This window comes from Sphingomonas sp. JUb134 (assembly GCF_004341505.2).
In the GTDB taxonomy this organism is placed as follows: domain Bacteria; phylum Pseudomonadota; class Alphaproteobacteria; order Sphingomonadales; family Sphingomonadaceae; genus Sphingomonas.
Window position 1 is genome coordinate 2,509,322 of record NZ_SLYP02000001.1, and the last position, 112,078, is coordinate 2,621,399.

A 112,078-nucleotide genomic window follows, 5' to 3' on the forward strand; every position below is an offset into this window, starting at 1 on the left:
GCGAGGCGGCGGCGTTCGATCGCGCCATCGACAACCAGATCAGCCGCCTGCGCAAGAAGATCGAGACCGACCCCAAGAACCCCGAGATCATCAAGACGGTCTGGGGCGGCGGCTATACGCTGGCCAGCGAGGTCACCCGGCTTTGAACCGGCTGTGGCCTCGCAGCCTCTCCGGCCAGATTGCGCTGCTGGTCGCGATCGCGCTGTTCGTCGCGCAGGCGATCAACTTCGGCATGCTGCTGCGCGAGCGGCGCGCCGTGCGCTTCGCCCAGGTGACGGTGCCCGCCGTGACCCGCATGGTGGACGCGGCGGAGCGCCTGCGCGGCGGCCGGCCGGTGGATCCGCGCGGACCCGATCGGGACCGCCCGCGCGCCGTGCGACTGGTGCCGGACAACCCGCTGACCCACCAGGAACCCAGCGACGGCGAGTTCGAGGCGGCGGTTCGCAGCGCCTTTGCCGACGCTGGGCTCCAGGTCGGCCGCATCGAGACGGAGATCCGGCTGGTCGATCCGGACAGCCCCGTCGTGCGCCGGATGGACCGGGTCCACGCCGAGCGTCTTCGGCGTTTCGGCGCCACGCTGAAAGTGGCGGCCGAAATTCCGGGTCACGGCTGGCTGGTGCTGGAGACGCCCTGGCCGAACACCCAGCAGGGGCTGGTGTGGCAGCTCGTGGCGCAGACGCTGATCCTCTATGGCTTCGTCCTGCTGCCGGTGCTGTGGATCGGGCGCCGCATCTCCAAGCCGCTGCGCGCGCTGGCGCAGGCGGCGCATGACTATCGCCCGGGATCGGCCGCCAACACGGTCGAGGAATCCGGGCCGGGCGACGTGCGCGCGGTGATCGCCGCGTTCAACGGCATGAGCGTGCGCGTGAGCGGGATGCTGGAGGAAAAGGACCGGATGCTGGGTGCGATCGGGCACGACCTGCGCACGCCGCTCGCGGCGCTCCGCGTCCGCATCGAATCGGTCGAGGATGACGCCGACCGCGCGCGCATGGCGGAGACCATCGACGAGATGAACCGCACGCTGGAGGACATCCTGTCGCTCGCGCGCCTGGGCCGTCCGAGCGAACCCGAGACGCAGGTGGACCTGGCGGCGCTGGTAGACGCGGTGGTCGAGGACTTCCGCGATTTGGGTGCCGAAGTTTCGTTCGAGGAGGCGGAGCGCCAGCGGCTGCGCCTGCGGCCGACGCTGATGCGGCGCGCGATCCGCAACCTGATCGAGAATGCGGTGAAATATGCGGGCGGCGCTGAGGTGCGGCTGGTCGCCGATCCGGCGCGCGTGCGCATCGAGGTGGCCGACCGCGGCCCCGGCATCCCGCCGGACCAGATCGCGCGGGTGTTCCAGCCGTTCACCCGCCTGGAAACGTCGCGCAACCGCGAGACCGGCGGCATCGGCCTGGGCCTGGCGCTCGCGCAGGCGATCGTCGGCGATGCCGGTGGCGCGATCGCGCTCGCCAATCGCGACGGGGGCGGCCTGCTCGCCACCATCACCCTGCCGCGCGGATAAGCGGCCAAGCCGCCTGAATCCTTTCGCACGCGGAACCAGTTCGGCGCCGCCGCACTTGTTTCCCCATCTCTTCAGCGCTTTCCCCAACAGGCATCCCGGATGATCAAGATCGCCAGCTACAACATGCGCAAGGCCCTGGGCACCGATCGGCGCCGCCGGCCGGAGCGCACGCTGGAGGTGCTGCGCGAGATCGACGCCGACGTGATCGCCCTGCAGGAATGCGATCGCCGCTTCGGCCAGCGCATGGGCGTGATCCCCGAGCATATGCTGGAGGAGCATACCGACTGGCGTGCCGTCCCCTTGGCGGCACGCGCGCAGAGCATGGGCTGGCACGGCAATGCGCTGCTGATCCGCAAGTCGGCGCAGGTGCTGGATTGCGAGCGGATCGAGCTGCCCGCGCTGGAGCCGCGCGGCGCGGTGTCGGCCGACCTCCGCATCGGCGGCATGCTGCTGCGCGCGGTCGGCATGCACCTGGACCTGTCTGGCCTGTGGCGACGCAAGCAGGCCGCGGCGATCCTGAGCCATTGCGACAGCGCAGCGCGCGCGATGCCGACGGTGCTGATGGGCGATCTCAACGAATGGAGCGCAGCGTCGGGCTGCCTGCGCGACTTTGCGCGGCACCACCGGTTCGCCGCGACGGGGCCGAGCTTTCACGCCCGCCGGCCGGTGGGCAAGCTCGACCGGATCATGGCCTCGCCCGAACTCAAGATCGTGGACGCCGGCGTCCACGACACGGCGGCGGCACGGACCGCATCCGATCACCTGCCGATCTGGGCGGTGGTGGACCGCGCCTGAAGCGCCCGCTCCCGACCCTCCTTGCCCGCGCGGCGCTCCCCGCCTAAGCAGGCGGCGACCGCAAACCATAGGGGCACGGCCATGCAATTCCTGAAAACCCTGTTCTGGGCGCTGCTCGTCGGGGTCGTGGTGGCCTTCAGCCTCAACAACATGACGATGGTACCCGTTCGCCTGTGGGGCAGCGTCGTGGCGGACGTGAACCTGCCGCTGCTGCTGATCGTCACCTTCCTGCTGGGCTTTGTACCGGCCTATCTGTCGCTGGTGACGGTGCGGTGGCGGGCACGGCAGCGGATCGCCGCGACGGAGCGGGCGCTGGCGGACCTGCGTGCCGCGCAGGCGACGCCGCCGGCCACGCTGGCGCCGGGCGACCTGCCTACCGCGCGCGTGGTGCCGGCCCCTGCCCCGGCCGTGACCCCGGTCCATGCCGTGGACGCGCCGGTGACCGACAACGCGCTGGGCGAGCACCCGATCACGCCGGGCACCCCGGGCACGATTACCCAGGACCGTTCATGACCTCTCCGATCTACGTCGCTCTCGATACTCCCGATCTCGAACGTGCCAAGGCGCTGGCAAAGCGCGTCCAACGCCATGTCGGCGGCATCAAGCTGGGGCTGGAATTCTTCATGGCGAACGGCCGCCAGGGTGTCCGCGAGATGGCGGACATCGGCCTGCCGATCTTCCTGGACCTGAAGTTCCACGACATCCCGAACACGGTCGCCAAGGCGATCCAGGCGCTGGGGCCGATCAAGCCCGCGATCCTGACCGTCCATGCCGCAGGCGGCCGGGCGATGCTGGAGGATGCCAAGGCGGCAGCGCCGACGGGTACCAAGGTGGTGGCGGTGACGATGCTCACCAGCTTGGACAGCGACGACCTGCGCTCGATCGGCCTGTCCCCGGACCCGCACGAACAGGTCGTGCGGCTGGCGGAACTCGCCAAGTCCGCGGGTGTCGACGGCATCGTCTGTTCGGGCGAGGAGGTGCGCGCAGCGCGTGCCGCATGGCGCGACGGCTTTTTCGTGGTGCCGGGCGTGCGTCCGGCGCAGGGCAAGGTCGGCGACCAGAAGCGGGTGGTCACCCCGCGCGCGGCGCTCGACTCCGGCGCCTCGATCCTGGTGATCGGGCGGCCGATTACCCAGGCGGAAGATCCGGACGAGGCGGCACGCGCGATCGGCGCGACGCTGTAAGCTTTCCCCTCCCGGGCGAGCACCATCGCGGCGGCGGGGCGATTCCCGCCTGATTGACAACCGGACGGTCGAGGCGCAGCCTCGCACGATGTTGGCAGTCGCCCTGGCGCTCCTTGCGAGCCCGCAAAGCTGTGTCGAGGTGCAGCAGCAGTGCCGTGCCTGCACGACCGTCGCGGGGCGGCAGCAATGCTCCAACATCGGCATCGCCTGTCAGCCGGTGCGGCGGATCTGCCGTGCCCCCGACAAGCACGCCCGGCGAGCCCCGGCGGCGGGTCCCAAGGAGCATTCGACCCAGCGCTGAGCCTCGGTTGTCCCGGCGCCTGCCGCCTGAGATGCGGAAGGGCGAGCGCATGTGCTTTCCCCTCGCGCCTGCCGTCCGGCTGTTCTATCGGGCTGCCATGTCAGTTTCCGCCAAGATCTGCGGCCTCTCGACGCCCGCCACGCTCGACGCGGCGGTGGCTGGCGGGGCGAGCCATGTCGGGTTCGTGTTCTTCGCGCCCTCCCCTCGCAACGTCGGGCTGGACCTGGCCGCGGGGCTGGCCGCGCGGGTGCCCGCACAGGTGCGGCGCGTGGGCGTGTTCGTCGATCCCGACGACGCGTTGCTCGACGCAGCGGTGGCGGCAGGGCGGCTCGACTCGATCCAGCTGCACAAGACCGCGCCCGAACGGGTGGCGGCGATCCGCAGCCGCCTGCGCCGGGACACCTGGGCGGCGGTGGCGGTGAAGACCCGCGCCGATCTGGATGCCGCGCGCAGCTATGCCGGGGCGGCGGATCGCATCCTCTATGATGCGAAGACGCCGCCGGGCGCGGCACTGCCGGGGGGCATGGGGCTACGCTTCGACTGGACGCTGCTCGACGGGTTCCGGCACCCGCTGCCCTGGGCATTGTCGGGCGGGCTCGATCCGGCGAACGTGGCCGAGGCGATCGCGCGTACCGGCGCACCGCTGGTCGACGTCTCGTCCGGGGTCGAGGAGGCGCCTGGGGTCAAGGATCCGGCGCGGATCGGCGCCTTCCTGGGGGCCGTCACCCGCGTCTGAGGGTGGTATGCGCGCGGAAAGGGGTTGAGGGCGTCCCCGCCGCTGCTAAAGCCGGGGCCATGAACGCGCCCAACACCTTCCGCGCCCAGCCCGACGAGCGCGGCCATTTCGGCCAGTTCGGCGGCCGCTATGTCGCCGAGACGCTGATGCCGCTGATCCTGGACCTGGAGCGCGAATATCGCGCGGCCAAGGCCGATCCGGCGTTCCAGGCCCAGTTCGACGACCTGCTCGAACATTATGTCGGGCGACCGAGCCCGCTCTACTATGCCGAGCGGCTCACCGAGACGCTGCGCGAGAGCGCGGCACCGGGCATGGGCGCGCAGGTGTGGTTCAAGCGCGACGAGCTCAATCACACGGGCGCGCACAAGATCAACAACTGCATCGGCCAGATTCTGCTGGCGATGCGGATGGGCAAGACGCGGATCATCGCAGAGACGGGCGCGGGCCAGCACGGCGTGGCGACCGCGACCGTGTGCGCGCGCTTCGGCCTGCCCTGCACGATCTTCATGGGTGCCAAGGACGTCGAGCGGCAGCAGCCGAACGTGTTCCGCATGAAGCTGCTGGGGGCGGAAGTCCGCCCGGTGGCGAGCGGCGCGGCGACGCTGAAGGACGCGATGAACGAGGCGCTGCGCGACTGGGTCGCGAACGTCCACGACACCTTCTACATCATCGGCACCGCGGCCGGCCCGCATCCCTATCCGGAGCTGGTGCGCGATTTCCAGTCGGTGATCGGGCGCGAGGCGCGCGCGCAGATGCTGTCGCGCATCAACCGCCTGCCCGACCTGCTGGTGGCGGCGATCGGTGGCGGATCGAACGCGATCGGGCTGTTCCACCCGTTCCTGGACGACGCCGACGTGGCGATGCTCGGCATCGAGGCCGCCGGCCATGGCCTGGACAAGCAGCATGCGGCCAGCCTTGCCGGCGGCGCGCCGGGCATCCTCCACGGCAACAAGACGTACCTGCTGCAGGACGAGGACGGCCAGATCGCCGAGGCGCACTCGATCTCGGCCGGACTCGATTATCCGGGCATCGGGCCGGAGCACAGCTGGCTGCACGAGATCGGCCGCGTGAAGTATGAGGCGGTGACGGACGTGGAAGCGCTCGACGCCTTCCAGCTGCTGTGCCGGAGCGAGGGCATCATCCCCGCGCTCGAACCTTCGCATGCGATCGCAGCAGTGTCGCGCAAGGCACGGGAAATGCGGGAAGATCAGATCATCCTCGCCAACCTGTGCGGGCGCGGTGACAAGGACATCTTCACGGTCGCAGCCGCCCTTGGGGTCGCGATATGAGCCGCATCGCCGACACTTTCGCGCGCTGCCGTGAGCAGGGGCGCGCGGCGCTGGTCACCTTCGTGACCGCCGGCGATCCGAACCCAGAGGCCACGGGTGCGATCCTGGATGCGCTGGTCGCGGGCGGCGCCGACGTGATCGAGCTCGGCATGCCGTTCACCGATCCGATGGCGGACGGGCCGGCGATCCAGCTGGCCAACATCCGCAGCCTGGACGCGGGCACCACCACCGCAGACATCCTGACGATCGTCCGCGAGTTCCGCAGCCGGCACGCCGACGTGCCGCTGGTGCTGATGGGCTATGCCAACCCGATGGTCCGCCGCGGTGCCGACTGGTTCGCGGAGGCGGCAGCGGATGCGGGCGTGGACGGCGTGATCTGCGTCGACATCCCGCCGGAAGAGGACGACAGCCTGGGCGTCGCGCTGCGCGCGCGCGGCATCGCGCCGATCCGGCTCGCCACCCCCACCACCGACGTGGCGCGACTGCCGGCGGTGCTCGATGGCGCCGATGGCTTCCTCTACTACGTGTCCGTCGCCGGGATCACCGGCAAGCAGCAGGCGGCCCAGGCCTCGATCGACGAGGCGGTGGCGCGGCTGAAGCAATCGACCGACCTGCCGATCGCGGTGGGCTTCGGCGTCCGCACGCCCGAACAGGCTGCCGCGATCGGCGGCGTGGCCGACGGCGTGGTGGTCGGATCGGCGATCGTGGAGATCGTCGGCGTACACGGCACCGCTGCGGCGGAGCCGGTGCGCACCTATATTCAGTCGCTCGCCGCCGCGCTGGCGAGCGCCCGGAAGGAACTTGCATGAGCTGGATTACCCGCGTTCGCAACGCGCTCCCCTTCGTCGCCCCGCGCCAGACGCCCGACAATCTGTGGCACAAGTGCAAGGGCTGCGGTCAGATGGTCTTCACCAAGGAATTGGAGGAGAACCAATATGTCTGCCCGATGTGCGACCATCACGAACGCATCGGCCCCAAGGAGCGCTTCGCCTATCTGTTTGACGAGGGCAGCTGCGAGACGCTGCCGAGCCCGACCGTGCCGGAGGACCCGCTCAAGTTCCGCGATTCCAAGCGCTATGCCGATCGGCTGAAGGCCGCGCGCGCCAGCACTGGGGACAGCGATGCCTGGATCAACGCGCTGGGCACGATCGACGGCCACAAGGCCGTGGTGGGCGTGCAGAACTTCGGCTTCATGGGCGGATCGATGGGCCAGGCCGTGGGCGAGGCGTTCATCGCCGGCGTGGAAAAGGCGATCGAGCAGAACTGCCCGTTCATCGTCTTCACCGCCTCCGGCGGCGCGCGCATGCAGGAGGGCATCCTGAGCCTGATGCAGATGCCGCGCACCACCGTGGCGATCGAGATGCTGCATGATGCGGGGCTCCCGTACATCGTCGTGCTCACCGACCCGACCTCGGGCGGGGTAATGGCCGCCTATGCGATGCTGGGCGACGTGCAGATCGCCGAGCCCAAGGCGACGCTGGCCTTCACCGGCCGCCGCGTGATCGAGAGCACGATCCGCGAGAAGCTGCCGGACGATTTCCAGACGTCGGAGTACTACCGCGACCATGGCCTGATCGACATGGTCACGCACCGCAAGGAACTGCGCAGCACGCTGGCCGAGCTGATCGATTTCCTGTGCGTGGGCAACAAGCAGGCGGCGTGATCCGCGGGCGCCGGCTCTCCGACACGAGCCGGCGCCACTTCCCCCGCGACGGCGGCGCCAAGCGGCGCTAAGGGCGCTGCCATGCCCGACCATGCCCGTTCCGCCGACCCCGCCGTACAGTTCCAGCTCGACCGCCTGATGGCACTCGGCCCGGGGGCCGACGTGCTGGGGCTCGACCGGATCACGCGGCTGCTCGCGCGGCTGGGCGATCCGCAACGGGCACTGCCGCCGGTGATCCATGTCGCCGGCACCAACGGCAAGGGATCGACCTGCGCCTTCCTGCGCGCGGCGCTGGAGGCAGCGGGCAAGACCGTCCACGTCTATACCAGCCCGCATCTCGTGCGCTTCAACGAGCGCATCCGGGTCGCCGGCCGCCTGATCGGGGACGCGGAGCTGGCAGCGCTGCTGGCGGAGGTGCTGGAAGCGGGCGCGGACATCGGTGCGAGCTTCTTCGAGGTGACGACGGCGGTCGCCTTCCTCGCCTTCACCCGCACGCGCGCGGACGCCTGCATCATCGAGGTCGGGCTTGGCGGGCGGCTGGATGCAACCAACGTGATCCCGGCCCCCGCCGCCACGGCCATCGCGCAGCTGGGCATCGATCACCAGGCGTTCCTGGGCGACACCGCCGAGGCGATCGCGCGGGAGAAGGCTGGCATCGCGAAGCCCGGCGTGCCGCTGATCACCATGGCCTATCCGCCGACCGTGGCAGAGGCGGTTGCAGCGGTGGCGGGCGCAGCCGGTGCGCCGCTCTTCCCCCGCGGCAGCGACTGGTCATTCCGGGTCGAGAGCGGCGAGCTGTGCTACCGCGACGCGAAGGGGACGCTGGTGACGCCGCTCCCCGCGCTCGCCGGGCCGCACCAGCCGGCGAACCTGGCGCTCGCGATCGCCACGCTGCGCCACCAGACGCGGATCGCCGTTCCGGACGCCGCCTTTGCCGCAGCGGCACGGGAGGCGCGCTGGCCCGCGCGGATGCAGCGCCTGGCGCAGGGTCCGCTGCTCGCGCTGCTGCCCTCCGGGTCCGAGCTGTGGCTGGACGGTGGGCACAACCCGGCGGCGGCCGATGCGGTGGCGGACACCATCGAGCGGGTGGCGCACGGGCGCCCGGTCCACCTGGTGCTGGGGATGCTCGCCAACAAGGACGTCGAGGGGCTGCTGGCGCCCTTCGCCCCCTTCATCGCGAGCCTGACGGCAGTGCCGGTGCCTGGGCACGCGGATCACAGCCCGGCCGAGCTGGTCGAGACGGCGCACCGCCTGGGCATCACGAGCACCGCGGTCGCCGGCGAGGTTCCGACGGCGCTACGGATGGTGGCCGGGCGGGCGGACGCAGGGGAGCCGCCGGTGGTGCTGGTGCTGGGCTCGCTCTACCTGGCGGGCACGGTTCTGGAGGCGAACGACGAACTGCCGGATTGATGCGTCTTATTGATATTGACTTGCAATAGAGGTCGTACGAACCTGCTGCCACCCTTCGCGGCAGGAGACTCGCATGACCACCGCCCAGCCCCTTTTGCATTCCCTGTCCGAGATGCTGCCGCACGGCTGGCCCTCGCATGAAGACCGGCTGCTGCTCCTCTATGGCATCCGCCGCACGGGGGCGAACGGACTTCACGACGCGGCGGCTGCGCATGCGTACATGACCGCGTTCGGCCGTGAGTTCCGGCGCCCCCTGCTGCTGCTGCGCGCGCTGATGGCGGAGGTGTCGAAGACGTCCGCCAATCCGATCCAGATCGCCCCCTGCTGCTGCCCGCGCATGACCTCCGGAGAGGCCGCGCTGGTCGACGTGCTCGGCTCCGTCGAGACGCAGCCCGAGCGGGCGGAGCTGCTGCTGCGCGACCTGCTGGGCGTGCGGCACGCGGGTGGGCTGGTTGCCACCGCCCACCTGCTCGCGCTGGCGTTCCGCGACGGCGGGCGGCCGCTCGACTAGGCGGCGGCGGGTGCCTCGTCCGGCACCTTCTCGGTGCCGGGCTGGCGGACGTTCTGGACGACGAAGCCGCGCCGCCACAACAGGCCCAGCAGCAGTAGCCCCGGCAGCGCCACCACCATCGTCAGCAACCAGAAGCCGACCCAGCCGAGCGCGTCGGCAGCGATTCCGGCGGGTGCGGCGAGCCACGTCCGCCCGACCGCGGCGAAGGAGGACAGGAGCGCGAACTGGGTGGCGGTGTAGGCGAGGTTCGAGAGACCCGAGAGATAGGTCACGAACACGGTGAGACCGATGCCGCTCGTCACCTGCTCGGTGGCCACCGCGATCGTCAGCCAGGTCACGGAATGGCCGTGCATGGCGAGGATCGCGAAGGTCAGGTTGCTCAGCATCATCAGCACGCCCGAGGCGATCAGCGCCCGTCCCATGCCGAGCCAGGCCATGAACGGCGCGGCGAGCGCGGTGCCGACGATCAGGCCCCAGAAGCCGACCACCTTGTTGATGGCGATGAACTCGGTGTCGGAGAAGCCGAGCTCGACGATCATCGGGTTGAGCATCGCCTGCCCCATGGCGTCGCCGAGCTTGTAGATCAGCACGAACAGCAGGATCAGCACCGCGCCGCGTCGGCGCAGGAACTCGCGGAAAGGCCCGACGACGGTGTCGCGCAGCCACTGGCCGTGCGATCCTTCGCGCGCGACAGTGGCATCGTGGCGGCCGGGTCCTGCATACAAGGCGCCCAGCATCGCCGGCACGACGCAGAAGGCGGTGAGGCCATAGCCCAGCGCCCAGCCGAGGCCCCACCCCTCCGGCGAGGCGATGGCGATGGTGCCGACGCCGGCGATGAGGTTGCCGATGCGATAGCCGAACTGGTTGTTGGCGGTGCCGAAGGGCAGCTCCTCGTCGGAAAGGATCTCGATGCGATACGCGTCGATGACGATGTCCTGTGTCGCGGACAGGAAGGCCGTCACGATCGCCCAGAAGGCGAAGAGCCCCAGATGCAGTTCCGGCTGGCTGGCCCCGAGCATCCACACCGACACGAACAGGAGCGCCTGGACGAAGAACAGCCAGGCCCGGCGCTGCCCGACCAGCCGCGTGAGCACCGGCAGGCGCAGCCGATCGATCAGCGGCGCCCACAGGAACTTGAGCGTGTAGGGCGTGGTGAGGCCGATCGCGAAGCCGATCGTCTTCTTGTCGATGCCGACCTTGGCCAGCCAGAAGCCCATGGTGCCGAGCAGCAGCGTGAGCGGGAAGCCGCTGGCGATGCCGAGCAGGAAGGCGACCAGCGGCTTTGGCCGCACATAGGGCGCCATCGCTGCCACGCGGCGCCTGCCCCCGTTGCGCTCGCCGGCGACCTCAACCATTGCACTTCCCTCGAAACGCCGCCCCGGCAGCAAACCGCGCGCACCCTAGCGCGGTCGCGTCGCATTTGAAGGGGCGCATGTCGGCCTGCCGCAAATCCCCCTCATTCGGCTGGGGTTCATCTCCAGGGAGTGATAGAAGAAGGGTCGACGACGAGGCTCCGGACGGAGCGTCGGTACGTCACCCGTCGTCCCGCGTGTCTTACGGACAGCAACCATGCACGCGGGACGTCGGGACTATCGCCGGACCGACCCTCCAGCGAACATGCTCAAGCGAGCTTCGCGAAGAGGCTGAAACTGGTCGGCAGCTTGCGCGGGGTCTTGCCGTCCAGCAGCGTTTCCAGCGCCTCGATCGCGGCGAGGAGGTCGCGCTGGGGATAGGGCTTGGCAAGGCAGCCGACCGCGAGTTCGCGCGCCCCCTCCGGGCAGGCGCCCGTCACGAACATCACGGGGATGCCGCGCTGGCGGGCCGCGCGCGCGACATCGATGCCGCTGCCGTCGCTCAGCGACACGTCCACCAGCACCAGGTCGATCGGGGCATCACTGTTCACCGCGGCGAGGCCTTCGCTCACCAGATCGGTAGTGGCGACGATCTCGAATCCCGAATCCGCCAGAAGATGTTCGGCGTCGAATGCGACCAACGGCTCATCCTCCACCACCAGGATGCGCTGGATCCGCCGCTTCTTCTTGCCAAACAACATCCGCCGCTCGCTTCCCTCTCTTCGGGGTCTGCCCTATAGCGTAGAAACACCCGAACCGATCGAACGATCACCGCCGCCGCACGATTTCGTCGCGCAGGCGTAACAGGATAGCATTTCCCCATCGTGTCGACGTCCAAGACCAATGAACCGCAGCGAATCGCAAAGCTGCTCGCCCGCGCCGGGGTTGCCTCGCGCCGCGACGTCGAACGGCTGATCGAGGCGCGCCGCGTCGCGCTCGACGGCGTGCCGATCGAGACGCCTGCGACGCTGCTCACCTCGCTGCGCGGCATCACCGTGGATGGCGAGCCGGTGCAGGCCGCCGCCCCGACCCGGCTATTCCGCTATCACAAACCCGCGGGCGTGCTGACCGCCGCGCGCGACCCGCACGGCCGCCAGACGATCTATGACCGCATGCCCGGCGACCTGCCGCGGCTGATGCCGGTCGGCCGGCTCGACCTCAACACCGAGGGGCTGCTGCTGCTGACCACCGACGGCGAGTTGAAGCGCCAGCTGGAACTGCCGGCCACCGGTGTCGAGCGCACCTATCGCGCGCGTGCCTATGGCGACGTGAGCCAGGCGCAGCTGGAAGAGCTGATGCTGGGCGTCGAGATCGAGGGCGTCCGCTACGGCCCGATCAACGCCAACATGGAGCGGCGGACCGGCACCAACGTCTGGATCGAAATGACCCTGACCGAGGGCAAGAACCGCGAAGTGCGGCGCGTGCTCGAGTATCTGGGCCTCCAGGTCTCGCGCCTGATCCGCACCCGATATGGCCCGTTCTATCTGGAGGACATGCCGATCGCGTCGGTGGACGAGATCCGCCAGCACGACCTGGTCGCATTCCGCAAGACGCTGAAGGACCGGCCCACCAGCAAGCCCGCGCCCGAGGGCGCCGATCCGGCGGCGCTGAAACAGTGGCGCCGCGAGCCGTCGCGCGATCGCACGGCGCCGCGACCGCGTCCTTCGCCGGTACCCTATGGCGAGCGGGTCGCGCGCGAGGTGCAGCCGCACCCGCAGGCGTTCCGCCGCAGCCGACCGGCGGACGAAGACACGGGCGAGGCGCCGCGCGGGAGTGGCTTCGGCAAGCGCACCGCCGAACGCGGCCCGCGTCGCAAGGACGGTCTCGCCGGCCGCCGCGACGAGGCGGGCGCACCGCGCAGCCCGCGGGGCCAGCGCGCAGCGGCCTTTGCCGACCGCACGGGCCGCAAGCCGGCCGCCGAGCGGGCGGAGCGCCCCGCCGAGGCGGGACGTGGCGACAAGCCCCGCCGTACGCTGTCGGCAGCCTTTGGTGGCGAACGTCCGGCGCGCGAGGATCGACGTCCGCCGCGTGGCGAACGCCCCGAGCGGACGGAGCGTCCCCAGCGAGGCGAGCGTCCGCAGCGCGCGGATGGACCGCGCAGTGCATTCGGGAAGCGGAGGTCCGGGGACTATGGCGCTGCCGCACCCCGCGGTGATGCCCCTCGCGGCCCCCGCGGCGAAGGTCCACGCACGGCCCGCCCCGAGGGGGCGCGGCCGCCGCGTGGCGACGGGCCGCGCTCTGGCTATGGCGCGGGTGCGCCGCGGGGCGATGGCCCGCGCGCTCCTCGCGGAGAGGGACCGCGTTCGCCGCGGGGTGACGCTCCACGCTCGCCGCGCGGTGACGCATCGCGTCCGCCGCGGGGTGATGGTCCCGCTCGTCCGCCGCGGGGCGGACGGCCCGGCGGTCCTCCGAAGGGTCGCCGCTGATGCGCATCATTTCCGGCCAGTGGCGCGGGCGGCCGATCGCCGCACCCAAGGGTGAGGCGACGCGCCCGACCGCGGATCGCACGCGCGAGGCGCTGTTTTCCATGCTGGCGAGCCGGGTCGGCAGCTTCGAGGGGCTGGCGGTCGCGGACCTGTTCGCGGGCTCGGGCGCGCTCGGGCTCGAGGCGTTGTCGCGCGGCGCGGCGTCGTGCCTGTTCGTGGAACAGGACCGCCACGCGCTCGACGCGCTGCGCGCCAATGTCGAGAAGCTCGGCGCCCGGGGCGCGCAGGTGCGGGCGCAGTCGGTGCTGGCGCTGGGGCCGACCGCGACGCCGCTCGACCTGGTGATGATGGACCCGCTCTATGCGAGCGGGGCCGGCTGGGTGGCGGCCGACAAGCTCGCGCGGCTCGGCTGGATCGGACCGGCGACCTGGGTGAGCGTCGAAACCGGGCGCACCGAGGATGCCGATGCCGCCGGCTTTGTGATCGATGCCGAGCGCGTCTACGGCAAGGCCAAGCTCACTTTGCTGCGCCGCGCGGAACCAGCCACAGACCCCCAAGACTGAACAGTCCGGCGACGGCGAGGTAAAGCCCCACCGGGGTGAGCCCGCCCGCCTGGGCGAAGGCCTCGGCCGCCATGGGCGTGACCGCGCCGCCGATCACGCCGCCGACGTTGAACGCCATCGACGCGCCGGTGTAGCGCACGCGCGGCGGGAACAGGCCCGGCAGCCAGGCGCCGAGCGGCCCATAGACGAAGCCCATCGCGAACAGCGCGATCGCCAGCCACGCCGTCACCGCCGCGACGGTGCCGCCGCCCATCAGCGGCTGCATTAGCAGGCCGGCGATCACCACGCCGCCGCAGCCGAAGGCGAGCACGCGACCGGTGGTGCTGCGATCCGCCCACCAGCCGGCGAGCGCAATGCCGGCGGCCATGAACAGGATCGCGAACAGCTGCATCGAGAGGAAGGTCTCGCGCGGGAAGCCAAGGCGGGTGGTGCCGTGGCCGAGCGCGAACGCGGTGGCGATATAGTAGAGCGCGAAGCAGGCGACCGCCCCGAAGGTGCCGGCGAACGTCCCGCGCAGGTGACTGCGGAAGAGTTCGGCGAGCGGCACGGAGGCGGGTGCCTCGTGTTCCAGGGCGGCGCGGAACTCGGCGGTCTCGGTGAGCTTCAGGCGCACCCACAGGCCGAGACCGACCAGCAGCGCGCTGGCGAGGAACGGCAGCCGCCAGCCCCAGCTGCGGAAGGCCGCCTCGTCGAGGCCGAGCCCGAGCAGCAGGAACAGGCCGTTGGCGGCGAGGAACCCGACCGGTGCGCCCAGCTGCGGCACTGATCCGAAGCGGCCGGCCCAGCCCTTGGGCGCATTCTCCACCGCCAGCAGCGCCGCCCCGCCCCACTCGCCGCCGAGGCCGAGCCCCTGGGCGAAGCGCAGCAGGCACAGCAGGAACGGCGCGAGCAGGCCGACCTGGCCATAGGTGGGCAGAAACGCGATCGCGAGGGTCGAGCCGCCCATCAGCATCAGCGACGCGACCAGCGTCGACTTGCGGCCCATCCGGTCGCCGAAATGGCCGAACAACGCTGCTCCGAGCGGGCGGGCGAGGAACGCGAGGCCGAGGCTGGCGTAGCTCAGCATCAGTCGCGCCGACTCCGACTCGGCCGGGAAGAACAGCGTGGGGAACACCAGCGCCGCGGCAGTTGCGTAGATGTAGAAATCGTAGAATTCGACGGAGGTCCCCACCAGGCTTGCAAGCAGGATGCGGCGGCTGGACGGGCCGCCCCCGGCAGGCAAAACGGCGGCCGGGATCGGCATCGCGGCGGACGAATGGCTGGTCATGAGCGCTGGTTGGCGGGCGCGTTGCGCAAGGTCAACCTAGCCGCGCATCTTTGTTGCAGATGATAACGCCGCAGCGTAGCATCGTTACGCACCCTATCTCGTGCTCCTGCGAAGGCAGGAGCCCACGGTTCCGAGCGTGACAGGTCGTTGTTCTGCTTGGCCCTGGATCCCTGCTTTCGCAGGGATACGGCAGCTGCCGGGGCGGCTATTGCCTCAACCTCCAGCGCGAGGAATGCCATGGTTCAAGCCTTGCCCCGGCAGGCTTCGTTCCCTAGCTGTTCGCGCATGACCGTGCCGCAGACGCCCCCCTCGCCCCAGGACCCGCCGTATCTGCGGGGCCTCAACGACCCGCAGCGCGAGGCGGTGCTGACGAGCGAAGGTCCGGTGCTGGTGCTGGCCGGCGCGGGCACGGGCAAGACCGCGGCGCTGACGGCGCGGCTGGCGCACCTCCTCTATACGCGCAAGGCATGGCCGTCGGAGATCCTGTCGGTCACCTTCACCAACAAGGCCGCGCGCGAGATGCGCGAGCGCGTCGGGCGGCTGGTCGGCGATGCGGTGGAGGGCATGCCGTGGCTCGGGACCTTCCACGCGATCGGCGCGAAGATGCTGCGCCGCCATGCCGAGCTGGTGGGGCTGCAGTCGAACTTCACCATTCTCGACACCGACGACCAGCTGCGGCTGATGAAGCAGCTGATCGTGGCGGCGAACCTCGACGAGAAGCGGTTTCCCGCGCGCCAGCTCGCCGGCGTGATCGACAGCTGGAAGAACAAGGGGATGACCCCCGCCGACGTCGACGCGGGCGAGAGCGAGCGTTTCGCCAACGGTCGCGGCGGCGAGCTGTACCAGCAGTATCAGGACCGCCTGAAAGCGGTGAACGCCTGCGACTTCGGCGACCTGCTGCTGCACGTGCTGACCATCCTGCGCACCCATCGCGACGTGTTGGAGCAGTATCAGCAGCGCTTCCGCTACATCATGGTGGACGAGTACCAGGACACCAACTCGGTTCAGTATCTGTGGCTGCGGCTGCTGGCGCAGGAGCGCAAGAATATCTGCTGCGTCGGCGACGACGACCAGTCGATCTATTCCTGGCGCGGCGCGCAGGTGGAGAACATCCTGCGCTTCGAACGCGACTTCCCGGGTGCTAAGGTGATCCGGCTGGAGCAGAATTACCGCTCCACCCCGCACATCCTGGGCGCGGCCGGCGGCGTCATCGCCAACAACAGCGGCCGGCTGGGCAAGCAGCTGTGGACCGAGCTCGACGCGGGCGAGAAGGTGCGCGTGATCGGCGTCTGGGATGGCCCCGAGGAAGCGCGCCGCGTCGGCGAGGAGATGGAGGCGTGCCGCCGCGCGGGCAAATCCTATGACGAGATGGCGATCCTGGTTCGCGCCCAGCACCAGACCCGCGAGTTCGAAGACCGCTTCATCGCGATCGGCCTTCCCTATCGTATCGTCGGGGGCCAGCGCTTCTACGAGCGGATGGAGATCCGCGACGCCATCGCCTACCTGCGCGTCGTCAACCAGCCGGCCGACGACCTGGCGTTCGAGCGCATCGTCAACGTTCCCAAGCGCGGGCTGGGCGACAAGGCGGTAGCGACGGTGCACCGCTATGCGCGCGCGACCGGCAGCCCGCTGATGACGGCGGCGGCGCGCATCCTCGATACCGACGAGTTGACCGGCGCGGCGCGCAAGTCGCTCGGCCGCTTGGTCGGCGACATCGCCCGCTGGCGCGACATGGCGCGCGACCTGCCCCACCCCGAGCTCGCCCGCCAGCTGCTCGACGAGAGCGGCTATACGGCGATGTGGCAGGCGGAGAAGTCGGCCGAGGCGGCCGGGCGGCTGGAGAACCTCAACGAACTCGTCCGCGCGATGGAGGAGTATGACAGCCTGGGCGCGTTCCTGGAGCATGTCAGCCTGGTGATGGACAATGAAGGCGCAACCCAGGAGCCGCAGGTCACCATCATGACGATCCACGCCGCCAAGGGGCTGGAGTTCGACACGGTGTTCCTGGCCGGTTGGGAGGAAGGACTGTTTCCCTCGCAGCGTTCGCTCGACGAGGGCGGGCTCGCCAGCCTGGAGGAGGAACGCCGCCTCGCTTATGTCGCGATCACCCGCGCGCGACGGTTGGCGGTGATCCTGCATGCCGCCAACCGCCGCATCTATGGCCAGTGGACCTCCTCGCTCCCCAGCCGCTTCGTCGGCGAATTGCCGGCCGAGCATATCGACGCCGAGACCACCATGGCGGGCGGCGAGAGCCTGTGGCGGGCCAACTGGTCCGAGCGGGCCGATCCGTTCGCGGACGTCAGCCGCGGCACCGGTCGCGGGCCGGGCTGGCAGCGGGCGGCGAGCAGCGGATCGACCTTCACCCGCGACGCTCCCCGTGTGATCGAAAGCCGCGCGAGTGCGGTGAGCCTGGGCAACAAGGGCCGCAGCGACGTGAGCGTCGGCCTGCGCGTGTTCCACCAGAAGTTCGGATACGGCACGATCGCCGCGATCGAGGGCAACAAGCTGGAGATCGATTTCGAGACCGGCGGGCGCAAGCGCGTGCTCGACAGCTTCGTGACGATCGGCTGAGTGGGCGTGGCGGACGCGGCCTTGCTGTCGCTCCGCTTCTCTGCACGGCCGGCCGCGTTCGGGATTTGAACCCAAAGGCGTGCCCTTGCGTTCAGGCATCTGTTGCGCTGCAACAAATTGCCCGATCACGGCTTGGAGCCCGCATGCGATACCCGACCCGACGTGAGATCGTCGCCACTGCCGGCCTGGCAGCCCTTTTCGGCGGCCCGTTTGCCGCCATGGCGCGCAAGACGCAGAGCCCGGCCCAGCCCTTTTCCTGGGAGGCACTGCAGGAGCGCGCCGCGACCCTCGCGCGCCAGCCCTATCGCGCGCCCGAGCGCGTCGCGGCGGCCGCGGCGATCGACTATGACGCGGTCGGTTCGATCCGCTACCGGCCGGAAGAGACGCTGGCGGGCGGCATCCGCCTGTTCCCGCTCGGCCGCTATGCGCCGACCCCGGTCAAGATCAACATCGTCGAGAACGGCCAGGCGCACGCCGTCCCCTTCTCGCGTGACCTGTTCCAGGCGGTGTCCGGCCATGCGCCGCCGCTCGGCATCGCCGGCTTCCGCGCGATGGTGCCGGGCAAGGAGAGCGACTGGATGGCGTTCCAGGGGGCTTCCTATTTCCGCACGGCCGGGTCGCAGGACCAATATGGCTTGTCGGCACGCGGGATCGCGATCAACACCGGCATTTCCGGGCGCGAGGAGTTCCCCGACTTCACCGAGTTCTGGATCGAGCGCACCGGTGCGGACGCCTATACCGTCTATGCGCTGATGGACGGCGCCAGCGTGACCGGCGCCTATCGCATCGCCAGCCACCACCAGAACGGCGTGCAGCAGGACGTGTCGGCGGTGCTGCACCTGCGCCGCGACGTCGAACGGCTGGGCATCGCGCCCGCCACCAGCATGTTCTGGTATGGCGAGGGCAACCGCGGCGCGGCCGTCGACTGGCGCCCGGAGATCCACGACTCCGATGGCCTCGCCCTGCTGACCGGACGCGGCGAGCGTATCTGGCGCCCGCTGGTCAACCCGCCGCACGAGACGCTGGACAGCTTCGCCGACGAGAACCCGCGCGGCTTCGGCCTGCTCCAGCGCGACCGCGACTTCGACCATTATCAGGACGATGGCGCCTTCTACGACCGCCGGCCCAACCTGTGGGTCGAGCCGCGCGGGCAATGGGGCCGCGGCAACGTGGTGCTGTTCGCCTTCCCGACCGCGGCCGAGACGGTCGACAACATCGTCTCCTTCTGGGTGCCGGCAGAGGCGCCCAAGGCGGGCCAGCGATTGCAGTTCGACTATGGCCTGCGCTGGGGATCGGACGATCCGACGCTGTCGCAGGCGACCGCGCACGTGGTCGACAGCTGGACCGGCGTTGCCGGGCGTCCGGGCGACGCGCCGACCAAGGGCGCGCGCAAGCTCGTCGTGGACTTCGAGGGCACCGGCCTTGCCGGTCTCGACCGGTCGAGCGGGGTCTCGCCCGCGATCGACGTCGCGCGCGGCAAGCTGATCGCCAGCGCCGCCTATCCCGTGGTCGGGCAGAAGAACCGCTGGCGGATCACCGCCGACATCGCGCCCGAGGGCAATGGTCCGGCCGACGTGCGGCTGTTCCTGAAGCGGGGCGACCGTGCGCTCAGCGAGACGCTGTTGTTTCCGGTGTTCAACGGGTGAAGCAGCCGGCTCGCCTCCCGGCAGAGGCCCCCATCGACATGCCGGTCCAGCAGTTCGACGGGCCGCCGCCCCCGCGCAGGATTCCCGAACCCTGGTCGGGTCCCAGCGAGGACGGCGGCGACCTGCTCGCACGGCGCGTGCTGCTGGTACTGCTCACCGCGATGCTGGCGACCGCCGCCTCGACCGCGCTCAAGGAGTCGCTGGTCGCAGATGGCTGGAGCGTCACCGACGCGCTGCTACTGGTCATCTTCTTCCCGCTGTTCGCGCTGATCTCCTTCGGGTTCATCAATGCGTCGATCGGGTTCCTGCTGCTCATCACCGGCCTGCGTCCCGGCTTCATGCCGACCCCGCGCTGGTCGGCGCCGCTGAAGGGCCGCACCGCCATCCTGATGCCGGTCCACAACGAGGACGTGGCGGCGGTCTATGGGCGCATCGCCCAGATGGCCGAGGCGATCGCCCAGGGCGGCATGGCCAAGCACTTCGACTTCTTCATCCTGAGCGATTCCGCCCCCGAAGCGGAGGCGGAGGAAGTCGCGGCATGGCGGGCGCTGGCGCAGCAGCTCGACTGCGCGCTCTACTATCGCCGGCGGACACAGAACGTCGGGCGCAAGCCGGGCAACGTCGCCGAGTGGATCCGGCGGTTCGGCGGCGCCTACGACTATATGCTGATGCTCGATGCCGACAGCCTGATGGGTGGCGACACGATCATCGGCATGGCGCAGGTGCTCGACCGGCGGCCAGCGGTGGCACTGCTCCAGACGGTGCCGATGGTGATCGGCGCGACCACGCTGTTCCAGCGCTGGATGCAGTTCGCGAGCCATCTCTACGGCCCGATCTCGACCGCCGGGCTGGTGTGGTGGTCCGGGTCGGAGGCGACCTTCTGGGGCCACAATGCGCTGATCCGCATCGAGGCGTTCGCCGCCTGCTGCGGCCTGCCCGAGCTTCCCGGCGGACCGCCGTTCGGCGGCACCATCATGAGCCACGACATGGTGGAGGCGGCACTGCTGCGGCGGCGCGGGTGGCGGGTGCACATGGTGCTGACGGATGCGACCTTCGAGGAATATCCGCCGACGCTGATCGATGCCGCCGTCCGCGACCGGCGCTGGGCGCAGGGCAACATCCAGCACCTGCGGCTGCTCGGCGCCTCCGGCTTCCACTGGATCAACCGGTTGCAGCTGTTGCTGGGCGCTTCGGCCTATCTCGCCTCCCCGCTCTGGCTGCTCTTGATCCTGACCAGCATCGTCCAGGCGCTGGTGGGCGAGCCGAGCCTGATGAACCGGGGCACCTCGGCTGTGGTGCTGGCGGTGACGCTGCTGCTGCTGTTCGGACCCAAGCTGCTGAGCGTGATCTGGGCGACGGCCGACCGCGAGCGCCGCGAGGCGCTGGGTGGATGGCGGACGATCGGCCGGTCGGTGCTGCTGGACGTGCCGCTCTCGATGCTGGTCGCCCCGGCGATCGCACTGACGCAGACGATCGACCTGGTCGGCATCGCCGCGGGCAAGCGGTCCGCCTGGGACCCGCAGAGCCGGCAGCGCGACGGCCTCGCCATGCGCGACATCCTGCCGCGCTATCGCTGGCACCTGGGGTTCGGGGTGGTGCTGCTGCTCCTGTCGCCCCTGATGCCGGTGACGGCGCTGTGGCTGCTGCCCGTCACGCTGGGGCTGCTGCTCTCGCCGCTAGCGGTTCAGTGGACCGCGAGCGCGCGCGCGGGTGCCTGGGCTGCACGGCACGCGATCTTCGAGCCGCGCTACGGACAGCTGAGGACGGCGCCGCTTCCCGAACAGCGCGTGGGGCCCGCTCCGACGCCGGTCTGACGGCGCCGGTGCACCGTTTTCCGGGCCTGGCGCGTTGCGGCTCCATCAAGAGGAGGTGAGCCATGGAAATCATCCGATTGCCGAGCGGAGAGGTGGCGCCGGGCGACGTCGACTGCATCAGCATCGTCGCGCTTTCGGACGGCCGGTATGACCTGTCGGGCGCGGCGCTGGTCGCCTGCGGCGACGGCGATGAGGTGCAGTCGGTGGCGCTGATCGGCCTGCCGCCGTTCGAGACGCGCGAAGCCGCCGAGGACGCAGGGCTCGCCTGGGCGGCGGAACAGTGCGTCGAGCGTATCTATGTGACGGACGTGGAGTTCTGCGTGCAGCCCTAGCCGCGGCGGGCGCCGCTTGCCCCGAAGGCCGAGCGGCGCCCGGTGCTTAGCGGAAGAACAGGAAGTAGAGGATCAGCACCACCGGGAGCGGCACGCCCAGCACCCACAGCAAACAGCCTCGCTTCATCGTTTGATCTTTTTCGTTACGGCCAAACAACGTGGGCTCACCGGTTTAGTTGCCGGGCCGCCGAGATGCCGGCCTGACGCGTCCGCCGCTCTTGCTCATCTGCGGGAAACATTCCTCCGGCTAGGGGTTCTGCCCCCGCCGCCAGTGTATCGGCGGACCGAGGGAGTAAGAAGTCCATGCAGAAGTTGCTCGCAGGCGCGCTTGGCGCCGTCCTGGTCATGATCGCCCCCGCTGCCTCCGCACAGGCGCGACACGATCCCGCACCCCACGCCCAGGGCCAGCACCAGCAGAGCCGCACGACCGTTCGGACGGTCACCCGCACGACCACGACCACGCGCGGCAACAGCTATGGCAATTGGAACAACGGCTGGGGTGCGCGCCCCGGTGCGCCGACCGCCGCCTATCGCGGCCGCCAGAACGACTGGTACCGCCACGTCCGCGCCTGCCAGCAGCGCTTCCGCAGCTACAACAGCCGCACCGACAGCTACACGGTGCGCCGTGGCGTGACCCGCCGCTGCACGCTCTGACCCATGCTGGAGCCGGGACGCGCGTCCCGGCTCCCTACCGGAACCACCTTGGCTTTCCGCCCGTTGGCGCGGCGAACTGCAGGAGAGCCGCATGCCGACGCCCCAGGAAATCCAGACCCGCTTCTGGAAGGCGCTGAAATCCGATCGCACGCTGATGCTCGGGATCGACGGAGTCGGCGACGGCCATGCCCAGCCGATGACGGGCCAGACGCTGGACGGCGCGGAGCACGGGCCGATCTGGTTCTTCACCACTAAGGACAACACGCTGGTCAAGGAGATGCGCGAGGGCACCCGCGCCACCGCCCATTTCGCCTCCAAGAACCACGAGGTGTTCGCGAGCATCCACGGCAACCTGGTCGTGGAGCAGGATCGCGCCATGGTCGACCGGCTGTGGAACCGGTTCGCGGCCGCCTGGTACGAAGGCGGCAAGGATGATCCCAATCTGGAGTTGATCCGGCTCGATGCCGAGCACGCGAAGATCTGGCTGGACGAGTCGAGCCTGTTCGCGGGCATCAAGATCCTGCTGGGGGTCGATCCCAAGGCCGATTACGCCGACAAGGTCGCCGACGTCACCCTCGGCTGACCGCCGCCCTTTCCCGGCCGGCATCGCCGGCCGCCCTGCTCCCCCCGCACAAGGAGTTGCCGATGCCGACTGTCGAGACCCGCGACGGTACCAAGCTGTATGTGAAGGACTGGGGCAGCGGACCCGCGGTCGTGCTGATCCACGGCTGGCCTTTGTCCTCGGACAGCTGGGACCCGCAGGCATTCGCGCTCGCCAACGCCGGCTATCGCGTGATCGCCTATGATCGTCGCGGCTTCGGCCGGTCGGAACAGCCGTGGTCCGGCTATGACTATGACACGCTGTCGGACGATCTGGCCGACGTGATGGAGGCGTGCGGCGTCACCTCGGGCGCGACGCTGGTCGGCTTCTCGATGGGCGGCGGCGAGGTCGCGCGCTACCTGTCGCGCCACGGCGGCAAGGGCGTCGCAAAGGCGGTGCTGGTCGGGTCCGTCGTGCCCTACATGCTCCAAGCCGACGACAATCCGCACGGCGTGCCGCGCGCGCAGCTGGAGGACATCACCCGGCAGATCGAGGCGGACCGGCCGAAGTTCATGGCCAACTTCCTGGACCAGTTCTTCGGCGTCGGCTTCATCACCAGCCCAGTGAGCGAGGAGCGGCTGCACTGGGCGTGGAACCTCACGCAGCAGGCGGGGCTCAAGCCCACGCTCGCCTGTGCCGAGGCGTTCGCCTTCACCGATTTCCGGCCGGACCTGGCCGCGTTCACCGTGCCTACGCTCGTGATCCACGGCACGTCGGACGACACGGTGCCGATTGACGCCACCGGCCGGGCGGCGGCCGCGGCGATCCCCGGCGCCACGCTGATCGAATATGACGACGCCCCCCACGGCCTGTTCGCGACCGATCAGGACCGGCTGACCGACGACCTGCTCGCGTTCCTTGGCGATCCGGTGGCGGCGACCCACGGCGGCACCATCGTCTGATCCCCGGCGCGCGGCGGGATGCCGCCGCGCGTCCCCTGCCCGTGGCATCGCAAGCAGCCCGCAAAGCGTGATTGCCGATGGCGCCGCCCCCGCATAGAGCCCTGAACATGGCCGCCGTCCAGCACCCGTTCGCAATCCACAATTTCCGCGCCTATTTCCTGGCCCGGCTGTCCACCACCCTCGCCCAGATGTCGATGGTGATCGTCATCGGCTGGCAGGTCTATGACCTCGCCCGGCGGACGATGGACGTGAAGGAAGCCGCCTTCTACCTCGGGCTGATCGGCATCGCGCAGTTCCTGCCGCTGCTCGTCCTCTCGCTGGTCGCTGGTTGGGTCGCCGATCGCGTCGACCGCCGCTGGATCGCGCGCGGTTCGGTCGCGATCGAGGCGGGATGCGCGATCACCTTGGCGGTCGCGAGCTACCATGAGCATGTCACGCTTGGGCTGCTGTTCTTCGTGGCGGCGCTGCTGGGCGTGGCGCGCGCCTTTGCCGGGCCTTCGCTCCAGGCGCTTGCCCCCAATCTGGTGCCCAAGGCGATCCTTCCGACCGCGATCGCGATGAGCTCGGTCTCGTGGCAGGCGGGCACGGTGCTGGGGCCGACGATGGGCGGCTATCTCTATGCCGCGAGCCACTGGCTGCCCTATGCGGTGTCCGGGGCGCTGTTCACCTTCTCCTTCCTGATGCTGTCGCTGATCGGGCGGGTGCCGCACAATTCGGTGCGCGGCACGGCCAACCCCTTCCGCCAGATGCTGGAGGGCCTGTCCTATGTGCGCCAGAACCGCCTGGTGCTGGGGGCGATCTCGCTGGACCTGTTCGCGGTGCTGCTGGGCGGCGCGACGGCCATGCTGCCCGTCTATGCGCGCGACATCCTGAAGGTGGGCGCCGATGGCCTCGGCCACCTGCGGGCAGCCCCCGCGGTCGGCGCGATTGCGGTGGCGCTGTGGTTCTCGTGGCGGCCGCTCCGGACCAATGTCGGCGTGAAGATGCTGGCGGCGGTGGCGGTGTTCGGCGGGGCGACGGTGGCCTTCGGCCTCAGCGCCCCGGCGCTGCTGCCGCTGCTCGGAAAGTCGGCCGTCGGGCATGACAGCGCACCGGCGGTGCTGCTGGCGCTGACGGCGCTGTTCGTGCTGGGCGCCGCCGACATGGTGTCCGTCTATGTGCGCCAGTCGCTGATTCAGCTCTACACCCCCGACGACATGCGCGGCCGGGTGGGCGCCGTGTCCACGCTGTTCATCTCCGGCTCGAACGAACTGGGCGAGGCGGAATCCGGCTTCCTGGCGGCGGCGATCGGCCCCGTGGCGGCGGTTGTGGCAGGCGGCATCGGTGCGATATTGGTGACGGCACTGTGGGCACGCATCTTTCCGGAGCTTCGCCGGGCGCGCACGTTCGAGGCGCCCGCGACGCTGGAATTCACACCCGTCAAGGAGAAGGCAGAATGAAGGCCAACACCATCCTGGAGACGATCGGCAACACGCCGCACGTCCGGATCCAGCGGCTGTTCGGAGACGCCGAGGTGTGGATCAAGTCCGAGCGCTCGAACCCCGGCGGATCGATCAAGGACCGCATCGCGCTTGCGATGATCGAGGCGGCGGAAGCCTCGGGCGACCTGCAGCCCGGCGGCACCATCATCGAGCCGACCAGCGGCAACACCGGCGTCGGCCTGGCGATGGTCGCGGCGGTCAAGGGCTACAAGCTGGTCCTGGTGATGCCCGAAAGCATGTCGATCGAGCGCCGCCGGCTGATGCTGGCCTATGGCGCGAGCTTCGACCTCACCCCGCGCGAGAAGGGCATGAAGGGCGCGATCGAGCGCGCGCAGGAACTGGCCGAGCAGACGCCGGGTGCCTGGATCCCGCAGCAGTTCGAGAACTCCGCCAACGTCGACGTGCATGTCCGCACCACGGCGCAGGAAATCCTGGAGGACTTCGCCGACACGCCGATCGACGTGCTGATCACCGGCGTCGGCACCGGCGGCCACATCACGGGCGTTGCCGAGACGCTCAAGAAGCAGTGGCCGCAGCTGAAGGTCTATGCGGTGGAGCCGGAGCTTTCGCCGGTGATCTCCGGCGGGCAGCCGGGGCCGCATCCGATCCAGGGCATCGGCGCGGGCTTCATCCCGGCCAACCTCCACACCCAGGCGATCGACGGCGTGATCAAGGTCGACGCGGCGGTCGCCAAGGACATGGCGCGCCGTTCGGCAGCCGAGGAAGGCATGCTGGTCGGCATCTCGTCCGGCGCGACGCTGGCGGCGATCCTGCAGAAGCTGCCGGACCTGCCGGACGGCGCACGGGTGCTGGGCTTCAACTACGACACGGGCGAGCGCTACCTGTCGGTTCCGGACTTCCTGCCGGAAAGCTGAGCGATCCACATGCTGGTGTCCCGCGGCGCGCGTGCGCCTGATTCCTCAGGCGTGCGCGCGGCGCCGCTCGGCACGGGCTCGCGCGTGCTCGACGGGGTGCTGGCGGCGGTGGCGCTGGCGGCGGTGCTGGTGCCCGCATGGGCAGTGACGCATGCGCCGCCGATGCCGCCCCAGGCCAGCCGCGCGATGCGGGATGCGGCACCGCGTCGCGTGCTGCCCCCCGCCGAACTGCCGGCCGTGGAGCCGATCGAGTTCCAGGACATGACGGCGGACGAGGCGCGGGCGTTCAACGCCGGCATCCCGTTCCATGCCGGCCCCAACCCCGCTGCCCGTCCCTTCCGTTTCGGCGGCCCCGACGAGGATCGCGCGCGGGCGAGCGACTGCCTCGCCGCGGCCGTGCTCTACGAGGCGGGCGACGATCCGGAGGGGCAGAAGGCGGTCGCCCAGGTGGTGCTGAACCGCGTCCGCCATCCGGCTTTCCCGAAGACGGTGTGCGGGGTGGTGTTCCAGGGTTCGGAGCGGACCACCGGATGCCAGTTCACCTTCACCTGCGACGGGGCGCTCGCGCGCTGGTATTCCGAGCCCTTCTGGGAGCGCGCGCGCAAGGTCGCGGACGCGGCGCTGGCGGGCGCGGTCTACAGGCCCGTCGGCCATGCCACCCATTACCACACCGACTGGGTGGTGCCCTACTGGAGCTCCAGCCTCGACAAGATCGTGGCGGTGCACACGCATCTGTTCTTCCGCTGGACCGGCTGGTGGGGAACTCCGCCCGCGTTCCGCTTCGCCGCCACCGGCAGCGAGCCGCGCGTAACTCAGCTTGCCGCGCACTTCGACGCGCACAAGTTGCCGGAGGTGCTGGCGGCCGAAACGCAGGCGCTGGCGATGCAGAAGGCGATGGCGCTCCCGGCTTCGGCGCTGAAGCCCTCGGCGGACGAACCCAACACCTTCCTGATCCATGTCGACGCCAAGGATGCGGCGAGCCTTCCGATCCTGGCGGATCGGGCCTGCGGCGAGCGCCCCTATTGCAAGTTCATGGGCTGGACCGACCCGCGCCACCTGCCGGCGAGCGCGAAGGGCACGCTGTCGCCCCAGCAGCTGACGTCGATGTCGTTCAGCTACCTGCGCGACCGACCGCGCAACCTGGAGCGCGCGCTGTGGAACTGCGCGGACTTCCCCCAGCCCAAGCCGCAATGCATGCGCCGCGCACCACAGCCGATCGCCTCCCCCGCGCCGGCCGTAGCCGGGGAAGAAGGTCCGGCAGGGTTGAGCGGCGTGCGACGCAAGGCTGCCTCGCAGCCGGCGGCGTCGGTCGCGGCACCGGAGGCGCCGGTCGCATCGTAGTTCCGCGTGTGAGCCGGGCGGCGCTGGCGAATGGCCGACATTGGGTGGTTAGCTGCCGTTCAGGTGAACCAGCGATCGTGCATAGAGCCCAGAAAGTATTTGTCTCCCACCGGGTACCCGGACGCTGAGCCGATCACCGAGTCTACGCCGCACTGCGGGCAAAGGGCTGTTCCGCCTTCATGCTCCACCCCCTCATCGATACTAGCAGCCGTGAAGGTCGCTTGGCAGTAGAAGCAGCCGCACAGATCACTTCGCCCCAACTCTGCCCGGTGGTTGCTCGAATGGCGGTGAGCGGCATCCAACGCCTGAGGATCATATTCCATCAGGTCAGCATCGACGCGCTCGGGAATGTCCGCAAGTCGGCGAAAGCTGCCGGGCCGCTTCGGGCCGATAGAACGGCGAGGAATGGGGGAGAGCGGACTGGTGGCTCTGCGCAACAGACGAAAGAAAGCTGCCGCGGACTAAACCGCTTTCGGACCGAAGGAGATCGGCAAGTCGTTCACAACGGCGCGTAGCCTGCGGTTTCGGTCTGCATTCTGCCGTGGATCACATCCGAGTTCGGCAACGTAGATACGATCAAGGCCGGCTCCGATCCAGCGGATCGAGATCATGCCCGCGTCGGTGACATACGGAGTATCTGCCGGGCAAGTTTCAGATAAGAACCGCTTAGACCTTTCATCCGTCGGGCCAGAAGCGGACTTGAACATTTCGATACGTTCCAGAAACCGTGCATAGGCGACAGGACTGACCTCAAACGATTTTAGCTTTTGGCCTTCGACCGCGATGTTGGCGACAGGCTCGTCACTGCCCTTTGCGTCTAACGTCACGGTCAGGCCAGGAGCCCGAACCTCAACCCTGCTGACCTGCGCTGTCATTCTGTCTGACTCGCAACCGGCGACCAGCGTGGCCACAAAGCAGAGTATCAATGACCGCATCCGAGAAATATGCGGATATGGCGGAACGTCTGCAACTGGCGTTTCCTCCCGTCGCTCGTAGCCACTTCCGAACAGCCGGTGGTGGGTGGGAAGCGGACCTTCGTTGCTGCTCCCATCTCTGTTAGTTGCTATGCTCTCTCGATGGCTGTTATTCGCCTGGTCCTCATCAGTTTGGCGGCGGCCCTCGCGGGCTGTTCGGCTGGATCAATCTTACTTTTTGCTGAGCTCAACCGTACGAGTCTTGTCGCTCTGCCGTTCACCTGCATGGTGTCACTACTGCTACTTATGCCATTCTACGCAGCAGCGCGTGAAGCTGGCGTGGCACTCGGCGGGCGTTATGCTCGGCTCTTGGTAGCCGGAGGTGTTGCGGGAGCCTTGTTCGCAGGTTTCATATTTCTCGCGACCAATCCCCTCAAAGGGGCAGCGATCGGGTCCAGCTACGGTGCGCTGACGGCGATCTGCTGGATCACAATACATGCCGCGACGAAGCGGCTCGCCACCTTGATCGCGTGACGTCCGCAACTGGGCGCTAGCCGGCTGCGCACTCGCCTATGTCATCTCGGCGTAGGCCGGGGTCATCTCATCACCTGCGTCCAAGGCGTGCTGGGTCCTAGCCTCCACACACCGCGCGTCCGCGGGGGTCGCGGAGGGCGGCGGCTTCGGAGAGGACGTCGCTCATCCGCTCGACGCGCAGGCCGCTGAAGGTGCCGCGGGCGGTGCATCGCTGCGCGCATTGCGGCGGCAGCTTGGCGGGGAAGATGATGCGCGCGCCCTCGACCCGCGCCTCCAGCTGGCAGGCGTTGCCGAAGTCGATCCGGAGGCGATCGCCCGAACGCTTGCCCCTCCCGCTCGCGCTGCAGCCGAGGCGGCCGCCGTTGAGGACGAAGGCGCCGACCCGCAGGTCCTCCCCCTGCGGCACGAGGCAGAGCCGGTCGCCGCCCCGCTCGTAGAGCCCGGTGAGGGAGTCGTCGCCGGGATCGCGCACCACGCCGCGCTCGATCGCGACCGTCTCCAGATCGGGTGCCTCGGTGTTCGCCGGGTCGCCGCCTCCCGAACAGGCCGCAAGCGCCAGCGCCAGGGCGGCGACACCTCGCTTCATTCGACGGCGACCAGCCGGCCGTCCTCGATCCGGCGGAAGAAGCAGCTGCGCGCGCCGGTGTGGCAGGCGGGGCCCGCCGGCTCGACGCGAAGCCAGAGCGCGTCCTGATCGCAGTCGATCCGCACCTCCACCACGCGCAGGAAATGGCCGGAGGTCTCGCCCTTCTTCCACAGCCGGTTGCGGCTGCGCGACCAGAAGGTCGCCTCCCCGCTCTCCAGCGTCGCCGCCAGCGCCTCCGCATTCATGTGCGCGACCATCAGCAGCTCGCCGGTCGCGGCGTCGGTCGCCACGGCGGTGACGAGCCCTGCGGCGTCGTACTTGGGATCGAGGGTGAGGCCGGTGTCGCGCGCGTCCATGGGCGGCGGCTTACCGGGGAGGCGACGGGGCGGCAATCCGGGGCGCTCGCACATTCTTCGTGACAGAAGGGCGACAAACCCGGAATCGCTCCCTATATGGCGCTCGCATCTCAGCGAACCCCGTGGGGCCGATGTTTAGCACCAATCCTTTCGACGACGACAAGCTGCGCGAAGAGTGCGGCATCTTTGGCGTTTCCGGCGCGGACGGCGCGGCAGCACTGGTGGCCCTGGGGCTCCACGCGCTGCAGCATCGCGGGCAGGAAGCGGCCGGCATCTCCAGCTTCGACGGGGTGCAGTTCCACACGCACCGCGCGATGGGGCATGTGGCGGGCAACTTCGACCGGCCCGACGTGATCGAGGCGCTGCCGGGGCAGACCTCCGTCGGCCACGTCCGCTACGCCACCTCCGGTGATACGGCGCTGCGCAACGTGCAGCCGCTCTATGCCGAACTGGCGAGCGGCGGCTTTGCAGTGGCGCACAACGGCAATCTCTCCAACGCCCTGCGCCTGCGCAAGGACCTGGTGCGGACCGGTTCGATCTTCCAGTCGACGTCGGATACCGAGGTGATCATCCACCTGGTGGCGACGTCGAACTACCGCACGCTGCTCGACCGCTTCATCGATGCGCTCAAGCAGGTGGAGGGCGCGTATTCGCTCATCTGCATGACGCCGGAAGGCATGATCGCCTGCCGCGATCCGCTGGGCATCCGCCCGCTGGTGATGGGCAAGCTCGGCGATTCGGTGATCTTCGCGTCGGAGACGGTGGCGCTCGACGTGGTCGGGGCCGAGTACGTGCGCGACGTGGAGCCGGGCGAGCTGGTGATCGTGAAGGGCACCGAGCTGCGCTCGATCCGCCCGTTCACGCCGAACGCGCCGCGCCCGTGCATCTTCGAATACGTCTATTTCTCGCGGCCCGATTCGATCTCGGGCGGCAACTCCGTCTATTCGGTGCGCAAGGCGATCGGTGCCGAGCTGGCGATCGAGAGCCCGGTCGATGCCGACCTGGTGATCCCCGTACCCGATTCGGGCGTGCCGGCGGCGATCGGCTATGCGCAGCAGTCGGGCATCCCCTTCGAGCTCGGCATCATCCGCTCGCACTATGTCGGCCGCACCTTCATCCAGCCGGGCGACAAGGTCCGCCACCTGGGCGTGAAGCTGAAGCACAACGCCAACCGCAAGCTGATCGAGGGCAAGCGGATCGTGCTGATCGACGACTCGATCGTGCGCGGCACCACGTCGCTGAAGATCGTGCAGATGATGCGCGATGCCGGCGCTGCCGAGGTGCACATGCGCATCGCCAGCCCGCCGACCCGGCACAGCTGCTTCTATGGCGTCGACACGCCGGAACGCGCGAAGCTGCTGGCGGCCAAGCTCGATCTGGGCGGCATGACCGAGTACATCCAGGCGGACAGCCTGGCGTTCGTCTCCATCGACGGCCTCTACAAGGCGCTGGGCGAGGCCGAGCGCGCAGCGGTGCGGCCGAAGTATTGTGATGCCTGCTTCACCGGCGACTATCCGACGCCGCTGACCGACCAGGACGAGACCCGCACGGTCGACCAGCTCGCGATGCTGGAGGAGCGCGTCGGCTGATCGCCGGCGCACCCCTGCCCTTCCTTTCCAAGCTCCAGGATCTTCGATGACCGACAAGCCCCTTGCCGACCAGCTCGCGCTCGTGACGGGAGCCAGCCGCGGCATCGGCGCGGCGACGGCGCTCGCGCTCGCCGCGCAGGGTGCGCACGTGGTGCTGACCGCCCGTACGCCGGGCGGGCTCGAGGAAGTCGAGGAAGCGATCCACCAGGCAGGCGGCAGCGCGACGATCGCGCCGCTGGACTTGGCCGAGCCGGACGGCGTGGCGCGACTGGCAGCGGCGCTGGGCGAGCGCTGGCAGGCGCTCGACATGCTGGTGCTGAACGCCGCAATGCTGGGCACGCTGGGGCCGGTGAATGCGATCGACTTCAAGGAGATGTCGAAGCTGTTCACGCTCAACGTGACCGCGCAGGCAGCGCTGCTGGGCGCGTTTGGGCCGATGCTGCGCCAGGCGAAGAACGGCCGGGTCGTGGGGCTTACCTCCAGCGTCGCACGCACCCCGCGCGCCTACTGGGGGCTCTATGGATCGTCGAAGGCGGCGTTCGAGAACCTGCTGACCGCATTCGGCGCGGAAGTGCGCCAGCTGACGGCGATCCGCACCGCGATCGTCGATCCGGGCGCGACCCGCACCAAAATGCGCGCGCGCGCCTATCCGGGCGAGGCGCCGGAGAGCGTGAAGCCGCCGGAGGTAGTAGCGGAACGGATCGCGGCGCTGATGGTGTCGGGGTTCGAGACGGGGCATTTCGAGCGGGTCGACTGAGACGCTCGCGTCGCGCTGACGTGCTCCTGCGCAGGCAGGAGCCTAGAGTTTCCGACGGTGACGCTTGTGGCCCTGGGCTCCTGCCTTCGCAGGAGCACGGTTGCGGTGGTTAGGCCCGCTTCACCAGCGTGACCTGGGCGACGTGGATGCCGCCACCGCGAAAGCCGCCTTCGCAGTACATCAGGTAATAGCGCCACAGGTTGGCGAAGCCGGGCGGAAAGTTGTCGGGGAGGTCGTCGGCTGTCTCGGCCGCGTCGAACGCGAGGCGCCAGCGGTAGAGCGTCTCGGCATAGTCCTGGCCGAAGCGGTGCTCGTCCTGCCAGGCGAGGCCCCGCGCCTCGGCAAGCGCACGGAAACGCTTGGTCGAAAGCAGCAGGCCGCCGGGGAAGATGTAGGCCTGGATGAAGTCGACGTTGTTCGCATAGGCATCGAACAGCGCGTCATCGATCGCGATATATTGGAGCGCGGCGCGGCCGCCCGGCTTCAGCCGCGCGGCAATCGCGTCCAGATAGGCCGGCCAATACTCCTGCCCCACCGCCTCGACCATCTCGATACTGGCGATGGCGTCGTAGCTGCCGGTGGCGTCGCGATAGTCGGTGAGCGACACCTCCATGCCGTCGAGCTTCGCATCGGCCATGCGCTGCTCGACGAACCGCTTCTGCTCGGACGAGAGGGTCAGGCCGTGGACCCGGCGACCGGCGCGGGCGGCGCGCTCGGCGAAGGAGCCCCAGCCGCAGCCGATCTCCAGGATCGTGTCGCCAGGCTTGGTCTCGGTGCGGTCGAGGATCGCCTGGAGCTTGCGACCTTGCGCCGCCTCCAGCGGATCGGCGGGATCGGCGAACAGCGCGCTCGAATAGGTCATGCTGGGATCGAGCCAGGCGCGGTAGAAGTCGTTGCCCAGATCATAGTGGAACTGGATGTTGCGGCGGGCATTGGCGCGATGGTTGCGGCGCGACCAATGGGCGAAGCGCCGGACGATGCCGGTCAGCCGCCCCGCGCGGCCGACGTTGCCGAGCGCGCGGCCGTTGCGCATGAAAAGGTCGAACAGCGGCACGGGGTCGGGGCTCGACCAGTCGCCCGACACCCAGGCCTCGTACCAGCCCGCAGAGCCGCCGGTCGCGAGCCGCAGCATCGCACGCCAGCGGTGGAGCACCACCACTGCCACCGGCCCCTCGCCACGCCCGCCGAGCCGGACGGCACGGCCGCTCGGAAGCGTCGCTTCGATGGCGCCGAACTCCAGGCCCTGGTCGATCCGGCCGAGCATCTGTTCGAACGCGGGCGCGAGCCAGCGGAGCGGATCGCGCGTTGCGGTCAGGGAAGAGGGCAAGGAAGAGCGGGGCGCGTGCATGGCGCCCTACATGCACCTCCGCGCGATCACCGCAAGCCGTCCTGCTACCGACCTTATCCGGCGAAGACCCCGCCCAGCGTGAGGATCGAGGTGACATGCCGCTCCGACACCTCCATCGCATCGTCGCCGTAGCCGCCACCCAATGCGCTCGCGAGCGGGATGCCGCGGTCGCGCGCCAGCGTGGCCACCCAGCGATCCCGCCGGACCAGACCTTCGCGCGTAAGCGCGAGCCGGCCGAGCCGGTCGCCTGCGAACGGGTCCACCCCCGCCTGGTAGAGGATCAGGTCGGGCGCGAAGCCGTCGACGAGCGGGACCAGCGTCTGGGCCAGCACCGCGCAATATTCGTCGTCGCCGACTCCGTCCGCGAGCGGCACGTCGAGGGTCGAGCGCGCCTTTCGCACGGGGAAGTTCTTTTCCGCGTGGATGGAATAGGTGGCGAGCCCGGGCCGGCCCGCCAGCAGCGAGGCGGTGCCGTCGCCCTGGTGCACGTCGCAGTCGACCACCAGCACGCGCGCGGCCGCCCCCTCCTCCACCAGCCGGTTGGCGGCGATCGCCAGGTCGTTGAACACGCAAAAGCCGGCGCCAGTGTCGGCCAGCGCATGGTGGCTTCCGCCGGCGGTGTTCGCGGCAAAGCCGTGTTCGAGCGCGAGCCGGGCGGCGAGATAGGTGCCGCCGGGCACCGCCTGCGCGCGTGTCGCGACCTCGGCGGTGATCGGAAAGCCGATCCGGCGCGCCTTTTCCGGGGGGACGGCGAGCTCGATCACCTCCGCGACATAGCCGGGTTCGTGCACCGCCTCGATCCATTGGCGCGGCATCGGATCCGGCTGGTGCCAGTCGATCCCGGCTCCTTGCGCGCGCAGCAGGTCGCGGACCAGCCCGTTCTTGTTCCATTGATAGGTGCTGCGCGCCGGTGCGGGCGCGACGTAATCGGGGTGGTGGACGACGCGGATCACGCTTCATAGGTAAGCACACGCACCGCGGCCGCAACGCCGCGCCACAGGAGAGCGCCTTGACCGTTTTCGTCCGCCCCGACGTCCGCGCCTTCCTCGGCTATCTCGAGAACATGCCGGGCCCGCGCATGCATGAGCTGGAGCCCGCTGCCGCACGCGCACAGCTCCTTGCGACCAAGGACGTGGCGGACCTCCCGACGGGAACGCTGGCGGTGGTCCGCGACTGCACCATTCCCGCGCCGCACGGCGACCTGCGCGCCCGCCTGTTCGACGCGCGTCCCTCGCGGGAGCCCGGGCCCGTGGTGCTGTTCCTGCACGGCGGCGGCTTCGTGATCGGCGACCTCGACTCGCATGCGAGCCTTTGTGCGGAGATCGCGCGGATGCTCGACCTGCCGGTGGTGGCGCTCGACTATCGGCTTGCGCCCGAGCACCCCTGGCCGGCGGCGCCTGACGACGCCGAAACCGCCGCGCGCTGGCTGGCGGCCGGACCGGCCGTGCTGGAGCGCGGCGTGACGAGCCTGGTGCTGGCCGGCGACAGTGCGGGCGGCGCGCTGGCGATCGTCACCGCCATGGCGCTGCGCGATCGGCCCGCGGCGGCGCCGGTGATCGCGCAGTGGCCGATCTATCCCGTGACGGACATCACCCGCGAATATCCGTCCCACGCCGAGTTCGCCGACCGCTATCTGCTGACCCGCGAGTCGCTCGCCTGGTTCGGCGAGGCGTATCGGGCAGAGCGCGCGAGCCTGCGCGCCTCACCGCTGCTGGGCGACATGGCGGAGATGCCGCCCGCGCTGGTGCTGACCGCCGGGCTCGATCCGTTGCGAGATCAGGGCCGCACCTATGCAGCGGCGCTCGCCCAGGTGGGCGTCGCCGTCACCTATCGCGAGGCGCGGGGCAATGTGCATGGGTTCCTCAACCTGCGCCGCGCGATCCCGTCGAGCCAGGGCGACCTTGCCGGCGCGCTGGTGGCGCTGCGCCAGATCATCACCGAGGCGGAGGCCGAGCGCGTCCTGGCGCAGGCGGCCGGCTGAGCCCCTCGACTTGGCCGCGGCCGCACCGCTAGGAGACATGCCATGAACGAGACCACCCTTCCCTACCGGCCCTGTGCGGGCGTCATGCTGATCAACCGCGACGGCCGCGTGTTCGTCGGCCAGCGGATCGATTCCACGCTGGAGGCCTGGCAGATGCCGCAGGGCGGGATCGATCCGGGCGAGGATGCGCTGGAAGCGGCGCTGCGCGAGCTGCGCGAAGAGACGGGCGTGCAGCCGGACAAGGTCTCGCTGATCGGCGAGGCGCCGGAAGAGCTCACCTACGACCTGCCGGACGACATGATCGGCAAGGTCTGGGGCGGCAATTATCGCGGGCAGCGCCAGCGCTGGTTCGCCTTCCGCTTCGAGGGCGAGGAGCAGGACATCGACATCGCGACGCCCGAGCCGGAGTTCCGCGCCTGGCGCTGGGCCGAGCCGGAGGAGCTGCCGGAGGCGATCGTCGGCTTCAAGCGTGCGCTGTACGAGCGGCTGCTGGAGCTGTTCGCCGAGCCGCTAGGCCGTACCGCGCGCTGACGCGACGGAGCGAGTCGGAAGGCGGGTTCACCTCTCGCTGCATTGCAGCTAAGGACAGGCGCGTGATCAAGGCTGCGTATCTTTTCCTTGCCGCACCGCTCCTGCTGGCAAATGCCGCGCCGCCGGCTGCCGCCAAGAAGGACGCGCCGATCCCCGAGCAGCTCAAGATGATGCTCGATGCCGCCATGGCATCGGGCAACGAGGGCGAGGTCGCGACGCTGGTCAAATATTCGCGGATCGCAGCGCCGGACAGCATCGACCTGGTCCGCGAGATCACCGGCAAGTGGACGGCCGATCGTGCTGCCCAACGCACCCGCGAGCTCCAGGAATCCTCGTTCTTCGCGCTGGTGAAGGGGCGTGCGGAACTCGGCGGCTATGCGAGTTCGGGCAACACCGACAATTTCGGCGCGACCGGCGTGCTGGACCTGTCGCGCGAGGGTTTCCGCTGGCGCCACAAGCTGCGCCTGCAGCTCGACTATCAAAAGGCGAACGGCGTCACGAACCGGGAATATTATCTCGCCGCCTATGAGCCGAACTACAAGGTCGACGACCGGCTCTACGTCTACGGCTCGACGCAGTTCGAGAGCGACCGGTTCGTCGGGTACAACAGCCGCTTCTCGGCCTCGGCAGGTGCCGGTTACAGCGCGATCAAGCGGCCGGCGTTGACCCTGGACCTGGAACTCGGCCCCGCGTTTCGTCAGACCGACTTCACCGACGAGACGCAGGAAAGCAGCCTTGCCGCACGCGGTTCGGTCGATTTCGACTGGCGCCTGACCCCCGCGCTGACGCTGCGCCAGGACGCCTCCGCCTATCTCGCCGCGCAGGCGAACAGCACGGTCAGCAGCACCACGGCGGTCGACGCCAAGCTGCTGGGGCCGCTCTCCGCGCAGGTCTCCTATGCGGTGCGATACGAAAGCCGGCCGCCCGAAGGCAGCGTCACCACCGACACCACCACCCGCGCCTCGTTGGTCTATTCCTTTTAGGCCCCGTTCCTTCCGAGGCGGAACCGCGCTAGCCTCGCACCCATGGATGTTCTTACAAGCGCGGAAGCCACCGTTGTCGAACGGGCGCGCGCTGCCCCGATGCTGGCGCACCTCGAACCCTGGGTCGCGGTAAACAGCGGCACGCGCAATCTCGCCGGGCTGGCGCGGATGGCGCAACTGCTGTCGGACGCCTTTTCCGTACTTCCCGGCGGGATCGCGCTGATCAAGCCGGACCCGGTCGAGGCGATCTCCGCCAGCGGGCGGCTGCAACCGATCGAGCACGGACGCCACCTGCTGCTGACGGTGCGGCCACAGGCGTCGATCCAGCTGCTGTTCGCCGGCCACATGGACACGGTGTACCCGGCGGACCACCCGTTCCAGAAGATGCGGGTGCGCGAGGATGGCGCGCTGAACGGCCCCGGCGTCGCCGACATGAAGGGCGGCCTGGCGGTGATGCTCGCCGCGCTGGAAGCGATCGAGAATTCGGGCTTTGCCGGGCGGTTGGGTTACCAGGTCGTCATCAATTCCGACGAGGAGACGGGCTCGCTCTCCTCCGCACCGCTGATCGCGCGGGCGGCGCGCGGCAAGGCCGCCGCCTTCGTCTACGAGCCCTCGCTTGCGGACGGAACGCTGGCGGGTGCCCGCGGCGGCACGGGCAACTTCTCCCTCGCGGTGACGGGGCGCAGCGCCCATGCGGGCCGCAATCCGGAAGAAGGCCGCAACGCGCTGGTGGCGGCGGCCGAGCTCGCGCTGCGGCTGGCGGATGCGGCGGGGGATGGCCTCACCGTCAATCCGGCGCGGATCGACGGCGGCAGCCCTAACAACGTCGTGCCGGAACATGCGGTGCTGCGCGTCAACTTCCGCCCCGCCTCGCTCGACGCGGCGGCGCGCGCGCAGGCGGCGCTGGATGCTGCCGCCACCGAGGTCGCCGCGGGGCACGACGTGTGCGTCGAGTGCCACGGCAGCTTCAACCGGCCCCCCAAGCCGATCGATGCCGCCGCCGAGCGCCTGTTCGGGCTGGTCCGCGATGCGGGCCAGAGCCTGGGGCTTTCGGTCGGCTGGCGCGACACCGGTGGCGTGTGCGACGGCAACAACATCGCCGCATGCGGCGTGCCGGTGGTCGACACCATGGGCGTACGCGGCGGCGCCATCCATTCGCCGGAGGAATATATGCTGCCCGACAGCCTTGCCGAGCGCGCCGCGCTTTCGGCACTTTCGATCCTGCGGCTGGTCGAGCGGGGGAGCGCATGAGCTTTCGCATCCGCGCCGCCCGCGACGAGGACCTGCAGCACCTCTATGAAATGGCGAAGCTGACCGGCGGCGGCTTCACCAACCTGCCCCCCGACAAGCCCGCCCTGCGGGCGAAGCTGGAGCGGAGCCACGCCGCCTTTGCGCGCGACGCCGACAGCCTGGAAGACGAGCTGTTCGTGCTGGTTCTGGAGAATGCGGAGACGCAGGAGGTGCGCGGCACCTGCCAGATCTTCACCCAGGTCGGGCAGCACTGGCCCTTCTACTCCTATCGGGTCGCGACCCTCACCAAGCACAGCGAGGCGCTGCGCCGGACCTTCCGTGCCGAGATCCTCAACCTGGTGAACGACCTGGAGGGCGCGAGCGAGGTCGGCGGGCTGTTCCTGCACCCGGGCGAGCGCGCGGGCGGGCTCGGGCTGCTGCTGGCGCGCAGCCGCTACCTGTTCATCAAGGCGCATCGCCAGCGCTTTGCCGACCGTATCCTGGCGGAGCTGCGGGGCGTAATCGACGAGGCGGGCGGGTCGCCCTTCTGGGACGGAGTGGCGGGGCGCTTCTTCGGCATGAGCTTCCAGGAAGCGGACCAGTTCAACGCGATCCACGGCAACCAGTTCATCGCCGACCTGATGCCCAAGCATCCGGTCTACACGGCGATGCTGCCGGAGAATGCGCGGTCGGTGATCGGCCTCCCCCACCCCTCCGGCCGCGCCGCGATGCGGATGCTGGAGCGCGAAGGCTTCCACTATGAGAACTACGTCGACATCTTCGACGGCGGCCCGACGATGACCGCGCGGACCGACCAGGTGGCGACCATCCGCAACGCGCGGCAGGTGCGCGTGGCCGAGCTGGGCGGCGATGGGGAGCCGATGCTGGTTTCGGCCGGGCGGCTGGAGCATTTCCGCGTGGCGCTGGGCCAGGTGCGTGCGGCCGACGCCGGCGACGTGCTGCTCGACCCCGACTGTGCCGCATTGCTGGGCGTTGAGGCCGGCGACCAGGTGACGGTGGTGGAGCGCGACTGATGGCCGTGCGGGAGATCAACTTCGACGGGATCGTCGGGCCGAGCCACAATTATGCGGGGCTGAGCCACGGCAACCTGGCCGCGACCCGCAATGCGGGTGCGGTCTCGCATCCGCGCGCGGCGGCGTTGCAGGGCATCGCCAAGATGCGCGCCAACCTCGCCCTCGGCCTGGCGCAGGGGATCCTGCTGCCGCACCCGCGGCCGGATCATCGCTGGCTGGCGGCACTGGCCACCGACTATGCGGCGGCACCTGCGCACCTGAAGGCGCAGGCGCTGTCGGCCTCGGCGATGTGGGCGGCCAATGCTGCCACCGTCTCCCCTGCCCCCGATACGGCCGATGGCCGCTGTCATCTCAGCGTCGCCAACCTCGTCACCATGGCGCATCGCAGCCACGAGTGGCCCGCGACGCTGGCACAGCTGCGGCTCGCCTTCGCGCATGAGAGCTTTGCGGTGCATCCGCCCGTGCCGGCGCCGTTCGGGGACGAAGGCGCGGCGAACCACATGCGGCTCTCGGCAGGCCATGGCCAGCCGGGCGTCGAGGTATTCGTCTATGGCGTTGCCGGCGGGCCCTTCCCCGCCCGCCAGCATCGCGAGGCGAGCGCGGCGGTAGCGCGGGCGCATGGCCTGGACCCGACCCGCACCTTGTTCGTGCAGCAATCGGACGCGGCAATCGCGGCCGGCGCCTTCCACAACGACGTGGTGGCCGTGGCGAACGAGCGCGTGCTGTTCTGCCATGAACAGGCCTTCGCCGATGCGCCCGGCTTCTACGCCGAACTCCGCCGGCTGCTGCCGGAGGTGGAGATCGTCGAGGTGCCCGCGGCCCGCGTGCCGCTGGAGGATGCGATCGCCTCCTACCTGTTCAACGCGCAGCTGGTGACGCTGCCGGATGGGGTGCAGGCGCTGGTGCTGCCGGAGGAAGCACGGGCGACGCCATCGGTGTGGAACTGGTTGCAGGAGCATGTCGCGGGCAATGGCCCGATCCGCCGGCTGGAAGTAGTCGACGTTCGCGAGTCGATGGCGAACGGCGGCGGCCCCGCCTGCCTGCGCCTGCGCGTCGTCGCCGATCCCGCGACGATCGACCCGCGGTTCCTGGTGGACGAGGCAAAGCTCGACAGGATTGCGGAGGTCGTCTGCAGCCATTGGCCGGAGACGATCGCGCATGACGCCATCGCGGATCCGGCTCTGATCGAGCAGATCGAGACCGCACGAGGAGCGCTGCTCGAAACGCTCGAACTTGTCGAATTAACTTACAGTTAACTACGCCGCACCAAGCGGAGGCGCAGTTTTCCGCTACTGGCACGGGGCTTGCTACGCGCCCGCCATGTGGAACCGCGTCACCCGCCTGTTCACGATCAAGACCAAGTTCGAGGCCTATCTAGTGATCTACGGCCTAGGCATGGGCGCCGTCGAGCGCGGGCTGAACTATGTCGAGCAGTATCCCGGCGCCGGGGGATGGGCGTTGTTCACCCTTTGCCCGGTCGCGGTGTTCATGGCCGGCGGGCGCATCCTCGACTCCGTCGAGGCGCGCTGAAGACCTCTAACGGATGCGCCGCTGCCGGCATGTATGTCAGCCGGCGCGGGCCGCCTCGAAGCCCTGGACCAATGCCGCGCCGCGGGCGCGCACGTCCTCGACGCTGCGGCCGGGCGCATAGAGCGACGAGCCGATCCCGAAGCCGGCGGCACCCGCCTGGAGGTACGGCCCCATGGTGTCGGGATCGATGCCGCCGACGGGGAAGACGGGGAAGCTCTTGGGCAGCACCGCGCGCATCGCCTTCAGCCCCTGCGGTCCGGCGAGTTCGGCCGGGAAGAGCTTGAGCGCATCGGCACCGGCCGCGATGGCGCGAAACGCCTCGCTGGGGGTGAAGAAGGCGGGCAGCGACTGGAGCCCGGCGTCCTTGGTCGCGGCGATCACGTCCACGTCGCTGTTGGGCGAGATCACGATCTTGCCGCCGGCATCCGCCACCCGGCCGACGTCGGCGACGGTCAGCACCGTGCCCGCCCCGACGAGCGCGCGATCGCCCATGCGATCGACGATGCGGCGGATGCTGTCGAACGGCTCGGGCGAGTTGAGCGGCACTTCCAGGCAGCGGAAGCCCACGTCGAACAGCGCGTCGGCGATCGCCGGCGCCTCGTCCGGGGTCAGGCCGCGCAGGATGGCGACGAGCGGCAGGCCGCCCAGCAGGGTTTCGATCGTCACTTCAGCAATCCTCCAATTCGCCACAGGCCGCGCGCCACCGCATCGGCACCGTCGACTACGGTCACATCCGTCACACCCGCCAGCGCCAGGGCGACCTGGTAGCGCGCGGCAAGCATGGCATTGCAGATCAGCACCAGCCCCTGGCCGGTCGCATCCCGCATCGCCGCCACTTCGCCGCCGATCAGCAGGCCGGAGAGATAGCTGGCGACCGCCTGCGGCGCGAGGCTGCCGAGCAGCACGTCGGCGCGCGCCGAGAAAAGCAGCGGCAGCACGCCTGCGGGATTGTCCAGCGCGCGCTGGGCGCCCAGCGTGAAGGCGGCTTCGTCGGGCGTGTCCCCCTCCGCCAGCTGCCCGAGCAGCGAGTTGTTCCGCAGCAGCGCGTACATCTCACCCGTCATGATGGTGGAGAAGCCGGTGATGCGGCCCCCTTCGACGCGCGCCCATTTGCTGTGGGTACCGGGCAGCACGATGGTGCCGTCCGATAGCCCGCTGCCGAGGATCTGGGTCTCCTCGCCCCGCATTACGTTGGCGACGCCGCTTGCGTCGCGCGCGGAGAGGCCGGGGACGATGAAGCAATGGGCCGGCGCATCCTCGACCCGCAGGGCGGCGGCGGCGAGCCCGGCCGGATCGGCGGGGCATGGAAGATACGGTGCCTCGTGCCAGCCGGCGCGCGCGCCGACCATGCCGGCGAGCACCACCCGCGTATCCGCCTGCAGCCAGCCTTCGAGCGTGTCGGCCAGCACCTGGGGGAACTCGTCGCGCTTCAGCCGTGCCGCACCGCGCGGGGAGTCGCGCCGGTCGATCACCGCACCATCCGGCCCGAAGCGATAGGCGCGCAGGTTGCTCGATCCCCAGTCGACACCAACCAACGTCATGCGCGTGCTCCCAGATCATGCAACGCGCGCCAAGCCGGCGCAGGGGCGTTGCGGGTCATGGCGCTGAAGTGGAACGCCTGCGCGCAAATGTCGAGCCCGGTGGGGCACTCCAGCGCCCCGAGACGTTTTACGGGCAGGAGCGGGTTGATCGGGCGCAAGGACGGGCGCAGGAGGGCACCCGCATAGCGCCCGGCACACGGGAGGTTCGCGCGATGGATAGTGAGGTAGTGATCATAGGCGGCGGTCCGGCCGGGCTCAGCCTGGCGCGTTCGCTGGCCGATGCGCCACTCCGCGTGACCGTGATCGAGCGCCAGCCGGAGGCGGCGATCGCCGCCCCAGCCTATGACGGGCGCGAGATCGCCCTCACCCACCGGTCGATCGGCACGCTCAAGGCACTAGGCGCCTGGAACCTGCTGCCGGCGGACGAGATCTCGCCGCTCAACGAGGCGCGGGTGCTGAACGGCGCCTCCCCCTTCGCGCTCTCGTTCGAGACGTCCGGCCACGGCGGCGGCCCGCTGAGCCTGATGGTGCCGAACCATCGCATCCGCGAGGCGCTGTACCAGACGGTCGCCGAGCAGCCCAACCTGACGCTGCTTGCCGGCACCGGCGTTGCGGCGATCCGGACGGATGCACAGTCCGCCGACGTGACGCTCGAAGACGGGCGGGTCCTTTCCGCGCGGCTGCTGGTGGCGGCGGACTCGCGCTTTTCGCGGGTACGCGAGCAGCTGGGAATCGGGGCGGAGATCAACCGGCTCGGCCGATCGATGATGGTGTGCCGGGTCCGCCACGAGGGCGACCATCAGGGCGTCGCCACCGAGTGGTTCGATCACCACCAGACGGTGGCGATGCTGCCGCTCAACGGTCGGCGCTCGTCCGCGGTGCTCACCCTTCCGACAGAGGCGATGGCGCGGATCGGGGGGTTGGACGATGCGACCCTGGGGGCGGAGCTGACGCGGCGGTACCAGGGCCGGCTCGGGCGGATGGAGGTGGACGCGCCCGCGCACATCTATCCGCTCGCCACCACCTATGCCCGCCACTTTGCGGCGACGTGCGCGGCGCTGATCGGCGATGCGGCCGTGGGCATGCACCCGGTGACCGCCCATGGCTTCAACCTGGGCCTCCAGAGCCAGGCGACGCTGGCGCAGCTGGTGACCGATGCCGCTCGACGCGGCGGCGACATCGCGGCGCCGGCGCTGCTGCGCCGCTACGAGCTGACGCACCGGCTCGCCAGCCGGCCGCTCTATGCCGCCACGAATTTCCTGGTGCGGCTCTATACGGACGAGCGTCCCGGCGCGCGGCTCGCGCGCCATGCGACGCTTCGGGTCGGCAGCCGACTGCCGCTGGCCCGCCAGGCAATCACTGCGATGCTGATGCAGCGCCGAACCCCCTAACGGAGAACAGAACCCGATGGTCGACCGTATCGCGTGTCAGGCGCTTCGCGGCAAAATCTGCACCGCCGCCGAGGCTGCGACCCACATCTCGTCCGGCAACACGGTCGGCATGAGCGGGTTCACCGGATCCGGGTACCCCAAGGCCGTGCCGACCGCACTGGCCGCGCGGATCGAAGCAGAACACGCAGCGGGCCGGCCGTTCCGCGTCCGCATCTGGACGGGTGCCTCGACCGGGCCGGAGCTCGACGGCGCACTCGCCAAGGCGGACGGCATCGAGTTCCGCCTGCCCTACAACTCCGATCCGATCGCGCGCGCGAAGATCAACGCGGGCGAGATGGATTATTTCGACATGCACCTGAGCCAGGTCGCGCCGATGGCCTGGGAGGGCTTCCTGGGGCCGCTGGACGTCGCGGTGATCGAAGTTTCCGGCATCCGCCCGGACGGCGCGCTGATCCCGTCTTCCTCGGTCGGCAACAACAAGACCTGGATCGACCGTGCCGACAAGGTGATCCTGGAGGTCAACCGCTGGCAGGACGCCGGGCTCGAAGGCGTGCACGACATCTACTACGGCACCGCGCTGCCGCCGGCGCGCGTGCCGATCCCGCTGGTCCGACCCGACGACCGCATCGGCGAACCCTATTTCCGCTGCGATCCGAACAAGATCGTCGCGATCGTCGAGACGGACGCGCCCGACCGCAACCTGCCCTTCACCCCGCCGGACGCGACGGCGCGCGCGATTGCGGGCCATCTGCTCGAATTCTTCGGGCATGAGGTGCGCCAGGGGCGCCTGCCCGCGTCGCTGCTGCCGATCCAGTCGGGCGTCGGCAACATCGCCAATGCGGTGCTGACCGGCCTCGTCGACAGCCCCTTCCACGACATGACCGCCTTCACCGAGGTGATCCAGGACGGCATGCTCGACCTGCTGGACAGTGGGCGGCTGCGCATGGCCTCGGCCACCGGATTTTCGCTGAGCCCCGAGGCGGCGGAGCGGCTCAACACGAACATGGGCGTCTACCGGACCAAGATGGTGCTGCGCCCCCAGGAGATCAGCAACCATCCGGAACTGGTGCGGCGGCTCGGCTGCCTGGCGATGAACGGACTGATCGAGGCCGACATCTACGGCAACGTGAACTCCACCCATGTCATGGGGTCGCGCATCCAGAACGGCATCGGCGGATCGGGCGACTTCGCCCGCAATGCCTATATCTCGATCTTCATGACGCCCTCGACCGCCAAGGGCGGCGCCATCTCCGCGATCGTGCCGCAGGTGGCGCATGTGGACCACATCAACCAGGACGTGCAGGTGATCGTCACCGAGCAGGGACTGGCCGACCTGCGCGGGCTGAGCCCCAAGCAGCGCGCGCGGCTGATCATCGAGAATTGCGCGCACCCCGACTACCGGCCGATGCTCGCCGACTATTACGCGCGGGCCCTGAACGGGAGCTATGGCCTCCACGCGCCGTCGCTGCCGGGCGAGGCGCTGTCCTGGCACCAGCGCTTCATGGACACGGGGACGATGCGGCTCTGAGGAGCTGCCAGCGGTTGCGCGAGATCAAGGCGGATCGGGTTCGGTCCGCCTAGACGCGATCCTGCGCTGCCACGCCCGGAGATGATGATGACCGCCGCCCCCGCCTCTTCTGCCAAGGCTTTGCCGAGCCTGCACGACCGCATCGGCGGGGCGGACGGGGTGCGGCTGGTCGTCGACCGCTTCTATGACCTGATGGAGCATGAACCCGAATATGCCGAGCTTCGGGCGATGCACGATGCCGACCTGCTGCCGGTGCGGGTGTCGCTGACGCAGTTCCTCACCGCCTGGCTGGGCGGGCCGAGGGACTGGTTCGTGGCGCGACCCGGCGCCTGCATCATGTCGCTGCACCGCGAGATGCCGATCACGCGCGAAACCGCCCGGCAATGGGTGCACGCGATGAGCCGCGCGCTCGCCGAAAACCGGGTCGAGCCGGCGCTCGGCGCGCAGATGCAGCAGTCGTTCCTGCGCATGGCGCATGCGATGATGCTGCGGGTGGAGTGAGGGGCCGGCGGGTTCGGAAAACTAGCTCCGTGCTCCTGCGCAGGCAGGAGCACAGGGCCTCAAGCGGAAGCGTTCGTGGCCCTGGACTCCTGCTTTCGCAGGAGTATCGATTGCCCGCTCAGGCCGGCTTGCGGGTTTCCTCGACGCCCTCGTTCCACCGCAGCGCCTTCAGCACCGTGTCGACGATCTGCGGCGCGTTCAGGCCGGCCTCGTCATACTGCTTCTCGGGCTTGTCCTGGTCCTGGAACACGTCGGGCAGGCGCATGGTGCGCAGCTTCAGCCCCGCATCGATCAGGCCCTCGTCACTCGCATAGGTGAGGACATGGGCGCCGAGGCCGCCGATCGCGCCCTCCTCCAGCGTCACCGCAACCTCATGGGTGGTGAGCAGGCGGCGGATCAGCGCCTCGTCCAGCGGCTTCGCGAAGCGCAGGTCGGCGACCGTGGTCGATAGGCCCTTGGCCTCCAGCTGCTCGGCGGCCTTGAGCGCTTCTTCCAGGCGGGTGCCGAGCGAGAGGATCGCGACCTTCTTGCCCTCGCGGACCACGCGGCCCTTACCGATCTCGAGCCGTTCCGGCGTGGTCGGAAGCGGCAGGCCGACGCCGTTGCCACGCGGGTAGCGCAGCGCGATCGGGCCGTCGTCGTAGAGCGCGGCGGTGTGGGTCATATGAACCAGCTCCGCCTCGTCGGCGGCGGCCATCACGACCATGTTCGGAAGCGTCGCCAGATAGGTGACGTCGAAGCTGCCGGCGTGAGTCGCGCCGTCGGCGCCGACCAGCCCGGCGCGGTCGATCGCGAAGCGGACCGGCAGGTTCTGGATCGCGACGTCATGGACCACCTGGTCATAGGCGCGCTGGAGGAAGGTCGAGTAGATGGCGCAAAACGGGCGCATCCCCTGGGCGGCAAGGCCGGCCGCAAAGGTGACGGCATGCTGCTCGGCGATGCCGACGTCGAACGAGCGCTCGGGGAACCGCGTCTGGAACTTGTCCAGGCCAGTCCCCGCGGGCATCGCCGCGGTGATCGCGCAGATCGTCGGGTCGCGCTCGCCTTCGGCCACCAGTGCCTGCGCGAAGACGCTGGTGTAGCTCGGCGGCCCCGGCGGCGCCTTGGCCTGGGTGCCAGTGATGACGTCGAACTTCTGGACGCCATGATACTTGTCCGCCGACGCCTCGGCCGGGGCGTAGCCCTTGCCCTTTTGCGTCACGACGTGGAGCAGGATCGGGCCCTCTTCCGCGTCGCGGATGTTCTCCAGCACCGGGATGAGGTGGTCGAGGTTGTGGCCGTCGACCGGGCCGACGTAGTAGAAGCCCAGTTCCTCGAACAGCGTGCCGCCCATCGTCATGCCGCGGGCGAACTCGTCGGTCTTGCGGGCGGCCGAATGGAGCGGGCGCGGCAGGCGGCGGGCGACCTTCTTCAGCGTCTCACGGATCCCCAGGAAACCGCGGCTGGAGACGATGCGCGACAGATAGGCCGAAAGCCCGCCCACCGGCGGCGCGATCGACATGTCGTTGTCGTTGAGGATCACGACGAGGCGATTGCCTGCCTGTTCGGCGTTGTTCATCGCCTCGTAGGCCATGCCCGCCGACATCGAGCCGTCGCCGATCACGGCGATCGCCTTGCCGGGCCGACCAGCGATTTTGTTGGCGGTGGCAAAGCCCAGCGCGGCCGAGATCGAGGTCGAGCTGTGGGCGGCGCCGAACGGGTCGTATTCGCTCTCGCTGCGCTTGGTGAAGCCGGAGAGGCCGCCCCCCTGGCGCAGCGTCCGGATGCGGTCGCGGCGACCGGTCAGGATCTTGTGCGGATAGCATTGATGCCCGACGTCCCAGATCAGCCGGTCGTCGGGCGTGTTGAACACATAGTGGATCGCCGTCGTCAGCTCGACCACGCCGAGGCCGGAGCCGAGGTGGCCACCCGTCGTGCCCACCGCCGAGATGGTTTCCAGGCGCAGTTCGTCGGCAAGCTGGCGCAGCTGCGCAGGCTTCAGCGCCCGCAGATCCTGCGGCGTCCGGACCGTGTCGAGCAGCGGCGTATTAGGAACGTCTACCATCGGCAGGGCTTAGCGCGACCCGCGCGCAGTGTCGATTGCCCGAAACGGAAGGTCGGCGGCCTAGCGGCAGTCCGCGCACTTGCCCCGAACCTCGATCACCGGACGCGTGGGCGCAAAGCCCGCGCCGCTTGCCGCGGAGCGCACGGTGCGGGTGATGCTGTCGTCGTCGATGTGCGTGGTCTGGCCGCAGCTGTCGCACACCAGGAAGATGCAGTCGTGCAGGCAATCGGGATGCGCGTTGGCGACATAGGCGTTGGCGCTCTCGACCCGCCGCGCGAGGTTCGCGTTCACGAACAGGTCCAGGATGCGATAGACGCTGTTCGGGGCGACGCGGCGTCCCTCCGCCTGCGACACCGCATCGGCGATGTCATAGGCCGAGGCCGGCTTTTCGAAGCCCGCCAGGACCGAGAAGATGCGCGCGCGCATGGCCGTCCACTGCTCGCCCGAGCGAACCAGAGTGGCTTCCGCGACGCGCGAAAGCGCCTCGCCCGAATGTTCATGATGGTCGTGCGCGTGCATGGCGATGAGATAAGCCTCCGCCGGGGCCGCGGCAAGCCGCCTGCCGGTCAGGCGATCGCGCGGCGGTTCAGGTCGTGCCCCAGCGCCAGCAGGCCGACGCCGATGATCGTCCAGAAGGTCTCCCCGCCGCCATGCGGCAGGTGGAGCGCGCCCATCATGACGCCGAGGCCGAGGCCGCCGATGGCCGCCGGCATCATATAGCCGTGCGTCATCATGCCGCGGCCGAGCGCCAGCGCGCCAAAACCGATCGCGAGCGCCAGGCCCACTTCGTGGAACAAGGGGTTCATCAACGCGCCGGCGGCCGAGGCGAAGATCCCCAGGAACAGCGCGCTCGCCAGGCAGTGCACGACGCACAGACCGGAAAGCCCGATCGCGAACCGATCGAGCACACCGTCGCGCCGCAAGGGGATGCTGCTGCTGGCCATGGACGATGCAGATAGTCCTGCCCGACACACGTTACAACATCACATTTTGATTTTTTCCGCTGCGACCGGCGTGGCCGCGGCATCGACGCGCACGGCCGGTGGGCGTAGAGCAGGCGCATGGCACACAGCCCCTCGATCGCGCCCGACGTCGTGGCGCCCACCGCCCGCCCTTCCCGCCCTGCCGCGATCGCCACCTGGCTGCTCGCCGTCGCCGGACTGATCGTCGTCATGGTGGTGGTGGGCGGCATCACCCGCCTGACCGAGTCGGGATTGTCGATCACCGAGTGGAAGCCGCTGACCGGCATCGTCCCGCCGCTGAACGCCGAGCAGTGGCAGGCCGAGTTCGACAACTACAAGCGCATCCCGGAATATCAGCAGCTCAACCAGGGCATGACGCTGGCCGGCTTCCAGGCGATCTTCTTCTGGGAATATCTCCATCGGCTCCTCGGGCGGCTGATCGGCGTCGCCTTTGCCCTGCCGCTGCTGTGGTTCGCCGTGCGGCGCGCGATCCCGCGCGGCTATGGCTGGCGGCTGGTGGCGCTGCTGGCGCTGGGCGGGCTGCAGGGTGCGATCGGCTGGTGGATGGTCGCTTCGGGCCTCGTCGAGCGGACCGACGTCAGTCACTTCCGCCTGGCGACTCACCTGCTGACCGCGCTCTTCATCCTGGCCGGGCTGGTGTGGACCGCGCTCGACCTGCGCAACCTGGCGCGCGATCCGGGCGCGCGGCCGGCACGGCTGACCGGCGCCGGGCTGCTGGTCGGGCTGGTGCTGTTCGTGCAGCTGGTGTTCGGCGCCTTTACCGCCGGGCTGAACGCCGGCCTGGTCACCAACGAGTGGCCGCTGATGAACGGCCGCTTCTTCCCCGAAGGCGTGCTGCAGCATCGCAGCCTGGGCGACGCGCTGCTCAACGACCCGTTCCTGATCCACTTCGTGCATCGCTGGTGGGCATGGGTGACGGTGGCGGCGCTAGTGGTGCTGGCGCGGCTCGCCCGGCGCGCGGGCGACCGCCGCGCCTCGATCGCGATCCACAGCGCGTTCGGCGTCCAGATCCTGCTCGGCATCGCGACCGTGATGACGAGCGTGAACATCCCCCTCGCCGCCCTCCACCAGCTCGTCGGCGCGCTGCTGGTGGCAAGCGTCGCCTGGGGCGCGCATGCGATCGGCCGACGCCCTTGGCGCGCATGAGCCGGATCGCGCTGCTCCAGGCGACCTTCGCCGATGCCGCCGAGGCGGAGCGGATCGGCCGGGCGGTGGTCGAGGAACGGCTCGCGGCCTGCGCGAACCTGCTCGCGCCCTGCACGTCGATCTATCGCTGGCAGGGCGCGGTCGAGACGGCGTCCGAGGTGCCGGCGCTGTTCAAGACGCGGCCGGACCTGGTGGAAACGCTCGCCGCCCGGATCGCCACCCTCCACGGCTACGACCTGCCGGCGATCGAGTGGTGGAGCGCGGAGGCGTCCGCCGCGGTGGTTGACTGGGTAGCGCGCGAAACCGGCTGAGCCACGCCTGCTGGTATTATAATACCCGTCAGCAAAGCCGCGGTTTGCTTGACTTTGCGCAGCCCCTCGCGCATTCGGCCCCTCGTTCGCGCCGCTCCTGGAATCGGTGGCGGCGTGTTGCATGGTGCAACGACCCAGCAAAGAGGTCTCAAGCCTATGAAGGCGCTGATGAAGACCACCAAGTCGGCCAAGCCGCACGAGGTGGAGAAGAAGTGGCATATCGTCGATGCCGAAGGCCTGGTGGTCGGTCGCGCGGCGACGATCATCGCCAATGTTCTGCGTGGCAAGCACAAGACGAGCTTCACCCCGCACGTCGATTGCGGCGACAACGTCGTCGTCATCAACGCGGACAAGGTGCGGTTCACCGGCCGCAAGCTGACGCAGAAGCTCTACTACAAGCACACCGGCTATGCTGGTGGTCTTAAGGAAGTGCGCGCGGACAAGATCCTCGAGGGTCGTTTCCCGGAGCGCATCCTGGAGAAGGCGGTCGAGCGCATGATCCCGCGCGGCCCGCTCGGCCGCCAGCAGATGCGCAACCTGCGCATCTACAAGGGCACCGAGCACCCGCACGAGGCCCAGAACCCCGAAGTCCTCGATATCGCGGGCATGAACCGCAAGAACAAGGTGGGCGCCTGATGTCTGACAATCGCCAGTCCCTTTCCGACCTGGCCAGCCTGACGCAGCAGGCCCCGGCCGCTCCGCAGCAGCAGGACGCCGCTCCCGCCGCGGCTCCGGCCCCCGACGCGACTGCACCCGAGGCTCCGGCCCTGCCGACCACGCCGCTGCGCGCGCAGGAGATCGACAAGTACGGTCGCGCCTATGCCACCGGCCGCCGCAAGGACGCGGTTGCTCGCGTCTGGCTGAAGCCGGGTTCGGGCAAGATCACGATCAACGGTCGTGACCAGGAAGTCTATTTCGCGCGTCCGACGCTGCGTCTCGTCATCAACCAGCCGTTCGGCGTTGCCGAGCGTGAAGGTCAGTATGACGTGATCTGCACCGTCAAGGGCGGCGGTCTGTCCGGCCAGGCCGGTGCTGTGAAGCATGGCATCAGCCAGGCGATCACCCGCTACGAGCCGGTGCTGCGCGCGCCGATCAAGGCCGCCGGGTTCCTGACCCGCGACAGCCGCGCCGTCGAGCGTAAGAAGTACGGCAAGGCGAAGGCCCGTCGCAGCTTCCAGTTCTCGAAGCGCTAAGCGACAGCTCATCGCATTTGGAAGGGCGGTCCCCGTGCGGGGCCGCCCTTTTTATTTGCCCGGTCATGATCGGGTGGTAGCAGCCCGCCGCCAGTCGCGTGAAAGGACCCGTGTGCCGACCCTGACGATCCCGCCCCTTCTCCGGCGCCTGCCGGCCCGGAGCCGCACCGCATGACTTCCCGCGAGACGACATCCTTCCTGCCGCTCGCCCATGCCGATGGATGGCAGGACGATCTCAACCGGACGGTGCTGGAGACGCTGAAGACGATCGGCTTCGCGCTGATCCAGTGGCCGTGGCTGCTGCGCAGCCTGTCCGGCGGATCCGATGCGGCCAAGGCCGCGCTGCTCGCGGACCTCGAGCTCGCCCCCGACGCGCTGCCCAACCTGGGCAGCTGGAAGGCGGATACCGGCTATCTCTCGCTGATCGTCGACCACATCAAGTCGACGCATCCGCAAAGCGTCGTCGAGCTCGGCTCGGGTGCGTCGAGCCTGGTGACGGCAAAGGCCTTGCAGCTTCACGGCGGCGGCCGTCTCACCAGCCTGGACCAGCATGCCGATTTCGTGCGCGCGACGCTCGGCTGGCTGCACGACCATGGGGTGGACGCGGCGCTGCACGCCGTACCGCTGCGCCCCGCCCCCAAGGACTGGCATGGCGTCTGGTACGACACCAGCCCGGTGCCGGACCGGATCGACCTGCTGCTGATCGACGGCCCGCCCTGGACGATCCACCCCTATGTGCGGGGTGCCGCGGAGACGCTGTTCAAGCGGATGCCGGTGGGCGGGACCGTGCTGCTCGACGATGCCGCGCGTCCCGGCGAACGGGTGATCGCCGCGCGCTGGCGCCGGCGCTGGCCGAACTTCCGCTTCGAACTGGTCAATCGCGGTACCAAGGGGACGCTGATCGGCACGCGCGTTTGGTGAGCAGACCGAAGTAGTCCCCGGCACCGCGGAGTGCGGGTGGGCTGAGGTGGGCCGCCTCAGCCCACCGGCTCGGCGGCGACTTGCGGCTCGGTCACGGTATAGTCCGCCTCGCCCATGCGCCGGGCGATCGTCTCGAACTTGCCGTCCTGGATGCGGATCTCGTTGAACGAGGGCGGGTTGTCGCGGGTTCGCACCGACAGCGTTCCCGCGCCCACCAAGCGGATCGTGCGGCCGTTGACGACCTCCTCCACGTCGAAGGGGTCGTGGACGTGCCCCGAGAGCACCGCATCGACGCCCGCCGCCGCCAGCGCCTCCAGCGCCTCCCGGCCGTGGCGCGTCTTGCCGGTCGAGCGGGTGCCCGCCTCGATCAGCGGGTGGTGGGCCGCCACGAACACCAGGTCGCCCTTCGGCACGGCATCGAGCAGCCCGAGCGACGCCTGCAGCGCCTTTTTGCCGACGAAGCCCTTCGACCAGTTGAACCGCATCTGGAAGCGGGCGGTGGTCTTGAGCGGCACCACGGTGATGCCCCGGATGTCGAGCGGCTGCTCGATGACGCGTTCGAGCTGCTTGTAGCGGTGGTATGGCATCAGGAAACGCGCGAAGGGGTTGAAGTACGGCAGGTCATGGTTGCCGACCTCCACCGTGGTCGGCCGTTGCAGCCCCTCCAACCATGCCGAGGCCTGCTCGAACTCGCGGGACCGCGCGCGCATCGTCAGGTCGCCGGTCATGATGATCGCGTCCGGCTTTTCCGCCTTCACCGCGCGATCGAACCAGGCCACGGCGGCCCGGTCCTCCGCGCCGAAATGGACGTCGCTGACGTGAAACAGCCGGATCATGCCTTCTCCTCCGCTGGCCCGCTGGGGGGTGGGGCGCGCCGCCCCTACCCCCAACGAACGCACGAGAAGGCAGATGGGTCAGCGAGGCGACGAGCCCGAGCCGCTCCACATTTTTTCACCGCCGACCCAGGTCTCCAGCACGCGGGTTTCGCGCAGCGCCTCGGGCGTCGCTTCGCTCGGGTCGCGATCGACGATCAAGAAGTCGGCGCGCATGCCGGGCGCCAGGGTGCCGAAGCGCTTTTCGGCAAAGCCCGCATAGGCCGCATCGCTGGTGAAGCCGCGCCACGCCTCCAGCCGGCTGACCGCTTCCTGCGGCTGCCACCCACCGGGCGGCTGGCCCTGCGGATCCTGGCGCGTGAAGGCGGCCGCCCAGCCGACGAAGGGGTTCGGGTTCTCCACCGGATAGTCGGAGCCGAAGGCGATGTGGCCGCTCTGCTTGAGCAGGCTCGCCCAGGCATAGGCGCCGGCGAGCCGGTCCGGCCCCAGGCGGGCCTCGACCATCAGGCGGTCCGACGTCTGGTGCACCGGCTGCATCGAGGGGATGATGCCGTTCCGGCCGAAGCGCGGCAGGTCGACGGGGTCGACGATCTGCGCATGCTCGATGCGCCAGCGGCGATCGTCCTTGTAGGTCGAGCCGATCTCCTCGATCGCGTCGAGCGCCTGGGTGTTGGCGCGATCCCCGATCGCGTGGATCGCGATCTGGAAGCCGTCCATCGCGCCGCGGCTCATCAGGTTGAGCAGCTGGTCGTCGGCAAGGAAGCCGAGGCCGGTCTCCTTGGCGGCATCGGCATAGGGCCGCTTGAGCCAGGCGCCGCGCGAGCCGAGTGCGCCATCGGCATAGAGCTTGATGCCGCCCATGCGCAGCTTGTCCGCATAGAGCCAGGGCGTCGGTGCGTTGCCGCCGACCTGGAGCGCCACGTCGACGCCGGCCGAATAGCTCATGATGCGCACGCGCAGCTGGCCGATGTCGCCCATGCGGCGGAAGGTCAGCCAGTCGTCGAGGGTGGTGCCCATGTCCGCGGTCGCGGTGATGCCGTTCGACAGCAGCAGTTCCTGCGCCTTGAGGAACGCGGCGTTGCGCTCCCGCGGCGACGGCTTCGGCACATGGCTGTCGACCAGCGACATCGCCGCATCGACCAGCACGCCGCTCGGCTGGCCGTTCGGCAGCTTCTCGATGCGGCCGCCCGCCGGGGCGACCGTCTTTGCGGTGATGCCTGCCGCCTTCAATGCGGCCGAGTTGACCCACACGGCGTGTCCGTCGGCGCGGGCGAGCACCACCGGCTTGTCGCGATAGGCGACGTCGAGGTCAGCCGCGGTCGGGAAGCCCTGGCCCCAGACTTCCTGGTTCCAGCCGCCCCCGACGATCCAGGGGCGGTTGCTGTTCGCCTGGGCGTAATGCGCGATCGCTGCCTGCGCCTCCGCCAGCGAGCGGGTCTTCGACAGATCGAGCTGGAGCGCGCGGAAGCCCAGTTCCATGAAGTGGCCGTGCGCGTCGATCATGCCGGGGATCAGCACCCGCCCCTTCATGTCGCTGCGCCAGTCGAGCTTTTCCGGCCGCTTGTCGCCCTTCTTGAGCAGCTTGGTGATCTTGCCGTTCGGCCCGATCAGCACGCCGACAAAACGCACGACATTGCCGCGTGCGTCGAGGGCGACACCGTTGACGTTCTCGACCAGCGCGTCGGCATGGGCCGGTGCCGTGGCGAGCAGCGAGGCGAGGAACGCCGCGGTCCAGCGCTTCACGGGGAGGCTCACTTGGCGAGCCTCCGCACCAATGCGCTCGTGTCCTGGCGGCCGCCCCCCATCTTCTGCACCTCGCCATACCATTGGTCGACCAGGGCCGAGACCGGCAGGCTCGCGCCGTTGCTGCGCGCTTCTTCGAGCGCGAGGCCGAGGTCCTTGCGCATCCAGTCGATGGCGAAGCCGAAGTCGAACTGGTCCTCCGCCATGGTCCCCCAGCGGTTGACCATCTGCCAGCTCTGCGCGGCGCCGCCGGAGATGGCGTCGAACACCTTGGCGAGATCGAGATCGGACGCCTGGGCAAAGCGCAGCGCCTCGCTCAGGCCGCCCAGCACGCCGGCGATGCAGATCTGGTTGACCATCTTGGTCGTCTGCCCCGCGCCCGCAGCCCCGACATGGACGATGCGCGCGGCATAGCTCTGGAAGATCGGCTCGGCCGCCGTCATCGCCTCGGGCGCGCCGCCGCACATGATCGACAGCGCACCCTTCTCAGCGCCCGCCTGGCCGCCGGATACGGGCGCATCGAGCACCAGCAGGCCGCGTGCTTCGCCCGCGCTCGCCAGACGACGTGCGATCGCGGCGGAGACGGTGGTGTGGTCAGCAAACAGCGCGCCGGGGCGCATCGCGGCAAAGGCGCCATCGGCGCCGAGCGTGACCTGCTCCAGGTCCGCATCGTTGCCGACGCAGGCGAGCACCGCGTCCGCGCCCTCGGCTGCCCCGGCAGGGGAGCCGGCGACGCTGCCGCCGTGCTGCTCGGCCCAGGCGTCCGCCTTGGCGCGGGTGCGATTGTAGACGGTGACCTCGTGCCCGGCGCGCACCAGATGCCCCGCCATCGGGGCGCCCATGACGCCCATGCCGATGAATGCGATCTTCATGGCCGCCGCATAGGGTTTTGCGCGGCACCACGCCAGCGGCGTCGCAGCGATTTGCCGGCTCCGGCGACGTGTTTCAGTTTGCGACGCCGTTTTGATGGTAAACGACTTTGCATCTGGCGGCCGCACGTTCCATAAACCCGCTTCAGGACAAATCCGCGGAACGGCGGTGGAAGGGTCGAGAGGTGACAGCTCCGTTTCGGTTTCCGCGTTTCTTCGTCACCAGTCCCTCGCCCTGCCCCTATCTGCCCGATCGGCAGGAGCGAAAGGTATTCACCGAACTGACCGGTCCCCATGCGGGCGAACTCAACGATGCGCTCGGCCGCATCGGGTTTCGCCGCAGCCAGTCGGTCGCCTACCGCCCTAGCTGCGGTAGCTGCACCGCATGTGTTTCGGTGCGGGTGGTCGCAGGCGAGTTCCAGCTGAACGCGACCCAGCGCAAGCTGCGGCGGCGCTACAGCGACCTGGTGGTCACCGCCTGCCGGCCCTGGGCCACCGACGAGCAGTTCCAGTTGCTGCGCCGCTATCTCTCCGCACGGCATCCGGGCGGCGGCATGACGATGATGGACGAGAGCGACTATGCCGACATGGTCGAGCAGACGCCCGTCAACTCGCACATCATCGAATATCGCGAGCCGAGCGTCGACGGGCGGCCGGGGCCGCTGGTGGGCGCCTGCATCACAGACCAGCATGCGGACGGGCTGTCGATGATCTACAGCTTCTTCCGTACCGACGATGCGTCGCGTCCGGGGTTGGGCACCTACATCATCCTGGACCACATCCTGCGCGCGCGGGCGACGGGCCTCCCCTATGTGTATCTCGGCTATTGGGTGAAAGGGTCGGCGCGCATGGCGTACAAGACCCGCTACCGCCCGCTCGAGGCATTGGGACCGGCCGGGTGGACGCGGCTGGAGGACATGGAAACCGTGCCCGCGGCTCCCCTGGAGGCAGCTGTCCTCGCCTGACCTTCCGCGGGCGGGGCGTCCCGGCTCAGCCTTCGCGGCCGAGCAGGCCGATCGCCACGTCCACGTCGAGTTCCTCGTCGCCATGGCCGATGCGCGTACCGGAGATCGGCGCCGCCCCAGCGCTGTCGAGAGCGGCGGCGACCCGGACATAGTCGAGGCCTGGAGCTCCGCCGACGGTGGGATCAAGCATCTGCCACCCCTGCCCGTCTAGGAACACCTCCGCCCAGCCATGCGGCGCCGGACGCTCGCGGCGGGCGCAGCCGCCGAGGCTGTATCCCGAGACATAGCGCGCCGGCAGGCCGATCGCACGCAGGCAGCCGACCAGCACCTGCGCCAGATCACGGGGACTCGCGCGATCCCCGGCAAAGGCGTCCGCGGCCGGCAGCACGCCATCGCCGCGGCGGCGTTCGATGGCGAAGCGGCCGTGCAGCGCCTCGGCAATCCGGGCCGCGCGCGCGTCGTCCGACCCGCTCCCCGCAACCTCCTGCGCGAATGCGGTCATGGCGGCATCCGCCGCCGACAGCAGCGTGGTGCGGAGATAAAAGGCGGGTGGCAGCGGTTCGCCCGCGCCGTCGAGGCGTCGGGGAGTCTCGCTCAGCAGCACTTCGCCCGAGATGGTGATGCCGATCGTCTCCAGCGGCCCCTCGGCATAGAGCATGCGCGTGAGGTTGCCGTAGCCGTCGCGGCTCTCGCGCAGGCGCGCGTCGCAATCCACGTCGATCCGCCAGGCGACCACCGTCTGGTTGACCGTGTCGTCCGGGAACATGCGCAGCAACTGTACCACCCGCGCCTGCGGCTCGGTGAAGCGGTAGCGGCTGTGGTGCTCGACCTCGATACGCATCAGATGAACCGGAACTGGCGGGCGATCGCGGCGTCCAGCATCGCATTCTCCCGGATGAAGGCGGTCAGATACTCATGGAGACCGCTGACGATGACCTCGTCCGCGCGCGTCTTCTGCATGCGCGCGAGCCGCGTGCGCGCCATGCGATCGGCCTCCCCCTGCAAGCCGGCACGCTTGCCGAGCAGGTTGAGCATCTCCACGGTCTCTGCCACGCAGGCGGCAAGGCTGCGCGGGACCTCGCCGCGCGACAGCAGCAGCTCGATCACCAGGCTCGGCCGCAGCCCTTCGTTGTACAGCCAGCGATAGGCGGTGACGGCCGAGACGGTCTGGAGGATGGTGGTCCACTGGTCGCGATCGACCGGGCCGCCGACCTTCTCACCTTCCGGCAGCAGCAGGTGGTACTTCACGTCGATCAGCCGCGCGGTGTTGTCGGCACGCTCGATCGCGGCGCCCAGCTGGATGAACCAGGTCGCCTCGTTCTTCATCATGCGGTGAACGGCGCCCTCGAAGCCGCGCGTCTCCGCCTTGATCGCTTCGACCAGGCTCAGCACCTCGGCGGGCGCGTCGCCGCCGGTCGGCGTGTTGAACTGCAACCAGGCGCGGTTGATCGCCGAGAAGGCGTCGCGGGTGAGCGCGGTGCGGACAGCCTTGGCGTTGTTGCGCGCCACATCCAGGCACCAGAGGATCGAACCCGGGTGGCTGCGGTCGCAGGTGAGGAAGCGGGCGACATGCGCCTGCGTCACCGGCAGGCCGGTCTCGGCGAACGCATCCTCGGTATAGGTGACGCTGAGCGCGCTCGCCCAGGCCGCATCGCCCGCCGGGCGGGCGGAGAGCGCGTCGAGGCGGACCGTCGCCTCCACGAGCCGCGCGATGAAGTCGGCGCGCTCGACATAGCGGCCGAGCCAGTAGAGCGACGCCGCGGTGCGGGAAAGCATCGCCATCGCGTCAGCCCTCGCCCTGCATCTGGGTCATGCCACCCTGGCCCTGCTGCTGCTGGCTCACACCGGGTGCGGGGTTGTCGGGGAGCAGCACGAAGCTGTCCTTGGTGCCGCCGCCCTGGCTGGAGTTCACCACCAGCGATCCTTCCCGGAGCGCGACGCGGGTAAGGCCGCCCGGTACGACCTTCACACCCTGGCTTCCGGTGAGAACAAAGGGGCGGAAGTCGACGTGGCGGGGGCTCAGCCCCTTGTCGGTCATGGTCGGCACGGTGGAAAGCGCGAGCGTCGGCTGGGCGATATAGCGATGCGGCTCGGCGATGAGCGCGGCGCGGAACGCCTCGATCTCGGCGCGGCTGGCGGTGGGGCCCACCAGCATGCCGTAGCCGCCGGAGCCGTCCACCAGCTTCACCACCAGCTGATCGAGATCGTCGAGCACGTACTTCAGCGCCTGCGGCTCGCGGCAGCGCCAGGTCTCGACGTTCGGGAGCAGCGGCTCGCCGCCCGAATAGAAGCGCACGATCTCCGGCATGTAGCTGTAGATCGCCTTGTCGTCGGCGATGCCGTTGCCCGGCGCGTTGATGAGGGTGACGTTGCCGGCGCGATATGCAGCCATGATGCCGGGCACCCCCAGCATCGAATCCGGTCGGAACACCAGCGGGTCGAGGAAGTCGTCGTCGATGCGTCGGTAGATCACGTCCACCTTCACCCGGCCGGCGATGGTCTGCATGTAGACCACGTCGTCGTCGACCAGCAGGTCGGCGGCCTCGACCAGTTCGATGCCCATCGAATCCGCCAGGAAGCTGTGCTCGTAATAGGCGGAGTTGAAGTGGCCGGGGGTGAGCACGACGCAAACGGGATTGCGCCCGCAGCCGTTCGGGCTCACCGAGCGCATCGTCTCCAGCAGCAGGTCCGGATAGCTGTCGACCGGCGCAATGCGCATCTGGCGGAACAGCTCCGGACACAGGCGGATCATCGCCTCGCGGTTCTCCAGCATGTAGGAGACGCCGGAGGGGGTGCGGGCATTGTCCTCCAGCACCCAGAACTCGTCTGGCCCGGTGCGCACCAGGTCGATGCCGCAGATGTGCGCCCACACGTCGTGCGGCGGGCGGATGCCGACCACTTCGGCGCGGAACTGGGGATTGCCCCAGATCAGCTCGGGCGGAAGGATGTTCTCCTTCAGGATGCGGCGTTCGCCATAGATGTCGTTCAGAAAGGCGTTGATCGCCTCGACCCGCTGGATCAGCCCGCGGGAAAGCCGCTCCCATTCGTCGGCCAGGAATGCCCGCGGCACGATATCGAACGGGATGATGCGCTCCGCCGCTTCACTCTCGCCATAGACGGCGAAGGTGATGCCCAGCTGGCGGAAGGTGGCTTCGGCCGATTGCAGCCTTCGACCAAGGTCGCGCTCCGGCGTCTCCCGCATCCAGCGCGCGAGCGCCTCCAGTTCCGGCCGTGGCGCCTGTGGTCCGCCATGGCCCCAAATCTCGTCGAATGCCGCCCTCTTCATCAACTTAGCTGAAGCTCCCGCAAGCAATATAGTTCCATGCTGGGACAGGTTTGTGCGGCGCACAAGACGAAAAGCTTCGTTCTAGTCGGGCGCGGACTAATCCGTGTAAGTTTTAGTTGGTCCGCTGTGGCTGGTTCAGTTCGGCAAGCTGGCCAGCATGTCCGCCGTCAGCAGTTGCGGGAGGACCTTCGGCGCTTCTGCGCCCGGCGTGTACCAGAGGTAGAGCGGCACGCCGGCGCGGCCATGCGCCTCCAGGAAGCGGCCGAGCGCCGGATCGCCGTCGGTCCAGTCGCCGACCAGAACCTGCACGCCCTTGGCTCGGAAGGCGTCGCGGACGCGGGCGGTCTCGATCGCCGTCTTCTCGTTGACCTTGCAGGTGACGCACCAGTCGGCGGTGAAATAGGCGAACACGGGCTTGCCCGTCCCGCGGTGTTCGGCGAGCCGGGCTTCGCTGAACGGTTCGGTGCCGGCGACGGCGGCCTCGGCACGAGCGGGCGCGCGCTGGACGCTCACGATCGCGAGCCCTGCGACCAGCAGGGCCGGCAGCATCGGCCACCCGGCGCGGGGACGGCCGCTCGCCTGGCGAAGCCCGGTCCACCACAGCGCGAGGCCGAGCAACAACGCGGCGCCGAGGCCCCAGGCCATGCCGTCCACCCCCGCCTGCTGGCCGAGGATCCAGGCGAGCGCGAGCGCGGTCGCGAACATCGGCAGCGACAGGATGCGCTGGAGCCGCCCCGTCCAGGCGCCGGGGCGCGGCAGGCGGCGGCGCAGCGCGGGGACGAAGCCCAGCAGCAGGAACGGCAATGCCAGACCCAACCCGAGCCCGGCGAACACCGCGAGCGCCGCCAGCGTCGGCAGCACCAGCGCAGCGCCGAGCGCCGCCCCCAGGAACGGACCGGTGCAGGGCGTCGCGACAAAGGCGGCGAGCGCCCCGGTGGCGAACGCGCCGGCGGCCCCGCTCTCGCCGGCAAACCGCGGCGTCGGCAGGGTGAACAGCCCGGCGAGATTGAGCGCCACGCCGGTCACCAGCAGCAGCAGCAGCAGAATGACGCGGGGGTCCTGGAGCTGGAACGCCCAGCCGGCAGCGACACCCGCGGCGCGCAGGGCCAGCATCGCCCCGCCCAGCGCCAGGCACGTCACCAGCACGCCGGCTGTATAGGCCAGCGCCTCCTGCCGGGCGCCCCGCTCGGACCCGCCCGCCCGCGCCAGATGCAGCGCCTTGAGGCTCAGGATCGGGAAGACGCAGGGCATGACGTTGAGGATCAGGCCACCGGTGAGGGCCCCGAGCAGCGCCAGCAGGATGGTGCTGCCGTGCCCCCTTGGCTCCGCGACGGTGCCGGGTCGGGCGGAGACGGTGAACGCCTGGCCAGTGCCGGTCGCCAGCACGCCTTCGATCCGCTCGGGGGTAGCGCCTTCCGCAGCGTCGGTCTCGATCACCAGCAGGTCGCCGTCGCGCGCCACCCTTTGCGGTGCGCTGTAGGAAAGCGCACCCTTCGTGAGCGGATAGAAATAGGCGTCCGCCGCGCTTTGGCTCGCCGGGAAGGGAATGCCGATGCGGATACGCGCCGCCTGCCCCTCCTGTACGACCGCGAACTGCGCGGGAGAGCCGAGCGGCCGCGGCAGGGCCGCGCGCCACCGGTCGAACAGGGCGCGACGCTCCGGCGTGATGCGACCGTCGCCCACGGTGAGGTCGATGGCGAGATCGGCATGTTCGGGAACGCACAATTGCTCGGTGCAGACCAGGTAGTCGCTGCGCACCCGCACCGGCAGGCGGGTGCCGGGCGCAAGTCCCGCCGCCAGCTTCAGCCGCACGAGCTGGGCGAACGGCCCCTCATAAACATAGTTCATCAGCCCGGCGACGGTCAGCCGCTGGGGAACCGGGTAGAGCAGCGGCCCCGCCGTCATGCCTGCGGGGAGCGCCCAGTCGAGCCGGGTGGCGACGCCGGCGTCGCCGGGGTTCTGCCAATAGCCGTGCCAGCCCGGCTGCGGCGTGGAATCGAACGCCAGCGTGACCGTATCGCCAGCGGCAGGCGTCTCCGTCTCGGCGACCAGCCGGACGGCGATGTGCGGCCCTTGGTTCGGCGCCTGCGCGCGGGCGCCCACCGGGCCGAGCAGCGCCAGCACCGCCAGAAGCATGAAACAGAAGCGCGCCATCAACCTTCCTTGCCGCATCGGCTGCGATCGGGGATAGCCCTGTCCCATCCCGGATGCACCCCTGCCATTCTCAGGAGTTTAGTTCATGCGTCTTGTTCGTCCGCTCGCGTCGCTGATTGCGGCCGGCCTGCTCAGCAGCACCGCGATGGCACCGCTGCGCGCGCAGGAAGCCCCCGCGGCGCCAGCGGCCCCCGCTGCGGCGCCGACCACGCCCCCCAAGCTGATCGTCGCGATCTCGGTCGACCAGTTCTCCGCCAACCTCTTTGCCGAGTATCGCAATCGCTTCACCGGCGGCTTTGCGCGGCTGCTGGACGGTGCGGTGTTCCCCTCCGGCTACCAGAGCCATGCCGCGACCGAGACCTGCCCCGGCCACTCCACGATCCTGACGGGCTCGCGGCCCTATCGCACCGGCATCATGGCGAACGACTGGTACGACCAGAAGGCGGCCCGCGCGGACAAGAAGATCTATTGCGCCGAGGACGAGACGGTGCCGGGCAGCAACTCCGACGACTATACGGTCTCGGATCGCCACCTGAAGGTGCCGACGCTGGGCGAGCGGATGAAGAACGCCAATCCGGCCACCCGCGTCGTCTCCGTCGCCGGCAAGGATCGAGCGGCCGTGATGATGGGCGGCCACAAGGTGGACGAGCTGTGGTGGTGGGGCGGCAAGGGCTTCGTGTCCTATGCCGGCCGCACGATGCCCGCCGTGGTCCAACGGGCCAACGCCGCCGTCGCCGCGCAGATCGCCCGGGCCCAGCCGGCGCTTGAACTGCCGGCGTTGTGCCAGGCGCGTTCGCAGCCGATCCAGGTCGGCACCCGCACCGTCGGCACCGGCCGTTTCGAGCGGGCTGCGGGCGACACCAACGCCTTCCGTCGCTCGCCCGAGTTCGACGGGGCCGTGCTGGCGCTTGCCGCCGGGCTGATCCAGGACATGAAGCTCGGTCAAGGCGAGACCACCGACATCATCTCGGTCGGCGCTTCGGCCACCGACTATGTCGGCCACGGCTTCGGCACCGAAGGCAGCGAGATGTGCCTGCAGATGCTGTCGCTCGACCGCTCGCTCGGCGACTTCTTCGCGGTGCTGGACGCGACCGGCGTCGATTACCAGGTGGTGCTGACCGCCGACCATGGCGGCCAGGACATCGCCGAGCGCCACGCCATCCACGCCATGCCCGATGCGACGCGCCAGGGCGGCACGCTGGACGTGAAGGTGATCGGGCAGGAGATCGGCCGGAAGCTCGGGATCGCAGGCCCGGTGCTGCTGGGCGGCGTGAACGGCGACATCTGGTACGACATCAAGCTGACCGCAGCGCAGCGCGCCGCGGTGGAGCGCGAGGCGATCGCCCGGCTTTCCGCCAATCCGCAGGTGGAGACAGTCTTCACCCGCGCCCAGGTGCTGGCGACGCGGATGCCGGGCCACACCGACCCGCAGACCTGGTCGCTGCTGGAGCGCGCGCGCGCCTCCTTCGATCCGGAGCGTTCGGGCGACCTACTGGTGCCGCTCAAGCCGCGCGTCACGCCGGTGCCGCTGCCGGTGGGCTCCACCGTCGCCTCGCACGGCAGCTTCTGGGACTATGATCGGCGGGTGCCGATGCTGTTCTGGCGCAAGGGCATGACCCCGTTCGAGCAGCCGCTGGGGGTCGAGACGGTCGACATCCTGCCGACGCTCGCCGCGCTGATCCACCTGCCGGTGCCGGCGGGGGAGATCGACGGGCGGTGCCTCGACCTGGACGCGGGTCCGGGCGACAGCTGCCGGCGGTAATGGGAAGGGCGGCCCGAGGGGCCGCCCTTTTTGTTTGCCGGGCCCGCGCGTACGGAAGCAGGCGTCGAGCCCGCCGGTGCGGTGCTTGCGGCCCTGGGCTCCTGCCTTCGCAGGAGCTCTAGTCTTCAGCGGCGGAAGACGTACCCTCCACTAACCCGTGCTCCTGCGAAGGCAGGAGCCCAGGGCCAAGAGCGCTGGCGCCCGTGGCCCTGCTCCCGCAGCGGGATTTTAGCCGAGCCGGCCGAGTGCCGCCTGGAGGCGGGTTGCTTCCGCCTGCTTGTCCGCGTGGTCGGCGCGGGCCTTTTCCACCGCCTCCGGCTTGGCGCGTCCCACGAAGCTCGGGTTGTCGAGCCGGGCGGCAAGCGAGTCCCGCTCCTTCTCCGCCGCGGCGATCGCCTTGGTGAGGCGGGCGCGCTCGGCCTCCAGGTCGACGACGCCCTCCAGCGGCAGCACGAAGGTCGCCTCGTCCACCACGATCTGCAACGCGCCGCCGGCGGGAACCGCACCGGTCGCCACATCGACGCGGGCAAGGCGCGCGAGCACATTCCCCTGGGCCGCCAAGCGCTCGGCCGTCAGCGGCGAGGCATCGCGGACGTGGATCGGCAGGCGGGCACCCGGCGGCACGTTCAGCTCGGTGCGCGCGGCGCGCACTTCGCTCACCAGGCGGATCACCCAGTCGATCTCCTGGCTCGCCGCCGGATCGAGCGCGCGGGCGTCGGCGATCGGCCAGCGCGCGACGATCAGGTCGTTCGAGCGGGTGCCCATCGCATGCCACAGCTCTTCGGTGATGAAGGGCATGAACGGGTGGAGCATCACCAGGATCTGGTCGAGCACCCAGCCCGCGACCGCACGGGTCTCGTCGGCACCCTCGGCACCCTCGCCCTGCAACACCGGCTTGATGAGCTCGAGATACCAGTCGCAGAAGCGGCTCCACACGAACTGGTAGATCGCGTTGGCCGCGCCGTCGAAGCGCAGGTCGGCAAAGGCGAGGTCGACCGCCTGCACGCAGGCCACCGCCTCCGCCACGATCCACTTGTTGACCGCGAGCGTCGCTGCCGGCGGCTCCAGCGTGGTTGAGGCCCCAATGCCGTTCGCCTGAGCGAAGCGCGACGCGTTCCAGAGCTTGGTCGCGAAGTTGCGGTATCCCTCGACCCGCTTCTCATCCATTTTGATGTCGCGGCCCTGGCTTTCCATCGCCGCCATGAAGAAGCGCAGCGCGTCCGCGCCATAGCGGTCGATCAGGCCGAGCGGATCGACGGTGTTGCCCTTGGACTTGGACATCTTGGCGCCGTCGGCGGCGCGTACCAGCCCGTGCAGGTAGAGCTTGCGGAACGGCACATCGCCCATGAAGTGCAGCCCCTGCATCATCATGCGCGCATCCCAGAAGAACAGGATGTCGAAGCCCGAGATCAGCACGTCGTTGGAATAGCGCCCGCCGAGCGTCGGATCGGTGTTCTCCGGCCAACCCAGCGTCGCGAACGGCCACAGCGCCGAGGAGAACCAGGTGTCGAGCACGTCGGGATCGCGGGTGAGCGCGACGCCCTCACCCGCTTCCGCCTGCGCCGCTTCCTCCGTCTCGGCGACGAACACGCGGCCGTCTTCGGCAAACCACGCCGGGATACGGTGGCCCCACCACAGCTGGCGCGAGACGCACCACGGCTGGATGTTCTCCATCCAATTGAAATAGGTCTTTTCCCAGCTCTTGGGCACGATCTGGGTCTTGCCCGAGCGCACCGCCTCGATCGCGGGCTGGGCGAGAGTCTTGGCGTCGACATACCATTGGTCGGTCAGCCACGGCTCGATCACCACGCCCGAACGGTCGCCATAGGGCGTCTGGATCGTGCGCGGCTCGGCGTCGTGCTCGTTGCCGTCCTTGTCGACGTGGGGAACGAGGAAGCCCTCTTCCTTCAGCCGGGCGACGATCGCCTTGCGCGCCTCGAACCGGTCGAGGCCGAGCAGATCGGAGGGGATCAGCCCGTCGGCGGTCTGGGTGACCTCCGCCTTCGCATCGAGCATGTTGAGCATGTCGCGCGCCTCGATGCCGGCGCGGCGGCCGACCTCGAAGTCGTTGAAGTCGTGGCCCGGCGTGATCTTGACCGCGCCCGAGCCCAGCGCCGGATCGGCATGCTCGTCGCCCACGATCGGCACCAGCCGGCCGGTGATCGGCAGCCGCACCTGCTTTCCGATCAGCGCGGTGTAGCGCGGGTCCTCGGGATGCACCGCCACCGCCATGTCGGCGAGCAGCGTCTCCGGCCGGGTCGTGGCGACGCGGATCTCGCCCGATCCGTCCGCCAGCGGGTAGCGCAGGTGCCAGAAGCTGCCCTGCACTTCGCGCGTCTCGACCTCCAGGTCGCTGATCGCGGTGCCGAAATGCGGGTCCCAGTTCACCAGCCGCTTGTCGCGATAAAGCAGTCCGTCGCGGTGCAGCTGGACGAAGACCTTGAGGACGGCCTTCGAAAAGCCCTCGTCCATGGTGAAGCGCTCGTTGGCCCAATCCATCGAGCAGCCCAGGCGCCGCAGCTGGCCGGTGATGGCGCCGCCGCTCTCCGCCTTCCACTCCCAGACCTTGTCGACGAACGCCTCGCGGCCGAGATCGGTGCGCTTCACGCCTTCCTTGGCGAGGTTGCGCTCGACGACCATCTGCGTGGCGATGCCGGCGTGGTCGGTGCCGACGACCCAGCGTGCATCCTTGCCCTGCAACCGCGCGTGGCGGACCAGAATGTCCTGCAGCGTGTTGTCGAGCGCGTGGCCGATGTGGAGGCTGCCGGTAACGTTGGGCGGCGGGTTGACGATCGTCCAGGGCTCGGCGCCGGGCCGCTCGGGGCGGAACAGCCCCTGCTCTTCCCAATGCGCATACCAGCGCGTTTCGATGGCGGCGGGATCGAAGGTCTTTGCAAGCTCGGTCATGGCCGAGCGCATGGCGCAGCCACCGCGCGGACGCAAGCGCGCCCGCACGGGAGCGGCTTACTCGCGGCCGCTGATGCGGGCGATCTCGCGCGCGACCATCGCCTCGACGATCGCGGGCAGCTTTGCGTCGAGCCAGTCGCTGAGCATCGGACGCAGCATCTCGCGCACCAGGGCTTCGAGCGAGTCGGCGCCCGGGGCCTCGGGCTTCACCACCATCCGCGACAGGGCCTCGAGCGCGCCGCGGCTCGCCTCGGCAGCGCGCTCGGACAGGATCGTGGGGTCCGGTTCCGGAGCCGGGGCAGCCGGAGCGGCGGCGGCACGCTGGGGCAGCGGATCGCTCACGGCGTCCTTCAGCTCCAGCACCTCGTCCTCGTCGTCCTCGTCATAGACCGGGGTACGAACCGGCTTGCGGACGCGCGAGACGGGACCGTCGCCTTCCTCGGCGATGATCCGTTTGATCGACGAGAGGATGTCCTCCATCGACGTCTCGGTACTCATGTCCCCCACCGCGAACCTCATGGTTACCGTCTTCCTGACCGATCAGCTGTCGGGGTTTGCGCGATTGGTGTCAACGGGGCGCGTCGCTGCATCGCCACCCCTACGATTGGCGGCGTCGGCGCCGTCCGTGATGCCATAGGGGTTCACGTCGTGCCGCAGTTCCGGCTCGAGCTCGCGGGTGACGACCGGCGTCTGGGCGGGCGTGCCGACCGTCGTGGTGGCGACGGGCTTGGGCGCCGGATCGCTGTCCCAGTCCCAGATGCGGTTGCGTACCCGGCTGTAGTTGGTGGTGGGATCGTAGAGCGCGCCGCCGTCAAGCCCCAGGTCCTGCGCCTCCGCACGGCCCATCGCGGCCAGCAGCGCGAAGCCGGCGACATAGGCATCGCGCCGCGCCGACACGAGCTGGACCTGCGAGTTGAGCAGTTCCTGCTCGGCATTGAGGATGTCGAGGATGGTGCGCGTGCCGACGCTGTTCTCGGCGCGGACGCCCTCCAGCGACAGGCGGTTGGCGGAAACCTGCACTTCCGAGGACTCGATCACCCGCAGCGACGATTGCCAGGCGGCGAAGGCGGAGCGCGCGTCGGAAACGACTGCCCGCTCGACCTGCGTCACCCGCTCGATCGCGGAGCTCTCCACCGCCTGCGCGCGCCGGACCTGCGCGGCGGGGCCACCGCCCTGGAACAGCGGCACCGACAGTTGCAGGCCGGCCGTGACGGACGCGCCGTCCGGCGAGATGCGGATGCCGTTGATGTCGGGGATCGAGTTGAGGACGGTCGAATAGCTGCCGCCGCTCACCGCGGCCACCCGCGGAAGGCGGCTGGCGCGCGCGACGCGCACGTCGAAGCCGGCGGCGTCGCTCTCGCGCTGGGCCGCCTGGAGCGAGGGATTGTTGTCGACCGCGACCGACACCGCGCCCTGCGGGTTCCCCGGCAGGTTCGGCAGCTCGGGCGGGGGCGCCAGCGTGCCGGGAGGGGCACCCGTCACCTCGACGTAGTTTTCGCGGCTGGTGATCAGCTGTGCCTCGGCACTGCGAAGCTGCGACTGGGCCGAGGCGAGCCGTGCCTCCGACTGAGCGACGTCCGTACGGGTCAGGTCCCCGACCTCGAACCGGTCGCGCGAGGCCTGGAGGTTCACCTCCAGCACGCGGAGGTTCTGCTGGTTGAGGCGCACGATCGCCTCGTCCCGCAGCACGTCGTTATAGGCGGCGACCACCTGGGTGAACACGTTCGCCTCGACGCTGCGCAGGTTCGCGCGCCCCGCCTCCACCCGTCGCTCGGCCGCACGCACCGAGTTGCGCACCGCGCCGCCGCTGTAGAGCGGCACCGACAGGTTGACCCCCGCTGCCGCCGTCCGCTGCGGCTGGGCGATGCTGTTGTTCGCCGTGTTGAGCACGTTCTCGCTATACGAGCCGTCGGCGCTCAACTGCGGAAGGCCGGAGGCACGCGCCAGCGGCACCCCCTCGTCGGTGGCGCGCAGGTTTGCGCGCTCTCCGGTCAATTGCGGGTTGCTGCTGTAGGCGCGCACCAGCGCCTCGCGCAGCGTCTCCGCCTGGGCGGACGACGCCGCACAGGCAATGAGACTGACCCCGGCGATCCAACGAAACGCGCGCATACTCCCCCCCCATGGTTTTGCGCGGCTTTAGAACTGGAAGGTGGGCGGTTTGGAAAACCCCGGCAGCACAACACAGTCCACATCCGCAAAGTCGACCAAGCCGAAACCGCCTTCGCTGCGGCGCCCGGCCGCAAGCCGGCTGACGCCCCGGTCGATCACGCCCGTCGTCACCCGGCCGTCGATCTTGGCCTGGTGCACGATCGCGTCCGGCACGAACTCGACGGCGCCGTCGATCACGATCGCGTCATAGGGCGCGCCCTGCGCCCATCCCTCGACCAGCGGCCCTTCGACCACCGTGACATTAGCCATGCCGGCAAGTGCCTCGCGCGCCTGGGCGGCGAGCGTCGCATCTTCCTCGAGCGCGACCAACGAGCCGGCGAGCTCCGCGAGCACCGCTGCGGTATAGCCGGTCGCCGCACCGATCAGCAGCACCCGGTCGGTCGAGGCGATCTCCGCCTCGTTGATGAGGCGGGCGGAAGCGAGCGGCGCGTTCATGGCGCGGCCGTTCCCCAGCGCGATGTCGCGATCATAATAGGCGATCGGAAGCGCGGCAGCGGGCACGAAGCGCTCCCGCGGGACCTCGCCCATCACCTTGATCACCCGCGAGTCGTCGACAGCGGTGGTGCGAAGCTGGCTCGCCACCATCGCCGCGCGCATTTCGTCGAACCGAAGGGTATCTGCCGAACCGTCCATGATGCTCCTGTCGCACGTCTGTATTATTCGTGCAATACACTAGTTGAGAACGCTGCTATGTACTTCGCACGCGCGATGCCGCCAAGCGACCGCGGCCATTTTCTGGCCCACAGTGGAGCGAGGGCGGAAACCTGGTTGACCGCGAGCCGAAAACCGAGCAAGTGCCCGCCTCCCGACGTCGAGGCCCGATGGCGGAGTGGTGACGCAGAGGACTGCAAATCCTTGCACCCGGGTTCGATTCCCGGTCGGGCCTCCATCTTCTGCACGCGCAAGGCTGCACGGCGTTAGGGGGACCCCAACATCTTCTGCCCAGGCTTCCAAGCGGAACGACGGAGGCAGGATGATCCCCTTCACGATGCGAACCGCGAGGCTTAGCGGCGTCGCGATGCTGGCGCGGTGCCAGGCACGGGACGCCGCCGGCGCTCAACTCCGGTAGCGCGCCTCCAGCAGGTCGAGCTCGCGGACCAGCTTGCTGGACGTGGCGCTGCCGATGCGTCGTTCGCGTGCGCTGCGGAAGATGGCGGCGCGTTCCGCCTTGAGACCCGCGAGGCGCAGTTCGCGTTCGATGCCATCTTCGCGGCGCGCCGCCTCCGCCGCCTCCCCTTCCTGGCTGCGCGCCTCGATGCGCTCGCGGTAGAGGTCCATGATGCGGGCTCCGGCGGACGCGTACAGGTCCGCGTCGCTGCGGCCGGCGGCTAGGTCGTGCTGGACGCGCTCGATCTCGCGGATCGCAGCCTCCGCAGCGGCGACGCGCGCGGCATCCTCCTCCGCCTGGACGGACGCGTCCGCCGGCATCTTCAGGCCCCGCAGCAGCAGTGGAAGCCCGATGCTGGCGACCACCAGCGAGGTGACGATCACCCCTGCGGCAAGGAAGATGGCGAGGTCCCGTGCCGGGAACGGCGTTCCGTTCGCGGCGAGCAGCGGCAGGGTGAGCACACCCGCCAAGGTGATCGCCCCGCGCACCCCTGCAAAGGACATGGCGGCGACGAGCCGCCACTCCGGGCTCTGCCCGGCGTCGCCCCGGCGCAGCAGCGTAAGGCGCAGGGATATCCACACCCAGACGAACCGCAATGCGGCGAGCCCGACGTTGATCGCGAGCACGTACAGGGCCAGCCACCAGACATTCTGGTGGCCGGTAAGCGCGACCGTCTCTCGCGCGCCGTGGAGGATTGCCGGCAGCTGCTCGCCCAGGAGCACGAAGATGATGCCGTTGGCGGCGAACTGGATCGTGTCCCAGACGGAATTGCGACGAACGCGCGTCGCGGGGAGCGCCTGCCGGGAGATTTCGGCAAAGCTCATCGTCACGCCGGCAGCGACGGCCGCCAGGATGCCGGAACAGTGGAAATGCTCCGCCAGCAGGTAGGAGCCGAACGGGATCAGCAGGCTGACCAGGATCTGCGAGCCGATCTCCTCGCCGAAACGCCTGGACACGCGATACTTGGCCCAGGTCACGGCCATGGTGACGGCAACACCGATCGCGAGCCCGCCGAACGCCACCCAGAGGAAGTTGAGCGCAGCGCTGGAGGCAGAGAAGGTGCCGGTGAGCGCGGCGGCGATGGCGAAGCGCAGGCACACGAGGCCCGAAGCGTCGTTGAGCAGCGACTCCCCCTCCAGGATGTGCATCATCCGCTTGGGGATCGGCACGCGCGCGGCGATGGCGGAGACCGCGATCGGATCGGTCGGCGACACGACGGCTGCGAGCGCGAAGGCGACCGCGAGCGGCATGGCCGGGATCATCCAGTGGATGAACAACCCCATTCCGAGCACCGTGATCACGACCAGGCCAAGCGCCAGCTCGACCACGGTCGGCAGATCCTTGAACAATTCGTCCTTGGGGATGCGCCAGCCATCCAGGAACAGCAGCGGTGGCAGGAACAGGAAGAAGAACAGTTCCGGATCCAGTGCGACCCGCCAATCGCCCGCCAGCCCAATCGCCGCGCCGAGCGCGATCTGGACCAGCGGCGCCGGCACCGCAAAAGGCACCATTCGCGAGACGGCACCGCTGACCACCACTGCCAGCAGCAGCACAAGAACGATCGTTACTGATTCCAACAGCCACTCCAATGCGCAGGGAAAGGCGTGGGCACATCCATGCGCCCACCTCCTTCCCCTCCCCTAGCGGCCGGGGGGCGCCCGATGCAAACCGCTGGGGCGCCGGTGTGGCTCAGCGCGACGCGACGCGCACCCCCTTGGCCAGCGTCACTTCGTTGGAGCCGAGCAGCACGACCGGGTCCACGCCAAGTCGGGGCACGGGCGACTGCTGGCCCGACTTCCAGGCCGCAAGTTCGACCCGGTACAGATCGTAGCGGCGGTAGAAGTCCACGAACGGCTGATCGAGTTGCTCCAACGCGCCTGCGGCGAAGCTCTCGAACGCGCCGGCCGGAAGGGCGGCGGCGGTCGCGATCATCGGCACGGCGCGGGCGCAGAATTCCTTCTGCACCGGCGGCTGCGCGAAGAAGTTGTACAGGCGCGTCATGGAATCGTCGAAGCGGTCCTGCCAGTCGCCGCCGGCCGCACGATATTCGGCGGACAGCGTCTTGTGGGCGGCAGCGAAGCTCTTCGTCTGCGTCTTGATGAGCGCGTTATAGTGGGCGACGATCGTCGGGTCCGAGACGTTGCACTGGAGCGCGGCGACGTTGAGCGCGCTGCGCAGGTGCCACACCTTTCCGGCCGTCGAAAGCGCGCGATTGGGCGTCGGGTAGCCGCCGTCGGGCAAGGCCGTCGGCGTGCTCAGCCCCGCGGCGCTGCCGGCGGGAGGCACGGGCATGGGCGCGGGCGTCGGCGTGGGAGTGGGCGCTGGCGGCGGCGGCGCCGGCTCCGGCTTGCGGGCGCAGCCGGCGATGGCGAGCGCGCCAACGGCGACGAGCAGCTGCAGCTTATGGGCTTTGTACATGATACGCTTCCATTTCCCTGAACCCCTGCCGGCTTCGCAGGTCAAGGTAACTCAGGAGTTAACGATGCGATGAGCCGCGGTCCCGGACGCACTACCTCCTTTCCGAGCTGGGGATCCCGCGCTTGACAGCCTGTGGGGAGCCACGGATGCTGCCGAGGACCACATAACCGGCGGCAGGAGAGGATGCTGCAGACCCGCCGCACTGCTGCGGCCGCACGCCCCCCCCCCCCGCCGACAAAGAGGCCTTCACCCGGTGATCTCCACGTCTTTTGCTTATCCTTCGCTCCTCGCGCCGCTTGGCGCACGCCGCGTGGAGGCGCTGTGATGGCGGTCCAGCGCAGCGAGCCCGTCAGCATCGTCCAGCTCGGCGCCCCGCTGGGCGAAGGGCCGGTGTGGGTGGAGCGCGACGCCGCGCTCTGGTTCGTCGACATCAAGAGCTACCGCATCTACCGGCTCGATCCGGAAACAAACGCGATCCAGAGCTGGCAGACGCCGGGCCAATGCGGCTTCGTGCTGCCCTGTGCGGACGGAGGACTGATCGCAGGCCTCCAGAGCGGGCTTGCCCGCTTCGATCCGACCACGGGGGCGTTCGTGCCGCTGGTGGATCCGGAGCCGCAGCATCCGGGCAACCGGCTCAACGACGGCACCGTCGATCCGCATGGCCGGCTCTGGTTCGGCACCATGGACGATGGGGAGACCGCGGAGAGCGGCACCATCTATCGCCTGGGCGCGGACGGGCGCTGCGTCGCCTCCACGCCGTCGTGCGCGATCACCAACGGCCCGGCGTTCAGCCCCGACGGCCGCACGATTTATCACGTCGATACCGGCAAGGGCCTGATCTACGCGTGCAGCGTGGACGAGGACGGGACGCTCAGCGACGCGCGGCTGTTCGCCCAGATCCCCAATTCGGAAGGGCATCCGGACGGCCCCACCGTCGACGCCGAAGGCTGCATCTGGGTCGGGCTCTACAACGGCTGGGGCGTGCGCCGCTATTCGCCGAAGGGCGAACTGCTGGAGCAGATCCGCTTCCCGGTCAGCGCCATCACCAAGGTCGCGTTCGGCGGGCCGGAGCGCAAGACGCTCTATGCCACCACCGCCTCCAAGCACCTGTCGGCAGCGGAACGCGCCGAGCAGCCGCATGCGGGCGACCTGTTCGCGTTCGAGGTGGACGTGCCCGGCATCCCCGGCGTCGAGATCCGTCACGGGATCTGAACGAAAAGCGGCGGGCTGTCGGAAGGCTCCGGCAGCCCGTCGAAGGCGGGAGGATCATCGGGCGACGGGCGCCATGCCGCTGCCCGGCGACACCTCCCCTATCCTCCCGTGCAGCCCGCCCGCGCCTTGACCCGCATCAACGCGCACGCCGGCGCGTTTCGCGCGACAAACCAATCCATGTTACGTATAGGCCCTGCATGGCAGCGATTGAGATTTGCGCCGACTGTTCGGTGCGGGACCTGGCTTTGTGCGGCAGCCTTACCGACCATGAACTGGAAGCGCTGAACGCGCTCGGTCGGCGGCAGCGACTCTCCAAGGGCGAGACGGTGATCTGGGCGGGGGATGAGAGCATCATCTGCGCCAACCTCTTGTCGGGCGTGCTCAAGCTTAGCGCCTCCACCGCGGATGGGCGCGAGCAGATCGTCGGCCTGCACTATCCCGCCGACTTCATCGGCCGCCCTTATGCGGACGCAGCCGACTTCACCGTCACCGCGCTCACCGACGCCGAGCTGTGCGTCTTCCCGCGCAAGCAGTTCGAGCAGGTGCTGGAAGACCATGTGCGCATGGAGCGGCTGCTGCTCCAGCGCACCTTTGCCGCCCTCGACGAGGCGCGCGGCCGCATGCTGATGCTGGGCCGCAAGTCCGCGGAGGAAAAGATCGCCGGCTTCCTGCTCGACATGGCGGACCGTGCCGGCAGCAGCGCCTGCCGCGCGAGTGCCGAAGGGCCGATCACCTTCGACCTGCCGCTGACCCGGGGGCAGATCGCCGATGTGCTGGGCCTCACCATCGAAACGGTGAGTCGGCAGATGACCAAGCTGAAGGCCTCCGGCGTGATCGGCCTGCCCGGCGGCCGCGCAGTGACGCTGCGTGACCGGTCGGCGCTGGAGGAACGGGCGGAACCGGCCTGAGCCCGGCGCTCAGGCGACGCGGCAGCGGGCCTGGAGCCGGTTGTCGAGCAGCAGGCGCGCGGCCGGCGTGAGCCTGGCTTCCGCCAGCGTGCGGATCGCCAGCTCCTCGAACGCCATGGCAGCGCGGCAGCCGTCGAAGAAGCAGCGCAACATGTAGCCCAGGGTCGCCGCGCACGGCCCGCGATCGACGGCATGGGGGCGCAGCACCGCGAGCAGGTCCTGCGCCTGCACCGCAAAGGTGACGTGCTGGGCGCAGACGTACGCCAGCAGCGTGTCTGCCAGCGGCTCGGCTTCCGCGCCGAACAAGGCGTCCAGCAGCGCATCTTCGCGGCTCGCCTGCTCGACGGCCTGCGCATCGAGCGCGTCGCAGAGCGCCTCGATCTCTTCCGCGTCCGGCAGCTCCGGCAGCGCGTCCGCACATTTCTCGAGCCGGCGGCAAAGCTGTTCGCTGCGCACATGCTCGGAAAGCAGCGGGACGAGATCGATCTCGTCAATGACGTGCCAGCGGCGGGCGGCCGGACGCTTGGGTTCGAACAGGTGCTGGATGTCAGTCATTCAGGCCTCCAGCCTGCCTTGTGCGGTCGAACGTCAGCGGCGGCGTTGACCGGTATCAAACGGCCGCGACCGAGTTTGACGCGCGTCAACGTGCCCGCGCGCGCGGGAGCAGAAAGGGGCGACATGCACCGCTACCTGCCCGATCTCGCGCGCCGCTCCGTGCCCCGCTACACCAGCTATCCCACGGCTGCGGAATTCCACACCGGCGTTGGCCCGGCCGAACAGGCGGAGGCGCTTGCGGCCATCGCGCCAGAGACGCCGGTCTCGCTCTACGTCCACATCCCCTACTGCCACGAGATCTGCTGGTATTGCGGGTGCAACACTGGGGCGATCGGCCGCGCCTCCCGCCTCGATGCCTATCTGGTGGCGCTGGAGCAGGAAATCGGCGCGGTAGCAGCCCGCATGCGCGGGCGGGTCGTCGCGATCCATTTCGGCGGCGGCAGCCCCAACGCCCTGCCTCCGGAAGACTTCGTGCGGCTGACCGAGTTGCTGCGCCGGAGCTTTGCCTGCGCAGGGCGGTTGGAGATCGCGGCGGAGCTCGATCCCCGGACGCTGGACGCGACCTATGCAGAGGCGCTCGCGCGCGCCGGCGTGACCCGGGTGAGCCTGGGTGCGCAGTGCTTCGCGCCGCATGTGCAGCGCGCGATCAACCGCATCCAGCCGTACGAGATGGTGCGCCAGGCGGTGCTGGACCTGCGCGCCGCCGGCATCGCCGCGGTGAACCTGGACCTGATGTACGGCCTGCCGCACCAGACCTCCGAGGACCTGGCCGAGACGCTCGCCGCCGCGCTCGATCTTGCGCCCGATCGCATCGCCATGTTCGGCTATGCGCACATGCCGCGATTGCTGCCGCGCCAGCGGATGATCCCGGACGAGGCGCTGCCGGATGCGGCGCAGCGCTTCGCCCAGAGCGCGCTCGCCTATGACATCCTGGTCGCGGCGGGATATGCGGCGATCGGCTTCGACCATTTCGCGCGACCGCACGACAGCCTCGCGCAAGCGGCGGCCGCGGGGACGCTGCGCCGCAACTTCCAGGGCTTCACCGACGAGCCGGGTGAGGCGATCATCGGTCTGGGGGCGTCCTCGATCAGCCAGTACGACGGGCTGCTGGTGCAGAACGAGAAGCACGTCGGCCGCTACCGCATGCGCGTCGCGAACGGCGGCCTGGCGGCGGTGCGCGGTGTCGCGCGATCGGCCGACGACCGGCTGCGCTCGGACCTGATCGAACGGCTGCTGTGCGACGGGAGCGTCGACGCGGCCCCGGCCCCGGACGCGCTGCCGGCGCTCGCCAGCTTGGCCCAGGAAGGGCTCGTTCGGATCGACGGCACTCGTGTGACCGTGCTGCCGGACGGCAGACCCTATGCGCGCCTCGCGGCGGCAGCGTTCGACCGCTATCGCCAGCCCGACGCGCAGCGCTTCAGCAAGGCGGTCTGATCGGGAAAGCCTCGGCCACTTGCGCGTTGAGGGGACGCAAGGAGATCGCCCGTGGCCACCAACCAGCCGAGCAACGCCCCCGAGACACCCCAGAACGACCCGCGCGACGACGCGACCGCGGCCGCCGTGCTGACCGACGCACGATTGGACGAAGCCCCGGGCGGCGGCGGCCTGGGCGGCGCCGCCGCGGCGGAGACGGACCCGCAACGTGCGCGCCCGGCACAGGCCGCCACGCCGCAAGCGGGAGCCGCCGACACGGCGACGATGCCGGGCCATCCGGAAGCCGAGGCACGCACCCAGTCCTCCACCGCGGAGCCGCACCCGCGCGCGCAATGACCGACGTCGACGTTGCCATCATCGGCGCCGGTGCTGCCGGCATCGGCGCGGCGCGCCGGCTGCACCGGCGCGGCCTGGATGTGTTGGTGCTGGAGGCGAGCGACCGCATCGGCGGGCGCGCATGGACCTTGGGAGCCCAGGGCATGCCGCTCGACATGGGCTGCGGCTGGCTCCACTCCGCGGACCGCAACCCCTGGGTGAAGATCGCCGAGCATGCGGGTTTCGCGATCGACCGCAGCGAGTCCGCCTGGGGCAAGCAGCTGCGTGACCTGGGCTTCCCGCCCGAGCAGCGCGAAGCGGCGAACCGGGCGTTCGCGGCGTGGGATGCGCGGCTGCGCAGCGACCCGCCGCCAAGCGATCGTGCCGCCGATGCGCTGCCGCCCGAGGGCGAATGGAACGCCTATGTCGAGGCGCTGAGCGGCTACATCAACGGAACCGGGCTCGCCGACCTGTCGGTGGCCGATTACCTTGCCTATGACGATGCCGCGACCGACGAGAATTGGCGCGTGCCCGACGGCTACGGCACGCTGGTGGCGTCGCAGCTGCCGCGGGTGGCGGTGGCGCTCGGCACCCCCGTCCGGCGCATCCGCGACGAGGGCGGCCATCTGGTGCTGGAGAGCCCGCGCGGCGCCGTGCGCGCGCGGACGGCCATCGTGACCGTCGCGACGCCGGTGCTCGCCCGCGGAGGAATCGCGCTTCCGGCCCGCTACGACGCCCGCTGCCATGCCGCTGCGCAGTTGCCGCTGGGGCTCGCCAACAAACTGTTCCTGCGATTGAACGAGCCGGAGGCGGTGCCGCCGGACAGCCACCTGCTCGGCAACCCGCGCGCGAGCCATACCGGCAGCTATTACCTGCGCCCGTTCGGGCGGCCCGTGGTGGAGTGCTTCTTCGGCGGCAGCGGCGCTGCGGCGCTTGAGAGGGCCGGCGCGGACGCCACCGCGGGGTTTGCCCGGGAAGAACTTGGGGCGCTGCTCGGCGCGGACTTCCCACGCGGGCTGCGGCTGATCGCCGCCTCCGCCTGGGGACAGGCGGACGGCTTCGGCGGATCGTACAGCCATGCCCTCCCCGGCCATGCCGATGCCCGCGCCGTTCTCGCGGGTCCAGACGATCGGCTGTTCTTCGCGGGCGAAGCCTGTTCGGCGAGCGACTTCTCCACCGCGCACGGCGCCCTCGCCAGCGGCGAAGTTGCTGCCGAAGCGGCACTCGCCGCGCTGGGCTAAAGTCACCCCAGCTTTCGAACCGCACGCCTGCGCAGGCAGGCCAGGCGCGCAGTGTTGGCAGGCTGAGGGCCGGCGCGCCGAAGCGCGCCGGCCTTCCGTCAGTAGTTCTTCGAGTAGCGTACGCTGACGTTCGATCCACCGAACGACCCGGTCTGCGAGAGCACGCTCAGCGCCTTGGTCAACGCCACCTCGAGCTGGGTGGCGGTGAAGCCCCGCGCGTCGGTGATGATCTCGATATAGATGTCGTCGGTCAGGTACTGGCCGGCAGCCAGCGCGGTGCCGCGGCCCGTCGCCTCGTCGCTTCCCAGGATCCGCAGCCGGTCGATGCCGGTCGCCGAGCGCAGCTTGCCGAGCGGGTTGAGCCCGCCGCCGCCCGAACCGCGCAGCGAGTTGAGCGCCGCCGCCAGCTGGATCGCCTCGGTCGCCGACAGGTCGGTCACCGAGCGGCCGAACAGCAGCCGTGCCAGCACCTCGTCCTGCGCGAGCGCGGGGGTGGAGGTGAAGGAGATGCGCGGCGCCTGCGCGGTACCGGCGACCAGGATCGTCGCGGTCACGTCCTCGACGGTGGTGTTCGCCTCGATGTCGATCACCGGGTTGGTGAAGTCGTCGCCTTCGAAGCTGATCTTGCCCCGGTCGACGTCGAACTCCTTGCCCGCGAAGGAATAGGTGCCACGGATCAGGTCGAGGCCGCCGGCGATGCGGGGCGCCGCCGAGGTGCCGCCGATCCGCAGGTCCGCCTTCCACTCGGACTCCAGGCCCATGCCCGACACGTAGAGCTGGTTCTGCGCGCGCACCCGCAGGTCGAGCTTGAACAGCCCCACCGGTGCCGCGCGAGCCGCCGGCTGCGGGTTGGCCGCGGCCGCGCGGATCTCGCTCTTGCGGCGAATGCCGGTGAGCTCGGGAACCTCCGACGCGCCCTGGAACGCGATCTGGTAGCGCGCCTCGGGGATGTTGAGCTGGCCCGTGATCGAGCCGCCCTGCGCATTGTTGAGCACGCGGATCTGGCCGCTGGCCGACGCGCCGAGCGCATCGCTGCGCGCAAGCTGGGCATTGTCGAGCGTCGCCTGCACGTCGATCGGGAAGCCGCTGTCGGCGGCGAGGCCGACGCTGCCTTTGGCCGAAAGGCTGCCCTCGCCCGCCCGCGCGTTGAGCGTCACCAGCTCGAAGCGGTCGTTGTTGAACCGGCCGTCGATCTGCATCCGGGTCAGCCGCGTCCCGAGCGCCTCATTCTCGTAGGTGAGATTGTTGGCGCGCACGACGCCGGTAAGCCGCGGCGCCTGCACGCGCCCGCTGAAGTCGGCGGCGATGCCGATCGGCCCCGACAGCTGCTGGTCGGTCAGGCCCGCGAAGGAGAAGAGCACGCCTGCCGGGCCGTTGTAGCGGATGCCGCCCGACAGGGGCGCCGCCATCAGGCGGGTCGTCCACGATCCGGCACCCGGCGCGAGGGGACGCAGGTTCGCGACCATGCGCCCCACGGTGGTGGTGCCGCGGCGGATCAGCGCGCGGCCGCTGCCGCCCTCCGGCCGCAGATCACCCGCGAAGACGACGTCGACCGGATCGGAGACCGCCGCGAGGCTGGAGCGGGTGAAGTTACGCACGGTCAGCCGGGCATCCGCCTGCGGGAAGCTCGCGCCGCTCGGCTGTGCGAAGTCCAGGCTGCCAGTGGCCGTGCCGCCGAGGCCCAGGCCCGGCACGAACGCGTTGAGCAGGCTCACGTCGAGGCTGTCGAGCCGCGACTGGAGCGTCATGCCGGCGCCGTAGGAGCCCGCGATCCGCATCGATCCGCGATCGAAGTTGATGCGCGTCGGGTAGAGGCGATAGCCGCCCGAGCCCGGCACGATGCGCGCAGGGTTGGCGGTGCGGAAGTTGACGTTGTTGCCCACGCCCTGCAGCGCCACGAGATACTCGTTCGGGCTCAGCCGCGCATTGGCGGCCACGCGGAACGGCACGCCCGAGGAGCCCTCTGCCAGCAGCTGCGCGGTGCCGTTGCCGCCGCGGTAGTTCACCTTGGCGCGGGCCCGGGTCACGACCATCTCGCCGCTGCGGAAGTTGCCGAGCTGCGCGTCCGCCACGATCTGGGGCTGGTCGTAGAGCACCGCCGAGGCGGTGACGATCGCCTGGCCGATGGTGATGCCGTCCTGGCCGGGGATGCGGGCGTTGTAGGCGCGTGCGTTCAGGTCGGCCCGCTGGTACTTGCCGACGGCGCCGAGGTTGGCGAAGCCGTTGATGCCCGAGCCTGAGAAGTTCAGGCGGCCGGCGAACGGACCGGCATTGGTCGCCTGCACGCGGCCGTTGATGTCGACGCCCGCAAAGCGCGCCGAGCGGATGTCGGCCGTCAGGCGCGGCGCCGTGCTCAGCAGGACGTTCGCGTTGAACGGGCCATAGTTGGTGCCACCGGACGCAACGATCGCATAGCGATCCCCCTGCCCGCGCACGTCTGCCTTCAGGTCGACCAGGCCGATGCCGACGCCGGGGCGCGGCGCCCGCAGCGACACCACCGGTGCCGCCATGGAGCCGGACACGCGCGCGGTGAGCGGCCCATATTGCGTCGAATAGGCGTCTGCGTTGACCAGCAGCGGCCCGGCCGGATCGTAGCGGCCCGAGCCGCGCAGGATGCGGAACTGGGGCGCGCTCAGCTTCAGGTTCGAAAAGCTGATGATGCCTTCGGGGCTGTAGGCGATGTTCGCCGAGGTGGTCGCATTGCCGCCCAGGAAGTTGCGGATACCCTCGTTGAACAGCTGCTTGGTCTGCGCGACCACGCGGCCGCGGATGCCGTAGCCGCCGTTGGCCGCGGTGTAGAGATCCGCATCGGTCTGCAGGTTGATGATGCCGATGCTGGCGATCTCGTAATTGTTAATCCGCCCCTTCAACGCGCCCGTGTAGCGGCCGGTCGAGAGGTTGGCAGCGATGATCGCGGTCGCGTCGATCCGGTCGGAGCGCAGGCGCAGGTTGTCGGAGAGCACCTGGTCGCCGTTGCTGATCGCCAGATCACCGTTGATCGCGACGTTCGTCACCAGTCCACCGACCGCGGCGTTGAGGCCGGAGATGCGCCGTGCCTTGGCGTTGATCGGGATCAGGATGCGTTCGCTGTCGATGGTCGCCTTGCCCTCGGCATAGAGCTGCTCGACGACGGTTTCGCCGAAGCCGAGGGCAGCGGCCTGGACCTTGTAGTCGACGGTGGGCGTGCGGAACGGGCCGTCGAGGACGACGGCGGCGCGCACCGAGCGACCGTTGAGGTTGGGCGCGATCGAACCGGGGGTGAGCAGCATCGCCTCGACCCGGAAGTCGCCGAAGCGGCTATTGCCGAGGTCGACCTTGCCGTCGGTCGCGACCGAAAGCGCGTCCGAACGCAGGCGGAGCTTGGCATCCACGACGCGCTCATTGAGCGCGGTGTCGAGCGCGATCTGCAAGCGCGGCGCGGTCAGACGTTCGACCGGACCCTCGAGGTAAAGCCCCGGACGCGCGAAGCCGCGGACCTGGAAATTGCCCGAGCGGCCGAGGACGTTGAGGTCGACGAGCGGCTGCCCACCGAGCGTGCCGGCGGCGCGACCGCGCCAGTCGCTCCAGGCACCACGGCCGTCGACGTTCAGCACCAGCGGCGCCTTCAGCCCGGCGAGACCCGCGACCAGGCCGTTGCTGGGCGCGGTCACGCGCAGGTCGACGTCGAGCTTGTTGTCGTCCGGCACCGCGTCCAGGCGCAGCACCAACCGGTCCCCGCCGGCAAGCCCGCCGCCGGCGATGGTGCCGGCGTTCGCCTGGATCTGCGCGCGTCGGTCCGCGATGTGCGCCTGGCCGTCGATCTTTGCGACATAGCGCTGGCCCGCGACCGCCGGCCCGATCTCCAGGCGGCCCACCGACAGCTTGTTGACGTCGATGTCATAGTCCGGGAGCAGCGGGCCTTGGTCCTCGCTCGGCGGGGTGGCGAGCAGCACGGGATTGCGATCGTAGCGGATCAGCGGGCTGGTCAGCGAGCGCACGTCGACATGGCTGCGGACGAAGGCGAACGGGCGCCAGTCGATGGCGACCTGCGGCGACGAAGCGAAGACGCCCTTGGTGTCGCGCAGTTGCAGGTCGTGGATCACCATCGCGCCGTAGAGCGACCCCTCGATCCGGCCGACATGGACCTTCAGGCCCGAGGCGGTCGAGAAATTGTTGATCTGGCGGACCAGGATACCCTGGCCAGAGCGGGTGTTCAGCCCGATCACCAGCACGACCAGCAGCAGCACCAGCCCTGTCAGGACGATGGCGACCCATTTGGCGATGCGCTGCCACAGCGGACGACGATCGACCACGACGACGCGCTCTTCGCCGACGCCGGGTTCGCGGATCACTTCCTCGGCCATCAGAACGCCTGCCCGATCGAGATGTAGAGGGCCACCTTGGACTCGCCTTCGCGCCGCTTCAGCGGCGTTGCGACGTCCACGCGGAGCGGGCCGAAGTTGGTGTAGAAGCGGCCGCCGATACCGGCGCCGAAGCGCAGGTCGGAAGCGTCGGGCATCGTTCCTTCATAGACCTGCCCTGCATCCAGGAAGGGCACGATCCCGAAGTTGCCGAAGCGGTAGCGCGCCTCGATCGCGAACTCGTTGAGGCTGCGGCCGCCGATCGGATCGCCGTCCGGCGCGCGCGGCCCCAGTTCCTGGTAGCCGAAGCCGCGGACCGAACCGCCGCCGCCGGCATAATAGCGCCGCGAGGGCGCGAGATCGTCGCGATCGATGCCGAAGATGCTGCCGGCGCGTGCCCGGCCGGCCAGCACGATGCTGGACGTCACGGGATAATAGGCCGTGCCCTCGACCATGAAGCGGCCATAGGGCCTGACGTCGCCGCGCACGGAGGTTTCCGGGCTTGCGTTCAGCTTCAGGCGGAAGCCCTTGGTCGGGTTGAGCAGGTTGTCGGAGGTGTCGAACCCGCCGAACAACGGCAGCGCCGCGACGAAATAAGTGCCGCGGTCGCGCTTGTTCTTCTCGAAGCTCCAAACGTCCTCGTTCGTGCCGGTCAGCTCGAAGCCATAGGAATAGGTGAAGCGCTTCTGCCAGATCGGCGTCGAGTCGTAAGAGATCTTGCCGGCAAGGGTGCCGGTGAACGCCTCATACGCCTCATAGTTGGAGTGGTTGGCCGCTGCGGTCAGGCTGACGGTACGATCGCGCTTGCCCGCGTTCTGGCGGCGGAAGGTCGCGCTCAGGCCCTGTTCCTGGGTACCGGCGACGCCGGCGATGATCAGCGCGCCTTCGGGCGGGAAGAGGTTGCGGTGCGTCCAGGAGCCCTCGACGCGCACACCCTGGCCGGTGCCATAGCCCGCCTCGGCCGCCAGCGTGCGGGCCGGTCCGGCCGTCTGGTGCACGGCGAGGTCGACGTATTCGGTTCCGTCCGGCGCAAGCTGCCCTGTACGCTTCGGCTCCACCGAGACGCTGGAGAAAAGCCCCGTGCCCACCAGCGCGTCGCGCAGGTCGTCGACCTTGCGCGTATCGTAGAGTTCCCCCCGCTCGAAGCGCGCCAGCACGCCGACATGCTCGGCGTCGAAGGCGAGCTTGCCGTCCGTCGTATAGCCGCCGAACGAGGAGCGCGGGCCGGTGTCGACCGGCAGGGTATAGTCGCCGGTCACCGTCTGCTCGTCGAGCAGGATGTCGCGCTCGCCCACCTTGACGAAGGGATAGCCCTGCTGCGGCAGCTTCAGGCTGACGTTGGCCTCCGCTGCCTGCACCCGTTCCGCGATGATCGGCTCGCCGACCTTGAGCGGCAGTTCCTTGTCGACCAGGTTCGGCGGCGTCGTGGGCGGCGCGTCCACCTTGATCGAGGCGAGCTTGTACTGTGGGCCGGGCGTGGCGTTGATCGTCACCTGGACGGTGCCGCCCTCTTGCTGCTCGACCGTCGAAACGGCGGTGCCGTCGTAATATCCCTCGGCATGAAGAATCCGGACTGCGAGCTGCTCGTCCTCCTTGGCACGCGCGGTGATCATCGCCGCGTTCGCCGCCTTCGTACCGTCCTTCTTGAGCGAGGACAGCGCGTCGAAGCGATCGAGTGTGTCGATGTCGTCGAGGCCGTTGACCGCCACCTTGTAGCGGATCTCGGTGCCTTCCTTGTCGTCGACGCCCGCGACCTCGACTGGGTTAGCGTCGAACGTCGCGATCGGCGGCAGCGGCTGCGCGAGCTCCGCCTCCTCGGCCAGCGGCGCGTCCGGGATCGCTTCGCCCGCGGTTGCGCCGGTCTGGGGCGCAGCCGTCGCCGGCGTGGCTGCCGGCGGGTTGGCCTGGGCGGACGGCGTGGCGGAAGGCATCGCCTCCAGCGGGGCATTGATGTCGCCGCTGAGGGGCGGAAGCGAGCTGTCGAACTCTGCCTCGGGAACGATGTCGCCCTGCGGCTGGGCGGCAGCGGGCTGCCCAGCCTGGGTGCGCGTATCCGCGGGCCCCGCCGCAGGAGCGCCGCCGGCTGCGGTTGCAGGCGGTGCGGAGAGCTGGGCGACCGGAGCAGCGATCGCGGACGGCATCACAAAGGCACTGGCCAGCAGGCTCCAGTACAGCTGTCGACGAGAATCCCCCACTTGCTCCCCTTCACTCCCAGGCGCCCGCGCGCGCCCGTCCCCGGACCGCTCTAAACCCGTAACGAAGCAGCTTGGTTCCCGCCCGTGCCGGCATCGTTTCGGGTGCATCCAGATCGCGGCGGCGCGCGTTGCAGCCGGGACGATCGAAAGCGAGGAATGACAGATGACCGACGCCGCGACCCCTTCCGGCAGCGCGCCTGCCGCCGGCCCGAGCGCACCCGACGTCGATCCGACCGAGACCAAGCTCCACCCGGAACCCCATGAAGTCCCGGGGGTGGAATCGACTCACCCGTGGCAGCATCCCTGGGCCGCGTGGAAGTCCATCCTGAAACGGGTCTACACGATGGACGGTTATCACAACCTGTCGCTGATGGCGGCAGGGGTCGCCTTCTACTGCTTCCTCTCCTTCGTGCCCCTGCTCGGCGCGATCGTGATGACCTACGGCCTGGTCGCCGACCCGAGCACCGTTGCCGAGCACATGAAGACGATCTTCGAACTGGTGCCGGCGGATGCGGCGCGGCTGATCTCCGACCAGCTGATCTCGGTCGCGACCACTGCCGCCTCCAAGGCCGGGCTGGGTCTCGCCATCGCGCTGTTCTTCTCCATCTATGGCGCGATGCGCGCGTCGAGCGCGATCATCCAGGCGCTGAACGTGATCTATGAGGAGGAGGAGAGCCGCAACATCATCCAGACCACCCTCGCCTCCGCGCTGCTGACGGTGGGCGCGGTGCTGGCGGCGCTGGTGGGCCTCTTCTCGGCGGGTGCGCTCGGCTACCTCCAGACCGCGGTCGACGTGCTGGGGCGCGCGGGAGTCATCACCATCCAGATCCTCACCTGGCTGGTCGCGATCGCCATCGCCAGCAGCACCTTCGCCTTCATCTATCGCTACGCGCCGGACCGGGCGCGAGCGCAGTGGCAATGGCTGTCGATCGGCTCCGTCGCCGCGACGCTGCTGTGGGGCATCGCGACGCTGGGGTTCGGCGTCTATGCCGCGAACTTCGCCAACTACAACGCGACCTATGGGGCGCTGGGTGCCGTCGTGGTGCTGCTGATGTGGCTCTATGTCTCGTGCTACGCGGTGCTGATCGGTGCGGAGATCAACGCGGAGTCCGAACGCCAGACCGGCGTGGACTCCACGACCGGCCGCCCGCGCCCGCCGGGCCGTCGCGGTGCCACCATGGCCGACCAGCTGCCGAGCAAGCGCCAGCACAAGCCGCGCCGCGACAAATATTGAGTGGCCCGCCGCCACCCCGGCCGCATCGCCCGGGTGGCGGAACTCTACTCGGGTGCCGGGCGTAGTGGCCGCTCGAAGGGATCAAATCCAAACCTATGTTTAGCTGGAAGCACGAGGCGCAGGAGCGCCTGGAAGCGATGATGTTCGCCCATGTCGGCGAGCGCGACTTTCCGTGCGTCGGCGCCAAGGCCGCCCTCGCCAAGGGTACGCTGGAAGTGTTCGGCTGCACCCGCATCGACAGCGCCTGGGACGACGTGCGCATCCACGACGCGCTGCTGCGCTTCGCCCAGGCCTATCGCCGCGACAAGACCATGTACCGCAGCTTCGCCGTCGTCTTCGACGGCCCCGACGACCTGTCCGAGGCGGCGTTCGAGCGTGCGCTGTGGCAACGCGTCCAGTCGCTGTCGGACAAGGACGTGTGGCGGGGCCAGGAGTATGACACGCGCGTCAGTCCGGACCCCGAGAACCCGCACTTCTCGCTGAGCTTCGGCGGCGAGGCCTTCTTCGTGGTCGGCCTTCATCCCAACTCCAGCCGCCCTGCCCGGCGGTTCGAGCGGCCGGCGATGGTGTTCAACCTCCACGACCAGTTCGAGCGGCTGCGCGCGGAGGGCAAGTACGAGAGCATGCGCGAGAAGATCCTGGTGCGCGACGAGGCGCTGGCAGGATCGCGCAACCCGATGCTGGCCCCCCACGGCACGTCCAGCGAAGCACGCCAGTACAGCGGGCGCGAAGTCGACGCGGGCTGGCGCTGCCCGTTCCATTATTCCGGAGACTCCTGATTTCGACCCAAGTCATTCCCGAGCGCAGCGGCACCGCCTTTCGACTGGCGAAGGGCGAGACGCTGACGGTGATCGATCCGCGCGGCGAGCAGGTCGCCGACCTGCTGGCGTTCAACGCGCATGACCTGGACGAGGTGATCTCCTCCGGCCGGACGCTGGACTACGCGGAGACGATCTACCTCACCACCGGCCACCGGCTCTATTCGAACCGGTCGCAGGTGATGCTGGAGATCGTCGAGGACACAGTCGGGCGGCACGATTTCCTGCTCACGCCGTGCTCGTACGACACCTTCCACCATTTCTACCCCAAGCTGCCGCCGCATCGCGGCTGCTTCGGCAACCTGGCCGCAGCGCTGGAGCCCTATGGGGTCGCGCCCGATCGCATCCCGGTGGCGTTCAACTGCTTCATGAACGTGCCGATCGACGGCGAGACGGGCAAGCTCAAGGTGCTGCCGCCGATCAGCAAGGCGGGCGACTTCATCCGCTTCCGTGCGCACATGGACCTGGTGATCGGCCTCACCGCCTGTTCGGCGCCGGATTCCAACGGCGGCACGTTCAAGCCGATCCACTATCACCTGGAGCCGGCGGGATCGGAAAGTTAGTCTAAGGTTAGGCCAACGCAGCACGCTGGACCTCCGGTTTTGACAGGCGCGACGATGGGCTGAGAGCGGTGCGGCGGCCATGTCGCGACTGAAGCAGCTTGGGCGCGTGTAGGACAGGTCCGGCACACGCGGGTCGAGCGCCCAGCAGGAAACGAGTTGCGGCGCCTGGGGCCCTGGGCTCCTGCCTTCGCAGGAGCACGAGAGAGGCATGCGTGAGGGGGAGCCTCCGAGTGCTGAGGCTCAGGGAGCTGCTTGTGCGATCAGCCACAGGAGGAAGGCGGCTGGCGCCAGCAGGGTGCCCAAGGGCAGCCTGTCGGTGGCGGCGAGCGGGCGGCCGAGGATGCGGGTGACCAGCACCACCGCCAGCCCCAGCAGGCAGGCGAGCAGCAGCACCATCGGCAGCGCGTGCCAGCCGAGCCAGAGGCCGATGGCGCCGAACAGCTTGGGATCTCCCCCGCCAAGGCCGACCCGGCCGCGCAGGCGGCGATAGACGGTTGCGACGAGCCACAGGGCCGCAAAGCCGGCGGCGCCTCCGATCAGCCGATCCGGAAGCGACGGCGGGATGCCGAGCAGCCCGGTTCCTAGCCCGAGGAGCGCCAGCGCAGCGGTGAGCGGATTGGGCAGCCAGAAGGCGCGCAGGTCGATTGCCGCGAGCGTGAGGAGCAGCCAGCCGAACACCGCCCCGGCGATCGCGGGAAGCCCCGGAGCGGCGAGCCCGCTCGCGACCCCGATGACGAGGCCGAGCAGCTCCACCACGAGATGGCTGGGGGCGATGCTGGCGCCGCAGCTTCGGCAGCGGCCGCGCTGGGCGACGAAGCTCGCCACCGGTACCAGCTCGATCGCGCGGAGCGTCCGCCCGCAACCGTCGCAGGCGGACCGGCCGACGAGGCTCGAACGCCCCTCCGGCCAGCGGATCGCCAGGGTGGCGATGAAGCTGCCGAACACCAGCCCGAGCAGCCCCAGGGCGGCGGGCCAGATCCAGGGATCAACCATGGGAAGTCGCGCCGGGGCTTACATATCCTCGCCGGGATCGACGCCCCACAGGCGGGACTGCTCGACATAGCCGCCGCGCCCCTTCACGTCGAAATAGCACCAGCCGGCCGAACAGCGGCTGAGCCGACCGACGACGCCGGGTGCGGCGCGCCAGTCGACGTGCGCCGAGCCATTGGGTGCGGAGCGAAGCTCGACGAGCCCGCCGTTCACATAGCCGGTGCGCTGATCGGAAAGCAGGCCGACCTGCATCCAGCCCTGGGTCCCGTCCGGGTCCTCGACCTTGCGCCAGTCCTGGTAGATGTCGACCACCTTGATCGGCAGGTCGGCGCGGCGGAAGGTCCAGCTGACCGGATAGTTCTTGCCGGGACCGGTGCGCATCCGTGCCTCGCCCGCGGCGATGGAGGCGTAATAGGGCGGCTTGCGCTTTTGCGCGGCTGCCTCGCCGGCGGGAAGCACCGCCGCGGCCAGCATCGCCGCTCCGCCAAGCCAAACCACCGAATGCCGCATGTGTCGTCCTCTGTTGTCCCCCGGCACACCGTAGTGCGTTCGGGCCGCCGGCTTCAACCGCCGTGCGCGCCGCCGGGCGAACATCTGGACGGAACCTCAGCGCGGCCTGTGCTTTGGTCGGATACCCCCAACGAACCGGAGAAGCTGCCGTGAAGAAGCTCATTGCCCCTGCCCTGCTGCTCGTCTGCGCGATGCCGCTGGGTGCCTGTTCCACGCTGGCCGGTGCCGGCATCGGCGCGGCGGGCGGTGCCGGCGTTGCTGCGGCGACGAATGGCGATGTCGAGAAGGGTGCTGCGGTTGGCGGCGTCGGCGGCGCGGTCGTCGGCACGGTCGTGGACGACTGAGCCCGCACGGGCGTCTCTTGCGCCCAAAAGAAACGAGGGCACGGTCGCAATCGGCGGCCGTGCCCTTGTTCGTATCAGTCGCCGGTCAGGATGCGATCGACCAGCTGCTTCACCGACGGCACGAAGCCGTTCGAATAGAAGGGATCGCGCTTGAAGTTATAGGCGGCGTGGCCGGCGAACATCAGGTTGTTGTCGACGGGACCGCCATGGGCGATGTCCTGCAGCGTCTTCTGGATGCAGAAGCTGCGCGGATCGGCGAGGCGCCCGGTCGAGTTGGTCTCGGTATCCGCCCAGGACGAGAAGCTGCACTGGCTGAGGCAGCCCATGCAGTCCGCCTGGTCCTTGCGGATGATCTGCTTCTCTTCCGGCGTCACGAACACCAGCGTGTTGTCCGGCGTCTTGAGCGCATCGGTGAAGCCGGCGCCGAACCATTCGCGGGCGCGCAGCAGGTCGTTGCGCGTCACCCAGAAGTTCTTGCCCTTCACGCCGACGTCCAGCTGGAAGCTGTGGTCGCCGGCTTCCTGCGTGGTGAAGGCGATCTGCCGGTCGGAACGCGCTTCCAGGCTGCGCAGGAAGGGGTTGCGGACGGCCGACGAATAAAAGCCGGTCGGCGAGAAGCGGTGGAGAAGGACGTCACCCTCCTCGATCTGCATCAGGCGCTGCTTCCACTCTTCCGGGATCGGGCTTTCCTGGGTCAGCAGCGGACGCGTGCCGAACTGGAAGGCGATCTTGCCGAGCTCGGGATTGTCGATCCAGTCGTTCCAGTCGCGCAGGTACCAGACGCCGCCCGCCATCACGATCGGCACGTCGTCGGAAATGCCGCCCTCGCGCATCGTGTCGCGCAGCGCCTTCACGCGCGGATAGGGGTCCTGGGGTGCGAGCGGGTCCTCGGCATTCGACAGGCCATTGTGGCCGCCGGCGAGCCAGGGATCCTCGTACACGACCGCGGCGAGCCATTCGGCCGCCTTGGAATAGGCGCGCTTCCACAGCGCGCGGAACGCGCGGCCGGAGCTGACGATCGGCAGATAATGGACGTTGTGCTCGGCGGCGATCTCGCTGAGCTTGTACGGCATGCCCGCGCCGCAGGTGACGCCTGCGACCATGCCGCGGGTGCGCTCCAGCACGCCCTGGAGGACGCGCTGCGCGCCGCCCATTTCCCAGAGCACGTTGATGTTGATCGCGCCCTTGCCGCCGGCGATCTCCCAGGCGCGCTTCACCTGCTGGACGGCGCCCTCGATCGCATATTCGACCAGTTCCTCGTGGCGTTCGCGGCGGGTGAGCGCGCGATAGACCTGCGGGATGATCTTGCCCTCGGCATCATAGCTGTCGGCGTTCACTGCCGAGACGGTGCCGATGCCGCCGGCTGCCGCCCAGGCACCCGCAGACGCGTGGTTGGTGGCGGCAACGCCCTTCCCTCCCTCGACCAGCGGCCAGACCTCACGGCCGTTGTAGCTGATGGGGGACAGACCTTTGAACAAACCAACCTCCGAATGATGCCCGACGAACCTGCGCGGCGGACCAGCGATGCCGCGCCTTTACTGCCCAAATTCCTGGCGCGCGAGAGAATTACGCTTGGGGGGACAACGCCCCCGGCTTGCCCATCGCCTGCTCGTAGAGCGCGGCATAGGCCGCAATCATCGTCTTCTCGTCGAACAACGCACGAGCGCGCGCCTGGTTCGCGGCGCCCACGCGGCCGCGCGCGGCCGGGTCCTGCGCCAGCACCTGGAGCCGGTCGCGCAGGTGCACCTCGTGCCGGTCGATGCCCATGTAGGGGGTGTTCTCCTCGGCCACCATCTGCGGGATGTCGCCGACCGGCGGCGCCACCACCGGCAGGCCGGCGGCCATCGCCTCCATGACCGAGATCGGCTGCTGCTCGCTCCTGGACGACAGCGCGAAGATGTCGAACAGGCCCATGTAGCGATGCGGCTCGGGCAGGAAGCCCGGCAGGTGGACGCGGTCCTCGATCCCCATCGCCTCGGCCGCGTCCAGGATCGCCTGGCGCTCCGGGCCGTCGCCGACCAGCACCAGTTGCACGTCCTCGACGATGCCGCCGACGGCACGCACCAGCAGCGGCAGGTCCTTCACGTCGCGAAAGCCCGCGAGCGAGCCGATCACCACCTCGCCGGGCTTGCGGCGGAAGCCGGGGATCGCGTCCGGCGCGCAGCCTGCGGCGTATTTCTCGACCGGGATGCCGTTGCCGATGCGGTGGACGCGTGCGCGCGGCTGGCGCCAGGTGTCGAGCGCGATCGTCTCCAGCGCGTGGCTCGGCACCACCAGCGCGTACGCAGCGCCGAGCGCGAAGCGGCGGTACATGTTGCGCACGGGGCTGAGCCGTCGGGCTTCGTCCTCGTTGAAACCGTCCTCGTGATGGACGACGGGGGGCATGTTCTTGCCGAACGCCCGGCGCGCCATCACCCCGTCGATCGCGCCCCAGTTATAGGTGAGCACCAGGTCGAAACGCGACGCATAGCGGGCGATCGCCTCGTAGCGGGCAACCGAGGGCTTTCCGGTGAGCGGCGGCGGGTTCTGCGCGATCTCGTAGCGGATGCCGCGGGCGATCCAGTCGCGCGCGCCGGTCTGCTCGGGCACGCCCGAGACGATGGTGTGCACGGCGCGGTCGCCCCAGGCGTTCATCAGCCGGACGGCGCGCTGTTCCTTGCCGCCGGGCGCGAAGCTGGAGTGGAGGTGGAGGATACGGACGGGCATCGGGGGACCTTCAGGCGAGGCGGGCGAGGAGGCGGTCGATCGCGGCGGCGGCCCCCGGCTCCTCCAGCGTCGGCGCGTGGCCGGTGTTCGGGACGGTGACCAGCTCCGCGTCGGGCAGGCGCTCGGCCATGCGCTCGGCGACCTCGGCCGAGAGGATGTCGGAGCGGTCGCCGCGGATCAGCGTCACGGGCTTTCCACGCAGCGCGTCGAGCGCGGGCCACAGGTCCGGACCGGCTTCGTTGCCGGGCACGCGGAAGGGCTCGGCGATCTTCATGTCATAGTCGAGCAGGATCCGGCCCGAGGAATTGAGCCGGTAGAGGCGCTTGGCCATCACCAGCCAGTCGGCGATGCCATAGGTCGGGTAGGTATCCCCATGCGCCTCGGCGAGCGAACGCGCCGCGTGCATCCAGGTCGGATGCCACAGCTGGCGGCCGACATAGCTGCGGATGCGGCCGAGACCCGCCGGGGACAGTTCCGGCCCCACGTCGTTGAGAAGCGCGCCCGCCACGCGCTCGCGCTCGGTGGCCGCGAGCAGCATGGTGAGGATGCCGCCCATCGAGGTGCCGAACAGGATCACCCGGTCGAGCTGGAGCTGGCCGAGCAGCGCGTCGATGTCCTGCAGGTAGGTGAGCGGGACATAGGTCATGGGATCGCGGGCATAGGCGCTCTCCCCGCGGCCCCGCATCTCCGGCACGATCACCCGCCAGTCCCCGGACAAGCGGGCCGCCACGCCCTCGAAATCGCGCGCGTTGCGGGTGAGGCCGTGGAGGCAGAGGATCGGCGGGCGGTCGGCACGGCCTGCGTAATCGCGGAAGTGCAGCCGGAGCCCGTCGTTGGACCACCAGAAATCATCCTGCCAGGCGCCGGCACGGGGCGGGTTGCGTCTGTCGGTCATCGCTCCCCATATCGCCGTATGGCCAATCGCTCGCAACCCAATCCGTCGCCCGTCCCCTATCGGCCCGAACAGGCGATCCTGGAGCTTGGGCCTGAATTCTACGATCCCGTTGCGGCGGCGGACTTTCCCAAGACGATCCTGCGGTTCCGCAACGATCGTGCGGCGGCGAGCGTCGGGCTCGAGACGCTCGACGATGCCGAATGGATCGCGCATTTCGGGCGCTTCCAGCCATTGGCCGACAACCTGCAGACGCCGCTGGCGCTGCGCTACCACGGCCACCAGTTCCGGTCGTACAACCCGGACCTGGGCGACGGGCGCGGCTTCCTGTTCGCGCAGATGCGGGACGACCGCGACCGGTTGATGGACCTGGGCACCAAGGGATCGGGGCAGACGCCGTGGAGCCGGTTCGGCGACGGGCGGCTGACGCTGAAGGGCGCGGTTCGCGAGATCCTGGCGACCGAAATGCTGGAGGCGTTGGGCGTCGAGACCAGCCGTACCTTCTCGGTGATCGAGACCGGCGAGGAACTGACACGGGGCGACGAGCCCTCCCCCACCCGCTCTGCGGTGATGGTGCGGCTGAGCCACGGGCATATCCGCATCGGCACCTTCCAACGGCTCGCCTACCACCAGGACGCGGACTCAATGGAGCGGCTGGTCGGCTATGTGCTGCGCCACTTCTATCGCGAGGAACCGGGCGAGGATGGTCCGGTACGACTGCTCGACCATGTGGTCAGCCGCACCGCTCGGCTGGCCGGGCAGTATATGGCGGCGAGCTTCGTCCATGGCGTGCTCAACACCGACAACATCAACGTGTCGGGCGAGAGCTTCGACTATGGCCCGTGGCGCTTCGCCCAGACGTGGGACCCGGCGTTCACGGCCGCCTATTTCGACCATGCCGGGCTCTACGCCTTCGGGCGCCAGCCGGAGGCGATCTATTGGGATGCGATGCAGCTGGCGGTGTCGCTGCGCACGCTGGTGGATTCCGAGCCGCTGATCGCGGTGCTGGAGGAGTTCGCGCCGCGCTACCAGGAGGCGGTGCGCCAGGCGATGCTGTGGCGGCTGGGCGTGACGCCGCGCGGAGAGACCGAGGATCGCACGCTCGTCGGGCAGATGGAGCTTGCCCTGCGGGAGACGAGCGCGCCGGTGGACGCCTTCTTCCACGACGCGTTCGGGGGCACGCTGCCGGACGAGCCCCGCTATGGCGAGGCCTTTGCCGCGGTGCGCGCGGCGCTCGCGGGCTATGCGCCGCGCAAGCCGCGCGACCATCCGCATTGGGACGCGGCGCCGTGCAAGCTCTCGATCGAGGAAGTGGAAGCGATCTGGGCGCCGATCGCCGAGGCGGACGACTGGTCGGTGCTCCATGACAAGGTGGCGCAGATCCGGCAGCTGGGCGAGGCGCTGCGCTAGGCGCGGCGCCCGGGCTGGCGAACTGGCGTCGGCCGCAGCTTTGGGGCACACAGGTTCTCGCGCTTCACCACGAGGGCCAATGAGCGACATCGAACTCGTCTCGACCGAACCCGCGACCGGCGCCTTTCTGTGGCGCGGCGCCTGCGGCAACGTCGACGCGGAAGTCACCGAGGCGCGGGCGAGCTGGCCGGCCTGGGCAGCGCAGCCCCTGTCCTATCGCGCGGAAGCCTTGCGCCGCTTCGCCAACGTAGTGCGTGCGCGTGGGGAGGACTTCGCCGACCTGATCGCGCGCGAGACCGGCAAGCCGCTGTGGGAAGCACGCGGCGAGGTGGAAGCGGTGATGGCGAAGGTCGACACCTCGATCTCCGCCTTTGCCGAGCGCACCGGGCAGCGCCGGCTCGACGCGCAGATGGGTTCGCGCCTTGCGCTGCGGCACAAGCCGCACGGGGTGCTGGCGGTGCTGGCGCCGTACAATCTGCCTGCCGACATTCCCAACGGCCACATCGTGCCCGCGCTGCTGGCGGGCAATGCGGTGGTGTTCAAGCCTTCGGAAAAGACGCCGGCGACCGGCGCCTTCCTGGTCGACTGCTATCGCGCGGCGGGCATTCCGGAAGGCTGCGTGCGGCTGCTGATCGGCGGGCCGGAGACCGGCCGGGCGCTGTCGGAGCACCCGCTGATCGACGGGCTGCTGTTCACCGGATCGGCGCGCACCGGCCTTGCCCTCAACCGCCGCTTTGCCGAGCATCCGGAGAAGATCCTGGCGCTGGAGATGGGCGGCAACAATCCCATCCTGGTGTGGGACACGCCCGATCTCTACACGGCCGCGGTGCTGGTGGTGCAATCCGCCTTCCTGGGCGCGGGGCAGCGCTGCACCGCCGCGCGCCGGTTGATCGTCGACCAGCGGCTTGCCGATCCGCTGCTGGAACAGATCAATGCGCTGATCGACCGGATGATCATCGACGCGCCCCATGCCGATCCCGCCCCGTTCATGGGCCCGATGATCGACAATGATGCCGCCGATCGCCTCACCGAGCGGTTCCTGAACCTGTCGGGCAAGGGCGGCCGCCCGATCCGCTACCTGGAGCGGCCGGTCGAGGGGCGTCCCTTCGTCACCCCCGCATTGGTGGACATGACCGAGGCGGGCGAACGCCCGGACGCCGAGTTCTTCGGGCCGCTGCTCCAGGTCATCCGCGCCGAAAGCTTCGAGGCCGCGGTCGCGGAGGCGAACAACACCCGCTACGGCCTGTGCGCCGCGCTCGTGAGCCAGGACCCCAGGCGCTACGACGCCTTTTGGGCGAACATCCGAGCCGGCGTCATCAACTGGAACCGGCCGACCACCGGCACCTCGCCAAAGGCGCCGTTCGGGGGCCTGGGCTGGTCCGGCAACCATCGGCCCGGCGCCTTCTACGCAGCGGATTACTGCGCCTATCCGGTGGCGTCGTCGGAGGCCGAGCAGGCGCGCGCGTCTATCGGCGTCGGGTTGCGCGACGGCTGAGCGCAAGGCTCGCAAAGTTTCGCTAGGGACAGGCGAAGCAAGGGTGGCGTTGCGGCCGCGCGCGCGAACCGCCATCTGCCCAGCATGCCGACGCTACTCGATCCGCACGCGCGTGGGCGCGTCATCCTGGTGGGCGCAGGACCCGGCGATCCGGGCCTGCTGACGGTGCGTGCAGTGGAGGCGCTGAAAAGCGCCGACGTGGTGGTGCACGACGGGCTGGTGGACGCGCGGGTGCTCGACATCGCCCCCGCCGCCGCCCAGCGCATCTCCGTCGCCAAGCGCCGTTCGCGCCACACGCTGCCGCAGGAATCGATCAACGCGCTGATCGTCGCGCATGTGAAGACCGGTGCCATTGTCGTGCGGCTGAAGGGCGGCGATCCGTTCATCTTCGGCCGCGGCGGCGAGGAAGTGGAAGCGGTACGTGCCGCAGGCCTGCCGGTGGAGGTGATCCCCGGCGTGTCGGCAGCGCTTGGCTGTGCGGCGGGCGCGATGCTGCCGCTCACCCATCGCGACTGGTCTTCGGCGGTGAGCTTCGTCGCCGGCCAGTGCAAGGGGCTGACCGACCAGGACTGGTCGGGGCTGGCCGGCAAGGGCCGCACGCTGGTGATCTACATGGGCGTCGCCACGGCCGAGGCGATCGCGGACAAGCTGATGGCCGACGGTGTCGCGCCGGACATGCCCGTGGCGGTGCTGGAGCGCGGGACGCTGCCGGGCGCACGCGCGCTGCGCACGTTGCTGGCGGATCTCGGCCCGATGGTCGGGCGCGAGGGCGTGCAGAGCCCGGCGGTGATCGTGGTGGGCGAAGTGGTCCAGCTGGCGGATGCAGAGGACAAGCTGGGCGCCTGGGCGACCGCAGCGGAGGCAATGGCGTGAAGATCCTGACGGGCAATGATCTGGCGAGCGGCGACGTGGTGTGGTGGACCGGCAATGGCTGGTCCCGGCACCTGGAGGACGCGGTGGACGTCGGCAGCAATGGCGAGGCGATCGCCCATGTCGAGGAAGCCGCGCTGCGCGTGAACGTGCCTTACGTGATCGACGCGGAAGCGACCGCGGAAGGCCCCCGCCCCGCCCATATCAAGGACCGCATCCGGGCGCTCGGCCCGACGGTGCGGCCCGACCTGACGCTGAAGCCTGCCGATCCCGATGCGGGAAGCTGGGTGATCTGAACAACTGCCGCGGCGCCAACTGGCGCGCGATCCCGGCGGATGCCGGTGTGACGAGGGTAGCATGTACAAGTACGACGAATATGACCGCTCCATCGTCGAGGGCCGGATCGCCGAGTTCAGCGATCAGGTCGCACGGCGCCTGTCGGGCCAGATCACCGAGGACCAGTTCAAGCCGCTGCGGCTGATGAACGGGCTCTACCTCCAGCTGCACGCCTATATGCTGCGGGTCGCCGTCCCCTATGGCACGATGGACAGCCGCCAGATGCGGATGCTGGGCCATATCGCGCGGACCTATGATCGCGGCTACGGCCACTTCACCACGCGCCAGAACCTGCAGTTCAACTGGATCAAGCTGGAGGATACGCCCGCGATCCTGCGCGAGCTGGCGACCGTCGAGATGCATGCCATCCAGACCAGCGGCAACTGCATCCGCAACATCTCGTCGGACCAGTACGCCGGTGCCGCCGCCGACGAGGTGACGGACCCGCGCCCCTGGGCGGAGCTGCTGCGCCAGTGGTCGACCTTCCACCCCGAGTTCACCTACCTGCCGCGCAAGTTCAAGATCGCGGTGATCGCGGCCGACGAGGATCGCGCGGCGATGCGGCTGCACGACATCGGGCTGCAGATCGTGGAGCGCGACGGCAAGCTGGGCGCGGCGGTGTATGTGGGCGGCGGCATGGGCCGGACGCCGATGATCGCCTCGCTGATCCGCGACTTCGTGCCGTTCGAGGATTTCGTCAGCTATTTGGAGGCGTGCCTGCGGGTCTACAATCGCTACGGACGGCGCGACAACATCTACAAGGCGCGGATCAAGATCCTGCTCCACGAGATCGGCGCCGACGAATATCGCCGCCAGGTGGAGGAAGAGTTCGTGGCGGTGAAGGCGCTGGGGATCGACCCGCCGCAGGCCGAGTTCGACCGCATCGCCGCGCATTTCGCGCCGCCCCCGTTCGAGGAAGGCCTGTCGGACGAGCTCGACCGCAGCGATCCCGACTTCGCGGTGTGGCTCGACCAGAACGTCAAGGCGCACAAGCAGCCGGGCTATGCGATCGTCAACATCAGCCTGAAGCCGACGAAGGGCATTCCGGGCGACGCCACGGCCGACCAGATCGACCGCATGGCCGCGCTTGCCGAGCGCTACAGCTTCGACGAGCTGCGCGTGACCCATGCGCAGAACATCGTCCTTCCGCATGTCCGCAAGGCGGACCTCTATGCCGTGTGGCAGCAGCTGGTGGAGGCGGGTCTCGCCGAGGCGAACCTGGACCTGATCGGCGACATCATCGCCTGCCCGGGGCTCGATTATTGCAGCCTCGCCAATGCGCGCTCGATCCCGCTCGCGCAGAAGATCGCCGGACGCTTCGCCGACCTGGGCCGCCAGCGCGACTTGGGCGAGCTGAAGCTCAAGATCTCGGGCTGCATCAACGCCTGCGGCCACCATCATGCCGGGCACATCGGCATCCTGGGCGTGGACCGGAAGGGTACGGAGAATTTCCAGCTGCTGCTGGGCGGATCGGGTGCGGAGGACGTGAGCCTGGGCAAGATCACGGGCCCCGGCTTTTCCGAGGACGGCGTGGTCGACGCGATCGAGCGCGTGACCGACCGCTATCTTGCCGAGCGCCAGGAGGGCGAGCGCTTCGTCGACACTTATCGGCGCATCGGCATGGAGCCGTTCAAGGAGGCGATCTATGGCTGAGCTGACCACCAATCCGGCCGACGCCGGCTTCCTGCGCTTTCGCGACGATGCCCCGCATGACGAGCCGGCGGTGACGCTGGACGCGTTCCTGGGCCAGTCCAACGCCACGGCGGTGCGGCTGGAGGCGGGCGACGATGCGCGGGCGCTGCTCCCCTATCTCGACCGAATCGCGCTGGTGGAAGTGAGCTTCCCCAAGTTCCGCGACGGGCGCGGCTATTCGTCGGCGCGGGTGCTGCGCGAGGCAGGGTACGAGGGCGAGCTGCGTGCACAGGGCGACGTGCTGGTCGACCAGCTGCTGCCGATGCGACGGTGCGGGTTCGACAGCTTCGCGCCCGAGGCGCCGATCGATCGGGCGACGGCGGAGGCAGCGCTGAGCCGCTACGCGCACTTCTACCAGCGGGCGGCCGATCCGGTGCAACCGGTGTGGAAACTGCGTCATGGGCAATAGCGCGCTGCGCATCATCGACCGGCTGGACGTCGCACCCCGCTTCACGCTGGCGGATGCGGCGCAGCTGAACGAGCGGTTCCGGGGCGTCGACACGCAGGAGATGCTGCGCGTGGCGCTCGGCGAAGGGCTGCTGGGCGAAGTGGCGGTGGTGTCGTCGTTCGGGGCGGAGTCGGCGGCGCTGCTGCACCTGGTGGCGAGCGTCGACCGGTCGGTGCCGGTGCTGTTCCTCGATACCGGCAAGCATTTTGCCGAGACGATCGCCTATCGCGACGAACTGGTGCGCTTCCTGGGGCTCACCGACCTGCGCATTCTCCAGCCCGATGCCGAGCGGCTGGCGGCGCGCGACGAGAGCGGGTTGCGCTGGTCCTACGATCCCGACGGCTGCTGCGAGATCCGCAAGGTCGAGCCGCTCGCCCGCGGGCTCGCCGGGTTCGACGCGAGCTTCACCGGGCGCAAGGCGTTCCAGGCGGCGACGCGCGCGAACCTGCCGCGCTTCGAGCTGGATGGCGACCGGCTGAAGGTGAACCCGCTGATCACCTGGTCCAAGGAAGAGCTCGACGCCTATTTCGCCGCGCACGACCTGCCGGTGACCCCGCTGGTGGCGATGGGCTATCCGTCGATCGGCTGCCAGCCGTGCACCAACAAGGTAGCGCCGGGCGAAGACCCGCGCTCCGGCCGCTGGAGCGGCTGGAACAAGACCGAATGCGGGATCCACACCCCCATTCCCGACGGCGACCCCAACCAGCCCGTCTTCTGACCGGCCGCGGCTTAGCCGCGCTGCGTCTCCCCCTCGCGCCCTCGGTGCTCTTGCCAAAGCGGGAGACCGGGGGCGTTTGCGTATCGCCCTGGAAGTCTGGCGCTCTCGTGGTTGCGGGAGGGCTTTTGCGCGCCTGGGGCATGTGGGCGGGGCTGTGGATAAGTTGTTGGCGGGCGGTGGGTGGGGCGTTGGCTCGGGGTGGATCGGGCCTTGAATGTGGCGGTGGACAGGCTGTGGGCAGCTTGTGGACGGTATGTGGACAGGATGTGCAAGGGGCTGTGGATAAGCTGTGGATAGTGCGTGCATGAATACGTGCACCGATCGGTGAATGGTCGCTTCACAAGCTGTGGATAAGTTGTGGAGGGATACCACCGCAGCGGTCGAGAATTGCCGGTGATTGTGGCGCAGCCGACGGATGTCACAAGCGAGAAGGCGTAGCCCGGCAAAGGTCCGAACCAGTTGGGAGGATGGTGTGGGGGCGCGCGGACTTCGACAACACCGCGCCTGATCCCCGGTTTCAGGGACCTTCGCCCAGACCCTCGCCGTGCTCCTGCGCAGGCAGGAGCCCAGGGTTCTGGAACGCCGCAAGCGGTTGTTCTGCTTGGCCCTGGATTCCTGCTTGCGCAGGAATACGGCGGGATCGGGGAGCTGTTGTGGGTTTCGCAGCAGTCCCGTTGGAGGGCGGCCGGAACGGTGGTGCGCCTACGCCCGATGGCGCCGCAACTGGGCCCCCGGTCTTCGCCGGGGTACGTGGTATATGAGGGTGGCGCCGTCGCGGGTTACGGGTGCCGGCGCGGGATGCCGTGCCGCGCCGCCAGCGCCTCCAGGATCGCGTCGCGGGTGCCGGCGAAGCGCAGGCCGTTCGCCTCACCGGTCGCGAGCGCCGCGGGCGCATCGTCGGCCAGGATCAGCAGGGGAAGCGACTGGTGCGCCTCCCCTACCAGCGCGACTACCCGCCCGCGCGGGCGGGCCCAGGCGACGTGCTCGATGTCGAGGCGCTCGCGTAAGCCTGGATAGGCGGCGAGGACGCCTTCGATCACGATGCAGTCGAAGCAGAAATAATGCGCGTCCGGGTAGGCAGTATCGGTGCTTGCCGGGTCGATCAGGATCAGCCGGTCGCGCGTGCCCTGCCCCGCCTCACTCATTGTCGAAGCTGCCATAGCCTTCGCCGACATAGTCGCTGAAGCGCGTGATGGTCGGCTCGAACTTCATCGTGACCTTGCCGGTGGCGCCGTGGCGCTGCTTGGCGATGATGAGCTCGGCCAGACCATAGACGCGCTCCATGTCCACCGCCCATTTCGCGTGATCCTCGAACACGCGGGCGTCGTCGCCGTCGCGCGGGCGCTTGGGCTCCTTGGCGGCGACGTAATAGTCCTCGCGGTACACGAACCACACCATGTCGGCGTCCTGCTCGATCGAGCCGGATTCGCGAAGATCGGACAGCTGCGGGCGCTTGTCCTCGCGCTGCTCCACCGCGCGGCTGAGCTGGGAGAGCGCGATCACCGGCACGCCAATGTCCTTTGCAAGCGTCTTCAGGCCGCGGCTGATCTCCGAGATTTCGTTCACGCGGTTGTCGGAGCGGCCGGTGCCCTGCAGCAGCTGGAGATAGTCGACCACCACCAGGCCGAGCTGGTCGTCCAGGCGGCGGTGGAGACGGCGCACGCGCGTGTGCAGGCCGCTGATCGAAAGACCGGCGGTGTCGTCGATGTAGAGCGGCAGCGATTCGAGATCGGCGGCGGCGTCGGCGAGCTTCACGAACTCCGCCTTGCTGATCTTGCCCATGCGCAACGCTTCGGAACTGATGCCGGACTGTTCGGCGAGCACGCGGGTGGCGAGCTGGTCGGCCGACATTTCGAGGCTGAAGAACGCGACCTTCGCGCCCACCGACTTGCCCTTTTCAACGCCGGCGCGCTGGTCGTCCATGAAGCGGCGCGCGGCGTTGAAGGCAATGTTGGTGGCAAGCGAGGTCTTGCCCATGCCGGGACGGCCGGCGAGGATGATCAAGTCGGAATGGTGGAGACCACCGATCCGCGAGTTGATGCTGTCGAGGCCGGTGGTGACGCCCGACAGGCCGCCGCCCGAGTTGAGCGCGCGGTCGGCCATCTGCACGGCCATGGTCGTCGCCTGGGCGAAGCTCTTGACCGTGTTGGCGGTGGTGCCCTCGGCGGCGACGCGGAACAGCGCTTCTTCGGCCTGCTCGATCTGCTTGCGGGGATCGATCGTCTGGCTGGTGTCGAGCGCGTTCTCGACCAGCGTCGTGCCGACCGTGATCAGCGCACGCAGCTGGGCGAGGTCGTAGATCTGCTCGGCGAACTGCTTGGCGCCCAGGAGGCCCGCGCCGCTGCCGGTGAGCTGGGCGAGATAGCCGGGGCCACCCAGCTCGCGCATGCCGGAGTCGTCCTCGAACAGCGGGCGCAGCGTGACCGGGTTGGCCAGCATGTTCTGCCGGCGCACGTCGCGGATCTTTTCAAAGATGCGGGCGTGGACGGGCTCGAAGAAATGATCCGGCTCGAGTCGCTCGACGATGTCGTCGGCCAGCCGGTTGTCGATCATCATCGCGCCCAGCAGTGCCGCTTCCGCCTCGACGTTCTGGGGGAGGCGCGCAGCCGGGGACGGAGCGGACGAGCCGCCGATATGTGCAAGTGTGGCCATGGACCTGCTTTTCCCAGACGCGGCGGCCAAGCTCAAGCGACCCCAAGCGAAACATCTGTGGACAGGTGCGTTTTGCCGGCTTGGGCGTTGCCAAGGCGCGCCAAACGGCTAAGCGCTGCTCCACCATGGCCGATCCGCGGATCATCGACGTCTCGCTCGACGAGCGCACCATTCTCTGGCGCAACGCGGACGTCGAGCAGGAACGGCGGATCGCGATCTACGACCTGCTGGAGGGCAACCGCTTCGCGCCGCAACGGGTGCATGCCGACGGCTATGCCGGGCCGTACCGCGTGCGGCTACGCGTAGAGGACGGGCGGTTGGCGATCGACATCCGCCGCGCCGACGACAGCCCGCTGGAGACGCTGGTGCTGGGCCTTGCCCGCTTCCGCCGGCCGATCCGCGACTATTTCGCGATCTGCGACAGCTATTACCAGGCGTTGCGCCAGGCGACGCCGCAGCAGATCGAAACCATCGACATGGCGCGCCGGGGTCTCCACAACGAGGCGGCCGAGCTGCTGATCGAGCGGCTTTCCGGCAAGATCGAGATCGATTTCGATACGGCGCGCCGCCTTTTCACGCTCATCTGCGTGCTGCACATCAGGGGTTGAATTCAGGGAATGCGGGTTTTGAAGGCGGTGCTCGCCATCGCGGCGGCGCTGTGCCTCGCGGGGGCCGCGGGCTGGCACTATGCGACCGACTGGCGGCCCTCGACGGGCGAATATCCGGTGCAGGGCATCGACGTATCGGAGGAGACCGGGCCGGTCGACTGGCTTACGGCGCGCGCCCGCGGCGTCGACTTCGCCTATGTCCGCGCGATCGGCGACGGCACGCGGCGCGACCGGCTGTTCCAGTCCAACTGGGCGGCACTGGGGGAAGCGGGCATCCGCCGCGGCGTGATCCACCAGTTCTCGCTGTGCCGGCCGGCGGAGGCGCAGGCGGACGCGTTCGTCACCTTCGTGCCCCGCGCGATTGATGCCTTGCCGACGGTGCTGGAGCTGGAACTGGACGAAGGCTGCGCCCGTCGCCCGGAGCGCGCGCAGGTCCTTGCCGGCATTCGCCGCTTCCTGGAGGTGGTGGAGCACCACACCGGTTCGCCGATGCTGCTCAAGGTCTCCGAGCCGTTCGAAAAGGCCTATGCGGTGAGCGGCGCGGTCGAGCGGCCGCTGTGGGCCGCCCAGGAGTTCTTCGCGCCCCTCTATCTGGCACGTCCGTGGCGGATGTGGCAGGCGAGCACCATCCGGCGGATCGACGGCGTCGACCGCCCCGTCCATTGGGATGTCGTAGCACCATGACCGATATCGAAGCCCTGATCGCGGCGGCACGCACCGCCGCCCGCAATGCCCACGCGCCCTATTCGCGCTTCGCCGTCGGTGCCGCCCTGCGCATGACCGACGGCAGCGTCATCACCGGCGCCAATTTCGAGAATGCGAGCTACGGCCTGTCGCTGTGCGCGGAGACGGTGGCGGTTGCCACTGCGAGCGCGCAGGGACGGCTGGGCGAGATCGCCGAGGTGGCGGTGATCGGCGGCATGATGGTCGACGGCGTCGCGACCGGGGACGTGCCGGTGCGGCCGTGCGGGCGCTGCCGGCAGGTGCTGAACGAGGCGGCGCAGATCGGGCGGCGGGACTTGCGGGTATTCTGCGCAGGTGCGGAGGGCGATGCCGTCGAGGAGCATCGGCTGTCGGAGCTGCTGCCGCATGCGTTCGGGCCGGCGGATCTGGGGCTGTAGGGGCGCCGCGAGCGTACCCCGGCGAAGGCTCAGGTGGGGTGATCGAGCCGGATCATGCCTCACGGCGGCCTTCCCAACTGGGCCCCGGCCTTCGCCGGGGTACGGGTTTGGGTGACGGGGTCAGGCGCTGCTCCTGACACATTCTCCGTGCTCCCGCGAAGGCGGGAGCCCAGGGCACCAGGCATTATCAGCCGTTTCTCTGCTTGGCCCTGGATCCCCGCCTTCGCGGGGATACGACGGAGCGTGGGCGTTACGCCGCGACTTCGGACGCTTCGGTTGTCCAGCCGAGGTGCGGCAGCGTGATCGATCTCCGGCCGGACAGGTCGGTGCGGCACACGAACAGCTCGCGGCTTTCGATATAGGCGACCAGCCGCTTCACCCGCCCCATCGAGCTGGTGCCATAGGTGCGCGCGATCTCCTCGTCGCTCGGGCAGGGTTCACCCGCGCGGGCGGCGCGGGCGATCAGCAGGAAGGGGCCGAGCATGTCGTCGGGCAGCGAGGCGGCGAGTTGGAGCGCGTCGCCCCACTCGCCTTCGGGCGATTCGAAGATGCCGGCGCGCGCGCACGACAGGCGGCGGGTGAAGCCCGGCAGGTCGAGCGGCGGGCGCGACAGCCCCGCCATGCGGCAGCGCACGCCGAAGTCTTGGTAGAGCATCGCCGCCGGGCGCTGGGCCGCGTCGTCGTCCGACAGGATCGCGCGCAGCACGTCGGCGATGATCGTGTCGGTCTCCTCCTCCGAACGCTCTGGCAGCGCCGGAGTCGCGATCGGACCGGCCGGGCGCTCGATCGCGGCCATCACCTCTTCGGGAGGCGGCGCCGGGCGAACCGGCATCGGCAGCGGCAGCATCTCCTCCACAGGGGCGAGCAGCAGGTCCTTGATGTCGGCGACCTGGCCGGAGGGGAGCGGCGTCAGCTTGGGGCTGCCGCTGCGCGCCGAGGTCTCGACCGCACCGATCCGCACCGCCACCGGCCGGCGCGTAACGGCCGGGCCGAGCGCCAGGAAGGTGCCGCGCTGAAGGTCCCGGATCTGCTCGGCCTGGCGCCGCTCCATGCCGAGCAGATCGGCCGCGCGCGCCATGTCGATGTCGAGAAAGGTGCGGCCCATCAGGAAGTTGGACGCCTCGGCCGCGACGTTCTTGGCGAGCTTTGCCAAGCGCTGGGTCGCGATCACGCCGGCAAGGCCGCGCTTGCGGCCGCGGCACATCAGGTTGGTCATCGCCGACAGCGACGCGCGACGGACCTCCTCGGCGACTTCGCCGCCGGTGGTGGGGGCGAACAGCTGCGCCTCGTCCACCACGACCAGCGCGGGATACCAGTGCTCGCGCGGCGCATCGAACAGCGCCGAGAGGAAGGCGGCGGCGCAGCGCATCTGTCCTTCGGCCTCCAGCCCTTCCAGGCTGAGCACGACGGAGGCGCGATGTTCGCGCGCCCGGGCGGCGAACTTCGCCACCTCGCGTTCGCTGTGGTCGACCGCATCGATGACGATGTGGCCATAGGCGGCGGACAGGGTAACGAAGTCCCCTTCCGGGTCGATGACGACCTGCTGGACGTGGCGCGCACTGCGTTCGAGCAGGCGGCGCAGCAGGTGCGACTTGCCCGAGCCCGAATTGCCCTGAACCAGCAGGCGGGTGGCGAGAAGTTCTTCGAGATCAATCGGAACCGGCTTGCCGGCCGGATCGGTTCCCATGTCGACGGCAACGGTCATGCCGGCGCGTTTGGACGATGGCAGGGGGCTGCGGCAAGGGGGAAGCGACGGTTTTCGCGGGTGGCCCTACTCCCTGCCCGCCTCTCCCTTCCCGTTCGCCTCGAGTGCCGTCGAGCTTGTCGAGACGGCGTATCGAGAGGTCGGCGCCCGCGGCTCTCTCGATACGGGCTCTCGACAAGCTCGATCCCTACTCGAGACGAACGGGGTGGAGTGGAGCGTAGGATAGCGGCTCAGGCGAACAGCTGTCCCACGAGCGACCCCACCGAGGCGATCGCCTGGTCCGCCTTCTCGGGCGCAATGCCCGGCGCATCCAGGTAGCAGGCGATCAGGATCGGCTTGCGGCTCGGAGGCCAGGCGATGGCGATGTCGTTGGCCTGCCCGTTGCCGCTGGTCCCGGTCTTGTCGCCGACTCGCCAGCTCTTGGGCAGGCCGGCGCGCAGCCGCTTGTCGCCGGTGCGGCAGCCGATCATCCAGTCGGTCAGCTGCTTGCGCGACGCCGGCTCCAGCACGTCGCCGGTGAGCAGCGCCGCGAGCAGCGTCGTCATCGCCATCGGCGTCGTCGTGTCGCGCAGCTCGCCGGGCTTATAGTCGTTGAGCTCGGGCTCCACGCGGTCGAGCCGGGTGATCGTGTCCCCTGCGGAGCGCAGGAAGCGCGTCAGGCCGGAGGGACCCCCGAGCTGCGGCAGCAGGAGGTTGGCGGCGGCATTGTCGCTCCACTCGACGGCAGCGGCGCACAGCTCCGCCAGCGTCATCTGCCCGCGGGGCAGGTTCTCACGCACCACCGGGGCATAGTCCAGGAGATCGCCTTGCGTGAACCGGATCGGGCGCTGGAGGTCGAGCTCGCCGCGATCGGCGCGCGCGAGGATCGCGGCGGCAAGCGGCACCTTGAAGGTCGAGCACAAGGGGTAGCGGGCCAGCGGGTCGAGCCACAGGCGGCGCCCGGTGCCCGTGTCCAGCACGGACACGCCGAGCCGGCCGCCCGCCTCGCTGGCGATTGCCGCGAGCGGATCAGCGGGCGCGGCAAAGGCGGCGCTGCCCAGCGCCTCCAGCCAAGTCGGCAGCAGCACTGCGGCCGCGGCGCCGGCGACGAACTCGCGCCGCCGCATCAGCGCCGCCTCGCGTCGGCCTGCTGGCCGGGCATACGGACGGTGAGGCCATCGAGCGCGTCGGTGAGCGTGATCTGGCAGGCAAGCCGGCTGGTGCGGGTGGCACCGGGGGCGAAATCGAGCATGTCTTCCTCTTCCTCCGACGGCGGCGGCAGCAGGTCGGCGAATTCCGGCGCGACGATCACGTGGCAGGTCGAGCAGGCCATCTGCCCGTCGCACGTGCCCTCCAGCGGCTGGCCATAGGCTTGGGCGAGATCGAGCAGCCGGTCGCCAGCGGCGCCGCGGGCTTCCTCGACCGCGCCGTCCACGCCGATGAAGCGGACGATCATGCCGCCACCTTCTGCGCACGCGCTGCTGCGTCGATCCGGGTGATGGCGTTCAACAATTCCTCCTCGCTGGTGGTGCGGCCGAAGCCGATGCGGATGCTCGACCGCGCCTCCGCGTCCGACAGGCCGATGGCGCGAAGCACGTGGCTCGGCCGCCCCGAGCCGCTGGCACAGGCGGAGCCCGCGGAAAAGGCGATGTCGCGCAGGTCGCTCATCAACCGCGCCACGTCGAGCCCTTCGCGCCGCAGGTTGAGGTTGCCGCGGTAGCGGTGCTCGGTCGAACCGTTCACCCGCCAATCGGGGCCGAGCGCGGCCAGCGCCGCCCGGGCGAGCTGGGCGACGTGCGCCGCGTCGTCGTCGTGCCGCTCGACCGCTAGCCGCGCGGCGGCGCCGAAGCCGGCGCACAACGCGGGCGAGAGCGTGCCGGAGCGTCCCGGCACCTCCTGTCCGCCGCCGTGGAGCAGCGGTGTGAGCGGCACGCCGTCGCGGACCCACAGCGCGCCTATGCCCTTGGGCCCATGGATCTTATGGGCGGAGACGGCGACCAGATCGCAGCTGTCGGGGATGGGCACGCGGCCATAGCCCTGCACCGCATCGCACAGGAACCGCGCGCCGGCGGCGTGGGCGAGTGCGGCGAGCTCCGCGATCGGCTGGATCACGCCGATTTCGTTGTTGACCAGCATCGCCGCCACCAGGCCGGTGCCGGTCAGGATCGCGCGCGCGGCCTCGTCCAGGGCAACGCGGCCGTCGGCGCCGACCGGCAGGATGGTGACCGGGCGACCGTTGCGCGCCTCGGCAGCGACGGTGTCGAGCACGGCGGCGTGCTCGGTCGCGAGCGTCACGATCGGGCCTTGGGTGCCCTGGATCGCCCAGTTGAGGGCCTCGGTGGCGCCGGAGGTGAAGGCGACGCGGCCGCCCTCCGGCAGCAGCTTAGCCACCTGTCCGCGCGCTACTTCCACCGCAGCGCGGGCGGCGCGGCCCTCACGATGGGGAGAATGCGGGTTGGCGTGCTGGCGCTCCAGCCAGGGGAGCATCGCGGCGAGTGCTTCGGGCGCGAGGGGTGTGGTCGCCTGATAGTCGAGGTAGCTCATGCCGCCCGCGCCCGCGCTTCGCGGGCGATCGCGATCCAGGCGTCGGCGAAGCGGCGGACGTCCTCGGCTCGTGTGTTCCAGCCGAAGCTCACCCGCACCACTTCCCGCGCCGCCTGCGCCTCCCAGCCCATCGCGCCCAGCACGTGGCTGGGCTTGAGGCTGCCGGACGAGCAGGCGCTGCCGGCGGACACCGCGATGCCGCTGCCGTCGAAGCGGATCAGCTGCGCGGCGGAGGCGACACCCGGCATGCGATAGGCGGCGATGGTGGCGATGCGGGGTGCCTCCCCAGCGACGACTTCCCCGCCTTCTGCGATCACCTCCGCGTCTAGGGTCGCGCGCCATTCGGTCGCCTGCTCCAGCCAGTCGCGCGACGCTTCCAACGCGGCCGCGAAGCCGAGCACTCCCGGCAGGTTCTCCGTCCCGCCGCGATAGCCCTGCTCCTGCCCGCCCGTGGGTTCGAGGGTCGCGAAGTCGCGCACCAGCAGCGCGCCGATGCCCGGCGGGCCGCCCAGCTTGTGCGCCGACACCGCGATCAGGTCGGCGTCGGGCAGCGGAAGCTTGCCCGCCGATTGCGCACAGTCCGCGAACAGCAGGTCCCCGCGTGCGCGGAGCTCGGTGGCGAGCGTGTCGAGCGGCTGGAGCACGCCCGTTTCCGAATTGGCCGCCTGGATCGCGAACAGCCGCCGCTCGCCGGTGGGTTCGGGCAGCGAAGCCCGGCCTGCCGCGTCGACCGGCAGCCGTTCCGCGTCCCCGGCGGCGCGCAGCACCGCGTCGTGCTCGGTGGGCGACACGGCGATCCGCACGCCCTTTGCCCGCCCGAGCGCCAGCGCGATCGCCTCGCTCGCGCCGCTGGTCAGGATCACCTCGTGCCGCCAGCCGAGCGCCGCGGCGATGCGGGCGCGGGCGTCCTCCAGCATGCGGCGAGCGGCGCGCCCCTCGGCATGGGGGGACGAGGGATTCGCCCAGCGCGCCATGCCTTCTGCCACCGCGGCGATCGCCTCGGGTCGCATCGGTGTCGTCGCGGCGTGATCCAGATAGAGTCGTTCGGCCAAGAATCGTTCCGATTGCGCGGGAAAGCTTGCCGCCTATATAGCGCGCAGCTTGCTGCGCCCAACCGCGCGCCCCATTTCTCTCGGCAGGAAGCCCATGCCCGAAGTCATCTTTCCCGGCCCGGAAGGGCGCCTCGAAGGTCGTTTTGCCCCCGCTCCGCGCCCGCGCGCACCCGTGGCGATGATCCTCCACCCGCATCCCAACGCCGGGGGCACGATGAACAACCGCATCGTGCAGGAGCTCTACAAGACCTTCCAGCGCCGCGGCTTTGCGACGCTGCGCTTCAACTTCCGCGGCGTCGGCAAGAGCCAGGGCACGTTCGACAACGGCGTCGGCGAGCTGTCGGACGCGGCTTCCGCGCTCGACTGGGTGCAGAGCTTCCATCCCGAAGCGCAGACGACCTGGGTCGCAGGCTTCGGTTTCGGCGCATGGATCGGCATGCAGCTGCTGATGCGCCGTCCCGAGATCCGCGGCTTCATCTCGATCGCGCCGCCGGCGAACATGTTCGACTTCACCTTCCTGGCCCCCTGCCCCTCCTCGGGCATCATCATCCAGGGTGAGGCGGACGAGGTTGTGACGCCGGCTGCGACCCAGAAGCTGGTGGACAAGCTGCGCACCCAAAAGCACATCACCATCCACCACGACGTGATCCCCGGCGCGAACCACTTCTTCGAGCACGAGATGCCGGAGCTGATGGGCAGCGTGGACCGCTATCTCGACATGCGGCTCGATCCGAACTCGCCGATCCGCTGACCTGCAAGCCCGGGGGCGCCACGCGTCCCCGGGGGCCGCTTCCAACACATGATTGCGGCGCCTGCGCGCGCGGTGTAGGCGCGCCTGCAATGCGCGCGGCGTCCGATCCCATTTCGTCGTATCGCGCGTCCCGCCGGCCCCGCACGATCGCGTTGCTGCTGGCGGTCGGGATCAACGTCCTGATCCTGATCATGCTGCTGACACTCGCGCCGCGGCTGTTGCCGCCCCCGCCGCCCGAGGCTGTGCCCCCCGTCTTCGACATCACCCCCGATCCGCCCCAGACCCAGGCCGCCGGCGACCCCGAGGTGCCGAAGACCGGCGGCGGCGCGACAGCACGCAGCCGCCCCAAGGACGCGGTGACGGCACCGCCACCGCCGCCCAGCGCCCCACCCGCGCCGCAGCCCACCCCCAGCATGCTGGTCCTGAGCAGCGAGGATTTCGCCGCCTCCGACATCGGCGCGATCCGATCGAAGCAGGGTGCCGAACTTGCCGACAGCGGTGCGGCGAACGACGGCGGCGATGCTGCAGACAGCGGTGCAGCCTATGGTCCGGGCGAAGGACCCGGCGGCGAGCGGCTGTACCGGGCGGAATGGTATCGCCGGCCGACCGACCGGGAGCTCGGCGCCTATATGCCGCCGCAGGGCGCGCCTGCCGGCGCCTGGGCGGAAATCGCCTGTCGCACCCTCGCCGACTATCGCGTCGAGGACTGCCGCGAACTGGGCGACTCTCCGCGGGGATCGCGGCTGGCGGGCGCCATCCGCCAGGCCGCATGGCAGTTCCGCGTCCGCCCGCCACGGGTCGGCGGAAAGCCGATGATCGGCGCCTGGGTCCGCATCCGCATCGACTTCACCCAGCGTCCCCAGCCCTAGCGTCGCTCCGGCGTTGTGCCGGCGGCGGGCGCCGCATAGACTGGGGGAATGGAAAGCCTGCTCGCACTCTTCTCCGACCCGACGGCCTGGGCCGCGCTGATCGCGCTCGTGGTGATGGAGGTGGTGCTCGGCATCGATAACCTCGTCTTCATCTCGATCCTCTCGAACAAGCTGCCGGAGGAGCAGCGCGCCCGCGCCCGCAAGGTCGGCATCGGCCTCGCGCTCGGCATGCGGCTCCTCCTGCTTTCGATGATCGCCTGGCTGGTCGGCCTGACGGCGGTGGTCTTCGACCTCGGCATCACCGGGCCGCTCAACGACTATGGCCAGCCCGCGTTCGAGACCGCCTTCTCCTGGCGCGACCTGATCCTGGTCGCCGGCGGGCTTTTCCTGATCTGGAAGGCGACCAAGGAGATCCACCACAATGTGGACGCCACGCCGAGCGACGACCTGCTCGACAAGAAGCAGGTGGCGGCGATCACCTTCGGATCGGCGATCGTCCAGATCATCCTGCTCGACATGGTGTTCTCGATCGATTCGATCCTGACCGCGGTCGGCATGACCGACAATCTCGCGGTGATGATCATCGCCGTGCTCGCCGCCGTCGGCGCCATGGTGCTGGCGGCCGATCCGCTGGCCAACTTCATCGCGCGCAACCCCACGGTCGTGATGCTCGCGCTCGGCTTCCTGCTGATGATCGGCGCGGTGCTGATCGCCGACGGCTTCGGCGTCCATGTGCCCAAGGGGTATATCTACGCGGCGATGGGCTTCTCGGTGCTGGTCGAGCTGCTGAACATGCTCTCGCGCCGTGCGCAGCAGCGGAAGGGCGAGAAGCACTAGGGCCGGTCTCCGCCGGGGCGGGCGGGCTGGGTCGTGGACTCTTTAAGCCGCCGTCTGGAAACGCCCAGTTGTTGCCGTTCACTCAAATCACTGACGCGCATACAAGCGGACGATCGTTCACGAGGGGAGGTCGGCACTCATGTCCATCATCGACCGGCTCCGGCTCGCTACTCCCATAGTTCAAGCGCCGATGGCGGGAGTGGCCACACCTTTGCTGGCAGCGACAGTGTCGAACGCCGGAGCACTCGGATCGATTGGTGTGGGCGCAACCGACGCGGCCGGTGCACGAATGATGATCGAGGAGGTGCGTGGCCGCACGTCCTGCGCCTTCAACGTCAACCTGTTCGTCCACGGTCGAGCGAAGCCGGAT

108 protein-coding genes and 1 tRNA gene (2 of these 109 cut by a window edge) are annotated in these 112,078 nt (G+C 69.5%); 68 read left to right on the forward strand and 41 right to left on the reverse strand.

What is annotated here, in order from left to right; all coding sequences use genetic code 11:
- The 12 genes from EDF69_RS11585 to EDF69_RS11640 form a co-directional block, all read left to right on the forward strand.
- Positions 1–146, forward strand: the 3' end of a protein-coding gene (locus tag EDF69_RS11585; RefSeq protein WP_132881955.1) for a response regulator. 574 nt of this gene lie to the left of the window's left edge; only the last 146 of its 720 coding nucleotides appear in the window; its start codon lies off the left edge, out of view; the stop codon is at positions 144–146.
- Positions 143–1,504: a sensor histidine kinase gene (locus EDF69_RS11590; RefSeq protein WP_239555450.1), complete on the forward strand. Its 1,362-nt coding sequence runs from the start codon at positions 143–145 to the stop codon at positions 1,502–1,504. The genes EDF69_RS11585 and EDF69_RS11590 overlap by 4 nt, the downstream gene beginning before the upstream one ends.
- A 99-nt stretch (positions 1,505–1,603) precedes the next feature.
- Positions 1,604–2,299 carry an endonuclease/exonuclease/phosphatase family protein gene (locus EDF69_RS11595; RefSeq protein ID WP_132881954.1) on the forward strand — a complete coding sequence of 232 codons (696 nt, stop codon included), beginning with the start codon at positions 1,604–1,606 and terminating at the stop codon, positions 2,297–2,299.
- Positions 2,300–2,380: 81 nt separating this feature from the next.
- Positions 2,381–2,812 carry a LapA family protein gene (locus EDF69_RS11600; protein ID WP_132881953.1) on the forward strand — a complete coding sequence of 144 codons (432 nt, stop codon included), beginning with the start codon at positions 2,381–2,383 and terminating at the stop codon, positions 2,810–2,812.
- Positions 2,809–3,483, forward strand: coding sequence for an orotidine-5'-phosphate decarboxylase (gene pyrF, locus EDF69_RS11605; protein ID WP_132881952.1), 675 nt, complete (start codon positions 2,809–2,811; stop codon positions 3,481–3,483). The genes EDF69_RS11600 and pyrF overlap by 4 nt, the downstream gene beginning before the upstream one ends.
- Positions 3,484–3,571: 88 nt before the next feature.
- Positions 3,572–3,784 carry a hypothetical protein gene (locus tag EDF69_RS11610; RefSeq protein WP_132881951.1) on the forward strand — a complete coding sequence of 71 codons (213 nt, stop codon included), beginning with the start codon at positions 3,572–3,574 and terminating at the stop codon, positions 3,782–3,784.
- Positions 3,785–3,881: 97 nt separating this feature from the next.
- Positions 3,882–4,520 (forward strand): phosphoribosylanthranilate isomerase, encoded by a 639-nt coding sequence (locus tag EDF69_RS11615; protein WP_132881950.1) that lies wholly within the window; start codon positions 3,882–3,884, stop codon positions 4,518–4,520.
- 59 nt (positions 4,521–4,579) lie between these two features.
- A complete protein-coding gene (gene trpB, locus EDF69_RS11620; protein WP_132881949.1) occupies positions 4,580–5,809 on the forward strand; it encodes a tryptophan synthase subunit beta in 1,230 nt (409 codons plus the stop codon).
- On the forward strand, positions 5,806–6,618 hold the full coding sequence (trpA, locus tag EDF69_RS11625; RefSeq protein ID WP_132881948.1) for a tryptophan synthase subunit alpha: 813 nt from the start codon (positions 5,806–5,808) through the stop codon (positions 6,616–6,618). Before trpB ends, trpA begins: the two co-directional genes overlap by 4 nt.
- Positions 6,615–7,472, forward strand: coding sequence for an acetyl-CoA carboxylase, carboxyltransferase subunit beta (gene accD / locus EDF69_RS11630; RefSeq protein ID WP_132881947.1), 858 nt, complete (start codon positions 6,615–6,617; stop codon positions 7,470–7,472). The genes trpA and accD overlap by 4 nt, the downstream gene beginning before the upstream one ends.
- Positions 7,473–7,553: 81 nt before the next feature.
- Positions 7,554–8,882, forward strand: coding sequence for a bifunctional folylpolyglutamate synthase/dihydrofolate synthase (locus tag EDF69_RS11635; RefSeq protein WP_132881946.1), 1,329 nt, complete (start codon positions 7,554–7,556; stop codon positions 8,880–8,882).
- A 73-nt stretch (positions 8,883–8,955) separates the two neighbouring features.
- Positions 8,956–9,393 carry a DUF6628 family protein gene (locus tag EDF69_RS11640; protein WP_132881945.1) on the forward strand — a complete coding sequence of 146 codons (438 nt, stop codon included), beginning with the start codon at positions 8,956–8,958 and terminating at the stop codon, positions 9,391–9,393.
- On the opposite strand, the gene EDF69_RS11645 is transcribed toward EDF69_RS11640, so the two are convergent.
- Entirely contained in the window at positions 9,390–10,748 is a 1,359-nt protein-coding gene (locus EDF69_RS11645; RefSeq protein ID WP_132881944.1) for an AmpG family muropeptide MFS transporter, read from the reverse strand. The genes EDF69_RS11640 and EDF69_RS11645 overlap by 4 nt on opposite strands.
- Before the next feature lie 266 nt (positions 10,749–11,014).
- Positions 11,015–11,446: a response regulator gene (locus EDF69_RS11650; protein WP_132881943.1), complete on the reverse strand. Its 432-nt coding sequence runs from the start codon at positions 11,444–11,446 to the stop codon at positions 11,015–11,017.
- A 123-nt stretch (positions 11,447–11,569) separates the two neighbouring features.
- On the opposite strand from EDF69_RS11650, the gene EDF69_RS11655 reads away from it, so the two are divergent.
- A complete protein-coding gene (locus tag EDF69_RS11655) occupies positions 11,570–13,171 on the forward strand; it encodes a pseudouridine synthase (protein ID WP_339538371.1) in 1,602 nt (533 codons plus the stop codon).
- Positions 13,171–13,734: a 16S rRNA (guanine(966)-N(2))-methyltransferase RsmD gene (gene rsmD, locus EDF69_RS11660; protein WP_132881941.1), complete on the forward strand. Its 564-nt coding sequence runs from the start codon at positions 13,171–13,173 to the stop codon at positions 13,732–13,734. Before EDF69_RS11655 ends, rsmD begins: the two co-directional genes overlap by 1 nt.
- Here rsmD and EDF69_RS11665 read toward each other — a convergent pair.
- On the reverse strand, positions 13,688–14,977 hold the full coding sequence (locus EDF69_RS11665) for an MFS transporter (RefSeq protein ID WP_239556003.1): 1,290 nt from the start codon (positions 14,975–14,977) through the stop codon (positions 13,688–13,690). The genes rsmD and EDF69_RS11665 overlap by 47 nt on opposite strands.
- 309 nt (positions 14,978–15,286) lie before the next feature.
- Between EDF69_RS11665 and EDF69_RS11670 the strand changes: the two genes are divergently transcribed.
- From EDF69_RS11670 to EDF69_RS11715, 10 genes are all read left to right on the forward strand, one after another.
- Positions 15,287–17,572, forward strand: a complete 2,286-nt coding sequence (locus tag EDF69_RS11670) for an ATP-dependent helicase (protein WP_132881939.1) — start codon at positions 15,287–15,289, stop codon at positions 17,570–17,572.
- A 143-nt stretch (positions 17,573–17,715) separates the two neighbouring features.
- Positions 17,716–19,218 (forward strand): glucan biosynthesis protein, encoded by a 1,503-nt coding sequence (locus EDF69_RS11675; RefSeq protein ID WP_132881938.1) that lies wholly within the window; start codon positions 17,716–17,718, stop codon positions 19,216–19,218.
- A complete protein-coding gene (gene mdoH, locus EDF69_RS11680) occupies positions 19,215–21,032 on the forward strand; it encodes a glucans biosynthesis glucosyltransferase MdoH (protein ID WP_339538374.1) in 1,818 nt (605 codons plus the stop codon). Before EDF69_RS11675 ends, mdoH begins: the two co-directional genes overlap by 4 nt.
- A 62-nt stretch (positions 21,033–21,094) precedes the next feature.
- Positions 21,095–21,364 (forward strand): hypothetical protein, encoded by a 270-nt coding sequence (locus EDF69_RS11685; protein ID WP_125960109.1) that lies wholly within the window; start codon positions 21,095–21,097, stop codon positions 21,362–21,364.
- 303 nt (positions 21,365–21,667) lie between these two features.
- The gene (locus tag EDF69_RS11690; protein WP_132881937.1) at positions 21,668–22,018 is read left to right on the forward strand and encodes a BA14K family protein; all 351 of its coding nucleotides are present in this window, start codon (positions 21,668–21,670) and stop codon (positions 22,016–22,018) included.
- A gap of 91 nt (positions 22,019–22,109) precedes the next feature.
- Positions 22,110–22,601: a pyridoxamine 5'-phosphate oxidase family protein gene (locus EDF69_RS11695; protein ID WP_132881936.1), complete on the forward strand. Its 492-nt coding sequence runs from the start codon at positions 22,110–22,112 to the stop codon at positions 22,599–22,601.
- A 62-nt stretch (positions 22,602–22,663) separates the two neighbouring features.
- Positions 22,664–23,521 (forward strand): alpha/beta fold hydrolase, encoded by an 858-nt coding sequence (locus EDF69_RS11700; protein ID WP_132881935.1) that lies wholly within the window; start codon positions 22,664–22,666, stop codon positions 23,519–23,521.
- Between the two features lie 107 nt (positions 23,522–23,628).
- Positions 23,629–24,960 (forward strand): MFS transporter, encoded by a 1,332-nt coding sequence (locus tag EDF69_RS11705; RefSeq protein WP_132881934.1) that lies wholly within the window; start codon positions 23,629–23,631, stop codon positions 24,958–24,960.
- Positions 24,957–25,877, forward strand: a complete 921-nt coding sequence (gene cysK, locus EDF69_RS11710) for a cysteine synthase A (RefSeq protein ID WP_132881933.1) — start codon at positions 24,957–24,959, stop codon at positions 25,875–25,877. Before EDF69_RS11705 ends, cysK begins: the two co-directional genes overlap by 4 nt.
- 9 nt (positions 25,878–25,886) lie before the next feature.
- Positions 25,887–27,218 carry a cell wall hydrolase gene (locus EDF69_RS11715; RefSeq protein WP_132881932.1) on the forward strand — a complete coding sequence of 444 codons (1,332 nt, stop codon included), beginning with the start codon at positions 25,887–25,889 and terminating at the stop codon, positions 27,216–27,218.
- Between the two features lie 461 nt (positions 27,219–27,679).
- On the opposite strand, the gene EDF69_RS11720 is transcribed toward EDF69_RS11715, so the two are convergent.
- Entirely contained in the window at positions 27,680–28,093 is a 414-nt protein-coding gene (locus tag EDF69_RS11720) for a hypothetical protein (protein WP_132881930.1), read from the reverse strand.
- A 201-nt stretch (positions 28,094–28,294) separates the two neighbouring features.
- Between EDF69_RS11720 and EDF69_RS11725 the strand changes: the two genes are divergently transcribed.
- The gene (locus tag EDF69_RS11725; RefSeq protein WP_132881929.1) at positions 28,295–28,666 is read left to right on the forward strand and encodes a hypothetical protein; all 372 of its coding nucleotides are present in this window, start codon (positions 28,295–28,297) and stop codon (positions 28,664–28,666) included.
- A gap of 97 nt (positions 28,667–28,763) precedes the next feature.
- On the opposite strand, the gene EDF69_RS11730 is transcribed toward EDF69_RS11725, so the two are convergent.
- Positions 28,764–29,252: a hypothetical protein gene (locus EDF69_RS11730; protein WP_132881928.1), complete on the reverse strand. Its 489-nt coding sequence runs from the start codon at positions 29,250–29,252 to the stop codon at positions 28,764–28,766.
- Positions 29,249–29,608, reverse strand: coding sequence for a phosphoribosyl-AMP cyclohydrolase (gene hisI, locus EDF69_RS11735; RefSeq protein ID WP_132881927.1), 360 nt, complete (start codon positions 29,606–29,608; stop codon positions 29,249–29,251). Before hisI ends, EDF69_RS11730 begins: the two co-directional genes overlap by 4 nt.
- A 131-nt stretch (positions 29,609–29,739) precedes the next feature.
- Between hisI and purF the strand changes: the two genes are divergently transcribed.
- Positions 29,740–31,197 carry an amidophosphoribosyltransferase gene (gene purF / locus EDF69_RS11740; protein WP_132881926.1) on the forward strand — a complete coding sequence of 486 codons (1,458 nt, stop codon included), beginning with the start codon at positions 29,740–29,742 and terminating at the stop codon, positions 31,195–31,197.
- 46 nt (positions 31,198–31,243) lie between these two features.
- A complete protein-coding gene (locus EDF69_RS11745) occupies positions 31,244–31,954 on the forward strand; it encodes an SDR family NAD(P)-dependent oxidoreductase (RefSeq protein ID WP_132881925.1) in 711 nt (236 codons plus the stop codon).
- A gap of 109 nt (positions 31,955–32,063) precedes the next feature.
- Here EDF69_RS11745 and EDF69_RS11750 read toward each other — a convergent pair whose 3' ends face one another.
- A complete protein-coding gene (locus EDF69_RS11750) occupies positions 32,064–33,302 on the reverse strand; it encodes a class I SAM-dependent methyltransferase (RefSeq protein ID WP_132881924.1) in 1,239 nt (412 codons plus the stop codon).
- Positions 33,303–33,355: 53 nt separating this feature from the next.
- Positions 33,356–34,255, reverse strand: coding sequence for a histone deacetylase (locus EDF69_RS11755; protein WP_132881923.1), 900 nt, complete (start codon positions 34,253–34,255; stop codon positions 33,356–33,358).
- A 110-nt stretch (positions 34,256–34,365) separates the two neighbouring features.
- On the opposite strand from EDF69_RS11755, the gene EDF69_RS11760 reads away from it, so the two are divergent.
- The 7 genes from EDF69_RS11760 (at position 34,366) to EDF69_RS11790 (ending at position 40,591) form a co-directional block, all read left to right on the forward strand.
- Positions 34,366–35,283 carry an alpha/beta hydrolase gene (locus EDF69_RS11760; protein WP_132882061.1) on the forward strand — a complete coding sequence of 306 codons (918 nt, stop codon included), beginning with the start codon at positions 34,366–34,368 and terminating at the stop codon, positions 35,281–35,283.
- A 42-nt stretch (positions 35,284–35,325) separates the two neighbouring features.
- Positions 35,326–35,814 carry an RNA pyrophosphohydrolase gene (locus EDF69_RS11765; protein ID WP_132881922.1) on the forward strand — a complete coding sequence of 163 codons (489 nt, stop codon included), beginning with the start codon at positions 35,326–35,328 and terminating at the stop codon, positions 35,812–35,814.
- Positions 35,815–35,876: 62 nt separating this feature from the next.
- Positions 35,877–36,797 carry a DUF481 domain-containing protein gene (locus tag EDF69_RS11770; protein ID WP_339538384.1) on the forward strand — a complete coding sequence of 307 codons (921 nt, stop codon included), beginning with the start codon at positions 35,877–35,879 and terminating at the stop codon, positions 36,795–36,797.
- 42 nt (positions 36,798–36,839) lie between these two features.
- Positions 36,840–38,048, forward strand: coding sequence for a hydrolase (locus EDF69_RS11775; protein ID WP_132881921.1), 1,209 nt, complete (start codon positions 36,840–36,842; stop codon positions 38,046–38,048).
- Entirely contained in the window at positions 38,045–39,061 is a 1,017-nt protein-coding gene (locus EDF69_RS11780; RefSeq protein ID WP_132881920.1) for an arginine N-succinyltransferase, read from the forward strand. The genes EDF69_RS11775 and EDF69_RS11780 overlap by 4 nt, the downstream gene beginning before the upstream one ends.
- The gene (locus EDF69_RS11785) at positions 39,061–40,317 is read left to right on the forward strand and encodes an N-succinylarginine dihydrolase (protein WP_132881919.1); all 1,257 of its coding nucleotides are present in this window, start codon (positions 39,061–39,063) and stop codon (positions 40,315–40,317) included. Before EDF69_RS11780 ends, EDF69_RS11785 begins: the two co-directional genes overlap by 1 nt.
- A 64-nt stretch (positions 40,318–40,381) precedes the next feature.
- On the forward strand, positions 40,382–40,591 hold the full coding sequence (locus EDF69_RS11790; RefSeq protein ID WP_125960127.1) for a hypothetical protein: 210 nt from the start codon (positions 40,382–40,384) through the stop codon (positions 40,589–40,591).
- Between the two features lie 36 nt (positions 40,592–40,627).
- Here EDF69_RS11790 and EDF69_RS11795 read toward each other — a convergent pair whose 3' ends face one another.
- A complete protein-coding gene (locus EDF69_RS11795; RefSeq protein WP_132881918.1) occupies positions 40,628–41,257 on the reverse strand; it encodes a 2-dehydro-3-deoxy-6-phosphogalactonate aldolase in 630 nt (209 codons plus the stop codon).
- On the reverse strand, positions 41,254–42,132 hold the full coding sequence (locus EDF69_RS11800) for a 2-dehydro-3-deoxygalactonokinase (RefSeq protein ID WP_132881917.1): 879 nt from the start codon (positions 42,130–42,132) through the stop codon (positions 41,254–41,256). Before EDF69_RS11800 ends, EDF69_RS11795 begins: the two co-directional genes overlap by 4 nt.
- A gap of 212 nt (positions 42,133–42,344) precedes the next feature.
- Here EDF69_RS11800 and ubiM point away from each other — a divergent pair, with 212 nt between their 5' ends.
- From ubiM to EDF69_RS11815, 3 genes are all read left to right on the forward strand, one after another.
- Positions 42,345–43,523, forward strand: a complete 1,179-nt coding sequence (ubiM, locus tag EDF69_RS11805) for a 5-demethoxyubiquinol-8 5-hydroxylase UbiM (protein ID WP_132881916.1) — start codon at positions 42,345–42,347, stop codon at positions 43,521–43,523.
- A gap of 16 nt (positions 43,524–43,539) precedes the next feature.
- A complete protein-coding gene (locus tag EDF69_RS11810) occupies positions 43,540–45,051 on the forward strand; it encodes an acetyl-CoA hydrolase/transferase family protein (RefSeq protein ID WP_132881915.1) in 1,512 nt (503 codons plus the stop codon).
- An 87-nt stretch (positions 45,052–45,138) separates the two neighbouring features.
- Entirely contained in the window at positions 45,139–45,552 is a 414-nt protein-coding gene (locus EDF69_RS11815; protein WP_132881914.1) for a group II truncated hemoglobin, read from the forward strand.
- A 118-nt stretch (positions 45,553–45,670) separates the two neighbouring features.
- On the opposite strand, the gene dxs is transcribed toward EDF69_RS11815, so the two are convergent.
- The 3 genes from dxs to EDF69_RS11830 are packed head-to-tail and all read right to left on the reverse strand — an operon-like array spanning position 45,671 to position 48,540.
- Positions 45,671–47,596, reverse strand: a complete 1,926-nt coding sequence (gene dxs / locus EDF69_RS11820; protein ID WP_132881913.1) for a 1-deoxy-D-xylulose-5-phosphate synthase — start codon at positions 47,594–47,596, stop codon at positions 45,671–45,673.
- A 60-nt stretch (positions 47,597–47,656) separates the two neighbouring features.
- Complete coding sequence (locus EDF69_RS11825; RefSeq protein ID WP_125960134.1) at positions 47,657–48,115, reverse strand: Fur family transcriptional regulator; 459 nt, start codon at positions 48,113–48,115, stop codon at positions 47,657–47,659.
- Between the two features lie 47 nt (positions 48,116–48,162).
- Positions 48,163–48,540: a MerC domain-containing protein gene (locus tag EDF69_RS11830; protein WP_132881912.1), complete on the reverse strand. Its 378-nt coding sequence runs from the start codon at positions 48,538–48,540 to the stop codon at positions 48,163–48,165.
- 117 nt (positions 48,541–48,657) lie between these two features.
- On the opposite strand from EDF69_RS11830, the gene EDF69_RS11835 reads away from it, so the two are divergent.
- The 5 genes from EDF69_RS11835 to EDF69_RS11855 all read left to right on the forward strand — a co-directional run bounded on the left by EDF69_RS11835 (position 48,658) and on the right by EDF69_RS11855 (position 52,150).
- A complete protein-coding gene (locus tag EDF69_RS11835; RefSeq protein ID WP_132881911.1) occupies positions 48,658–49,725 on the forward strand; it encodes a COX15/CtaA family protein in 1,068 nt (355 codons plus the stop codon).
- Positions 49,722–50,036 (forward strand): divalent-cation tolerance protein CutA, encoded by a 315-nt coding sequence (cutA, locus tag EDF69_RS11840; protein WP_132881910.1) that lies wholly within the window; start codon positions 49,722–49,724, stop codon positions 50,034–50,036. Before EDF69_RS11835 ends, cutA begins: the two co-directional genes overlap by 4 nt.
- A gap of 156 nt (positions 50,037–50,192) precedes the next feature.
- The gene (gene rplM, locus EDF69_RS11845) at positions 50,193–50,672 is read left to right on the forward strand and encodes a 50S ribosomal protein L13 (RefSeq protein WP_125960262.1); all 480 of its coding nucleotides are present in this window, start codon (positions 50,193–50,195) and stop codon (positions 50,670–50,672) included.
- On the forward strand, positions 50,672–51,229 hold the full coding sequence (gene rpsI / locus EDF69_RS11850; RefSeq protein WP_132881909.1) for a 30S ribosomal protein S9: 558 nt from the start codon (positions 50,672–50,674) through the stop codon (positions 51,227–51,229). The genes rplM and rpsI overlap by 1 nt, the downstream gene beginning before the upstream one ends.
- A gap of 171 nt (positions 51,230–51,400) precedes the next feature.
- The gene (locus EDF69_RS11855) at positions 51,401–52,150 is read left to right on the forward strand and encodes a class I SAM-dependent methyltransferase (protein ID WP_125960264.1); all 750 of its coding nucleotides are present in this window, start codon (positions 51,401–51,403) and stop codon (positions 52,148–52,150) included.
- Positions 52,151–52,206: 56 nt separating this feature from the next.
- Here the strand turns inward: EDF69_RS11855 and EDF69_RS11860 are convergent, their stop codons facing one another.
- From EDF69_RS11860 to EDF69_RS11870, 3 genes are all read right to left on the reverse strand, one after another.
- The gene (locus EDF69_RS11860) at positions 52,207–52,986 is read right to left on the reverse strand and encodes a metallophosphoesterase family protein (protein ID WP_132881908.1); all 780 of its coding nucleotides are present in this window, start codon (positions 52,984–52,986) and stop codon (positions 52,207–52,209) included.
- A 78-nt stretch (positions 52,987–53,064) separates the two neighbouring features.
- A complete protein-coding gene (locus tag EDF69_RS11865) occupies positions 53,065–54,726 on the reverse strand; it encodes an amidohydrolase (protein ID WP_339538399.1) in 1,662 nt (553 codons plus the stop codon).
- A gap of 8 nt (positions 54,727–54,734) precedes the next feature.
- The gene (locus EDF69_RS11870; RefSeq protein ID WP_132881906.1) at positions 54,735–55,598 is read right to left on the reverse strand and encodes an NAD(P)-dependent oxidoreductase; all 864 of its coding nucleotides are present in this window, start codon (positions 55,596–55,598) and stop codon (positions 54,735–54,737) included.
- 182 nt (positions 55,599–55,780) lie between these two features.
- On the opposite strand from EDF69_RS11870, the gene EDF69_RS11875 reads away from it, so the two are divergent.
- Positions 55,781–56,560, forward strand: coding sequence for an arginyltransferase (locus tag EDF69_RS11875; protein ID WP_132881905.1), 780 nt, complete (start codon positions 55,781–55,783; stop codon positions 56,558–56,560).
- A gap of 25 nt (positions 56,561–56,585) precedes the next feature.
- On the opposite strand, the gene EDF69_RS11880 is transcribed toward EDF69_RS11875, so the two are convergent.
- The 4 genes from EDF69_RS11880 to EDF69_RS11895 all read right to left on the reverse strand — a co-directional run bounded on the left by EDF69_RS11880 (position 56,586) and on the right by EDF69_RS11895 (position 62,000).
- Complete coding sequence (locus EDF69_RS11880; RefSeq protein ID WP_132881904.1) at positions 56,586–57,401, reverse strand: transglutaminase family protein; 816 nt, start codon at positions 57,399–57,401, stop codon at positions 56,586–56,588.
- Entirely contained in the window at positions 57,401–58,336 is a 936-nt protein-coding gene (locus EDF69_RS11885) for an alpha-E domain-containing protein (protein WP_204991449.1), read from the reverse strand. The genes EDF69_RS11880 and EDF69_RS11885 overlap by 1 nt, the downstream gene beginning before the upstream one ends.
- 10 nt (positions 58,337–58,346) lie before the next feature.
- Positions 58,347–59,846: a circularly permuted type 2 ATP-grasp protein gene (locus EDF69_RS11890; RefSeq protein WP_132881902.1), complete on the reverse strand. Its 1,500-nt coding sequence runs from the start codon at positions 59,844–59,846 to the stop codon at positions 58,347–58,349.
- A 135-nt stretch (positions 59,847–59,981) separates the two neighbouring features.
- Positions 59,982–62,000: a protein-disulfide reductase DsbD family protein gene (locus tag EDF69_RS11895; RefSeq protein WP_132881901.1), complete on the reverse strand. Its 2,019-nt coding sequence runs from the start codon at positions 61,998–62,000 to the stop codon at positions 59,982–59,984.
- 85 nt (positions 62,001–62,085) lie between these two features.
- On the opposite strand from EDF69_RS11895, the gene EDF69_RS11900 reads away from it, so the two are divergent.
- Positions 62,086–63,762: an alkaline phosphatase family protein gene (locus EDF69_RS11900; RefSeq protein ID WP_132881900.1), complete on the forward strand. Its 1,677-nt coding sequence runs from the start codon at positions 62,086–62,088 to the stop codon at positions 63,760–63,762.
- 228 nt (positions 63,763–63,990) lie between these two features.
- Here EDF69_RS11900 and EDF69_RS11905 read toward each other — a convergent pair whose 3' ends face one another.
- The 4 genes from EDF69_RS11905 to EDF69_RS11920 are packed head-to-tail and all read right to left on the reverse strand — an operon-like array spanning position 63,991 to position 69,471.
- Complete coding sequence (locus EDF69_RS11905; protein ID WP_132881899.1) at positions 63,991–66,669, reverse strand: valine--tRNA ligase; 2,679 nt, start codon at positions 66,667–66,669, stop codon at positions 63,991–63,993.
- 57 nt (positions 66,670–66,726) lie between these two features.
- Positions 66,727–67,167 carry a DUF2497 domain-containing protein gene (locus tag EDF69_RS11910; protein ID WP_239555453.1) on the reverse strand — a complete coding sequence of 147 codons (441 nt, stop codon included), beginning with the start codon at positions 67,165–67,167 and terminating at the stop codon, positions 66,727–66,729.
- A gap of 42 nt (positions 67,168–67,209) precedes the next feature.
- Positions 67,210–68,778, reverse strand: a complete 1,569-nt coding sequence (locus tag EDF69_RS11915) for a TolC family outer membrane protein (RefSeq protein WP_132881898.1) — start codon at positions 68,776–68,778, stop codon at positions 67,210–67,212.
- A gap of 27 nt (positions 68,779–68,805) precedes the next feature.
- Entirely contained in the window at positions 68,806–69,471 is a 666-nt protein-coding gene (locus EDF69_RS11920) for a protein-L-isoaspartate O-methyltransferase family protein (RefSeq protein ID WP_132881897.1), read from the reverse strand.
- Between the two features lie 182 nt (positions 69,472–69,653).
- Between EDF69_RS11920 and EDF69_RS11925 the strand changes: the two genes are divergently transcribed.
- A tRNA-Cys gene (locus EDF69_RS11925) sits at positions 69,654–69,727 on the forward strand.
- Positions 69,728–69,894: 167 nt separating this feature from the next.
- On the opposite strand, the gene EDF69_RS11930 is transcribed toward EDF69_RS11925, so the two are convergent.
- Positions 69,895–71,523 (reverse strand): Na+/H+ antiporter, encoded by a 1,629-nt coding sequence (locus EDF69_RS11930; RefSeq protein WP_125960340.1) that lies wholly within the window; start codon positions 71,521–71,523, stop codon positions 69,895–69,897.
- Between the two features lie 112 nt (positions 71,524–71,635).
- Positions 71,636–72,364 (reverse strand): hypothetical protein, encoded by a 729-nt coding sequence (locus EDF69_RS11935; RefSeq protein WP_132881896.1) that lies wholly within the window; start codon positions 72,362–72,364, stop codon positions 71,636–71,638.
- A gap of 324 nt (positions 72,365–72,688) precedes the next feature.
- On the opposite strand from EDF69_RS11935, the gene EDF69_RS11940 reads away from it, so the two are divergent.
- Both EDF69_RS11940 and EDF69_RS11945 read left to right on the forward strand, forming a co-directional pair.
- The gene (locus EDF69_RS11940; RefSeq protein ID WP_132881895.1) at positions 72,689–73,576 is read left to right on the forward strand and encodes an SMP-30/gluconolactonase/LRE family protein; all 888 of its coding nucleotides are present in this window, start codon (positions 72,689–72,691) and stop codon (positions 73,574–73,576) included.
- A 197-nt stretch (positions 73,577–73,773) separates the two neighbouring features.
- Positions 73,774–74,484 carry a Crp/Fnr family transcriptional regulator gene (locus EDF69_RS11945; RefSeq protein WP_132881894.1) on the forward strand — a complete coding sequence of 237 codons (711 nt, stop codon included), beginning with the start codon at positions 73,774–73,776 and terminating at the stop codon, positions 74,482–74,484.
- 9 nt (positions 74,485–74,493) lie between these two features.
- On the opposite strand, the gene EDF69_RS11950 is transcribed toward EDF69_RS11945, so the two are convergent.
- On the reverse strand, positions 74,494–75,039 hold the full coding sequence (locus EDF69_RS11950) for a hypothetical protein (RefSeq protein ID WP_132881893.1): 546 nt from the start codon (positions 75,037–75,039) through the stop codon (positions 74,494–74,496).
- Positions 75,040–75,162: 123 nt separating this feature from the next.
- On the opposite strand from EDF69_RS11950, the gene hemN reads away from it, so the two are divergent.
- Genes hemN through EDF69_RS11965 form a run of 3 tightly spaced genes read left to right on the forward strand, consistent with a single transcriptional unit; the run spans position 75,163 to position 78,029 of the window.
- A complete protein-coding gene (gene hemN, locus EDF69_RS11955; RefSeq protein WP_132881892.1) occupies positions 75,163–76,473 on the forward strand; it encodes an oxygen-independent coproporphyrinogen III oxidase in 1,311 nt (436 codons plus the stop codon).
- Between the two features lie 51 nt (positions 76,474–76,524).
- Positions 76,525–76,809 (forward strand): hypothetical protein, encoded by a 285-nt coding sequence (locus tag EDF69_RS11960; RefSeq protein ID WP_132881891.1) that lies wholly within the window; start codon positions 76,525–76,527, stop codon positions 76,807–76,809.
- Complete coding sequence (locus EDF69_RS11965) at positions 76,806–78,029, forward strand: flavin monoamine oxidase family protein (RefSeq protein ID WP_132881890.1); 1,224 nt, start codon at positions 76,806–76,808, stop codon at positions 78,027–78,029. Before EDF69_RS11960 ends, EDF69_RS11965 begins: the two co-directional genes overlap by 4 nt.
- Before the next feature lie 98 nt (positions 78,030–78,127).
- On the opposite strand, the gene EDF69_RS11970 is transcribed toward EDF69_RS11965, so the two are convergent.
- Together EDF69_RS11970 and EDF69_RS11975 are read right to left on the reverse strand one after the other, a co-directional pair.
- Positions 78,128–82,372: a translocation/assembly module TamB domain-containing protein gene (locus EDF69_RS11970; RefSeq protein WP_132881889.1), complete on the reverse strand. Its 4,245-nt coding sequence runs from the start codon at positions 82,370–82,372 to the stop codon at positions 78,128–78,130.
- On the reverse strand, positions 82,372–84,510 hold the full coding sequence (locus tag EDF69_RS11975; protein ID WP_132881888.1) for an autotransporter assembly complex protein TamA: 2,139 nt from the start codon (positions 84,508–84,510) through the stop codon (positions 82,372–82,374). Before EDF69_RS11975 ends, EDF69_RS11970 begins: the two co-directional genes overlap by 1 nt.
- 217 nt (positions 84,511–84,727) lie before the next feature.
- Here EDF69_RS11975 and EDF69_RS11980 point away from each other — a divergent pair, with 217 nt between their 5' ends.
- From EDF69_RS11980 to EDF69_RS11990, 3 genes are all read left to right on the forward strand, one after another.
- Positions 84,728–85,798 carry a YihY/virulence factor BrkB family protein gene (locus EDF69_RS11980; RefSeq protein WP_165889945.1) on the forward strand — a complete coding sequence of 357 codons (1,071 nt, stop codon included), beginning with the start codon at positions 84,728–84,730 and terminating at the stop codon, positions 85,796–85,798.
- 95 nt (positions 85,799–85,893) lie between these two features.
- Complete coding sequence (gene gntA / locus EDF69_RS11985) at positions 85,894–86,577, forward strand: guanitoxin biosynthesis heme-dependent pre-guanitoxin N-hydroxylase GntA (RefSeq protein ID WP_132881887.1); 684 nt, start codon at positions 85,894–85,896, stop codon at positions 86,575–86,577.
- The gene (locus EDF69_RS11990; protein ID WP_425336675.1) at positions 86,577–87,179 is read left to right on the forward strand and encodes a DUF1989 domain-containing protein; all 603 of its coding nucleotides are present in this window, start codon (positions 86,577–86,579) and stop codon (positions 87,177–87,179) included. The genes gntA and EDF69_RS11990 overlap by 1 nt, the downstream gene beginning before the upstream one ends.
- A 240-nt stretch (positions 87,180–87,419) precedes the next feature.
- Here the strand turns inward: EDF69_RS11990 and EDF69_RS11995 are convergent, their stop codons facing one another.
- A complete protein-coding gene (locus EDF69_RS11995) occupies positions 87,420–88,172 on the reverse strand; it encodes a prepilin peptidase (RefSeq protein ID WP_132881885.1) in 753 nt (250 codons plus the stop codon).
- Positions 88,173–88,190: 18 nt separating this feature from the next.
- The gene (locus tag EDF69_RS12000) at positions 88,191–88,679 is read right to left on the reverse strand and encodes an SH3 domain-containing protein (RefSeq protein WP_132881884.1); all 489 of its coding nucleotides are present in this window, start codon (positions 88,677–88,679) and stop codon (positions 88,191–88,193) included.
- A gap of 149 nt (positions 88,680–88,828) precedes the next feature.
- Here EDF69_RS12000 and EDF69_RS12005 point away from each other — a divergent pair, with 149 nt between their 5' ends.
- Complete coding sequence (locus EDF69_RS12005) at positions 88,829–89,023, forward strand: hypothetical protein (RefSeq protein WP_132881883.1); 195 nt, start codon at positions 88,829–88,831, stop codon at positions 89,021–89,023.
- Positions 89,024–89,097: 74 nt separating this feature from the next.
- Here the strand turns inward: EDF69_RS12005 and EDF69_RS12010 are convergent, their stop codons facing one another.
- The 3 genes from EDF69_RS12010 to EDF69_RS12020 all read right to left on the reverse strand — a co-directional run bounded on the left by EDF69_RS12010 (position 89,098) and on the right by EDF69_RS12020 (position 92,624).
- A complete protein-coding gene (locus EDF69_RS12010) occupies positions 89,098–90,501 on the reverse strand; it encodes an NAD(P)H-dependent flavin oxidoreductase (RefSeq protein ID WP_132881882.1) in 1,404 nt (467 codons plus the stop codon).
- Positions 90,502–90,589: 88 nt separating this feature from the next.
- Positions 90,590–91,729 (reverse strand): glycosyltransferase family 4 protein, encoded by a 1,140-nt coding sequence (locus EDF69_RS12015; protein WP_132881881.1) that lies wholly within the window; start codon positions 91,727–91,729, stop codon positions 90,590–90,592.
- Positions 91,730–91,739: 10 nt separating this feature from the next.
- The gene (locus EDF69_RS12020; protein ID WP_204991370.1) at positions 91,740–92,624 is read right to left on the reverse strand and encodes an alpha/beta fold hydrolase; all 885 of its coding nucleotides are present in this window, start codon (positions 92,622–92,624) and stop codon (positions 91,740–91,742) included.
- Between the two features lie 18 nt (positions 92,625–92,642).
- Between EDF69_RS12020 and EDF69_RS12025 the strand changes: the two genes are divergently transcribed.
- The 7 genes from EDF69_RS12025 to EDF69_RS12055 all read left to right on the forward strand — a co-directional run bounded on the left by EDF69_RS12025 (position 92,643) and on the right by EDF69_RS12055 (position 99,590).
- On the forward strand, positions 92,643–94,031 hold the full coding sequence (locus tag EDF69_RS12025) for a protein adenylyltransferase SelO family protein (RefSeq protein WP_204991371.1): 1,389 nt from the start codon (positions 92,643–92,645) through the stop codon (positions 94,029–94,031).
- A gap of 79 nt (positions 94,032–94,110) precedes the next feature.
- Complete coding sequence (locus tag EDF69_RS12030) at positions 94,111–95,526, forward strand: succinylglutamate-semialdehyde dehydrogenase (protein WP_132881879.1); 1,416 nt, start codon at positions 94,111–94,113, stop codon at positions 95,524–95,526.
- Positions 95,527–95,610: 84 nt separating this feature from the next.
- Positions 95,611–96,399 carry a uroporphyrinogen-III C-methyltransferase gene (gene cobA / locus EDF69_RS12035; protein ID WP_132881878.1) on the forward strand — a complete coding sequence of 263 codons (789 nt, stop codon included), beginning with the start codon at positions 95,611–95,613 and terminating at the stop codon, positions 96,397–96,399.
- Positions 96,396–96,692: a DUF2849 domain-containing protein gene (locus EDF69_RS12040; protein WP_125960361.1), complete on the forward strand. Its 297-nt coding sequence runs from the start codon at positions 96,396–96,398 to the stop codon at positions 96,690–96,692. Before cobA ends, EDF69_RS12040 begins: the two co-directional genes overlap by 4 nt.
- 61 nt (positions 96,693–96,753) lie before the next feature.
- Positions 96,754–98,385: a nitrite/sulfite reductase gene (locus EDF69_RS12045; protein WP_132881877.1), complete on the forward strand. Its 1,632-nt coding sequence runs from the start codon at positions 96,754–96,756 to the stop codon at positions 98,383–98,385.
- Positions 98,378–98,833: a DUF934 domain-containing protein gene (locus tag EDF69_RS12050; RefSeq protein ID WP_132881876.1), complete on the forward strand. Its 456-nt coding sequence runs from the start codon at positions 98,378–98,380 to the stop codon at positions 98,831–98,833. Before EDF69_RS12045 ends, EDF69_RS12050 begins: the two co-directional genes overlap by 8 nt.
- Positions 98,823–99,590: a phosphoadenylyl-sulfate reductase gene (locus EDF69_RS12055; RefSeq protein WP_132881875.1), complete on the forward strand. Its 768-nt coding sequence runs from the start codon at positions 98,823–98,825 to the stop codon at positions 99,588–99,590. The genes EDF69_RS12050 and EDF69_RS12055 overlap by 11 nt, the downstream gene beginning before the upstream one ends.
- A 779-nt stretch (positions 99,591–100,369) precedes the next feature.
- Here the strand turns inward: EDF69_RS12055 and EDF69_RS12060 are convergent.
- Complete coding sequence (locus EDF69_RS12060) at positions 100,370–100,750, reverse strand: DUF3088 family protein (protein ID WP_204991372.1); 381 nt, start codon at positions 100,748–100,750, stop codon at positions 100,370–100,372.
- The gene (locus EDF69_RS12065) at positions 100,728–102,242 is read right to left on the reverse strand and encodes a replicative DNA helicase (RefSeq protein WP_132881873.1); all 1,515 of its coding nucleotides are present in this window, start codon (positions 102,240–102,242) and stop codon (positions 100,728–100,730) included. The genes EDF69_RS12060 and EDF69_RS12065 overlap by 23 nt, the downstream gene beginning before the upstream one ends.
- 125 nt (positions 102,243–102,367) lie before the next feature.
- Here EDF69_RS12065 and EDF69_RS12070 point away from each other — a divergent pair, with 125 nt between their 5' ends.
- From EDF69_RS12070 to EDF69_RS12080, 3 genes are read left to right on the forward strand one after another with little or no spacing between them, the layout of a single operon-like run.
- Complete coding sequence (locus EDF69_RS12070) at positions 102,368–102,850, forward strand: UPF0262 family protein (protein WP_132881872.1); 483 nt, start codon at positions 102,368–102,370, stop codon at positions 102,848–102,850.
- 9 nt (positions 102,851–102,859) lie between these two features.
- Positions 102,860–103,534: a glycoside hydrolase family 25 protein gene (locus EDF69_RS12075; protein WP_132881871.1), complete on the forward strand. Its 675-nt coding sequence runs from the start codon at positions 102,860–102,862 to the stop codon at positions 103,532–103,534.
- Positions 103,531–103,971, forward strand: coding sequence for a cytidine deaminase (locus EDF69_RS12080; protein ID WP_132881870.1), 441 nt, complete (start codon positions 103,531–103,533; stop codon positions 103,969–103,971). The genes EDF69_RS12075 and EDF69_RS12080 overlap by 4 nt, the downstream gene beginning before the upstream one ends.
- A gap of 250 nt (positions 103,972–104,221) precedes the next feature.
- Here the strand turns inward: EDF69_RS12080 and EDF69_RS12085 are convergent, their stop codons facing one another.
- From EDF69_RS12085 to EDF69_RS12105, 5 genes are all read right to left on the reverse strand, one after another.
- Positions 104,222–105,676 carry an ATP-binding protein gene (locus EDF69_RS12085; protein ID WP_132881869.1) on the reverse strand — a complete coding sequence of 485 codons (1,455 nt, stop codon included), beginning with the start codon at positions 105,674–105,676 and terminating at the stop codon, positions 104,222–104,224.
- Between the two features lie 230 nt (positions 105,677–105,906).
- Entirely contained in the window at positions 105,907–106,782 is an 876-nt protein-coding gene (gene bla, locus EDF69_RS12090) for a class A beta-lactamase (RefSeq protein ID WP_132881868.1), read from the reverse strand.
- Complete coding sequence (locus tag EDF69_RS12095; RefSeq protein ID WP_132881867.1) at positions 106,782–107,111, reverse strand: 2Fe-2S iron-sulfur cluster-binding protein; 330 nt, start codon at positions 107,109–107,111, stop codon at positions 106,782–106,784. The genes bla and EDF69_RS12095 overlap by 1 nt, the downstream gene beginning before the upstream one ends.
- A complete protein-coding gene (locus EDF69_RS12100) occupies positions 107,108–108,199 on the reverse strand; it encodes a cysteine desulfurase family protein (RefSeq protein ID WP_132881866.1) in 1,092 nt (363 codons plus the stop codon). The genes EDF69_RS12095 and EDF69_RS12100 overlap by 4 nt, the downstream gene beginning before the upstream one ends.
- Positions 108,196–109,251, reverse strand: a complete 1,056-nt coding sequence (locus EDF69_RS12105) for a cysteine desulfurase family protein (RefSeq protein ID WP_132881865.1) — start codon at positions 109,249–109,251, stop codon at positions 108,196–108,198. Before EDF69_RS12105 ends, EDF69_RS12100 begins: the two co-directional genes overlap by 4 nt.
- Before the next feature lie 94 nt (positions 109,252–109,345).
- Between EDF69_RS12105 and EDF69_RS12110 the strand changes: the two genes are divergently transcribed.
- The 4 genes from EDF69_RS12110 to EDF69_RS12125 all read left to right on the forward strand — a co-directional run.
- Complete coding sequence (locus EDF69_RS12110) at positions 109,346–110,002, forward strand: alpha/beta hydrolase (protein ID WP_125960375.1); 657 nt, start codon at positions 109,346–109,348, stop codon at positions 110,000–110,002.
- 89 nt (positions 110,003–110,091) lie between these two features.
- Positions 110,092–110,871: a hypothetical protein gene (locus tag EDF69_RS12115; protein ID WP_239555455.1), complete on the forward strand. Its 780-nt coding sequence runs from the start codon at positions 110,092–110,094 to the stop codon at positions 110,869–110,871.
- Positions 110,872–110,919: 48 nt separating this feature from the next.
- On the forward strand, positions 110,920–111,708 hold the full coding sequence (locus EDF69_RS12120; protein WP_132881864.1) for a TerC family protein: 789 nt from the start codon (positions 110,920–110,922) through the stop codon (positions 111,706–111,708).
- 139 nt (positions 111,709–111,847) lie between these two features.
- Positions 111,848–112,078, forward strand: the beginning of a protein-coding gene (locus tag EDF69_RS12125; RefSeq protein ID WP_132881863.1) for an NAD(P)H-dependent flavin oxidoreductase. It continues 858 nt past the right edge of the window; the window shows 231 of its 1,089 coding nt (coding positions 1–231); it begins with the start codon at positions 111,848–111,850; the stop codon falls past the right edge of the window.

Coding starts and splice junctions, on each gene's coding strand:
- EDF69_RS11595 (WP_132881954.1), top strand. CDS start 1,604: ATGATCAAGATCGCCAGCTACAACATGCGCAAGGCCCTGGGCACCGAT.
- EDF69_RS11600 (WP_132881953.1), top strand. CDS start 2,381: ATGCAATTCCTGAAAACCCTGTTCTGGGCGCTGCTCGTCGGGGTCGTG.
- pyrF (WP_132881952.1), top strand. CDS start 2,809: ATGACCTCTCCGATCTACGTCGCTCTCGATACTCCCGATCTCGAACGT.
- EDF69_RS11610 (WP_132881951.1), top strand. CDS start 3,572: ATGTTGGCAGTCGCCCTGGCGCTCCTTGCGAGCCCGCAAAGCTGTGTC.
- EDF69_RS11615 (WP_132881950.1), top strand. CDS start 3,882: ATGTCAGTTTCCGCCAAGATCTGCGGCCTCTCGACGCCCGCCACGCTC.
- trpB (WP_132881949.1), top strand. CDS start 4,580: ATGAACGCGCCCAACACCTTCCGCGCCCAGCCCGACGAGCGCGGCCAT.
- trpA (WP_132881948.1), top strand. CDS start 5,806: ATGAGCCGCATCGCCGACACTTTCGCGCGCTGCCGTGAGCAGGGGCGC.
- accD (WP_132881947.1), top strand. CDS start 6,615: ATGAGCTGGATTACCCGCGTTCGCAACGCGCTCCCCTTCGTCGCCCCG.
- EDF69_RS11635 (WP_132881946.1), top strand. CDS start 7,554: ATGCCCGACCATGCCCGTTCCGCCGACCCCGCCGTACAGTTCCAGCTC.
- EDF69_RS11640 (WP_132881945.1), top strand. CDS start 8,956: ATGACCACCGCCCAGCCCCTTTTGCATTCCCTGTCCGAGATGCTGCCG.
- EDF69_RS11645 (WP_132881944.1), bottom strand. CDS start 10,748: ATGGTTGAGGTCGCCGGCGAGCGCAACGGGGGCAGGCGCCGCGTGGCA.
- EDF69_RS11650 (WP_132881943.1), bottom strand. CDS start 11,446: ATGTTGTTTGGCAAGAAGAAGCGGCGGATCCAGCGCATCCTGGTGGTG.
- rsmD (WP_132881941.1), top strand. CDS start 13,171: ATGCGCATCATTTCCGGCCAGTGGCGCGGGCGGCCGATCGCCGCACCC.
- EDF69_RS11665 (WP_239556003.1), bottom strand. CDS start 14,977: ATGCCGATCCCGGCCGCCGTTTTGCCTGCCGGGGGCGGCCCGTCCAGC.
- EDF69_RS11670 (WP_132881939.1), top strand. CDS start 15,287: ATGACCGTGCCGCAGACGCCCCCCTCGCCCCAGGACCCGCCGTATCTG.
- EDF69_RS11675 (WP_132881938.1), top strand. CDS start 17,716: ATGCGATACCCGACCCGACGTGAGATCGTCGCCACTGCCGGCCTGGCA.
- EDF69_RS11685 (WP_125960109.1), top strand. CDS start 21,095: ATGGAAATCATCCGATTGCCGAGCGGAGAGGTGGCGCCGGGCGACGTC.
- EDF69_RS11690 (WP_132881937.1), top strand. CDS start 21,668: ATGCAGAAGTTGCTCGCAGGCGCGCTTGGCGCCGTCCTGGTCATGATC.
- EDF69_RS11695 (WP_132881936.1), top strand. CDS start 22,110: ATGCCGACGCCCCAGGAAATCCAGACCCGCTTCTGGAAGGCGCTGAAA.
- EDF69_RS11700 (WP_132881935.1), top strand. CDS start 22,664: ATGCCGACTGTCGAGACCCGCGACGGTACCAAGCTGTATGTGAAGGAC.
- EDF69_RS11705 (WP_132881934.1), top strand. CDS start 23,629: ATGGCCGCCGTCCAGCACCCGTTCGCAATCCACAATTTCCGCGCCTAT.
- cysK (WP_132881933.1), top strand. CDS start 24,957: ATGAAGGCCAACACCATCCTGGAGACGATCGGCAACACGCCGCACGTC.
- EDF69_RS11715 (WP_132881932.1), top strand. CDS start 25,887: ATGCTGGTGTCCCGCGGCGCGCGTGCGCCTGATTCCTCAGGCGTGCGC.
- EDF69_RS11720 (WP_132881930.1), bottom strand. CDS start 28,093: ATGACAGCGCAGGTCAGCAGGGTTGAGGTTCGGGCTCCTGGCCTGACC.
- EDF69_RS11725 (WP_132881929.1), top strand. CDS start 28,295: ATGGCTGTTATTCGCCTGGTCCTCATCAGTTTGGCGGCGGCCCTCGCG.
- EDF69_RS11730 (WP_132881928.1), bottom strand. CDS start 29,252: ATGAAGCGAGGTGTCGCCGCCCTGGCGCTGGCGCTTGCGGCCTGTTCG.
- hisI (WP_132881927.1), bottom strand. CDS start 29,608: ATGGACGCGCGCGACACCGGCCTCACCCTCGATCCCAAGTACGACGCC.
- purF (WP_132881926.1), top strand. CDS start 29,740: ATGTTTAGCACCAATCCTTTCGACGACGACAAGCTGCGCGAAGAGTGC.
- EDF69_RS11745 (WP_132881925.1), top strand. CDS start 31,244: ATGACCGACAAGCCCCTTGCCGACCAGCTCGCGCTCGTGACGGGAGCC.
- EDF69_RS11750 (WP_132881924.1), bottom strand. CDS start 33,302: ATGCACGCGCCCCGCTCTTCCTTGCCCTCTTCCCTGACCGCAACGCGC.
- EDF69_RS11760 (WP_132882061.1), top strand. CDS start 34,366: ATGCCGGGCCCGCGCATGCATGAGCTGGAGCCCGCTGCCGCACGCGCA.
- EDF69_RS11765 (WP_132881922.1), top strand. CDS start 35,326: ATGAACGAGACCACCCTTCCCTACCGGCCCTGTGCGGGCGTCATGCTG.
- EDF69_RS11775 (WP_132881921.1), top strand. CDS start 36,840: ATGGATGTTCTTACAAGCGCGGAAGCCACCGTTGTCGAACGGGCGCGC.
- EDF69_RS11780 (WP_132881920.1), top strand. CDS start 38,045: ATGAGCTTTCGCATCCGCGCCGCCCGCGACGAGGACCTGCAGCACCTC.
- EDF69_RS11785 (WP_132881919.1), top strand. CDS start 39,061: ATGGCCGTGCGGGAGATCAACTTCGACGGGATCGTCGGGCCGAGCCAC.
- EDF69_RS11790 (WP_125960127.1), top strand. CDS start 40,382: ATGTGGAACCGCGTCACCCGCCTGTTCACGATCAAGACCAAGTTCGAG.
- EDF69_RS11800 (WP_132881917.1), bottom strand. CDS start 42,132: ATGACGTTGGTTGGTGTCGACTGGGGATCGAGCAACCTGCGCGCCTAT.
- ubiM (WP_132881916.1), top strand. CDS start 42,345: ATGGATAGTGAGGTAGTGATCATAGGCGGCGGTCCGGCCGGGCTCAGC.
- EDF69_RS11810 (WP_132881915.1), top strand. CDS start 43,540: ATGGTCGACCGTATCGCGTGTCAGGCGCTTCGCGGCAAAATCTGCACC.
- EDF69_RS11815 (WP_132881914.1), top strand. CDS start 45,139: ATGACCGCCGCCCCCGCCTCTTCTGCCAAGGCTTTGCCGAGCCTGCAC.
- dxs (WP_132881913.1), bottom strand. CDS start 47,596: ATGGTAGACGTTCCTAATACGCCGCTGCTCGACACGGTCCGGACGCCG.
- EDF69_RS11825 (WP_125960134.1), bottom strand. CDS start 48,115: ATGCACGCGCACGACCATCATGAACATTCGGGCGAGGCGCTTTCGCGC.
- EDF69_RS11830 (WP_132881912.1), bottom strand. CDS start 48,540: ATGGCCAGCAGCAGCATCCCCTTGCGGCGCGACGGTGTGCTCGATCGG.
- EDF69_RS11835 (WP_132881911.1), top strand. CDS start 48,658: ATGGCACACAGCCCCTCGATCGCGCCCGACGTCGTGGCGCCCACCGCC.
- cutA (WP_132881910.1), top strand. CDS start 49,722: ATGAGCCGGATCGCGCTGCTCCAGGCGACCTTCGCCGATGCCGCCGAG.
- rplM (WP_125960262.1), top strand. CDS start 50,193: ATGAAGGCGCTGATGAAGACCACCAAGTCGGCCAAGCCGCACGAGGTG.
- rpsI (WP_132881909.1), top strand. CDS start 50,672: ATGTCTGACAATCGCCAGTCCCTTTCCGACCTGGCCAGCCTGACGCAG.
- EDF69_RS11855 (WP_125960264.1), top strand. CDS start 51,401: ATGACTTCCCGCGAGACGACATCCTTCCTGCCGCTCGCCCATGCCGAT.
- EDF69_RS11860 (WP_132881908.1), bottom strand. CDS start 52,986: ATGATCCGGCTGTTTCACGTCAGCGACGTCCATTTCGGCGCGGAGGAC.
- EDF69_RS11870 (WP_132881906.1), bottom strand. CDS start 55,598: ATGAAGATCGCATTCATCGGCATGGGCGTCATGGGCGCCCCGATGGCG.
- EDF69_RS11880 (WP_132881904.1), bottom strand. CDS start 57,401: ATGCGTATCGAGGTCGAGCACCACAGCCGCTACCGCTTCACCGAGCCG.
- EDF69_RS11885 (WP_204991449.1), bottom strand. CDS start 58,336: ATGCTTTCCCGCACCGCGGCGTCGCTCTACTGGCTCGGCCGCTATGTC.
- EDF69_RS11890 (WP_132881902.1), bottom strand. CDS start 59,846: ATGAAGAGGGCGGCATTCGACGAGATTTGGGGCCATGGCGGACCACAG.
- EDF69_RS11895 (WP_132881901.1), bottom strand. CDS start 62,000: ATGGCGCGCTTCTGTTTCATGCTTCTGGCGGTGCTGGCGCTGCTCGGC.
- EDF69_RS11900 (WP_132881900.1), top strand. CDS start 62,086: ATGCGTCTTGTTCGTCCGCTCGCGTCGCTGATTGCGGCCGGCCTGCTC.
- EDF69_RS11905 (WP_132881899.1), bottom strand. CDS start 66,669: ATGACCGAGCTTGCAAAGACCTTCGATCCCGCCGCCATCGAAACGCGC.
- EDF69_RS11910 (WP_239555453.1), bottom strand. CDS start 67,167: ATGAGTACCGAGACGTCGATGGAGGACATCCTCTCGTCGATCAAACGG.
- EDF69_RS11915 (WP_132881898.1), bottom strand. CDS start 68,778: ATGCGCGCGTTTCGTTGGATCGCCGGGGTCAGTCTCATTGCCTGTGCG.
- EDF69_RS11920 (WP_132881897.1), bottom strand. CDS start 69,471: ATGGACGGTTCGGCAGATACCCTTCGGTTCGACGAAATGCGCGCGGCG.
- EDF69_RS11935 (WP_132881896.1), bottom strand. CDS start 72,364: ATGTACAAAGCCCATAAGCTGCAGCTGCTCGTCGCCGTTGGCGCGCTC.
- EDF69_RS11940 (WP_132881895.1), top strand. CDS start 72,689: ATGGCGGTCCAGCGCAGCGAGCCCGTCAGCATCGTCCAGCTCGGCGCC.
- EDF69_RS11945 (WP_132881894.1), top strand. CDS start 73,774: ATGGCAGCGATTGAGATTTGCGCCGACTGTTCGGTGCGGGACCTGGCT.
- EDF69_RS11950 (WP_132881893.1), bottom strand. CDS start 75,039: ATGACTGACATCCAGCACCTGTTCGAACCCAAGCGTCCGGCCGCCCGC.
- hemN (WP_132881892.1), top strand. CDS start 75,163: ATGCACCGCTACCTGCCCGATCTCGCGCGCCGCTCCGTGCCCCGCTAC.
- EDF69_RS11965 (WP_132881890.1), top strand. CDS start 76,806: ATGACCGACGTCGACGTTGCCATCATCGGCGCCGGTGCTGCCGGCATC.
- EDF69_RS11970 (WP_132881889.1), bottom strand. CDS start 82,372: ATGGCCGAGGAAGTGATCCGCGAACCCGGCGTCGGCGAAGAGCGCGTC.
- EDF69_RS11975 (WP_132881888.1), bottom strand. CDS start 84,510: ATGCCGTCCGCGATCGCTGCTCCGGTCGCCCAGCTCTCCGCACCGCCT.
- EDF69_RS11980 (WP_165889945.1), top strand. CDS start 84,728: ATGACCGACGCCGCGACCCCTTCCGGCAGCGCGCCTGCCGCCGGCCCG.
- gntA (WP_132881887.1), top strand. CDS start 85,894: ATGTTTAGCTGGAAGCACGAGGCGCAGGAGCGCCTGGAAGCGATGATG.
- EDF69_RS11995 (WP_132881885.1), bottom strand. CDS start 88,172: ATGGTTGATCCCTGGATCTGGCCCGCCGCCCTGGGGCTGCTCGGGCTG.
- EDF69_RS12000 (WP_132881884.1), bottom strand. CDS start 88,679: ATGCGGCATTCGGTGGTTTGGCTTGGCGGAGCGGCGATGCTGGCCGCG.
- EDF69_RS12015 (WP_132881881.1), bottom strand. CDS start 91,729: ATGCCCGTCCGTATCCTCCACCTCCACTCCAGCTTCGCGCCCGGCGGC.
- EDF69_RS12020 (WP_204991370.1), bottom strand. CDS start 92,624: ATGACCGACAGACGCAACCCGCCCCGTGCCGGCGCCTGGCAGGATGAT.
- EDF69_RS12025 (WP_204991371.1), top strand. CDS start 92,643: ATGGCCAATCGCTCGCAACCCAATCCGTCGCCCGTCCCCTATCGGCCC.
- EDF69_RS12030 (WP_132881879.1), top strand. CDS start 94,111: ATGAGCGACATCGAACTCGTCTCGACCGAACCCGCGACCGGCGCCTTT.
- cobA (WP_132881878.1), top strand. CDS start 95,611: ATGCCGACGCTACTCGATCCGCACGCGCGTGGGCGCGTCATCCTGGTG.
- EDF69_RS12045 (WP_132881877.1), top strand. CDS start 96,754: ATGTACAAGTACGACGAATATGACCGCTCCATCGTCGAGGGCCGGATC.
- EDF69_RS12050 (WP_132881876.1), top strand. CDS start 98,378: ATGGCTGAGCTGACCACCAATCCGGCCGACGCCGGCTTCCTGCGCTTT.
- EDF69_RS12055 (WP_132881875.1), top strand. CDS start 98,823: ATGGGCAATAGCGCGCTGCGCATCATCGACCGGCTGGACGTCGCACCC.
- EDF69_RS12060 (WP_204991372.1), bottom strand. CDS start 100,750: ATGGCAGCTTCGACAATGAGTGAGGCGGGGCAGGGCACGCGCGACCGG.
- EDF69_RS12065 (WP_132881873.1), bottom strand. CDS start 102,242: ATGGCCACACTTGCACATATCGGCGGCTCGTCCGCTCCGTCCCCGGCT.
- EDF69_RS12070 (WP_132881872.1), top strand. CDS start 102,368: ATGGCCGATCCGCGGATCATCGACGTCTCGCTCGACGAGCGCACCATT.
- EDF69_RS12075 (WP_132881871.1), top strand. CDS start 102,860: ATGCGGGTTTTGAAGGCGGTGCTCGCCATCGCGGCGGCGCTGTGCCTC.
- EDF69_RS12080 (WP_132881870.1), top strand. CDS start 103,531: ATGACCGATATCGAAGCCCTGATCGCGGCGGCACGCACCGCCGCCCGC.
- EDF69_RS12085 (WP_132881869.1), bottom strand. CDS start 105,676: ATGACCGTTGCCGTCGACATGGGAACCGATCCGGCCGGCAAGCCGGTT.
- bla (WP_132881868.1), bottom strand. CDS start 106,782: ATGCGGCGGCGCGAGTTCGTCGCCGGCGCCGCGGCCGCAGTGCTGCTG.
- EDF69_RS12095 (WP_132881867.1), bottom strand. CDS start 107,111: ATGATCGTCCGCTTCATCGGCGTGGACGGCGCGGTCGAGGAAGCCCGC.
- EDF69_RS12100 (WP_132881866.1), bottom strand. CDS start 108,199: ATGAGCTACCTCGACTATCAGGCGACCACACCCCTCGCGCCCGAAGCA.
- EDF69_RS12110 (WP_125960375.1), top strand. CDS start 109,346: ATGCCCGAAGTCATCTTTCCCGGCCCGGAAGGGCGCCTCGAAGGTCGT.
- EDF69_RS12115 (WP_239555455.1), top strand. CDS start 110,092: ATGCGCGCGGCGTCCGATCCCATTTCGTCGTATCGCGCGTCCCGCCGG.
- EDF69_RS12120 (WP_132881864.1), top strand. CDS start 110,920: ATGGAAAGCCTGCTCGCACTCTTCTCCGACCCGACGGCCTGGGCCGCG.